Origin of the sequence: Pseudomonas sp. MWU13-2100 (assembly GCF_023242365.1) — a bacterium.
Lineage (GTDB): Bacteria > Pseudomonadota > Gammaproteobacteria > Pseudomonadales > Pseudomonadaceae > Aquipseudomonas.
In genome coordinates this window covers 1-107,810 of record NZ_JALLIX010000020.1, presented here as the reverse complement: position 1 = coordinate 107,810, position 107,810 = coordinate 1, and the positions used below count along the sequence as shown (strand labels likewise).

Below are 107,810 nucleotides of genomic sequence, written 5' to 3'. Positions count from 1 at the left end.
CAGAACACTCAGACCAGCCTCTATCTCTACGAAGGCGACGGTTATGCACCGCTGGCGCGGGTCGATGGCAGCGGCGGTTTGCAGAAAGTCCGTTACTACCACAACGACCTGAGCGGCCTGCCCGAACAACTGACCGAAGCCGATGGCGCCACGGTGTGGCAAGCCCGCTATCGGGTGTGGGGAAACACCCTCGAGGAGATACGCGAACCCTATTACATCGAGGAACAGAACCTGCGGTTCCAGGGCCAGTACCTGGACCGGGAGACTGGGCTGCACTACAACACGTTCAGGTTCTATGATCCGGATGTGGGACGGTTTACGACGCCGGACCCGATAGGGATCGCTGGCGGGATCAATTTATATGCCTACGCGCCGAACCCCACAGGCTATGCCGACCCCTTGGGTCTAAGCTGTGGCTCGCCAAAAGGCTTTGCCAGAAAAAATACAATCACCAAAAGATGGGTTGGAAAGCTGTCGGGGAAAAAGCCTGCTGACGTCGAGGGATATCTCACAGCCCGAGGCTGGACAAAAACCTACCCACAAGCAAAGCGATCCAACGCCATTCAACATGTTCAATTTGTTCGCACTACAAAATCCGGCGCCACCTATGAGCTTGACTACCATCCAGGAGGTAGCCCAACCCAACCCAACATCCACGGGAATGATTACTGGAAAGTGTATAAACTCAATAAATCCGGGGAAGAAGTCGTGTTCGGTAGGATTGGGCACGGTAATTTCCAAAATTATGATTTGATCAAAGACTCCCCGGTGTATGTCAATGGCAACTTAATGAACGGTGGGCTTTAAAAATGATCGATTTCACCGCAGACATAAAATCCATGCGCTGCGCAGCAAATATAGTGCTGGAGGAGAATATCTCCACCTATATTGATGAGCTGTATGCAAATCATAGAGTCGAGGTAAAAAAATATAATCTGCCAGATGGTGAGGTGAGATCGGCCTATGTGGTGGACGGCACTATTATAGTGGCTACCCTTCCTGATGGCGAAATATGCTCAATTGCCTGCAACGCTAATTATCAAGGGCTCTACAAAGGTATGCTTTCCACTGGCATGTCGTTTTCCCAGGTACAGAAACTTACAAAACGTCAACGAATTTTCAATGGAGTCATTATTCTAGATGATGACTTTGGGTTTTGCTACACGCTGCCTTCCCCCTATGACGAGATAGCCGATAGCATTGCAGATATACCTCAAGAGTTAATTCTTGAAGAGGTATATGTCGCCGATTTTTCATCTTGGCTGGGGTGAGTCCGCAGAAGCAAAGGCCCTCGCATCAATGATGCGTTATCGTTGTAAAACGCATAGGTACTTAAGCATGCTGAATGACAACAATGTTCATGTCTGGATCGGAAGCAACTTCGCTCCAGAAACTGAGTACATGGACTACTTCAAACAGGACTATTCCGTTGAAGGTGACTTTGACGACCCCAGCTATAAGCTCTGCGGGTTTTGTAAAGACATCGGTACGCTTTGGTATGACGAAGACTTCATAGGCATCATACCGCGCTGCGACAAGGAAGTTTCGTTGGATGAAATTCTCGTCGAGGCCGCCGTTGATCAAGACGAACTACCTCTAGTAAAAAAGGGCTGTGAAGCGCTGGGCATTAAAAAGGCCAATGCAATATTTTGGTATCAGGATGCGGATCTGGTTATCAAACAACCCATTAAAGAGCACTACAACGGTCTGAAATATATCGGCTTATTCAAAGGTGACTGAATTGATTCACCATGCAATGTGCGGATCGGAGGGTGTCAGATCTATTGAAATTTTCGCCCATCTTTTACCGAGAGACAGGAATAGGAGAGTCTCCATGACTAGTAAGAAGATCACCCCCGATCCGCCGACCACTCGCAAAGCCCCTAGCACCGCTGATAAAGAGACGTACCTGTGCAGAATTCCGAATGGTCCTTTAGACAAGGCCGAATCGGCACTTTCAGGCACACCTCGGCTGCTCGATACCCTCGCGTTCACCTCCTCCAAACCCGTCATCCCCGAAGATCCCTGCAAGCCCACGCTGTTTGCCATCCAACCAGGCATCAATGCCCAGGATGCGCTGACCTACGTGTCGCGACTGCTCGAAACGGCTGAACTCAATGGCGACGAAATCAGCCTGCATACCAACCCCGTCGAACGGGCGCTGTTCTGGGGCATGCTGCATTCGGTGGAAGTCGCTCGGGCGGTGGTGGATGCGTTGCTGGAAGGCTCGCCCCCGTCTCATCCTGCATCGCCCTTGTAGCACCTGGACATGAGGAGGCTCGGGTAATCAGAGCCTGATCCGTATCCCCTGAAAATTCCGGTAACGATCAAGCTGCTTTTTTCAGACCGTTACCGGGATCACTGCTCCGAGTAGCTTTATACTGGTTAGTAATGCATCATTTTGGCTGAATGCATTGGAGCTGATGAAATGAGTATCAAAATTAAAGAAGCCGTCCAAATGGCTGTTAACAACATCATCGAACTTTTTTCAGTTCAGGACATTTCCAATGTACTGCTTGAAGAGGTTGCCCGTGACTCAAATGAAAACTATTTGATTACTGTCGGATTTGAGCGCCCTACCATCAATAGAGGTGGAGCAGCCCTAGGGGCCGGCATTGCAGCACTGATGGCAACCCAGCGAGCCTATAAAGTCGTTTGTATCGACAAGGACAGTGGCGATGCCTTGTGGATAAAAGATCGAATGCTAGAGAAAAAATGAAGAACAAGATAATCATCGATACCAATCTTTTGGTTTTGCTAATCGTGGGACTTTACGACCCACAATACATTCCAAACCATAGAAGGCTTGGCGACTATAGCCCGGAGGATTTTGAAATCCTCATGTTGTTTATTGATGACCATGAAATCGTTGTCACTACAAGCGTGCTAACCGAAGCCAGCAACCTGCTGTGGTACACATCTGAACCTCATAAGCATAATATTCGCCACTTGCTGGCAGCTTTCATAGCATCAGCGACTGAGCATCGACCTGAGTCGATCACGACAGCCAAATCGGCCCATTTCCTCAAGCTCGGCCTGACTGACGCAGGCATACTCGAACTCCCCGCAGACTCTGGGCTGATACTGACGGTCGATCTGGACCTGCATATCGCCGCATTAGAGCGGGGACTGCGGTCAGAAAACTTTACTCACCATCGGACTTTTCTTTCCCGTTCATAAACATAAAAAATCCAGCAGGAACGCTGAAAAACTCGGAAAACCCTTTCATCTGTGCAACGGTCATATTTCTTTTGTCATTCAAAATTTCAGACACTACAGTTTGACTCGCAATAGTAGAGAGTTCCATTTGCTTGATCCCTCGTTCCTCCATCAAAAAGGCCAACGCTTGCGATTGCGAAGAACAAGGAATCAAAACCGTCTCAGCTTCATACTCATACACACGATCAACCACTAACTCGGCAAAACGTGCAGCCGCATGATCTTCACTGTCCGCATATGAGTAAAGTTCATCAATCAACGTCATTCGATCTTTAAGATCACTGTTATCTTTGACTTTTTCATGGCATGCGGATAACAACCGAGCAGAGCTTGCTACCTGATCGTTCAGCTTTTCAAACATGGCGGAAATGCCCTCTACGAGAATCAGATATTTTTCAAATATCCAAACCATCATCCTAAATGATCGAAACCCCGCGCGGCCCCATCGGAAAAACAATGAAACGCTCTGGCGCAGAGTGCTACCACCAGACCAGTCGTCGCTCACCCGCCCCTTCAAAAGCACCATCCCCAGCGTGGTCTATCCTTCAGGCGTCACTAGAGCCGGACCTCGACACAGGAGACAGCGAATGGATGCACGAGAAAGAGCGTTGATGCGGGCCAGCGTGGCCTTGGGGTTGCTGATCAGCACCCTGAAGAAGCACGATCTGGGAGCCCCCCTTTCCCTGGACGATCCACATTTCAAGGAGCTGATTACCCACCTGCGGGACAATTTGCTGGAAGCTCAGGCGGACGAGAGCGTTTCCAGTGTCATGGTGTCGATCAACAAGGCTTTCACCGATGGCGTGCGGCTCAATGCCCGCAGCGTGGGGAGCTTGTTGACGGCGCTGAAGAAGGTCGATGGGCTGCTCATCGAGGCCGGCGAGAGACACGCACCGTTGCAGCTGCTTCAGGTGAACGCAGGCTGAAATGCAGCCCTTGTTGGAGCCGGCAAGCCGGCTCCTACAAAAGCGGGTGCGGCGTTTGTGAGAACGTGCACCCGCTATTTGCTCTACAACTGTGATCCACCCCCACAATCACAGTAGGAATAATTTCCCGCCAACATCAGATCATTCATACTCCGCACCGCTCTTGACCTGATGATGGACCACTTGTCGATGACCTTTCATGTCTGACCCGCTCTGGGCGGCCCGCCTGGGTGACGCGTTATCCCATACCTCGATGCTGGCCGATATTCTCGGCGGCGTGCTCGAAGTCGCGGCCAACGTGGCAATCACCGCGCTGGCCACCGCCGCCGTGGTCGCCGCTACCGGGATCACCGTCGCCACCGGTGGGCTTGGGGCCTGTGTGCTCGGTGCCGTGGTCGGGGTCATTGTCGGCGTGGCGATGAGCAAGACCGGCACCGACAAGGGCCTGAGCAAGCTGTGCGAGGGCATCGGCAACGCGCTCTTCCCGCCCACGGTACAGGCCACCATCCTCAGCGGCTCCAGCAACACCCTGATCAACTCGATTCCAGCAGCCCGCGCCGCCGGCGCCGTGCCGTCCCATGTCGAAGCGGCCGGTACGCCGGACAGCGAGCCACCTCAGGAAGCCAGCTACCTGGATATCGCCAAGGGTTTCTTTGCCCAGATGTGGCGCCCTACGGTGGCAACGCCCGCCCCCGGTGCCGTGCCCAAACCGCTGGACCTGTTGACCTGCACCAAGCATCCACCGATGCCGCCGCAGTTTCTCGCCGAAGGTTCGAAAAAGGTCAGCATCAACGGCCAACCCGCCGTGCGCAGCGGCGACCGCAGCACCTGTGATGCCACCGTCGTATCGTCTGGACTGATCTCCCCCAATGTCACCATCGGCGGCGGCTCGGTGGTGGTACGCGAGATCCGCAGCGGCAAGACGCCCGGCGTCGGCCTGGCCATCACCGCATTGATGATGCTCAAGGGCAGCAAGGGCAAGTTCCTCAGCAACCTGCCGTGCATGCTGCTGGCCGGGGTCAATTCCTTCGTCACCAGCCAGGCCATCGGCGCGCTGACCAAGGCCATCGCCGGTTCGCCGAATCCGGTACACGCCGCCACCGGCGCCAAGGTCCTGGGTGGCCTGGATGACCTGGATTTCGCCCTGCCGGGGCTGCTGCCTCTGGAGTGGCAAAGGTTCTACAACAGCCATGACGAGCGCCGCAATGGGCTGTTCGGTGCGGGCTGGAGCGTACCGTATGAAGTTTGTGTCGAGATAACTTCTCACCCCGAAGGGGGCGAGCAACTGATCTATATCGACGAGCAGGCCCGCCGCATCGACATGGGCTCGATTGCACTCGGCAGCGCGGTGTTCAGTCCGGGTGAAGGCCTGAGCGTCCGGCGCCATGGCAATGGCCAATTGCTGATCGAGAGCGACGAAGGCCTTTACCGACTGTTCGAACCGGATCCATGCGAGCCTGGCCGTCTGCGCCTGAGTCAATTGGGTGACCGCAACGACAACCGCCTCTTCCTCGACTATGACGAATCAGGACGTCTTGAGCGGCTACGCGATACCTTCGACCTGGTGCAGGTGGAATTGAGCTACGCGCCGCAATGGCCACGCCGGATCAGCCGGATCGAACGAATCCACCTCGACCAGTCCCGCGAATTACTGGTGCATTACGACTACGATGCGCAGGGCGATCTGGCGCAAGTCCGCGATACCAGCGGGCACGTACAGCGGAGTTTCGCCTACGATGCCGACCGGCGTCTGAGCGAACATCGTCTGCCCGTCGGCCTGCGCTGTTTTTACCAGTGGGCCAGGGTCCAGCAGCGGGAATGGCGCGTCATCCGACACTGGACCGACGATGGCGATGACTATCGCTTCGACTACGATCTGGACGCTGGTATCACCCGTGTCACCGACGGTCTGGGGCGAGTCAGCACCCGCCACTGGAACCCACAGCACCAGATTACCCGCTACACCGACGCGCTGGGTCATACGTGGTCCTTCGACTGGAACGATGAACGCCAGTTGCTCGGGGCGACCGACCCCTTGGGCGGACAGTACCAGTTCAGTTACGACGAAGCCGGCAACCTCAGTGAAACCGTCGATCCACTGGGGCGCAGCGAATCGACCGTGTGGCTGGAACACTGGGCGCTGCCGCGAGTGGAGACCGATAGCGCCGGCAACAGTTGGCACTACCATTATGATCCGCGTGGAAATTGCATACGGGAAGTTGACCCGTTGGGGCAAGTCACGCGCTATCGTCACGATGCCCACGGCCAGACGGTGGAAATCATCGACCCTGCCGGCAAGAGCAAGAAACTGCGCTGGAACAGTTTCGGTCAGGTGGTCGAGCACATCGACTGCACAGGCCATCCCACGCGGCTGAACTATGACGCTCGCGGCTTGCTCGACACCGTCACCGATGCCCTCGGTGAACGTACCCAATATCGGTACGATGCCCAGGGCCGCTTGCTCGGCAGCCAGTGGCCGGACGGACGTACCGATCATTATCAGCGCAATGCCGAGGGACAGGTGAGTGGCTATACCGATCCTGAAGGGCACACCACGCACTACCGCTATGATCGACGCGGCCAGGTGTGCCAGCGGATCGACGCGCAGGGACGGCAGATCGAATTCAGCTACGACCAGTACGGCCGTTTGCTGGCCCTGACCAACGAGAACGCTGAGCGCTACCAATTTACCTGGGATTCCAGCAATCGCCTGACCGAGCAACGGGATCTGGACGGCAGCGCCCGCCGCTTCGATTACGATGCATTGAACCAAGTCAGCGTCGTGCAGTTCATACCCGCGCCTGGCGGCAAACCAGCATCAGTACCGGCGCCCCTCGTGAGGCCTGTTATCCATCGGCTCGAGCGTGATGCCTGTGGGCGCCTGATCGCCAAGGTCACTGATGACGGGCGCACCGAGTATAGCTATGACCCACTGGACCAACTGAGTGCCGCCACCTTTACCGATAACCACGGTAACGAACAAACACTCGGTTTCGCCTATGATGCCCTCGGCCAATTGCTGGAAGAACGGAGCGCGGCGGGCTGCCTGCAGCATCATTATGACGAGCTGGGCAATCTGGTCCAGACGCAGCTACCCGATGGCCGATGGCTCAATCGGCTGTACTACGGCAGCGGCCATCTGCACCAGATCAACCTCGACGGGCAGCTCATCAGCGACTTCGAGCGCGACAGTCTGCACCGCGAAGTGCTGCGTACTCAGGGCCGGCTCAGTACCCGCAGCGAGTACGACCGTAGTGGGCGCCTGCGCGCAAGGTCGCGCCGTCCAACCGGACAGCCCACACAACTACCGGCATCGGTGCAACAACATTTCGACTACGACCTCAGTGACAACCTGATCGGCCGGATCGACCGGCAACCCGGTGGCGAGCACCGCCAGTTATTGCATTACGATGCCACGGGCCGGATCGTTGCAAGCCAGGACAACGTCCAGGGCTTGCGCGAAACTTTCGCCTACGACGCCGCCGCCAACCTGCTGGACAGCCCGCCGACCGGGACCGGTCGAGTGGCGCACAACACACTGCTGAGCTACCAGGACAAGCGATATCGCTATGATGCCTTCGGGCGGATGATCGAGAAACGCAGCGCTGGCCATCGGATACAGCGTTTTACCTATGACGCCGAGCATCGTTTGACAGAGGTGCGCAACCAGGAGGGCACGCGAGAAACCTTGGTGCGCATGCGCTACGACCCGTTGGGACGGCGTATCGGCAAAACCGAACATGATCGCAACGGTAACCTGCTCGGTGAAACTCACTTCACCTGGGATGGACTCCGACTGCTCCAGGAGCACAAGAACAACCAGGGCAGCCTTTACCTCTACGCGGACGACAGTTATGAGCCGCTGGCGCGGGTGGATGGACATGGCGCGCACCAACAGGTGCGCTACTACCAGAATGATCCCAGCGGCTTGCCACGGCAACTGACCGAAGCCGATGGCACGATGGTGTGGCAGGCACGCTACCGGGTCTGGGGCGCCACCGTCGAAGAAGTGCGCGAACCCTATTACATCGAAGAGCAGAACCTGCGCTTTCAGGGCCAGTACCTGGACCGTGAAACCGGGCTGCACTACAACACCTTCCGCTTCTACGACCCGGATATAGGACGCTTCACCACACCGGATCCCATGGGTCTGGCCGGTGGCCTCAATGCCTACCAGTATGCCCCCAACCCGCAAGGCTGGAGCGACCCGCTGGGTCTGATGAAATGCGGTACACCGCCGCCCGGCCGAAAGGTCAAACGCACCGTGTATCGTTTCGAGGAACCCAGCCGGGTCAGCACCACCTGGACGGCCCACAAGTGGAACGTTGCGGCGACCCACCGCTACACCAATGCCGGACTAGGCGGCGTCTACGGGGCCAACTCGCGCAAGACCGCCATGGCGGAAGTTACCCACTGGAAAGTCGACCTGTCGACACGAATACTGGTGAGCAAGAAAGTCCAACTCGACAATGTACTGGACCTGACCAACGCCAAGGTCCGCAATCAGTTGGGCGTGTCACTCAAAGACATTACCGGCTCCAAATACGACGTGACCCATCAGGTGGGCAGTTGGGCCAAGGCCAGCGGCTATGATGGAATACTGGCCCCTTCTGCCCGAAATCCCACCGGGTCTAACCTTATTGCCTTCGATGGGTTCTAGTCATGGAACAATTGGAAAACGATTATCCCGGCGATGCCAGCTGGCAAGCGCTGGTCACCCTCTACGAGGAGGACTATCTCGACGACCAGGCACGGCAGTTGGCCTCCGCCATGGACGGACATCTGGACATGGCCGTAATCCTCTATGGCAAGAGAGGTCTCAAGGAAAGCTTGTGGTGGCTCGAGCAATCTGTCCCGGCACTGGATAACCTGACGCCCACGCAATGCCTGGGCGACCCGATCCTGATTCGGCGCCTGCGCACGGCGCTGATGCGCATGCCCTGAATCGCCGGCATGAAAAATGGACAACCGATCGCCCCGGCCTTGCCTCTACACGGACCGGGAGTGCCCTGGTAATGCCGTTGACCGTTTTATTGACCGCCCTGGACAGGCTGATCGCGCAGTTGCGCAAAAGCCGCAACGAGTCCGTACCGTTTTTTATCGACAAGGCCGTTGAACTCAGCGCCGCTGGCGACGTTCGCGAGGCCCTGGAACGGCTCTCGACCTGCCGGGCCATGGCGCAATACGGCAACTTTTCCGATACCGAGGAAAGCCGGCTAGAAGCGGTGGTCGATGCGGCAACCACTTGCTTAGCCGCCCTGCCGCCCTCCTGATACCACCATCGCCGCGACGCGGCGTCCCGACAAACCGGCGCTCACAAAGGCTGGGCACGACGATATTCTGATGGCGGAACACGTCCCTGATGTGGGAGCGGAGCTTGCGACAGCACCGCCAGAATGAAAAATGGGCACCCGATCCTATCGGCGTGCCCATTTTTTCTACAGCCCCCGTTGCTCCGGGAGTGGTACCTGACGCTTACGGGTTGACGCTATCTTTGAGCGACTTGCCCGGTTTGAACGCGACGGTATTGCTGGCCTTGATCTTCACCGGCTCGCCGGTTTGCGGGTTCTTGCCGGTACGGGCACCGCGATGACGCTGCAGGAAGGTGCCGAAACCCACCAGGGTGACGCTGTCTTTGCGGTGCAGCGCGCCGGTGATTTCTTCAAGAACGGCGTTGAGCACGCGGCTGGCCTGTTCTTTCGTGAGGTCCGCTTTTTCAGCAATAGCAGCGGCGAGTTCTGGTTTACGCATAATGAAGCCTCTTTGACGGTTTTTTGTTGTTATGTCCGTGCTGTTCTTCCGGAACAGCGCCCAAAGCGCCGCAGGCTCTACTCTGCGGCAGACGGGAGTGAGAATGGCACGAGGCAAGGCCCCGCGCCAGTCTCGTTACGACCTTTGTAGGGGCAAGAACCGGGTGTTTACGACAGAAGGACCGCTATTTACGCCAGCAACGGCGGAAGTTCCTTGTTCAAGGCCAGCTTTTCCATCACTGCGGCGCCAGTCAGGGCGTAGCCCAGCAGCCGACCGCTGGTGTCACGGCACAAGGCCTTGATGTCGGCGCCCTGCCCTTCGACCGCCCATACCCCTTCGCTGCCACGCGGCGGTGGCGACACCACCAGCGGGCACACCGGGGTTTTCACGGTGATCGGCATGGCGCCGTAGCTCACTGCGGTGGCATTGCCGGCCAGGGTCTGGGCCAGCGCCCGGGCGCAGCTCATCAGCGGCATGACGTACAGCAGGTTCAGGCCATCGACCTCGGCGCAGTCGCCCAGGGCGTAGATGTTGGCATGGGAGGTTTTCAGGTGACGGTCGACCACCACCCCGCGATTGACCTGCAAGCCGGCCGCCGCCGCCAGGTCGATGCGCGGGCGCAGGCCGATGGCCGAGACCACCACGTCGCAGGGCACCGTGGTGCCATCCGACAGGTGCGCCTCCAGATGATCGGCGCTGCGTTGCAGGCGCGTCAGCACCGGACCCAGATGAAAACGCGCCCCCAGGCTTTCCAGGCCGGCTTGCACAGCCGCGGCCGCCGCCGGGTGCAGCAGCGTCGGCATGACCTGTTCGCAAGGTGCGACCAGTTCTACCTGATAACCGCCGAGGATCAGGTCATTGGCGAATTCACAGCCGATCAAACCGGCCCCCAGCAGCAGCACACGCTGCTTGCCCGCCGCCGCTGCCCGAAAGCGCGCGTAATCCTCCAGGTCGTTGATCGGGAAAATCGCCTCGGGCGCATCGCCTTCCACCGGCACCCGCACGGTTTCCGCGCCCCAGGCCAGGATCAGGTCACGGTAGCCCACCGCTTCCTCGCCGATCCACAGGCGCTTGTGGCCCGGGTCGATGCCGCTGATGCGGGTGTGGGTGCGGATCTCGGCCTTGAGCTGCTCGGCCATGACCCCGGGCTCAGCCATGCTCAGGCCGTCGGCGTCCTTGTTCTTGCCAAAGCCGGTGGACAGCATGGGCTTGGAGTAGGAACGCCCGTCATCGGCGGTGATCAGCAGCAGCGGGGTTTCGCTGTCGAGCTTGCGAAACTCCCGGGCCAGGTTGTATCCGGCAAGCCCGGTACCGACGATCACGACAGGTGCGCTCATTCCTTTCTCCAAATCCGTTGCTATCTGCTTAAAAATTGATCAATCAGCCGATTTCGATCATTTCGAAATCCATCTTGCCGACGCCGCAGTCCGGGCACAGCCAGTCAGCCGGGACGTCTTCCCAGCGAGTCCCGGGGAGGATGCCATCATCCGGCCAACCGTCGGCTTCGTTATAGATCAGCCCGCAGACCACACATTGCCACTTCTTCATCTCGTTACTTCCTCGGTTCCCAGGCGTTTGACGGCACGGACAGTCGATAGGTGCAGCGCTGCCGTCCGGCTCAGGGCGTTTTGTACTGATCGAAGCCCGCCGATGCAAGCACGATCGACAGCGCTGATGTGCCGGGCGCTCTAAACGGCCGGACCGCCTGTGATAAGCTCGGCGCCTCACTGGCTGCCAATCAACTGCCCATCGTGCCGCACAAAGCCCCCGTTCCAGCGTCTCCCGCCTGGCTCACGCAGAGCCGGCTGACCACCCCGCCAGGCGCGCAAACCCTCGACTGGTTATTTGACGAAGGGTCCCTTACCCGCCGTCTTACAGCACTTTCCGATAACGCTTTCAGTGTCACGCCGCTGTTCGAAGGCTGGCAACCGCTACGCGACGACGAGTGCGCCGCACTGGAGTTGCCGAGTGAAAGCCCGGGTTGGGTGCGCGAAGTGTATTTGCGCGGTCATGGCCAGCCTTGGGTGTTCGCCCGCAGTGTCGCGGCACAGAGTGCCTTGCGCGAAGGCGGCCTGAATATGGATGAATTGGGTAGCCGTTCATTGGGCGAATTGCTGTTCTGCGATGAGGCATTCGAGCGCCAGGCCATCGAGGTCTGTCATTACCCGGCGCCCTGGCTGCCCCTGGAGCATCGCGCCGATAACCTCTGGGGTCGTCGCTCACGCTTCAATCGCGGGCCGCTGAGCCTGTTGGTGGCGGAGATTTTCCTGCCCAGCCTGTGGCACGCCGTCAGTGCCTGTGGGGAGAACTGCTGATGTACCTGAACCTGCTCAAATCCATGAATCGTCTGCACCCACGGGCCTGGGACTTTCTCCAACTGACCCGCATGGACAAGCCCATCGGCATTTACCTGCTGTTGTGGCCGACCCTGAGCGCGCTGTGGATCGCGGCCAAGGGTATGCCGTCGCTGGGCAACCTGCTGATCTTCAGCCTCGGCGTGATCCTGACCCGCGCCGGTGGCTGTGCGATCAACGACTTCGCCGACCGCAAGGTCGACGGCCACGTCAAACGCACCGAGCAACGCCCCCTGGCGGCCGGGCGGATCAGCGGCAAGGAAGCCCTGGCGGTGTTCGCCCTGCTGATGGGGGCCAGTTTCCTGCTGGTGCTGTGCACCAACGCGACGACGGTGTGGCTGTCCTTCGGTGCCCTGGCGGTGGCGGCCTGCTACCCGTTCATGAAGCGCTACACCTATTACCCGCAAGTGGTGCTGGGCGCGGCGTATTCCTGGGGCATCCTGATGGCCTTCACCGCCGAGACCGGCAGCCTGCCGGCCACGGCCTGGTTGCTGTATATCGCCAACCTGATGTGGACGGTGGCATTCGACACCTATTACGCCATGACCGACCGCGAGGACGACCTGAAGATCGGCGTGAAATCCACCGCCATTTTGTTCGGCGAGGCTGATCGGGCGATTATCCTGACCCTGCAGGGCCTGATGCTCGGCTGTCTGCTGCTGGCCGGGGCGCGGTTCGAGCTGGGGGGCTGGTTCCATATCGGCCTGTTGGTGGCCGCAGCCTGTTTTGTCTGGGAATTCTGGGTCACTCGCAGCAAAGACCCGCAGCTCTGCTTCAAGATGTTCCTGCACAACCACTGGGCGGGGTTGGCGATTTTCCTGGGGGTTGTGCTGGATTACGCGGTGCGTTGATCAAGCGAAGTCGAAACGACACACACGCCCAGACGACCGCGAAACCTGTGGGAGCCGGCTTGCCGGCGATGAGGGCCTTGAGCCTTGCATCGCCTGATCGGCCGCCATCGCTGGCAAGCCAGCTCCTACAAGGGACGGTGGTGAATCAGTGTTTGGCCATGTGCCACATGCCGCCTTTACCATCACCCATGGCGTCTCCAGGCTTGGCGTCCATCTTGAAGTTGTACATCGGTTTGCCGTCATGCGCCCACTGCATCATGCCGTCGTCGCGCTTGATCACCGTCCACTTGCCCTCGGGCTTGGCGTCCGCAGGGGCCATCATCGGCGGCCAGTTCTTGGCACAATCACCATTGCACATGGATTTACCGTTGGCATCCTTGTCAAAGGTGTACAGCGTCATGCCCTTGCCATCGACCATCTTGCCGTCTTTCATCATGGCCGGCTCGGCCGCGAAAACCAGGGCCGGCAGCGTGAGCGCCGCCGCTACCATCAGGGCTTTCAACGAAAACGAAGAGTGAGTCATGAGAACCTTCCTTTTGTGGTTGTAGGATTCGAACCTCCAGCGTAGCCCATGAATATGACCATTGCGGCTTGCTGAAAAAAGCTGTCACATGACTGCAATAATTTCGTTATCTAATGCGGCGCAAGACAGTTAAATGACAAGAGGGTGAAGGGATATGGTTGGCAGGAGCATTCTGATCGTCGACGACGAAGCGCCCATCCGCGAGATGATCGCCGTGGCGTTGGAAATGGCCGGCTATGACTGCCTGGAAGCGGAAAACTCCCAGCAGGCCCATGCGATCATCGTCGATCGCAAACCCGACCTGATCCTGCTCGACTGGATGCTGCCCGGCACCTCGGGTATCGAGCTGGCCCGGCGCCTGAAGCGCGACGAGCTGACCGGTGACATCCCGATCATCATGCTCACCGCCAAGGGCGAAGAGGACAACAAGATCCAGGGGCTTGAAGTCGGCGCCGATGACTACATCACCAAGCCGTTCTCCCCACGGGAACTGGTGGCACGCCTCAAAGCGGTGCTGCGCCGTGCCGGTCCGACCGACGGCGAAGCCCCCATCGAAGTCGGTGGCCTGCTGCTCGACCCTATCAGCCACCGGGTGACCATCGACGGCAAGCCGGCGGAAATGGGCCCTACCGAATACCGCCTGTTGCAGTTCTTCATGACCCATCAGGAACGCGCCTACACCCGTGGCCAGTTGCTGGACCAGGTCTGGGGCGGCAATGTCTATGTCGAGGAACGCACCGTCGACGTGCATATCCGCCGCCTGCGCAAAGCCTTGGGCGATGCCTACGAGAATCTGGTACAAACCGTGCGCGGCACCGGCTATCGTTTCTCCACCAAGGGTTGAGAACGGCTGCACACGATCCGCCATACATCGGTAACCGAGCTGCTTCAAACTTGCAGCGTTGAAGCTCGCCGCTCGGTACGGCTTCGCCTCCAAGGACGCATGTTGAAGTGAATCAAAACTGGCATGGCACCCTGATCCGCCATCTGTTGTTGTTGGTGACCGGCTGCCTGGTGGCTGGCCTGGCCAGCGGCTATTACGGCTGGAGCCTGGCCGTGGGCCTGGCGCTGTACCTGGGCTGGACCCTCAAGCAACTGCTGCGCCTGCACCAATGGCTACGCCAGCACAAACCCGAAGAAGCGCCGCCGGACGGCTACGGCCTGTGGGGCGACGTATTCGACAGCATCTACCACCTGCAACGCCGCGACCAGCGCGTGCGCGGGCGCCTGCAAGCGGTGATCGACCGGGTCCAGGAGTCCACCGCCGCCCTCAAGGACGCGGTGATCATGCTCGACAGCGACGGCAACCTGGAATGGTGGAACCGCGCCGCCGAAACCCTGCTGGGCCTCAAGACCCCGCAGGACAGCGGCCAGCCGGTGACCAACCTGGTGCGTCATCCGCGCTTCAAGGAATACTTCGAGCAGGAGAGTTACGCCGAGCCGCTGGAAATCCCTTCGCCGACCAACGACCGGATGCGCATCCAGCTCTACATCACCCGCTACGGCAACAATGAGCACCTGATGCTGGTGCGCGATGTCACTCGCATCCATCAGTTGGAACAGATGCGCAAGGACTTCGTCGCCAACGTCTCCCATGAGCTGCGCACACCGCTGACGGTGATCTCCGGCTACCTGGAAACCCTGCTCGACAACGTCGAAGAGGTGAACCCGCGCTGGGTTCGCGCCCTGCAGCAGATGCAGCAACAAGGCAGCCGCATGCAGACCCTGCTCAACGACCTGCTGTTGCTGGCCAAGCTGGAAGCCACTGACTACCCGTCGGACAACCAGCCGGTGCGCATCGACACGCTGTTGCAGTCGATCAAGAACGACGCCCAGGCCCTGTCCGGACAACGCAACCAGGCCATCACCCTGGAAGCAGACGGCGCCATCCGCCTCAAGGGCAGCGAGGCGGAGCTGCGCAGCGCGTTCTCCAACCTGGTGTTCAACGCGGTCAAATACACCCCGGCCGAAGGCAATATCCGCATTCGCTGGTGGGGCGACGAGCACGGCGCGCACCTGAGTGTGCAGGACTCGGGCATCGGCATCGACAACAAGCACCTGCCACGCCTCACCGAACGCTTCTACCGGGTCGACTCCAGTCGCAACTCCAACACCGGCGGCACCGGCCTGGGCCTGGCGATCGTCAAGCATGTGCTGCTGCGCCATCGCGCGCGCCTGGAAATCAGCAGCGTCCTGGGTCATGGCAGCACCTTTACCTGTCACTTCGCGCCGGCCCAGGTGACCCGTTCAAGCAGCAAAAGCCAGCCCGCCTAGCACCTTGCCGGGACGCCACCGAGCCAGGCCACTAGGCAACAGGCACATCTGCCGCTACATTGGATGACTTATGCCTGCCTTTCAGGCACCTGAACACCTACTTCAAATTGAAATACGGAACCCGTAAAACTCCATCATGGATCCTTCCCCTAGTAGCTTGACCCTCGCTTCGCTCTTCGCCGATTTCGGCATGATTCTTTTCGCTCTGATCCTGGTATTGCTCAACGGTTTCTTCGTTGCGGCCGAATTCGCCATGGTCAAGCTGCGCTCGACCCGGGTCGAGGCCATCGCTCACAAGAACGGCTGGCGCGGGCAGATCCTGCGCACCGTGCACAGCCAGCTGGACGCCTACCTGTCCGCCTGCCAGCTGGGTATCACCCTGGCCTCCCTGGGCCTGGGCTGGGTCGGTGAGCCGGCCTTCGCCCACTTGATGGAGCCGCTGCTCGGCGCGGTCGGCGTGAATTCCGCCGAAGTGATCAGGGGCGTGTCGTTCTTTACCGCCTTCTTCATCATTTCCTACCTGCACATCGTGGTCGGCGAGCTGGCGCCCAAGTCCTGGGCGATCCGCAAACCCGAGTTGCTATCGCTGTGGACCGCCGTGCCGCTGTACCTGTTCTACTGGGCCATGTACCCGGCCATCTACCTGCTCAACGCCAGTGCCAACGCCATCCTGCGGATCGCCGGCCAAGGTGAACCCGGCCCGCATCACGAGCACCATTACAGCCGTGAAGAACTCAAGCTGATCCTGCACTCCAGCCGTGGCCAGGACCCCAGCGACCAGGGCATGCGTGTGCTGGCGTCGGCGGTGGAAATGGGCGAACTGGAAGTGGTCGACTGGGCCAACTCCCGGGAAGACCTGGTGACCCTGGACTGCAATGCGCCGCTCAAGGAAATCCTCGCGCTGTTCCGTCGCCACAAGTTCAGCCGTTATCCGGTGTACGACGCCGAGCGCAACGTATTCGTCGGCCTGCTGCACATCAAGGACCTGCTGCTGGAACTGGCGGCCCTGGACCATATTCCCGAGTCGTTCAACCTCGCGGAGCTGACCCGGCCATTGGAGCGGGTGTCGCGGCATATGCCGTTGTCGCGCCTGCTGGAACAGTTCCGCCAGGGCGGCTCGCACTTCGCCCTGGTGGAGGAAGCCGATGGCAAGGTGATCGGCTACCTGACCATGGAAGACGTGCTGGAAGTGCTGGTCGGTGATATCCAGGACGAACACCGCAAGACCGAACGTGGCATCCTCGCCTATCAGCCGGGCAAGTTGCTGGTGCGTGGCGATACGCCGTTGTTCAAGGTCGAACGCCTGCTGGGCATCGACCTGGACCATATCGAAGCCGAGACCCTCGCCGGGCTGGTCTATGACACCCTCAAGCGGGTGCCGGAAGAGGAAGAAGTGCTGGAAGTCGAAGGCCTGCGCATCATCATCAAGAAGATGAAAGGACCGAAGATCATCCTGGCCAAGGTCCTCAAGCTCGACTGATATCCTCGGGACTGGAATACATCCTGTAGGAGCCGGCTTGCTGGTGATCGCGCCCGCAAAGGCGATGCAAGGCCCAGTGGCCTCATCGCTGGCAAGCCGGCTCCCACAGGGTTCGTGGCGTCTTCAAGCCTTCCTATTTGCCCCTCAGGGCAAAGTTCGGCAACACCTCCAGCGATTGGCTGAACTGATAGGGAATTGACACCAGCCCCATCCCGGTATTGCGCTGCACCACGAAGTGCAGGTGCGGCCCGGTGCTGTTGCCGGTGTTACCCGACAGCGCCAGCGGGCTGCCCACTTCCACCCGCTGGCCTTCGCGCACGCTCACCGAGCCTTGCTTGAGGTGCAGGTACACACCCATGGTGCCGTCGTCATGCAACACCCGTACGAAGTTGCCCGAAGGGTTCTTGCCGCCGCCGCTCTGATCGTTCTCGGTCTTGATCACCACCCCGCCCCGCGCCGCGACGATCGGCGTGCCCACCGGCATGGCGATGTCCATCGCGTAACGGCTCTTGGCGCCGAAGTGGCTGTACTGCCCATTCGGTCCCTGGGTCAGGCGAAACGGCCCGCCGCGCCAGGGAAATGGGTAACGATAGCCCTGAGCCTGCCCTGAAGGATCGCCAAGGAAGTATTGGAACCTGGGGACGTAGCGCATCGGCTCGCCGGCCTGGAGCGGCGTGAGCAACGCCAGACGCTGGTTGCTGCGGGCCGGCAGGACCTTGCGGATCGACTGCGGGGCGCCGCTGACGTTCCTCAAGGCAGCGAAACCGAGCTCGATCTCCACCGGGGCATACAGGTCGTTGCGCACGTAGACCTCATCGGCTCCCTTCTGCTTGCGGATATCCAGGCGGACCTGACGCTCCAGGTGCTCGACCATCCGATCACGAAACACGAATACCTGGGCACCCGGCGCCGGCCGGTCACTGTAGGAGACCACCCCATTGGCATCGGTGTACTTGTAGATGGTCATGGCCGCAGCCGAGGTGGCGGCCATCAACAGACCACAGGAAAGCAGCAGACGCAGGAACATAAGCGAGAGTCGCCGAATGAAACATGGCGACCAGACTAGCAGGTGGCCAGGGCATTTGTGTGAATCACGCCAGCTGGATGGCCCCGGGACCAAAGCACAGGTCGACGTTCAATTGAGCCGGCTCGGACAGGTTCACCAGCGCATCCAGGGAGAATTTGTCGATCTTGCCGTTCAGCAGGTCATTGAGCCTCGGCTGGGTGATCCCCAGGCGCTTGGCCGCGTCCTTCTGCGACAGCTCCCAGGCATTGACGCGACTGATCAGCTCCATCATCAACTTGGAGCGCAGGCGCATATTGGCGGCCTCCCGCGGGGTGTCCTCGAGGGCATCCCAGACAGAGGCGAAACGTTCAGTCTTGATCAGGTCGGTCATAGCGTTGTTCCTATCTCCTGCAGTCTGGCCCGTGCCAGTTCAGTATCCCGGGTTTCCGTCTTTCGGGTGGTGTTCCTGAAGACGTGAAGGACATACAAGGCGCTTCACCCTGTTGCAGAAGGTCCAGCTGAAAACCGACCGCCCTTCGCGCATCCAGCGGGAACGCCTTGAGATCCCTGAGTGAGCTCCCTACAGACACCACATCCTTGTGCCTTGGCATCGATTTCTCCTGTTACTGACAGGAAAAGCCTAATCAATGGGCGGGAGTTCCGTGGTGCGAGGTTGTTTCAAGACTTGGCTGCAAGCTCACCTTGCACAGTGGTTCTTAAACAGTTTATATCGAAACAGATATAAAACAATCCGAGCAAAAGGATTCGGACGAAAGGCGTTTCGAAGGCCGGGATCAGCATGCAAGGAAGGTCAGGTAAACGGCGCGATGGGCAAAGCCACCACGCCGTCAGGTGGGCATCAAGCCCCGGGAACGAAGTGCTTCTGTGCGGTGCCGCGGGCGATCAGGCGGGAGATGTAGTCCAGCTTCTGGGCGTCCTGGTCGACAAAGCGGAAGGTCAGTTGCAGCCATTCACTGTCCGGCTTCGGTTCATGGGCGACGATCGCATGCAGATAGCCATTCAGGCGGGCGATCTCGGCGTTGTCGCCCTGCTCCAGATCCAGTACCGCGTTCTCCAGCACCTGCGGCAGGACCTCGGTACGGCGCACCACCAGCAAGGCTTCCTTGATGCTCAGCGCCTTGATCACGCACTGCTGGGTGCCGCTGGACAGGCGCAACTGGCCCTGGCCTCGACCGCCCGAGGCCGCTGCCGCGCCGGCCGGCGACGCCGCGGTGGTCGGACGCACCGGCGGGCTGCTGAGCAGGCCTTTGGACGGTACCGCGGCAGGGGCTTGCGCCGCCGGGCTGACCACTTCAGACCGGCCGCCGGTCAGGGCGCTCAGGGAGTCGTTGGCAAAGGCCGAATTGGCCCTGGTCGGCGCACTGTTCATCAAGGTGTCGAGCTTGCCGACCTTGTGCAACGCCTGCTTGACCTTGGTCAGCAGCTGTTCATTGGTAAAAGGCTTGCTGACATAACCGGAAACACCGGCCTGGATCGCCTGAACCACGTTTTCCTTGTCGCCACGGCTGGTCACCATGACGAACGGCATGGTCTTGAGGTTGTCCTGCTGGCGGCACCAGGTCAGCAACTCCAGACCGGACATTTCCGGCATTTCCCAGTCGCACAACACCAGGTCGAACGCTTCGCGGGCCAGTACTGCCTGGGCCTTGCGACCGTTGACAGCGTCTTCGATCCGGATGCCCGGGAAGTAGTTACGCAGGCATTTCTTCACCAGATCGCGGATGAACGACGCGTCATCCACCACCAACACACTGACTTTACTCATTGACCATTCCTCTGAAAATCCCGGCTAGCATACTGACTAATGGCTATTTGCCAACAGCGATTGGTCACACCGGGACTTTTCGTTCGCGGGTGCGCGTAAATTCGTACGCCACAAACAAAAACGCCCGACCTTAGGCCGGGCGTTTCTCTCGGGCAATCTTACTTATCGTCAGCTTCACCGGGAACATTAGCAGTTTCGGACAAGGTACCCTCAACTTCCTGGCGCATGCGCTTGAGACCCATGTGCCGGACATCGGTGCCACGCACCAGGTAAATCACCAGTTCGGAGATGTTGCGTGCGTGATCGCCGATCCGCTCCAGGGAGCGCAGCACCCAGATGATGCTCAGCACCCGGGTGATCGAGCGCGGGTCTTCCATCATGTAGGTCGCCAGCTCGCGCAGGGCGGTCTTGTACTCGCGGTCGATAATCTTGTCGTACTGCGCCACCGACAACGCCAGTTCGGCGTCGAAGCGAGCAAAGGCATCCAGCGAGTCACGGACCATGTTACGCACCTGGTCGCCGATATGGCGCACCTCGACATAACCACGCGGTGCCTCGCCTTCTTCACACAGCTGGATGGCGCGACGGGCGATCTTGGTTGCCTCGTCACCGATGCGCTCCAGGTCGATCACCGACTTGGAGATGCTGATGATCAACCGCAGGTCGGAGGCCGCAGGCTGGCGACGGGCGAGAATGCGCAGGCATTCCTCGTCGATGTTGCGCTCCATCTGGTTGATCTGGTCGTCGATTTCGCGCACTTGCTGGGCCAGGCCCGAGTCGGCTTCGATCAACGCGGTCACCGCATCGTTGACCTGTTTCTCGACCAGACCGCCCATGGCCAGGAGGTGGCTGCGTACTTCTTCCAGTTCCGCGTTGAACTGCGCGGAAATGTGATGGGTGAGACCGTCTTTATCAATCATGTGTCGCTCCGCGAAAGCTGCAAGCTTCAAGCTATAAGCTTCAAGCCGAATTGTGAATATGCTCAGGCTGCCCGTGCTTGCTGCTTGTCGCTAACGACTTGCAGCTTCCTCACCTAGCCATAACGGCCGGTGATGTAGTCTTCGGTCTGTTTCTTCGCCGGGTTGGTGAACAAGGTGTCGGTATCACCGAACTCCACCAGCTTGCCCATGTACATGAATGCGGTGTAGTCGGAAACCCGCGCCGCCTGTTGCATGTTGTGGGTGACGATGACAATAGTGAATTTAGATTTCAGCTCGTAGATCAACTCCTCAACCTTGAGGGTCGAAATCGGATCGAGTGCCGAGCAGGGCTCATCGAGCAGCAACACTTCCGGTTCGACCGCGATGGTCCGCGCAATCACCAGACGCTGTTGCTGACCGCCGGACAGGCCCAGAGCCGATTCGTGCAGGCGATCCTTGACCTCTTCCCACAACGCCGCGCCCTTGAGAGCCCATTCCACGGCTTCATCGAGAATACGCTTCTTGTTGATGCCCTGGATACGCAGGCCATAGACCACATTCTCGTAGATAGTCTTGGGGAACGGGTTGGGCTTCTGGAACACCATGCCGACCTTGCGGCGCAACTCGGCGACGTCCTCGCCCTTACGGTAGATGTTGTTGCCGTAGAGGTTGATTTCACCGTCTACGCGGCAACCGTCCACCAAGTCGTTCATGCGGTTGAAGGTGCGCAGCAATGTCGACTTGCCGCAACCGGACGGGCCGATGAAGGCGGTCACGCGCTGCTTGGGTATGTTCATGCTGACGTCGTACAGCGCCTGCTTATCTCCGTAGTACAGGCTCAGTTTCGGGACTGCGATGGCAACGGTTTCGCTCGCCAGGTCCAGGCTCTGCTTGCTACGGCCCAGGGCGGACATATTGATGCCGTGGGTTTGGGTTTCATGCTGCATGGGGTAACTCCCTGCGCTCACATATTCGTTTGTGGGAGCCGGCTCATCGGCGATGAGGCCAGTGAGCCTTGCATCGCCTGATCGGCAGCCATCGCCGGCAATCGAGTGTCGACCGGCCACTCCCACAGTGGATGGGGTGAATGTTATTAACTATCCAGCGCCTTGTACTTCTCGCGCAGGTGGTTCCGGATCCATACGGCCGACAGGTTCAACGTGGCGATCACCAGCACCAACAACAAGGCGGTGGCGTAGACCAGCGGACGAGCAGCCTCGACGTTCGGGCTCTGGAAGCCGACATCGTAGATGTGGAAGCCCAGGTGCATGATCTTCTGGTCCAGGTGCAGGTACGGGTAGTTGCCATCCACCGGCAGCGACGGCGCCAGTTTCACCACACCCACCAGCATCAGCGGGGCCACTTCGCCGGCGGCGCGGGCCACGGCGAGGATCATGCCGGTCATCATCGCCGGGCTGGCCATCGGCAGGACGATCTTCCACAGGGTCTCGGCCTTGGTCGCCCCCAGGGCCAGCGAGCCTTCACGCACGGTACGGGGAATCCGGGCCAAGCCCTCTTCGGTCGCCACGATCACCACCGGCACCGCCAGCAGCGCCAGGGTCAGGGAAGCCCAGAGCAACCCCGGGGTCCCGAAGGTCGGTGCCGGCAGGGCCTCGGGAAAAAACAGCCGGTCGAGCGAGCCTCCCAGTACATAGACAAAGAAGCCCAAGCCAAACACACCGTAGACGATCGCCGGCACACCGGCCAGGTTGTTCACCGCGATGCGGATGATCCGGGTCAGGGTGTTCTGCTTGGCGTATTCGCGCAGGTACACCGCCGCCAGTACGCCGAACGGGGTCACGATCATCGCCATGATCAGGGTCATCATCACCGTGCCGAAAATCGCCGGGAAGATCCCGCCTTCGGTGTTGGCTTCACGCGGATCGTCGCTGAGGAACTCCCAGACCTTGCTGAAATAGAAGCTCAGCTTGGTCAGCTTGCCCATGGCGTTCGGTTGGTAGGCATGCACCACTTTACCGATGCTGATTTCCAGTTCCTTGCCGTTGGCATCAAGGGCCGTCAGGCTGTCGCGGTTGAACTGGGTGTGCAGATCGTTCAGACGCGCTTCGATATCCTGGTAGCGGGCATTCAGTTCGGCGCGCTCGGTGGCCATGTCGGCTTGCGCGGTGGCATCGAGACGGCCTTGCAGCTCCAACTTGCGGCCGTGCAGGCGAATCCGTTCGAGGCCGGCGTTGATGGCGCCGATGTCGCTCTTCTCGAGCGTCTTGATCTGCGCCGCCAAAGCGTTCACGCGCTGGACACGGGCCTGCAACTCGGGCCAGGCGGCTTCGCCTTCGGCGATCACCTTGCCGCTTTCCTTGACGTTGACCAGCGTGCCGTAGAAGTTGCCCCACTCACGACGCTCGATGGTCATCAGTTCGGCCGGGTAGGTCTGGTCCTGCAGCCACTCGCCGACGATCCAGGTGAAATCGTTGCCGTTCAGATCGCGGTTACCGACCTTGATCAGCTCCCGGGTCATGAACTCGGGGCCCTGCTCCGGCACCGGCAAGCCGGCCGCCTTCAGGCGCTCGCGAGGGACTTCTTCCTTCTGCACCACCTCGCCGACCACGACCTGGTTGGCCTGGCCCGGCACGTTGTACTGGGCATGCACCAGGTCGGCCGGCCAGAAGTGACCCAGGCCGCGCACAGCGATCACGGCCAGCAGGCCGATGGTCATGATGACCGCGATGGATACCGCACCACCGCTGATCCAGACGCCGGGGGCGCCGCTTTTGAACCAGCTGTTCAGGGAGTTCTGTTTCACAGACTTCTACCTTTCTTAAAGCGACGAGTATTTCTTGCGCAGACGCTGACGAATCAGTTCCGCGAGGGTGTTCATGATGAACGTGAACAGCAGCAGCACCAGCGCCGAGAGGAACAACACGCGGTAGTGGCTACCACCGACCTCCGACTCCGGCATCTCCACCGCGACGTTGGCCGCCAGGGTGCGCAGGCCTTCGAACAGGTTCATCTCCATCACCGGCGTGTTGCCGGTGGCCATCAGCACGATCATGGTCTCGCCGACGGCGCGACCCATGCCGATCATCAGCGCCGAGAAGATGCCCGGGCTGGCAGTGAGGATCACCACCCGCGTCATGGTCTGCCACGGCGTGGCGCCCAGGGCCAGCGAGCCCAGGGTCAAGCCGCGCGGTACGCTGAATACGGCGTCTTCGGCGATGGAATAGATATTCGGGATCACCGCGAAGCCCATGGCCAGGCCGACCACCAGGGCGTTGCGCTGGTCGTAGGTGATACCCAGGTCGTGGGAGATCCACATACGCATGTCACCACCGAAGAACCAGGTCTCCAGGTGCGGACTCATGAACAGCGAGAGCCAGCTGACGAACAGGATCACCGGAATCAGGATCGCGCTTTCCCAGCCATCCGGCACCCGCAGGCGCAACGACTCGGGCAGGCGGCTCCAGGCGAAACCGGCCACCAGGATACCGATCGGCACGAGCATCAGCAGGCTGAAGATCCCCGGCAGGTGCCCTTCTACATAAGGCGCCAGGAACAGGCCGGCGAAGAAGCCGAGGATCACCGTCGGCATCGCTTCCATCAACTCGATCACCGGCTTGACCTTGCGGCGCATGCCCGGGGCCATGAAGTAGGCGGTGTAGATCGCGGCGGCGACAGCCAGCGGCGCAGCCAGGAGCATGGCGTAGAACGCGGCCTTCAGGGTACCGAAGGTCAGCGGCGACAGGCTCAGCTTGGGTTCGAAGTCGGTGTTGGCGGCGGTCGATTGCCAGACGTACTTGGGTTCGTCGTAGTTCTCGTACCAGACCTTGCTCCACAGCGCGCTCCAGGACACTTCCGGGTGCGGGTTATTGAGGACCAACGGCTGGATCTTGCCTCCTTGCTCGACGATCACCCGGTTGGCCCGCGGCGACAGACCGAACAGGCCCTGGCCATCGACCACCTGGTTGACCAGCAGGGTGCGGTGCGCGGTGCTATGGAACACGCCGAGCTTGCCGGAAGCGTCCATCGCGACGAAGCCCTTGCGACGTTCTTCAGCAGTGATCTCGACGATCGGCGCGGTGCCCATCTGGAAACCGCGGATATGTTTCAGGCGCAGCTCGCCATCCGGATCACGGGCCATGAACCACTGGGCCAGGCCGCCGCTGGAATCACCGATGATCAGCGAGATACCGCCCACCAGTTGGGTACTGGCGGTCACTTCGGTATCAGCACTTTCCAGCAGTTTGTAGCGACCGTTCAGACTCTTGTCGCGCAGGCTGAATACATCGGCCTGGGCGCGCCCGTTGATCACGTACAGCCATTGCTGGCGTGGATCGATATAGATTGCCTTGACCGGCTCGGTCATCTGCGGCAACTCGATACTGCGCTGCTCGCTGGTGACCTCGCCGGTCATCATGTTTTCTTCTTTGGTCAACTCCAGCACGTGCAGTTGCGCACCGGTGGAGCCCACCACGACCAAGGTCGTGTCGGCGGCGTTCAGGTTCACATGCTCAAGCGCACGGCCCTGATCGTCCAGACTGATCGGCACATCGCCGTAGGGATACTCGACCGCCGGGGAAATGGTTTTCTTGCCGTCCGGGTAGGTCACTTTATAGGTGTGACGGAACACCAGCGCCTGGCCATTGGACAGGCCGACAATCACCAGCGGGATACCCGGCTGGTCCTTGCTGATAGAGGTGACCGTGGTGCCAGCCGGAATCGGCAGGTGGACCCGCGACAGTTCACTGGCGTCCTGGACATTGAAGAACAGCACCTGGCCGTTGTCGGAAACCCGCATGCCCACCTGGTTCTGCTCTTCCAGGGAAATCATCAAGGGTTTGCCGGCATCCTGGATCCAGGCCGGTGTAATGCTTTTCTCGGCGGTCAGCGAAGCGCCCTGGAACAGGGGCAGGACCACATAACCGAGAAAGAAGAAGATCAGGGTGATCGCACCGAGGACGGCGAGGCCGCCAATGAATACGTACCAACGGGTCAGGCGATCTTTCAGCGCACGAATACGGCGCTTGCGTTGCAGCTCAGGCGTATTGAAATCAATGCGCTTGGGAAGAGAAGTCGTAGTCATGGTGGAATTGGCCAGATCGTTCATGCGCACACCCTAGCGGTCCCGTATGACAGAAAGATGACAATGCAGTGACGCACTGAAGCCGCCGCCCAGCAAGGCTGGCAGCGGTTTCGGAATGAGGGGCGCGGTCGATGGAGATCAAGCCGCGCCTTGGTGTCGCTGCCGGGATTGGCGTCCCGGCCAAAGGCTTACTGCCTGCCTTCGCTCAGGCCCAGGTCAGCCAGTGCCTTGGCGGCAACCTTGGCTGGCAGTGGGATGTAGCCGTCTTTCACAACCACTTCCTGACCCTGCTTGGACAGAACCAGCTTCACGAACTCGGCTTCCAGCGGAGCCAGAGGCTTGCCCGGTGCCTTGTTGACGTACACGTAGAGGAAACGCGACAGCGGGTATTTGCCGTTCAGTGCGTTTTCTTCACTGTCTTCGATGAACTCGGTGCTGCCTTTCTTCGACAGGGCAACGGTTTTCACGCTGGCGGTCTTGTAGCCGATCCCCGAGTAGCCGATGCCGTTCAGCGAGGAGCTGATGGACTGCACAACGGAAGCCGAACCAGGTTGTTCGTTCACGTTAGGCTTGTAGTCGCCTTTGCACAGGGCTTCTTCCTTGAAGTAGCCGTAGGTGCCGGATACCGAGTTACGGCCGAACAGCTGAACCGGCTTGTTGGCCAGGTCACCGGTCACGCCCAGGTCAGCCCAGGTCTTGACTTCGGCTTTGGCGCCGCACAGACGAGTCGAGGAGAAGATCGCATCGACTTGTTCCATGGTCAGGTGCTTGATCGGGTTGTCCTTGTGCACGAACACGGCCAGGGCATCCACGGCAACCGGGATAGCGGTCGGCTTGTAGCCGTACTTCTGCTCGAAGGCAGCCAGTTCGGTGTCCTTCATCTTGCGGCTCATCGGGCCCAGGTTCGAAGTGCCTTCAGTCAGGGCGGGCGGCGCGGTAGCGGAACCGGCGGCCTGAATCTGAATGTTCACGTTCGGGTATTCTTTCTTGTAGCCCTCGGCCCACAAGGTCATGAGGTTAGCCAGGGTGTCGGAACCAACGCTGGACAGGTTACCCGATACCCCCGTGGCTTTTGTATAAGACGGAATGGCCGGGTCCACACCAGCGGCGACCGCGTGGGCGGTTGCAACGCCAGCAGCGACAAAAGTCATTGCCGCCATCAAACGCTTCAGTTTCATGCCTTGCTCCTAGCAGAGAGGGTTTATCAGGTCGGGGCCAAGTATCAGTAGGCCAGATGAACACTCTATGACTGGTATATGACAGTTAGATGACTGGCCATCATGGGGGAGAATGGTTGATTTTGAACACAAAAACGGGCAAAAGCCCGCTTCTACTGGACTGCGGCGCCCTCACCCGGCGCCGCAACATGTCATCTTTGAAATAATTTGAAACCCTCTTCCTTTATATAGAAGGGTGCCTCTTTCTACCCTTGCAGCTCAACGCCCCTTCGCCCACAGATAGCCGCCCACCAGCATACCCATGCCGCAAATGATCGCCACATAATAAGCCGGGCCCATCGGGCTCTCCTTGAGTAGCAGGGTGACGATCATCGGGGTCAGGCCGCCGAAGATCGCATAAGCCAGGTTGTAGGAGAACGACAGGCCGCTGAAACGCACCACCGCCGGGAACGCCTTGACCATCACATAGGGCACCGCGCCGATGGTGCCGACGAACAGGCCGCTCAGGGCGTACAGCGGGAACAGCCACTCGGGGTGGATCGGCAGGCTGCTATAGAAAGTCCAGAAGGTCACCATCAACCCCAGGCTGCCGAACACGAACACCCGGCCGGCGCCAAAGCGGTCGGCCAGCGCACCGGAGAGAATGCACCCCAGGGTCAGGCAGATCGTCGCCAGGCTGTTGGCTTCCAGCGACACGGTCGGGGCGAAGTGATAGGCGGTCTGCAACACGGTCGGGGTCATCAGGATCACCACCACCACGCCGGCCGACAGCAACCAGGTCAGCAGCATCGACACCAGGATCGCACCGCGATGATCACGTAGTACCGCGCCGAGGGGAATGCCATCGGACAGCGCCTTACGTTGCTGTAGCTCGGCGAACACCGGGGTCTCGTGCAACCAGCGGCGCAGGTACACCGAGAACAGGCCGAACACGCCGCCCAGCAGGAACGGAATCCGCCAGGCGTAATCGGCCACTTCCAGCGGGGTATAAAGGCTGTTGATCAGGGTCGCCACCAACGAACCCAGCAGGATGCCGGCGGTCAGGCCCGAGGTCAGGGTGCCACAGGCAAAGCCGATCTTGCGCTCCGGCACGTGTTCGGCGACGAACACCCAGGCGCCCGGTACTTCACCGCCGATGGCCGCGCCCTGGATCACCCGCATCAGCAACAACAGGATCGGTGCCCAGATGCCGATCTGCGCATAGGTCGGCAGCAGGCCCATGATCAGGGTCGGCACCGCCATCAGGAAAATACTCAGGGTGAACATCTTCTTGCGCCCCAGCAGGTCGCCGAAGTGCGCCATCACGATGCCCCCCAGCGGCCGGGCCAGGTAGCCGGCGGCGAAGATCCCGAAGGTCTGCATCAAGCGCAGCCACTCGGGCATGTCCGCTGGGAAAAACAGCTTGCCGACCACTGCGGCAAAAAACACGAAAATGATAAAGTCGTAGAACTCCAGCGCACCGCCCAGGGCAGACAGCGATAAAGTCTTGTAGTCGTTACGGGTCAACGGGCGCGCGGGTTGCGCAATCTGGGCGGACGCGGTGGTCATGGGCTTCTCTTATTGGGCACGTCTATGAGCCATGCAAGGCTGACTCAGGCTGGAGGCAGGTCTGGCACGATAGCAAATTGTTCGTAAAAGCACATGGATCGGCGCATTCGTCGGCAAAAATGAGAACCGGGAGGTCGTCTCGCGGTCTACCGACCGATATACTCGTGCCCTGCGCCGGGTAAAACCGCAGGCTAGAGGGGTATTGTGCGAAAACGCCGTTGGGACCGAACCAGCCGCTTTCGCAGAGTTTCCCTTAGTGCGGCTTACGAGAAACGTAACGAACGTAGTATGTTCGGGCTGAATCGTTTTTCTTGAAGACGGCTATTCACCTGCAGTACCAACGTAGCGTTACGGGTCAGAGGCACCCCGGCATGATCGAACTCGAACAAGAAGATCCTATCCCGCAAGGCGATCTCGCCCTGCAAATCACCGCGCTCCCGCGTGAAGCCAACGGTTTCGGCGACATCTATGGCGGCTGGCTGGTCAGCCAGATGGACCTGGCCGGCACCGCCATGGCCAGCAAAGTGGCCGGTGGCCGGGTGGCCACGGTGTCCATCGACCGCATGGCGTTCCTGGTCCCGGTCGCCGTCGGCGCGCAATTGTCCTTTTATACCCATACCGAAGAAATCGGCCGCAGCTCGATGCGGATGATGGTCGAGGTGTGGAGCGACGATCCGCTGACCAGCGAATGGCGCAAGGTCACCGAAGCGGCGTTCGTGTTCGTGGCCATCGACGGCAGCGGGCGCACCCGCTCCGTGCCACGGCGCTAACCCGGCCGCCAGCGCGCGGCCCGTTACAACTCCCTGTCTTGCGAGAACACCATGACCACGCCCCATGTTGAAACGGTAAAACTGGACGAGCTGAACGGCTGGCGCATCCGCCACGGCCAGGCCGAATTGCTGGTGGCGCAACAAGGCGCGCAGATCCTCAGTTACCAGTTGGCCGGGCAGCCACCGCTGATCTGGCTCAACAACGAGGCCGTGTTCAAGCAAGGCAAGGGTATCCGGGCCGGCGTGCCGGTGTGCTGGCCGTGGTTCGGCAACTTCTCGCGCAACCCGCACAGCGTCCAGGCCATGCGCCAGAGCAGCGAGGCACCCACGGCCCACGGCCTGGTGCGGACGATGAACTGGTCGTTGCAGGGCATCGAGGCCGACGGCGATGCGGTGAACGTGACGTTCAGCCTGCCGCTGCCCGAAGGCGGCCTGCCGGGCTGGCCGCACAAGGTCGGCCTGACCCTGCGTATTCGCCTGGGCGAGACCTTGCGCCTCGAGCTCATCAGCGAAAACCAGGACGATCATCCGGTCAGCATCAGCCAGGCACTGCACAGCTACTTCGCTGTCAGCGATGTGCGCAATGTGCACGTCGAGGGCGTGGATGGCCTGGCCTACATCGACACGGCGGATGACTGGAAGCACGTCCGCCAGCAAGGCGAACTGCGCTTCGCCGGTGAAACCGATCGTATCTACCAGAATGCGCCTGCGCAGCTGAGCATTGTCGATCCGACCTGGGAGCGGCGTATCGAGCTGAGTACCCAGGGCTCACGTTCGGCGGTGATCTGGAACCCGTGGATCGACCGGGCCGGTCAGCTCGCCGACATGGCCGACGATGGCTGGCAGAAGATGCTCTGCATCGAGACCGCGAACGTGATGGATGATGCGGTGACGCTGGCGCCGGGGGCCAGTCATACGCTGGGTGTGACTATCAGCAGTCAGCGCTTGGCGTAATACCGCGTCGCTCTCTTCGCGGGCAAGCTCCGCTCCCACATTAAGTCCCGAGCACACACAAAGCTTGTGTACGACACAGCCCTTGTGGGAGCGGAGCTTGCCCGCGAAAGCGATCTTACAAACGCCGAAGATCTCGAACCTTACAGATCCGACTCCTTCACCGCCCTCACCTTCCCCGCATCCAGCGCATACGCCGCGTCGGCCAGGTCATTGCTGACCTTCTCGATCTTCAGCGTGCCGGTGACCCAAAGCGGCGTGTAGATATCGTCCAGCTTCAACCCCTTGGGATAACGCACCAGCACCAGCTGATTCGGCGGCGGCGGCGGCACATGGATGCAGGCGCCCGGGTACGGCACCAGGAAAAACAGCGTGCTGCGGCCCTTGGCATCGGTCTCCAGCGGCACCGGGTAACCGCCGATGCGAATATCCTTGCCGTCCATCGCGGCCACGGTTTTGGTCGAATACATCACTGCCGGCAGGCCCTTGCTCTGTTTCAACCCTCCCTTGGCGGTAAACGTACCGTCGCCCTCGGGCGTGTTGTGGGTGATTTCCGGCATTTGCTCAAGGGCTTTCTGGTCCGACTTGGGCATCAGTTCCAGCCAGTCGGTTTCCGGCAGCTCACCGGCGTGGGCCAGGCCACTGCCCAGGAAAAGAAGTGTCAAAAGGAGACGACGCATGGGGAGACTCGAAAACAGAAAGGAGGTCACACATTCTAGCCCTCTCTACCGTTGCGGCAGAGAGGGCCTGGTCACCTGGATCAGTTCTTTCTGATCAGGTTGTAGATCACCAGCAAGACAATCGCGCCAACAACCGCACCGATAAAACCGGCACTCTGACCCGCGTGATAGATCCCCAGCGCCTGACCGCCGTAGGTCGCCGCCAGCGAACCGCCGATACCCAGCAAGATGGTCATGATCCAACCCATGCTGTCGTCGCCCGGCTTGAGGAACCGCGCCACCAGGCCGACGATGAGGCCGATAAAAATTGTCGCAATAATGTGCATGGCATTTCCTCTCGGTGAGTGTGCACCGTCAAAGCCTAGTCAGCACTTTGACATCCTGCCATCAGAGGCCCGCGGCAACCGTAGGTTCCCACCGGCACTGACTATCTTTATTCGCCGATCAACGCCTCGACCCGCAGAATCTGCTCCTGCAGCGTCGCCTTGTCGGCGCAACGCAGCGTCGCGTGACCGACCTTGCGACCAGCCTTGAACGCCTTGCCATAGTGATGCAGATGGCAATCGGCGATGGCGATCACCTGTTCCACTGGCGGGACTTCGCCGATGAAGTTGAGCATCGCGCTTTCGCCGACCTTGGCGGTCGAACCCAGCGGCAACCCGGCAATCGCCCGCAGGTGGTTTTCGAACTGGCTGCACTCGGCACCTTCGGTGGTCCAGTGCCCGGAATTGTGCACCCGTGGCGCGATTTCGTTGGCCTTGAGGCCACCGTCGACCTCGAAGAACTCGAACGCCAGCACGCCGACATAATCCAGCTGCTTGAGCACCCGGCCAGCATAGTCTTCAGCCAAGGCTTGCAGCGGATGGTCGGTGCTGGCCACGGACAGGCGCAGGATGCCGTTGTCGTGGGTGTTGTGCACCAGCGGGTAGAAGCAGGTTTCACCGTCACGGCCACGCACGGCGATCAGCGAGACTTCCCCGGTGAACGGCACGAAGCCTTCCAGCAGGCAGGCGACACTGCCCAGTTCGGCGAAGGTACCGACTACATCGGCCGCGCTGCGCAGGACTTTCTGGCCCTTGCCGTCATAGCCCAGAGTGCGGGTTTTCAGCACGGCCGGCAGACCGATCCGGGCAACCGCGGCATCCAGGTCCGCCTGGGACTGGATATCGGCGAAGGCCGGGGTGGGAATCCCCAGGTCCTTGAACATGCTCTTTTCGAACCAGCGGTCACGGGCGATGCGCAAGGCTTCGGCGCTCGGATAGACCGGCACGAACTGCGACAGGAAGGCGACGGTTTCCGCCGGGACACTTTCGAACTCGAAGGTCACCAGATCGACTTCATCAGCCAACTGGCGCAGGTGGTCCTGATCGCCGTAATCGGCGCGCAAATGCTCGCCCAAGGCGGCTGCACAGGCATCCGGCGCCGGGTCCAGGAAAGCGAAGTTCATCCCCAGCGGCGTGCCCGCCAGTGCCAACATGCGGCCCAACTGGCCGCCACCGATTACACCGATCTTCATCGTCATCAACCTCAGGCGACGCGTGGGTCTGGATTGTCCAGCACGCTGTCTGTCTGTTCTGCACGGAATTTCTTCAGCACGGCGTGGAAATGCGGGTGCTTGGCGCCCAGGATACTTGCCGAGAGCAGCGCGGCATTGATCGCGCCGGCTTTGCCGATGGCCAGGGTCGCGACCGGAATACCGGCCGGCATCTGCACGATCGACAGCAGCGAATCAACGCCCGAGAGCATCGCCGACTGCACCGGCACGCCCAGCACCGGCAGGTGGGTCTTGGCCGCACACATGCCTGGCAGATGCGCCGCGCCGCCGGCACCGGCGATGATCACCTCGATCCCGCGGGACTCGGCCTCTTCGGCGTACTGGAAGAGCAGGTCCGGGGTGCGGTGGGCAGAGACCACTTTCACCTCGTAGGGGATGCCGAGCTTTTCCAGCATATCGGCGGTGTGGCTAAGGGTGGACCAATCGGACTTGGAGCCCATGATCACGCCAACCAGTGCACTCATCGTCGTGCCTCTTCTCTTGGGCGCCCGCGGGCGCGTCAAAAAACAACAAGCCACGCGGGAGACCGGCGTGGCTTGTCATACGAATCGGGGCCGGGCAAGCCGGCCGAAGGCCGCGCAGTATACCGAAAAAAGTGCATTGAACGCACCTTTACCGACCATCTGTCGTTTGCTGGATTTTAGCCGCTGAAGGCCGGTTTACCTGACTTTCAGGTCAATCCAAGCACGTCACAAACTCATTGTGGGAGCGGAGCTTGTGTGGGAGCGGAGCTTGCCCGCGAAGCTTTTGGCGTCCTTGAGGGCCTCTTCGCGGGCAAGCTCCGCTCCCACAACAGTCCGCCGGCAAACCGGCTGCTACAGGTTACGCGGGGTTCAGATAGAACCCGGTGCCTGCGCCGCCGCACCTTCGAGCTTGCGCCACAACAAACGCACATTGGCCTTGCGCACCAGCGCACAGCGATACAAGCGAATCTCCAACGGCACATGCCATTGCGCTCCGCCGCACACCACCAATTCACCGCGCGCCAATTCCGCCCGAACGCTCAGATGCGGCACCCAGGCAATGCCCAACCCTTCAAGCGCCATGCTTTTCAGGCTGTCGGCCATCGCGGTTTCGTAGATCGTGGTGAAACGCAGATTACGCTGGCGCAGCAGCAGGTTCACCGAACGCCCGAGAAACGCCCCCGCGCTATACGCCAGCAACGGCACGCTCGCCTCGCCTTCCAGGTCGAACAGCGGCTTGCCGTCCGGCCCGGTCGCACACACCGGCAACATCTCGGTCTGCCCCAGGTGCAGGGACGGAAAGATCTCCGCGTCCATCTGCAACGCCGCATCCGGATCATAGAACGCCAACATCAGGTCACAGCCGCCTTCACGCAAGGCATGCACCGCGTCGCCGACGTTGGTCGCCACCAGCCGCGTGGCGATATTCAACCCCTCATTACGCAACTGTGCGATCCAGCGCGGAAAGAAGCCCAGCGCCAGGGAATGCGCTGCCGCTACCTGCATGACTTCGCCCTGCCCGCCTTCCAGATGATGCAGATGGCGCACCACCTCACCCAGCTGCTCGACCACCGTACGGGCCGTGACCAGGAACAACTGCCCCGCCGCCGTCAGTTCGATCGGCGTGCGCGAGCGGTTGACCAGGGTCAGCCCCAGCGCCGACTCCAGGCTGCGGATCCGGCGGCTGAACGCCGGCTGCGTCACGAAGCGCCGCTCGGCCGCCTGGGAAAAGCTGCGGGTCGCCGCCAGGGCACTGAAGTCTTCCAACCATTTGCTTTCGAGATTCATCGGCTCCTCCCACCACGCGCACCATTTTGGTTCGCACGCTTGTCATACACAACGCGTCACATCCACATTATGCCGTTTGTGCATAGGCCAGTGCTGAACAGCATTGGCCCAAAAATTTGGCCAAGCCTAGCATTGCCAACGTTCCGGCACCGACCGGGTTCTTATCGAGATGATTTCTATCATGTCCTCCGCTGCATCTTTCCGCACAGAAAAAGACCTGCTTGGCGTACTCGAAGTACCCGGCGACGCGTATTACGGCATCCAGACCCTGCGAGCGGTGAACAACTTCCGTCTCTCCGGCGTCCCGATCTCGCACTACCCGAAACTGGTCGTGGCCCTGGCCATGGTCAAGCAGGCTGCCGCTGACGCCAACCGCGAGCTCGGTCACCTGACCGAAGCCAAGCATGCAGCCATCAGCGAAGCCTGTGCCCGACTGATCCGCGGCGACTTCCACGAGCAGTTCGTGGTCGACATGATTCAAGGCGGCGCTGGTACTTCGACCAATATGAATGCCAACGAAGTCATCGCCAACATCGCGTTGGAGGCCATGGGCCACAGCAAGGGCGAATACCAGTACCTGCACCCGAACAACGACGTGAACATGGCGCAGTCGACCAACGACGCCTACCCGACGGCCATCCGCCTGGGCCTGCTGCTGGGCCACGACGCCCTGCTCGCCAGCCTCGACAGCCTGATCCAGGCCTTCGCCGCCAAGGGTCAAGAGTTCAGCCACGTCCTGAAAATGGGTCGTACCCAGCTGCAAGACGCCGTGCCGATGACCCTCGGCCAGGAATTCCGCGCCTTCGCCACCACCCTGAGCGAAGACCTGGCGCGCCTGAAGACCCTGGCTCCGGAGCTGCTGACCGAAGTCAACCTGGGCGGCACCGCCATCGGTACCGGCATCAACGCCGACCCGCGCTACCAGCAACTGGCGGTCGACCGCCTGGCAACCATCAGCGGCCAGCCGCTGGTGCCCGCCGCCGACCTGATCGAAGCCACCTCCGACATGGGCGCCTTCGTGCTGTTCTCCGGCATGCTCAAGCGCACCGCGGTCAAGCTGTCGAAGATCTGCAACGACCTGCGCCTGCTGTCCAGCGGCCCGCGCACCGGGATCAACGAAATCAACCTGCCGGCGCGTCAACCCGGCAGCTCGATCATGCCCGGCAAGGTCAACCCGGTGATCCCGGAAGCGGTCAACCAGGTGGCGTTCCAGATCATCGGCAACGACCTGGCCCTGACCATCGCGGCCGAAGGCGGCCAACTGCAACTGAACGTGATGGAACCGCTGATCGCCTTCAAGATCTTCGACTCGATCCGCCTGTTGCAACGCGCCATGGACATGCTGCGCGAACACTGCATCGTCGGCATCACCGCCAACGAAGCGCGCTGCCGCGAACTGGTGGAGCACTCCATCGGCCTGGTCACCGCGCTGAACCCTTACATCGGCTATGAAAACGCCACCCGGATCGCCCGCGTCGCCCTGGAAAGTGGCCGTGGCGTACTGGAACTGGTGCGCGAAGAAGGCCTGCTCGACGACGCCATGCTCGCCGACATCCTGCGCCCGGAAAACATGATTGCTCCGCGTCTGGTTCCCCTGAAGGCCTGACCTTCAGTGCCAGACCGCAACACGCTCACCAGGTCGAGGGACTAGACACCTCTCACCTTTTGAGGGCCTGAAGGTCACTCTTCAGGCCCTTTTTTTACAACTGGACGTGGGAAAAAGGCCCTACCTCGCCCTGCCTTCACAAGAAATACCCTGCGCTTCGTCGTCTGTCCTACACACCGGTGCAGACGACCGCGGTGCTCATCGGTATAGTGCCGCCCCTCTTCGCGTAAGCGATCCGCGGTACAGCGGCACTGAAACACGCGAAACAACACTAAAAACAACCCGCGAAAGCTCGGGATGAAGCATCGCCAGCCCACACTGCCCAGTGACATCGGGTGTAACGCGATCTTTCAATCGAGCCGCCTTTGCATCAAAAAACAGCGAGGAACCACTCCATGCTTGAGGTCATCAACGACTTCCTCTCAGGGAAACTACTGATCGTGCTCATTGTCGGGCTCGGTAGCTACTTCACGATCCGCTCGCGGTTCGTCCAGTTCCGCCATTTCCGTCACATGTTCACGGTTTTCAAAGAGTCCCTTCGCGGTCAAGCAGGCCAACTGAGCTCGTTCCAGGCCCTGATGCTGAGCCTCGCCGGCCGCGTCGGCGCCGGTAACATCGCCGGTGTCGGCATCGCCGTGACCCTCGGCGGCCCGGGCGCCGTGTTCTGGATGTGGGTCACCGCACTGGTGGGCATGTCCAGCAGCTTCTTCGAATGCACCCTGGCCCAGGTCTACAAGCGCGCCGATGGCGACGGCCTGTACCGCGGCGGCCCGGCTTACTACATCCAGCACGGCCTGAAGCTCAAAAGCATGGCCGTGGTGTTCTCCGTCCTGCTGCTGGTCACCTACGGCTTCGCCTTCAACGGCCTGCAGTCGTACACCGTCACCCACTCGCTGCAGAACGCCTTCGGTTTCTCCCCGAACCACACCGGCATCGCCCTGGCCGTCCTGCTGGCGATCGTCTTCGTCGGCGGCATCAAGCGCATCGCCTCGGTTTCCGACCTGCTGGTTCCGGTCAAGACCCTGGCCTACATCGGCGTCACCCTGTACGTGATCGGCAGCCAGATCGAGCACGTCCCGGCCATGCTGGAAACCATCTTCAAGAGCGCCTTCGGCCTTGACCCAGCGTTCGGCGGCCTGCTCGGCAGCGCCATCGTCATGGGCGTGAAGCGTGGCGTGTTCGCCAACGAAGCCGGTCTGGGCAGCGCCCCGAACGTCGCCGCCGTGGCCGCCGTGAAGCACCCGGGTGCCCAGGGCGTGGTCCAGGCATTCAGCGTGTTCCTCGACACCTTCGTGATCTGCACCTGCACCGCGTTGCTGATCCTGCTGTCGGGCTTCTACACCCCTGGCTTCGAAGGTGACGGCATTGTCCTGACCCAGAACTCCCTCGCCGCCGTGGTCGGTGACTGGGGCCGCGTGTTCGTCAGCGTCGCCCTGTCGCTGTTCGTCTTCACCTGCATCCTCTACAACTACTACTTGGGCGAAACCAGCCTGCAGTTCCTGACCCGCAACCGCATCGTGCTGATGGTGTACCGCGCCCTGGTGCTGGCACTGATCGTATGGGGTTCGGTACAGAATCTGTCGACCGTGTTCGCCTTCGCCGACATCACCATGACCTGCCTGGCCTTCGTCAACCTGATCTCCCTGGCCCTGCTGTTCAAGATCGGCCTGCGCGTGATGCGCGACTACGACGAACAACGCCGTGCCGGCGTCGGCCAGCCGGTGTTCGACTCGAGCAAGTTCGCCGATCTGGACCTGGACCTCGAAGCCTGGCCAACCCCGGGCAAAACCGCGCCGCGCGAGCAAGAAGCCGCCCAAGGCGTACCTGCCACGCAACGCTGATCGCTCCCACGGGCGGCGCCCTGCCGTCCGACGCGACAGATACCAACGAGTGGCGTCCTGCCGCTCGACGTGACACACCTTGCGCGCGCAGGCATGCTGCGGCGCAAGGTGCATTCGTCCAGGAGAACCATCAATGACTTCCGCTTCCTATCCTGCCGCGCAGCACGTCATGGTGCTCTATACCGGCGGCACCATCGGCATGCAGGCCAGCGCCAACGGTCTGGCCCCGGCGTCTGGTTTCGAAGCGCGGATGCGCGAACAGCTCGCCGGCCAGCCTGGCCTGAGCGTGCCGGACTGGCGTTTTCGCGAGATGGCGCCGCTGATCGACAGCGCCAACATGACCCCCGAGTACTGGCAGCGCCTGCGCGATGCGGTGATCGAAGCGGTGGACGGGCAGCAGTGCGACAGCCTGCTGGTTTTGCACGGCACCGACACCCTGGCGTATAGCGCGGCGGCCATGAGTTTCCAGTTGCTGGGCTTGCCGGTACCGGTGGTGTTCACCGGTTCCATGCTGCCGGCGGGCGTACCGGACAGCGATGCCTGGGAGAACGTCTGCGGCGCGCTGGTCGCGTTGGGCCAGGGCCTGGCGCCGGGCGTGCACCTGCACTTCCACGGTGAAATGCTCTCGCCGACCCGTTGCGCGAAGATTCGCAGCTTTGGCCGGCATCCGTTTGCGGCACTGAATCGCACGGGTGGCGGGGCCAAGGTCGAGGCGCTGCCGGCGCAGTTGGATTATCGCCAGGGCAAGCAACTGGCGAGCGTCGGCGTGTTGCCGCTGGTACCGGGCATCGGCGCCGCGCAGTTGGACGGCATGATCGACAGCGGTATCCAGGCGTTGGTGCTGGAGTGCTTCGGCAGCGGCACTGGGCCGAGCGATAATCCGGCGTTTCTCGCCAGCCTTGAGCGGGCGCGGGACAAGGGGGTTGTGGTGGTGGCGGTCACGCAGTGCCATGAAGGTGGCGTCGAGCTGGACGTGTATGAAGCCGGTAGCCGTTTGCGCGGTGTCGGCGTGCTGTCCGGCGGCGGCATGACCCGCGAGGCGGTGTTCGGCAAACTGCATGCGTTGCTGGGCGCGGGTCTGGAGCTGACTGAAGTGCGGCGGTTGGTCGAGCTGGATCTGTGTGGCGAGTTGAGCTGAACCACCGCTCAACTCGCCCGTTAGTCACGTCAGGGAATTTGAAGCCGAACGCGATCCACTGTGGCGAGCGGGCTTGCCCGCGCTGGGTCGCGAAGCGGCCCTAAAACCGGTGCATTCTGTCTATCAGGCAGACCGAGGTGCCTGGTTTTACGACTGCTTCGCAGCCGAGAGCGGCAGTGCGGCATTCCGACAAGCCCGCTCGCCACAAGTCCGCGTTTGATTTCAAATTGCCTTGACTGAACGGCACAGGGTTTGCCACAAAACCGCGCCCGACTTCAAATTTCATGAGCTAACCAGCCTACACACCAGACAAATCGCTTTTTCTTGAGCGACATTTCCTAGAAAATCCCAACGCCTTGCGCCTGTCCAGCCACGTGACTAGTCTCCGTTTGTCACTGCCCAATTGCAGTGAACGGGTTTAGTCGCCCGAGCTCAATAGGCGCACAGCGCCCCCATACCTTATGGCCGGCGTTTTTTATGCCCCCCCAGGTTTATGGTGGCTGTGCGTAGGGCACCCTCGGGTGCGCCGGTTTCCTATTGGCCGGTCGACTAACCTGCGTACAGCCGCCACCCCCTTCGTTTAGTCGCGAACAGTGTCGGCTCCATGACATCAATAGGAGTCATCGCATGGATAAAATCGTCCCTGATCCGCCCAGCAGGACCGCCCGCGCCCGCATCACCGCCATTCTCAAGAAAGCCAACGCCGACCTCTTGCAGGTCCTCAACAGTCAGCGCCACGAACCGCCGCTGCTGGCCGCCCTGAAAGAAACCGCCGCCCGCCCCGGCTGCGTCAACGACTGCCGTCACCTCTCGCTGTTCAACGTGCAGGAAGGCATCAGTGCCGAGCAGGCGCTGATCCATGTATCGCTGATGCTGCGCTGTGCCGAAGAAGTCTCCGATGAAATCACCGAATATGGCAGCGGCGTCGAACGCGGGTTGATCTGGTCGATGATCCATTCGGTGGAAATGGCCCGGGCGGTGGTCGATGCCTTGTTGGCAGGGTCGCAGCCGACTCAAGCCTGAAACACCGCCCCCGGCGCTTGTGGGAGCGGAGCTTGCCCGCGAAGAAGACGCCGCGTTTTTTCAGAAACACCGAGTTATCGTTCTTCGCGGGCAAGCTCCGCTCCCACATCTCCCTCCCACATCTCTCTCCTCATACCCTTCACACCCCTGATACCCTTCACCCCCCTCAAGCTCTGCCACTGCCAGCACACCGAAGGTGCCGCCGCGTATTTATCAGCCGACGGCACACAACTTGCTCGATTCCCATACCTCCCATGGACGGAACCGAACATGCTGCACTCGCACCTAACCACCCTCAACGCGGTTTCCCTGGTGCTCAACGCCTTCCGCGACAAGGGTATTTCCAGCGATGCGCTATTGGCCGGCAGCGGCATCAGCGCCGCCGACCTGAGCCGCGCCGATACCCGCATCACCACCAACCAGGAAATGCAGGTGTGCAGCAACGCCGTGGCCCTGCGCCGGGAAATCGGTCTGGAACTGGGCCGACGCATGCATGTCTCGGCCTATGGCATCCTCGGCTATGCCCTGCTCACCAGTGCCACCTTCGGTGACGCTTTACGCCTGGCCCTGCGCTATCCGGCGCTATTGGGAACACTGTTCGAACTGAGCCTGGAAGCCGACGGCGAACGGATCTGGTTCAGCGCCGCGGATTATCGGGAAAATCCGCAGTTGGCGGTGTTCAACACCGAGCTGTGCCTGGCCTCGCTGAAAGTCATCTGCGACGACCTGCTCGGACACCCGCTGCCCTTGCTGGCGGCGCGCTTCGAGCACGAAGCCCCGGACTATCAAGCCGACTACAACGACAGCTTCGACTGCCCGCTACAGTTCTCGGCCGGCAGCAACGCCTTCGCCTTCGACCAGCATTGGCTGGAGCAACCCTTGCCCCTGGCGGACGCCATCACTCACCAGGCCATGGCCGAGCGCTGTCGCAAGCACAACCTGGAGTTCACCGGTCGCCAGGCCTGGCTCGGGCGCATCCGCCACTTGCTCGCCGCGCAATTGCATACCGCACCAGGCCTGGAGGGCCTGGCCGAACAGATGAAATGCTCGGCCCGCACCCTGCGCCGGCACCTCAACGACCTGGGCTGCAGCTATCAGGAGCTGCTCGACGAACTGCGCTTCGAGCGGGCCAAGCAGTTACTCGGGGAAGGTCAGCTACCGATTCACCGCATTGCCGATGAACTGGGCTTCAGCGAAACCGCCAGCTTCCGCCATGCCTTCGTGCGCTGGAGTGGGGTCAGTCCAAGCCAGTTCCGCCCCTGAGTCCCCCCAAGGCCACGCCAACAACGCCCGACCAGGACCGCGTGTTGCGCCCCCAAAAAGAGCCCTTATGCCCCGTTCAGGGGCGAAATCAGGACACATCTTTTGGCCATATCAATCCCCTTTTGGCCGCTCCCGCCGTTCTCCCAACAGCGCCAGGCATCAAGAATGACGCCACGTCCACGCTATCGGAGAACAATAAATGCTGACGGTCTACTCAGACGATCACCACCTGCACCACGGCCGCTGCGAGCTGATCGACGGGCAACTGATGCCTTGCTTCGAAATGCCCTCGCGCGCCGACCATGTGCTGGCCCGCGTGCAACACCGGGCCCTGGGCCCGGTGCGCGAACCGGAAGACTTCGGTCTGGAGCCGATCCGCCGCGTGCACGACGAGGCCTACCTGAACTTCTTCAAGGGCGCCTGGGAGCGTTGGGCCGAACTAGGCCATGACGGCGACCTGCTGCCCTTCACCTGGCCGGCCCGCACCCTGCGTCGGGTCATCCCGAAGAACCTGCACGGCGAACTCGGCTACTACAGCTTCGACGGCGGCGCACCGATCACCGCCGGCACCTGGCAGGCGGCCTATAGTGCGGCCCAGGTCGCCCTCACCGCCCAGGCCGAGATCCAGCGCGGCGTCCGCGGCGCCTTCGCCCTCTGCCGCCCGCCGGGACATCACGCCGCCAGCGACCTGATGGGCGGTTACTGTTACCTGAACAACGCCGCCATCGCCGCCCAGGCCTTCCTCGATCAGGGCCACAAGAAGGTCGCGATCCTCGACGTCGATTACCACCACGGCAACGGCACCCAATCGATTTTCTACGCACGCAGCGATGTGCTTTTCACCTCGCTCCACGGCCACCCGGAAGCCGAGTTCCCATTCTTCCTCGGCTATGCCGACGAACTCGGCGAAGGCGCTGGCGAAGGCTTCAACTTCAACTATCCGCTGGCCGCCGGCACTGCCTGGGACCAATGGAGTGCGGCGCTGGAGCAGGCCTGCGGCGAGATCGAACGCTACGCGCCCGATGTGCTGGTGGTTTCCCTGGGCGTGGACACCTTCAAGGACGATCCGATTTCCCAGTTCAAGCTCGACAGCCCGGATTACCTGCGCATGGGCGAACGCATCGCCCGCCTGGGCAAGCCGACGCTGTTCGTCATGGAAGGCGGCTACGCGGTAGAAGAAATCGGCATCAATGCCGTGAACGTACTCGAAGGTTTCCACTACGCTCAATGAGGAATTAGAACAATGAACAAGCTCAAGCGTCTGATTGCCCCAGCCCTCTGCGCCGCTGTGCTCAGCACCGCCGCCCACGCCGAGGAGCGCACCCTGCGGGTCTATAACTGGTTCGACTACATCACCCCCAAGGCTCTGGACGACTTCAAGGCCCAGAACAGCCAGGTCAAGCTGGTCTACGACATCTTCGACACCAACGAGGCCCTGGAAGCCAAGCTGCTCACCGGCAACTCCGGCTATGACGTGGTGGTGCCGTCCAACGTGTTCCTTGCCAAACAGATCGAAGCCGGCGTGTTCCAACCGCTGGACCGCAGCAAGATCCCGAACTGGAACCACCTCGATCCCAAGCTGATGAAGCTGATCGAGGCCAACGACCCGGGCAACAAGTTCGCCGTACCCTACATGTACGGCACCATCCTGATCGGCTTCAACCCGGACAAGGTCAAGGCGGCATTGGGGGACAAGGCGCCGGTGGACAGCTGGGACCTGATCTTCAAGGAAGAGAACATCAGCAAACTCAAGCAATGCGGCGTCGCCCTGCTCGACTCGCCGTCGGAGATCCTGCCGCTGGCCTTGCAGCACCTGGGCCTGAACCCCAACAGCAACAACCCCAAGGACTATGAAAAAGCCGAGGCGCTGTTGCTGAAGATCCGTCCGTACATCACCTATTTCCACTCGTCCAAGTACATGGCGGACATTGCCAATGGTGACATCTGCGTGGCCGTCGGTTATTCCGGCAGCTTCTCCCAGGCCGCCAACCGCGCCAAGGAAGCCAAGAACGGCGTGGTGGTGGACATGCGCCTGCCCAAGGAAGGCGCGCCGATCTGGTTCGACATGCTGGCGATCCCCAAAGGGGCGAAGGACACCCAGGACGCTTACACCTTTATCAACTACCTGCTGCAACCCCAGGTGATCGCGCCGATCAGCGACTTTGTCGGTTATCCGAACCCGAACAAGGACGCCACCGAAATGGTCGATCCGGCGATTCGTAACAATCCCAACCTGTACCCGACCGCAGCGGCGATGAAGACGCTCTACACCTTGCAGCCCCTGGAGCAGAAGGCCGAACGGGCACGCACGCGGGCCTGGACCAAGATCAAGTCCGGGATCTGAGGCTTACCCTGTCCCCCTGTAGGAGCGTCGACCGGCTGCTCCTACAGATTCAACCACGTGGAGACAGGAACAACGCCGCCGTCTCGGGGTCAATCGGCCCGCGCCAGATGGGCTGGACTTTCACCCCGGCGCTCGCCTGGGCGATCTGAAACCCGAGCCCCAGATAACGCTGCGCGCGGGTCTTGAGGTGAGCTTTGACATAGCTGGCCGCCGGCGTGGTCGCCGTCGGGTAATGGAAGTGCGCGAACCAAAACGACCCGCTCTGCCTGTCGCTGATGCCGTACTCCTCAAGAAAATCGGTGCCCTTGCCCTGGGAAATATCCCGGCGTTCACCCAGCTTGCGGATCGTGATCTGCCCTTGCGCGTGCAGAAACCCGACAGCGGCAGCGCTCGGCAACCTTTCCTTGGTCAACCTGATCCGCAGGCTCAGGCCCTGGTTGGCCAAGGTGTTTGCCGCCTGCTCCAGATCGGAAATCAGCGACCGGGGTGACTGTGAAAGCCCTTGGGTCAACGCGCACAACTCCTTGATAGCCTCTTCAAAAGGCTGCGCCTTGAGCTCGAGTATGTTCTGGATGTCGAGAGGCGAAGCCACGACGCTCGCCGTGCGCTCGGCATCCGCCAGCAGCGCCGGCACACTGGCCAGCAGATCGCGGGCCTTTTTCTCCAGCGACTTCAACTTCTTCGCGGCGCGCACACTCAACTCCCCCACGCCACCCAGCAGGCGCAGGCCACGATCCAACTGCCAGCGCCCCGCGCCGTCGCTTTTCAGCCAGGGGCCCTGGAGTGCCGGGTGGCTGTCATGAATGATCACCACCCCATCGAGCTTGCGTGCCACCCGAAACCAGGCCTGGTCGACCTGGGCATAGAGCAAGCCGTCACGCTGATACAAGCCTTGCCACTCCCCCGAAGCCAGCACGCTGCCCGGCGCCTCGGACAGCGGCAGCTTGAACTTCTCGAGCCGGACCAGTTCGGAGGCGCTGAACTGACGTCCCGGACGGGTCCAGGCAAACACCAACTGCCGCGCGACGCTGACCGCCGGCTCCTTGATCACGGCGTTGTCGATGATCGGCCCGGGACGCACGGCCTCGGCAGCAACCTCGGCTTTAGCGATGAGCGGCCGACGGTGATACACCAGCACCACCGCCAGGTTCAGCAAGACATCGGCGAACGCCGCCCAGGGCTGCGCGGCATTGGGATCTGCGAAGGTCTTGAGACTGGAGAGCAATTGCACGATCAACCCCAGACTCGCCAGCGGGCCGGGCAGAAAGGGTTGCAGCAAGCCGAACAGGGCCCAGCCCAGATCGACGAAACGATTCCAGCGGTCTTCGGCATTGGACACCGAGTCGGCCTCGGCATGCGCGATCAACGTCTCGACGCTGGCGGCGAACAGCGCAGCGCCGAACGAACCGGACAACGGTGTGGTATCGAGTGCAACCGGCCGCGGGGTCTCTGGTACGTCCCAATCGGAAACAATCACGCTGCCCAGATGGGGTTCCTCGAACCCGCCATGGTCATAGATCAAGCGCGTCAGCGGATCCAGGCCAGCGAGGACCGACTGCTGCAAAGCCCCCTCCTCCTTGATGGCCGCCAACAAACCGTCAAATGAAGAAAATTCGAGCAAGGGCGCGGCGCTGCCTGGGCAGAACAACACCTGCGGTCCCTGCCCCGTCGCCTGCGGACCGATCACAAACATGTTACGCACGCGGTCCGCCGTGGCATTCGGGTGCGCCAGCAAAGCCAGCGGCCTGACTACAATGCTCCGTCCCAGGACCGTCTGAACGCCCACATCTTGCGTCACCAGCGCTTCGACATAACGCTGGGCGGGTTCGCTCAATTGCTGGTTGAGCCGCAACTCCAGCGCCAACATCGGCAACAGCACCCGCAGGTAGTCGGAAAAAAGCCCCTTCTGCCGGGTGCGCTCGGCCAGGTCATGTTGCAGTTTCTGCCTGAGCAAATCGGGGTAGGTCCTGCCGATATCGGCGTCACTCACCGCCGTACGCAGCGCGTCATAGGTCATCCAGGCGGGCGCGGGCTGACCTTTGTAGCGCACCTGCGCGGACGCCGTGCACGGAAAGGCCTCGAGGTTCTTCAACGCCAGGGCGGCATAGTCCTGGGCCCGCGTCGCATCGCGAAAGCCTGCAGGGTTGAAGCTTTTGTTGGCCAGTTCGACCGCGCTGTTCGTGCCCAGCGTCAGGGTCAGGCCGATATCGCCGACCGACACGGGCACGGCCTTTGGATACTCTTTCTCCAGACTCGCCTGCAATGCCTGGCGCGCAAAAGCGAGGATATCGGGAATGCCGTCGAGAAACGCCTTCCCGGCATGCCGTCGATGCACCGACGCCAGCGCCGCCACATACCCCCCATAAGAGGTGCGAAGCGATGGCGCGGCATTGCGCAGCCAGCCGGGAAGCAAGTCGTGCAGCTGACCCAGCTTCGTCTCGTGGCCGGAACGGAAGGCACCGACCAGGGACTGCAATCCGCTGAGCTCATGCAATCGCTGTTCAAGTGCCGGCAGATCGCGATAGTCGTCCGGCTTGATCGCCGCAATGGCCTCCAACTGGCGTACCAACAGGCTCACGGTCAGGGCGTCGAAGACATGATGATCCGGTGAGTAATTCCTGAAATCCGAGCCCTGCCCGCTCAAGGTCAACCCCAGGGAGGCTTCAAGCGCTTCGCTGGAATCGAACGCTTCGATTCCGCCGAACAGGCTGTAGAGCAAGACGATCTGGCGCTTGCCGACCCAGCGGCTCAACACCAGCGCCTGGACATGCAAGGGCTCGGGAACCTTGTCGCGAGTATCGATGATCGGGATATAGGCCTGCGCGCAGTCACCGCCGAACCTGGCCCGGCGCGCCTCCAGGTCGGGATAGTCGAGCACCATCTGCACGGTGGCCAGTTCATCGCCCGAGAGCACCGCGCACGCCTGGTGCAATTGCGCGGCGAAGAATTCGGAAAGCCGCTGCCAGGGCGCGGCATCCTGCTCCAACGGCAAGCTCCAGAAGTCGACCAGCTCCTGTTTATACGCATCCAGTAGCAACGGCGCCCATCCGCTCAGCAGCGTCTCGACCCTTTCAACGCCCAGAAGCAACTTCTGCGGATACTCGGCGCCCGGATAGAGCGTCAGATAGCTGCCTGGCGGATGAACCAGTTCCTTTTCACCCAGGAAGCGCTCGATCAGCAGGTGCGCCAAGGGCAAGATCCGATATTGCACACGGGTGCTGTCGTCTTTGCCCGGTTCCGGCTCAATGAGTGCGGCATTCACCAGCCGTGCCGCGGACGACGGCAATTCAGTTTCCAGCATGTCCCGCACAAGCCCCGGCGCGACGCTTTCCAGGGTCGGGCGGCGGGCAAAATAGTCACTGAGGGTGTAGACCAGCGAAGCCTGTTGGTTTTCGCTCAAGGTGGTGCCAGCGAGGGCGGATCTCATGGGTATTCATCCTGGTTTCGGGTTCCAGGAACACCTAATCATCGACCACCCTCCGGCCTGCGGTAGCCGGTTAATACCGCCCCGCGACTAAAGCTTCCAGGCCGTGCGCAGGCGCGCCAGCGCCGACTCGATATCCGCCTCCGGTACCGCCGCAAACCCCAGGACCAGGCCGGCACGCCGGTCTTCGGGCGGCTCCGGCTGGCTGATCCAGTAGCTGCTCAAGGGGCTGATTTCAACGCCGACGCTCTCGGCCTGCGCGATCAACTCCCGCTCCCGGGCCAGGCTCTCCACCGGCACCGTCAGGTGCAGGCCCGCGGCAACCGCCGGCAAATCGCCACAGCCCGGGATAGCCGCCGGCCAATGGGCCAACAAGGTGTCACGCCGACTCAGTGCGGCCCGGCGCATGCGCCGGATATGCCGCTGGAAGTGCCCGGCGGCCATGAACTCGGCCATCACCGCCTGGGTACTGACCTCCGAGTGCCGCATATCCAGCGCGCGGCGCTGGGAAAAAGCCTCGACCAGCGTCGGCGGCAGCACCAGATAGCCGAGACGCAACGCCGGAAAGGCAATCTTGCCGAAGGTCCCGACATACAGTACCCGCCCCTGCCGATCCAGCGCCGCCAAGGGCGCCAACGGAGCGCCGCTGTAGCGGTACTCGCCATCGTAATCGTCCTCGACGATCCAGCCGTCGCTGCGCTCGGCCCAGGCCAGCAACTCCAGGCGCCGGGCCAGGCTCATGATCACGCCGCTAGGGTATTGGTGGGAGGGGGTCACATAGACCAGCCGGCAGTCCTGCAATTGCGCGAGTTCGGCGCAATCGAGCCCTTCGTTGTCCACCGCCACGCCATGCAGATTAGCCCCCGCCACCGCGAAGGCCAAACGCGCCGCCCGGTACCCGGGATTCTCCACCGCCACGCCATCGCCCGGGTCCACCAGCAACTGTGCACAAAGGCTAATGCCCTGCTGCGCGCCACTGGTGATCACAATTTGCTCAGGCGTGCAGGACAGGCCCCGGGAGCTGCGCAAGTACGCTGCGATCAGGCCGCGCAAGCGCTCTTCCCCCGCCGCGTTGCCGTAACACAGCAGCTGCAAGTCCGGTTTGCGCCAGAAAGCCGCCTGCAGCTTGGCCCAGACGCCAAAGGGAAACAGGTCGAAAGCCGGCACCCCCACCCGAAAAGCTCGCGGCGGACCGCTCGGTGGCTTGTGCATCGGGTTGCTCTCGATGCGCTCCATAGCCAGATTGTGGATAACTTTACTGGATGTAACCCCAGCGGTTTCAGTCGATTTTGTGGATAACCCTGTGGGTAAGCCTGTTGAAAACCCTGTGGATAGTTTTGTGGACAACTTTTTGATCGGCAGGGCTTTTTCCGGCAGTTGCGCGACGTAGGTGCCATCACCGATCCGGCCTTCGATAAAGCCCTCGGCGTACAGTTGGTCATAGGCCCGCACCACACTGTTGCGGGAGATCGCCAGGGCGCTCGCCAGGTCGCGACTGGCCGGCAGGCGGCTGCCACTGGCCAGGCGGCCGTCCAGTACCCGCAGGCGCAGGGCCTGATAGAGCTGGCGACTGAGTCCCTTGGCCGGATCGAGGTGGATCCCGGCAGGGTCGAACGGCAGGGGCAACGATGGACTGGGCATGGTATTGGACCTATGAAAATCGCCGGTAATGGCTCTTACAACCAACCAATAGCCTGCCTAGGATGCAGGTATTCGCCAAGGAAAATTTCCATGTACACACCCAGCGCCTTTTCCGAACAAGACCTGCTCACCTTGCAGCAACATATTCAAGGCACCCGCCTGGCGACACTGGTCACCCATGGCAAGCTCGGCCTGCAAGCCATCCATGTGCCGCTGTTGCTGCGCCCCGAGCAAGGTCCCAACGGCACGCTCTACGGCCATCTGGCCCGGGCCAACCCGCAGTGGCAGGAACTGGCCGAGAGCGGTGAAGTGCTGGTGATCTTTCCGGGAGCCGATGCCTACGTCAGCCCGTCCTTCTATCCGTCCAAGGCCGAGCACGGCAAGGTCGTACCAACCTGGAACTACGTGGCCGTGCATGCCTACGGCGAGGCCGAGGTGTTCGACGATGCCGAGCGCCTGCTCAACCTGGTCAGCGCCCTGACCGACCGCCATGAGGCCGGCCGGGACAAGCCGTGGAAAGTCGCCGACGCCCCGGCGCCGTACATCGACAGCATGCTCAAGGCGATTGTCGGTTTTGCCCTGCCGATCCAGCGCCTGGAAGGCAAGCGCAAGCTCAGCCAGAACCGCAGCGCCGCCGACAGCGCCGGTGTGCAACAAGGGTTGGCGGCCAGCGCCGACAGCCAGGATCAAGCCCTCGCCCAATTGATGCGTTAAGGAGTCAGCATGAGTTCCATCGAAATCCGTCCGGTCAGCGCCACCGACCAGGCCGTCTGGCGCCCTCTGTGGCAGGCCTATCTGAAGTTCTATGAGACCGAGCTGCCGGAGGCGGTCTACCAGTCGACCTGGCAACGCTTGCTCGACCCGGGCGAAACCACGAATGCCGCCCTCGCCTGGCAGGACGGCAAGGCCGTGGGCTTGGTGCATTTCATCTACCATCGGTCGAACTGGAGCGTTCAGGACTCCTGCTACCTGCAGGACCTGTTCGTGGCCCCAGGCCAGCGCGGAACCGGGCTGGGACGACGGCTGATCGAGCATGTCTACGCCACGGCGGCCGAGGCCGGCTGCAGTAAAGTGCACTGGCTGACCCACGAGACCAACGCTACGGCCATCCAGCTCTACGAACGGATTGCCGAGCGCCCTGGTTTCATTCAATTTCGCCAAGCGTTGTGAGCCTCGAGGAACCTGTCATGTCGACATCCGTAGCAAACTGGAAAGGCGCGCCGGCGCCTTCGGCCCAGCGTCTGGAGGGGCGTTTCATCGTCCTGGAAAAGCTCGACCCAGCCCGTCACGGCGACGATCTCTGGCAGGCCCTGACCGGCCCCGGTGCCGACCCCAAGCTCTGGGACTACCTGCCTTATGGTCCGTTCCTGGAGCGCGGCGCCTTCAATGACTGGCTGAACAACCACGCGGCCAATAGCGATCCGTATTTCTTCAGCGTGGTCGACAAGGCCAGCGGTGAAGTCCAGGGCATCCTCAGCCTGATGTCGATCGTCCCGGCCCAGGGCCGTATCGAGATCGGCCACGTCACCTTCGGTGCACCGATGCAGCGCTCGCCGAAAAGTACCGAGGCGGTCTACCTGCTGGCCAAGGAAGTCTTCGCCCAGGGCTACCGGCGCCTGGAATGGAAGTGCAACAACGACAACGCCCGCTCGCGTACGGCGGCCGAGCGTTTGGGCTTCAAATTCGAAGGCGTGTTCCGCCAGCACATGGTGGTCAAGGGCCGGAATCGCGACACGGCGTGGTACAGCATTATCGATTCGGAATGGCCGACGGTGAATGCCGGGTTCGAGCAGTGGTTGTCGGAAGAAAACCTGACCACGGCCGGACAAATCAAGTCCCTGGTCGAGTGCCGGGGTTAAGCGGACAACCTGAAAGTGCAGTGCCCCTCGGTCTGAAAATACGGTGGCTGACGCCGCGGCCACCGTAAGACCACAGAGTCATAAACACGCCTCTAATCGTCGCCTGACCGGTGACATATCTCGCAAAAGACGGGTAAAAAGCCCGACATTTATCGATTACATGGATAGATACATTTCGGCCTCGAATTTCCAGGAGGTCGAAATCCCATGTCCACACCCCTTCACCGACTCGCTGTTTCAGTCGCTCTGGCGTCCAGTGTCATTGCCAGTCAGCAGGCCCAGGCTGATCAATCGACACAGGTATCCGGTCGACCTATCGATATGAATTGGAATGGGCCGAATAACACGAGCTTCCAAGAAAGCGTTTTGCTCAAAGCTATGTATCGTGATCAGTTCCTCGATGACACGCTTGCAAACCCTGACTTGAGCCAAATGCGCCAGGTGGATCCGAAATCATTTCAGAGAGACACCACGTGGGACAAGAAAGGGACTCCTTGGACCTTGGGCCGCTTCACAGGTGATGATCCGCGCTTTCCCACTGCGGTGCACATGCGCGCCGACGGTACTCATTGGGTTTGGGCGGAACGCGGCTCCTCCAGCCAATCCGATTCCTCCCAACTACCAGGGAATCAGAGTGGCTCCCCAAGTAGAAGCGATATCATAAAAAACGAACACGATATTGAGAACAATAAGAGAGGCATAGCCAATAACGAAAACGACATTGCGGACAACAAGAAGAATATAATAAAGAACGCGAACGGCATTGCGGACAACAAAGGTGATATAGCCAAGAATGCCAACGGCATCGCAGACAACAAAGGTGATATAGCCAAGAATGCCAACGGCATCGCAGACAACAAGCGCGACATCGCCAAGAACGCCAGTGGCATCGCAGACAACAAGCGCGACATCGCCAAGAACGCCAGTGGCATCGCGGACAACAAGCGCGACATCACCAAGAATGCCAGTGGCATCGCAGACAACAAGCGCGACATCACCAATAACGCCAGTGGTATCGCAGACAACAAGCGCGACATCGCCAAGAACGCCAGTGGCATCGCGGACAACAAGCGCGACATCGCCAAGAACGCAAAGAATTTGGAAAAAACAAAGGCACAATTTGATGAGCGACTGAATGCTCTAGAAAAAAAGAGCTCTGAACAGAATACCAACCAAGCGGAACTCGCAAAAAACGCCCCAAGCCAGCCTCAGGCGGATGACCCAAATGACAGCCAAGGCGGTAACGGCAGCAGGCCAATCCCCAGGCCGGTCGAATCCCCGCTGCGCAAGGCCTACGCCAGTCTGAGCGCAACGGCGAAAAAGGACGCCCGCGCGCAGCTTTCCGGGGCAGCCAACGCCAACCTGGGCCGGGCCACGCTCAGCGGTACTGGCCAAGTGAGCAACAGCGCCCTCGCGGCCATGCGCCAGCTCGGCAACGGCATGCCCGCAGCGCAAGGCAACACCCCCGGCCAGGTCTCGCTGGCAGGACGCGCGCAGATCAAGCCGGGCGACAGTCGCCTGTGGGTCCAGGCCCTGAACAACGCCAGCAGCTTCGATCAACCGCAAGGTCAGAAAGCCTTCGGACAGAACACCCGAGGCGTGGTGATGGGCGTCGACTGGGCCCTGGACGATGAATGGCGCATGGGCCTGCTGGGCGGGAAATCGCTGTCGAAACACAAAGGTGATCGCTTCGAAGGCGACCTGGACAGCTGGCATTTCGGCACCTACGCCGTGCACCAGAGCGGACCGTTGGCCTTGCGCCTCGGCGCGGTCCACAGCCAGCACTACGGCAAGACCCAGCGCAACGTGGAGTTCGGCGGCTACAAGGACCGTCTCACCGGCGACTACGGCGCCAACAGCCAGCAGGTCTTCGGTGAACTCGGCTACAACCTGGGCAGCGGCAGCCTTAGCGCCGAGCCTTTCGCCAACCTCGGCTACCAGCGCTACTCACGCAAGGGCTATACGGAAAAAGGCGGTGAAGCCGCACTGAAAGCCGATGCCCAGACCCAGGACAACTTCAGCACCACCCTCGGCCTGCGCACCGCCAGCATCAAGTACATGGACAATAAGATGAGCCTGGCCCCGCGCCTGAGCGCCGGATGGAAACATATGTACGGCGCCATCGACAGCACCAGTACCCAGACCCATCAGGTGACCGGCAACACCTACAATACCAAAGGCATCGCCCAGGACCGCGACAGCCTGGTCGTCGAAGCCGGGCTCGACCTCAACCTCTCGGCCCGGCATTCCATCGGCGTGGCCTACAACGGTGAAGTGGGCAACAACAGCCGCACCCACGGGCTCATGGGGCAATGGAAGATGAGTTTTTAATCCCTTGGATACGCTGACTTATCTCGCCTGACAGAGGTAAAAAGACCGACATTTATCGGTTAAATACATAGATACATTTCCGGTCTCGAACCCATCCGAGGCCGGAAAACGCATGCCCCCTACCCCTCATCGTCTAGCACTCGCTATCACGCTGGCACTGACCACTATCATCCTGCGGGACACACAAGCCAGCCCCATTGGCACCTCTTCAGCCGCCAGTGAACAGGATCGCGCCAGCGCTCGCCTGGCCGTCATGAATACCAGCAGCCTGCACGCCACCAAGGGTGACGCGATCACGCTGAGCGGCGCATCAGTCGACTACACCAATCATCGTGACGGCGAGATCCAAGCGATTACCGGAAGCGCCATCAAGCTCAGCGGACGCAGCACCGGCCGCATCGTCAACGACGGGAAGGTCACCAGTGAACAACATGACGGCATAGAACTGGGGGCAAGTGATGTCGCCGTGATCAACAACAAAGTCGTCACGGGCGGGCGTCACGGCGTCAGTACTCGAGGCCAGGGAGAGCTTATAAACCGGGATCGGGTGAGCGGACTCAACGGCGCAGCTTTCCACTCCGCGGGCAGTGGCAAGATCACCAACTACAGCAGCTTAACGGGCGATGCAGTCGCCCTGGACGCCGACGGCGATGGCATCCGGATCAAGACGAGCGCCGAGATCCATAACGGCGGCCAGATTGTCGGCAAAGGCAGTCGAGGCGTGGACCAATATGGCGACGTTCATACCAGCGAAGGCATCGCCATCGGCGGCGGTACGATCATCCAATATGCCAAGGGCAGCATCAGCGGCGCCGATCACGGCATCGTCGTGAGTGACGGCAACCAGAATCCGGCGCAGCTATCCACCACACTGGAAAATAACGGCACTATCCACGGCCAGAAAGGCTTTGGCGTGCAGTTTATTGGCGAGCAGGCCGACCGGGTGACCAATAACGGACTGATCCACGGCGGCAACGGCCATGCCCTCGACCTGGGCGGCGGTGACGACACCCTGATCGTGCAGGCAAACAGTCGCTTCGAAGGTATCGTCGACGGCAACACGGGGTATGACCAGATCATTCTCGACAGCCCCGAGGGCGGCCGCTTCGGCGACAGCCGCAACTTCGAACGGCTGGAGGTCCGGCAAGGCAGTTGGTCGCTGAGCGGACAGACGCCGTTCAGTAACGGCATCGAAATTTTTCGCCAGGCCCAGCTGGCGGCGCAGGACGGCACGGGCCTGCGGATCGAAGGCGGAACCCATCTGCTCAACCGTGGCACCGTGACAGGAACCACCGCCGCCGTAGACAGCGATGCCGACGGACTGCGGGCCCGGGGCAGGATCTACATCGACAACCACGGCCGAATCACGGGCAGCGGAGCCAATGGTTTTGACCGGGGCCATCGCCCCGGCGGCGACTCCGCCAGTCCACGCCATAGCAGCGAGGGCGTGTACCTCGACGGCGGTCGCCTCAGCAACCATAAGGACGCGGAGATCGAGGGGCAGCACAACGGTATTCTCGCCGACCAGCGGACAACCTCCTTGCTGCTGGAGAACGATGGTTCCATTCGTGGCCTCGACGGCTTTGGCGTCAACCTGGTCGGCCAGTTCGCCGATACCGTGATCAACAACGGCCTGATCAGCGGCGGCAACGGCGTGGCCCTGAACCTGGGCGGTGAAAGCGACACCCTGATCGTGAAAAGCGCCAGTCAATTTTCCGGCTGGGTGGACGGCGGGACCACGGACGATTACCTGGAGAGCTTTCTACTCGGCGCCAACCCTGACACACCACTTAAAGCCAACGACGACCTGGTGGTCCTCGATGACGCCCAGGGCGGCAGCTTCGGCAACAGCCGCCACTTCGAGCGGCTACAGGTCAGGACGGGAACCTGGACCCTCACCAGTCAGGACGACTTCAGCACCGGGGCCGAGATCCTGGCGCATACCCATTTGATCAACAGGGGCGGAATTCTCGGGACTGCGCGGGTCAGCGACGGAGCGAGCTACAGCGGCAACGGAACGGTCGGACAGCTGCGGGTAGCGGGAACCCTGAAGGTTGATCCCCTGGAGGGCGCCGCCAGGGTCAAGGAGCACCTGACCCTGGATCCCGGCGCGACCCTCTCCTACGGCATCGACGCCAACGGCAACAGCGCCACCGTCGAAGTCGGTGGCACCGCCCATCTGAACGGCGCCCGACTCTACGTACTGGCCGCCAACGAATCGCCGGCAAACCAGCGGCACACGGTGATCAAAGCCGGCAAGCGGGAAGGAAAATTCGCCGAGATCAGCAGCAACCTGGCGTTGATGACCGCTATCGCCCACTACACCCCGACGCAGGTGGACATCACCTACAAACGCAACGAGGTCAATCTGGAGGATCTCGGCAATACCGAGAACGGCCAGAACGTCGGGGGAGCCTTGAACCCCTGGATAGCGCCACCCACGCCTGCACCGGCGCCAACACCGGTTGTCCCGTCTGAGCCCACGACGCCGGACATTGATGTGCCAGCCATAACACCGACCGAGCCAGTCGCTTCAGTACCGGCCATCACACCGCCCGAGCCGGTCGCATCCGAGCCAACCATCACACCGCCCAAGCCTGTCGCCCAGAAACACCAGGAGATTGAGCTGTCGGACCAACCCCCACCGCAGCAAACGTCCGCAGACTCACCACTGCACCAGGCCCTGCGCTACATCAGCGCCGTCGAAGCGGGCCATGCGCTCGAGCAGCTTTCCGGCGGCAGCAACGCCCAGTTGCGCAACGCGACACTCAGCGGCTCCCGGCAAGTGGGCAGCAGCCTGCTGGCAGCCTTGCGCCAAACGGAAGGCCTGCACGCCGGCCAAGGCAGCAAGACACTTCAAGTCATGAACGGCGGCCACAGCCGGCTCTGGGTTCAAGGCCTGGGCAATTCCGCCAGATTCGACAGCAATCACGGCCACCACGGGCTGCGGCAGAGCACCCGGGGCCTGCTATTGGGTGCCGACTGGGCGCTCGACAGCGAATGGCGCCTCGGCCTCCTTGGCGGCCAGTCGCAGTCGGACTTCAAAGGCCAACGCTTTACCGGTGGCCTAGACAGCTGGCACGCCGGCGCCTATGCCCTGCGCCAAAGCGGCCCGCTGGCCCTGCGGCTCGGTGCCGTGTACAGCAGCCATTCCGGCAGGACCGAACACAACTTGGCGTTCAACGGCTACCGTGATCGTCTCAAAGGCGACTACGACGCCAACAGCCAACAAGCCTTCGCCGAACTCGGTTACACCTTCGGTGCTGCCGGCCTGAGCCTCGAACCGTTCGCCGGCCTCGGCTACGAACGTTATCACCGGAACAGTTTCAAGCAGAGCGGCGGCGAAGCGGCCCTGGACGTCAGCGCCCAGACCCACGGCAACCTCAACAGCACCTTCGGCTTGCGCGCGAGCGCCATCACCGTCCTCGATAACAAAATGAGCCTGACCCCGCGCCTGAGCGCTGGTTGGAAGCACCTGTATGGCGACGTCGACAGCACGACCGAACAAAAACTCGCGGTGACCGATCGCACCTTCAAGGTCAAGGGCGCCGCCCTGGACCGCGACAGCTTGCTGTTGGAGGCCGGACTGGACCTGAATCTATCGCCCAGCCAGCGCCTTGGCGTCGGCTACACCGGGGAAGTCGGCGGCAACAGCCGCAACCATGGGGTCATGGGGCAGTGGAGGCTGACCTTTTAAAAAGAGCGCGCCTGACACAATGTGAAGCCTGCACAGGTCAAAAGCCCGCTCGCCACATAAACCCGGCTCATCACAGATGGGGCGGGGAAAACGCAAGACCAAAAAAAGGGGGGCACATGCCCCCCCGAGGAAAAACGTTTATCGTCGAAGGCGTTGGATCAGCCTTCGATCTCGATCAGGATCTCGCCCGGGTTGACCCGGTCGCCCTTGGCCACATGAATGGCGACAACCTTGCCCGCCACCGCCGCCTGCACTTCGGTTTCCATCTTCATGGCTTCGGTGATCAGCACAGCCTGGCCGGCTTTCACCGTGTCGCCTTCCTTGACCAGCACATCGACGATATTGCCCGGCATGGTGGTGCTGACGTGGCCCGGCACGCTGGCCTGCTTGCGCTTGCTGGTGCCGCCGCTGACGAACTCGTTGAGCGGCTCGAACACCACTTCTTCCGGCATGCCGTCGATGGACAGGTAGAAGTGCCGCTTGCCTTCGGCCTTCACGCCGACACCGGTGATGTCCACGCGGTAGGTTTCGCCATGCACGTCGATGACGAACTCGGTTGGCACACCTTCGCCGCCCGCCGAACGCACGCCGCCCGCTTCGGGGATCGGCAACAACACTTCAGGGACCAGGGTGCCGGCCTCACGCTCTTCGAGGAACTTGCGCCCGATATCCGGGAACATGGCGTAGGTCAGCACGTCTTCTTCCGACTTGGCCAGGGCGCCGATCTCACCGCGCAACTTGACCATTTCCGGCTTGAGCAGATCGGCCGGACGCACGTCGATCACTTCTTCGCTGCCGATGGCCTGGCGCCGCAGCTTCTCGTTGACCACGCCCGGCGCCTTGCCGTAGCCGCCTTGCAGGTACAGCTTCACTTCGTTGGTGATGGTCTTGTAGCGCTCGCCAGCGAGGACGTTGAAGAACGCCTGGGTGCCGACAATCTGCGAGGTCGGGGTCACCAGCGGCGGGAAGCCGAGGTCTTCGCGTACCCGCGGAATCTCCGCCAGCACTTCGCCCATGCGATTCAAGGCACCCTGCTCTTTCAACTGGTTGGCGAGGTTGGAGATCATCCCGCCCGGCACCTGGTTGACCTGCACCCGGGTATCGACTGCGGTGAATTCGCTTTCGAACTGGTGGTACTTCTTGCGCACGGCATAGAAGTACAGGCCGATTTCCTGCAGCAGTTCCAGATCCAGGCCGGTATCGAACTCGCTGCCCTTAAGCGCCGCGACCATCGACTCGGTGCCCGGATGGCTGGTACCCCAGGCAAAGCTGGAGATCGCCGTGTCGATATGATCGGCGCCGTTTTCCACCGCCTTGAGCTGGCACATCGCGGCCAGGCCGGCGGTATCGTGGGAATGGATAAACACCGGCAGCGACTGCTCGCTCTTCAACGCCTTGACCAGCTCGCCAGTGGCGTAAGGAGTCAGCAGGCCGGCCATGTCCTTGATCGCCACCGAGTCGCAACCCATGGCTTCCATCTGCTTGGCCTGGGCCACGAACGCCTCGATGGTATGCACCGGGCTGGTGGTGTAGGCGATGGTGCCCTGGGCATGCTTGCCCGATGCCTTCACTGCCTCGATGGCGACCCGCAGGTTACGCACGTCGTTCATGGCGTCGAAGATGCGGAACACATCGATACCGTTGACCGCCGCCTTGGCGACAAAAGCCCTGACCACGTCGTCGCTGTAATGGCGGTAACCCAGCAGGTTCTGGCCACGCAGGAGCATTTGCAGGCGAGTGTTGGGCAAGGCCGCGCGCAGTTGGCGCAGGCGCTCCCACGGGTCTTCCTTGAGGAAGCGCACACAGGCGTCGAAGGTCGCGCCGCCCCAGACTTCCAGGGACCAGTAGCCGACCTTGTCGAGCTTCTCGCAGATCGGCAGCATGTCTTCGGTGCGCATGCGGGTGGCGAGCAGCGATTGATGGGCGTCGCGCAGGATAGTGTCGGTAACGTGAATCTTCTTGCTCATTGTAATAGTCCTCACAGGCCTGCGTGGGCGGCGATGGCGGCGGCGATGGCCAGGGCCAGCTCTTCGGGTTTGCGCTTGATCGAGTAGTTGGTCAGTTCAGGGTGGCTTTCAACGAAGCTGGTATTGAACTGGCCGCTACGGAATTCCGGGTTACGCAGGATTTCCTGGTAATAGGCCGCAGTGGTTTTCACCCCTTGCAGGCGCATGTCATCCAGCGCGCGCAGGCCACGGTCCATCGCCTCTTCCCAGGTCAACGCCCAGACCACCAGTTTCAGGCACATGGAGTCGTAGAACGGTGGAATGGTGTAGCCGGTGTAGATCGCCGTGTCGGTACGCACGCCGGGACCGCCGGGGGCGTAGTAACGGGTGATCTTGCCGAAGCTGGGCAGGAAGTTGTTCTTCGGGTCTTCGGCGTTGATCCGGAACTGCAGGGCAAAACCGCGATGGATGATGTCTTCCTGCTTGACCGACAATGGCAGGCCGGAGGCGATGCGGATCTGCTCACGGACAATGTCGATGCCGGTGATTTCTTCGGTGATGGTGTGTTCCACCTGCACCCGGGTGTTCATTTCCATGAAGTAAACCTCGCCCTCGGCGAGCAGGAACTCCACGGTGCCGGCGTTCTCGTAGCCCACCGCCTTGGCCGCGCGCACCGACAGGTCGCCGATATAGGCGCGTTGTTCCGGGGTCAGCTGGGGGCTGGGGGCGATTTCGATCAGCTTCTGGTTGCGGCGCTGGATCGAGCAGTCACGCTCGAACAGGTGCACCACGTTGCCGAAGCTGTCGCCGAGAATCTGCGCTTCGATATGCTTGGGATTGACGATGCATTTTTCCAGGAAGACTTCCGCCGAACCAAAGGCCTTGGTCGCTTCGGAAATCACCCGGGGGAAGGCCTGTTCCAGTTCTTCGCGGCTGTTGCAGCGACGGATACCGCGCCCGCCGCCACCGGAGGTGGCCTTGAGCATCACCGGGTAACCGATGCGGTCGCCTTCGGTAAGGGCTTCGGCGATGTCCGCGACATTGCCTTCGGTGCCCGGGGTGACCGGCACGCCGGCCTTGATCATGCTGCGACGGGCTTCGGTCTTGTCGCCCATGCGCCGGATCACTTCCGCCGACGGGCCGATGAACTTGATCCCGCGTTCAACGCAGATATCCGCCAGCTCGGCATTTTCCGACAGGAAGCCATAGCCGGGGTGCAGTGCGTCACAACCGGTCTCCACCGCCAGGTTCACCAGCTTGCGCGGGTTCAGGTAGCCGGCCAGCGGCTCGGCACCGATACTGTGGGCCTCATCCGCGCGCTTCACATGCAGGGCATGGCGATCAGCGTCGGAATAGATCGCGACCGAGCGAATGCCCATCTCGGCGCAGGCACGCACGATTCGTACGGCAATTTCACCACGGTTGGCGATCAGGATCTTTTTTATCACTTGGAAATTCCTAAGCCGCTGGAACAAACAACCCTTGGGGTGCAACCGAAAAAACGGGTCGGCGCGTGACTAAATGTTTCAAGTCAGTCGCGCAGTCCACACTAGCCCTCCCCAGCGATAAACCAAAATCAATAATTATTGGGTCGCTCATAAGCAAAAGCTTATAGTTGGACGGTTCGCAGCCTCCATGAGTATTTATAAAATGCGTAAGTCCTTGATGCGTATGACATTACGTCAGCTCAAGATTTTTAACGAGGTCTGCGATCTGCGTTCCTACAGCCGCGCAGCCGACGAAATGTCTCTCACACAACCAGCCGTTAGCCTACAAATTCGTCAGTTGGAAGAGCTGATTGGCCAGCCTTTGTTCGATTACGTCGGCAAAAAGCTCTACATGACCGAGGCGGCTGAAGCGTTACAGCGGGCCAGCCGGGATATTTTCGGCCGCTTGGAAAACCTCGATATGCAGCTCTCGGACATGCAAGGCTCGCTGCAGGGACAACTGAAACTGGCGGTGGAATCCAGCGCCAAGTATTTCGTCCCGCATCTGTTTGCCGCGTTCAAGCGCCAGCATCCCGAGGTCAACCTGCACCTGACGGTGGTCAACCGCGCACAAGCGCTCCGGCGCCTCTCGGACAACCGCGACGACCTGCTGATCATGTCGATGGTGCCCCAGGACATGGGGCTCGAATTCCTGCCGTTCCTGAACAATCCGATTGTCGCGGTGGCGCCGCCCGATCACCCGTTGTGCCACGGCGGCCCGCTGCGCTTGCAGGACCTGGAGCCGTATACGTTGTTGATCCGCGAAGCGGGGTCGGGAACGCGGATAGCGTGTGAGGAGTATTTCAAGGAGAAACGCGTGCACTTCTCGCAGACGCTGGAAGTGACCTCGGGCGAAGCCCAGCGCGAGTGCGTGGTGGCGGGCCTGGGCCTGGCCCTGTTGACGCGCCATGCCCTGAGCCTGGAACTGGCGACCGGCGTGCTCCGAGAACTGCCGGTGGAAGAACTGCCGCTCTATCGCAGTTGGTGCCTGGTTCAGGCCAAGGACAAACGCCTGTCACCGGTCGCCCATGCGTTCCTGGGGTTTATTCGCAGTGAACGGTTACAAATCAGCGGGCTGGCTGAGCGCTTCGACGGTCGGATGCCGAGTCCGCCTGCCAGTAATTGAGTGCGGCGATTTCCTGTTGCAGTTGGCGCTGTTCGGTGCGGTCTTCGATTGCGCGACGAAATTCCATGCGGCGCTGATCTTCCTGCTGCCGACGGGTTTTGACGCTGCTTTGCTCTTCGTGGTGCCGGGCCATTTCGAGTCTCCCAGGGTGGGTACGGGAGTTACAGAGTGGACGGGGGCAATGACGGTTTGGCGGCAACCACGTGACAGGCAGATGAAAATTGACCCTGTGGCGAGCGGGCTTGCCCGCGCTGGGGCGCGAAGCGCCCCTAAAACCGGCGAATGAGGCCTATCAGGCATACCTAGACGACCGGTTTTGCGACGGCTTGGCAGTCGAGCGCGGGCAAGCCCGCTCGCCACACAAGCCCGTCTGATGCAGAGAGTCAGTGGACCTCAGTCGTCGAGGGCTTTTACCGACTTGGGTGACAGGCGCAGGCTGCGCAAGCTGCGCTTGACGCTCTTGAGGTGATTCACCAGGCTCGGCCCACGGGCCATGGCCACGCCCATGGCCAGCACGTCGATCACCACCAGGTGGGCGATCCGCGAGGTCAGCGGGGTATAGATCTCGGTGTCTTCATGCACGTCGATGGCCAGGTTCACCGTCGACAGCTCGGCCAGCGGCGTCTGGCTCGGGCACAGGGTGATCAGGGTCGCGCCGCTTTCACGCACCAGGTTGGCGGTGATCAGCAGGTCCTTGGAACGGCCCGACTGGGAAATGCAGATCGCCACGTCGGTGGGCTTGAGCGTCACCGCCGACATCGCCTGCATGTGCGGGTCGGAATACGCCGCCGCCGTCAGCAACAGCCGGAAGAACTTGTGCTGGGCATCCGCCGCCACCGCACCGGAAGCGCCGAAACCATAGAACTCCACGCGCTGCGCCGCCGACATGGCGGTCACCGCGCGTTGCAACGCGGCCGGATCGAGCTTTTCACGCACGTCCATCAGGGTGTGCAGGGTGGTGTCGAAGATCTTCAGGCTGTAGTCCGCCACCGAATCGTCTTCGTGAATCGCGAACTGGCCGAAGCTGGCACCGGCCGCCAGGCTCTGCGCCAGCTTCAGTTTCAGGTCCTGGAAACCCGAACAACCGATGGCCCGGCAGAAACGCACGATGGTCGGTTCGCTGATGCCCACGCTGTGGGCCAGGTCGGCCATGGAACTGTGCATCACCGCCGCCGGATCGAGCAGGACGTGATCGGCGACCTTGAGCTCGGACTTGCGCAGCAGGTTGCGAGACTGGGCGATGTGTTGCAACAGGTTCAAAGGGCTGGACTCATTGTTATGGGCGAACGCCTGGGATGTAGCAGTCTTGTAGTTATACTACAAGAATTCGCGAATTGCCCGCTCAAATCCATCATCCAGGCCCTGATTTGCAAACGGCCCAGCCCTGTAGCGGTCGAGAAGACGGCTAAGCCCCAACCCCGCCTCAGGCACCTAAATAGGGTGACTCCCCGCTTAAGGTGGTTATTACAGACTCTTACAAGAAAACTGCTGACAAAATTTTCTATATTCGTAAAACCCACTAAAACGACTTAACCCCCCCCGCTGACACACGTCCATACACATCAGTGTTTAAACATTATCAAATACTTTCACGCTTGAAAAGCGCTCGAAACTCAAGCTACAACTAAACACAGCCCTCACAATCACGGATGATTGAGCTTTTATGAACAAGAAATTAAAATTCATATTTTTTTGCTTTCTGTTTTTTTCATGCTATGAACTCTCAGCAGAAGAGTACTCTTGGTTGCTGCTCTACCACCCAGAACCTAAACATGCCTCACCAGAGCTAGCCTGCAGATGGGTGTGGAAAAAATATTACGATTATGATGATCTTTATTATCTATCAGTCAGAGCTGAAGACGAACGCAACTGGACCTGCGTGATCTCCCACGAGCCTTACGAAGATGAGACAAGCGCAAATAGCCCCATCGTCAGGCTTGGAGATGGTTGTCCGCTTGAAAAATTCTATAATCCACTTAATGGGCAATGTGAACATCATAAAAACGAAGACACCTGCCCTTCAAGTACGGCGGGAAACCCCATAAATTTCTCATCGGGTTACAAAACTCAGGCAGAAACAGATTTCTCCGCAGCCAAGACCGCGGCACAATCTAGTCCCATTGAATTTTCCAGATTTTATAGCAGCGCGCACGGCCGTTGGACACACTCGTACTCATCACGCCTTATAGTAGAAGGCTCAACCACGACGGTCATACATGCGGATGGCAGAGTGTCCATATTCGAAAAATCAGCCGACAGCCATACTCCAAAGCCACCTGAAGTAGGAAGTTTGACTCAGGGAGACGATACCTTTATCTACAGCTCCCCTGGCAATGAATTCCTGACCTTCGACAACACCGGAAAACTGCTGAGCATTCGGAAAAATGGCATCTCTCAACATCTGAAATACACCGAAGACTTTGTAGAGGTTCTGGACGATTTCGGCTTCAGCCTGAAGTTCACCGAAGACGCCAGAAGGCAACCTTTAAGTCTGGCAACAGAGCACGTCAATATTCTTTATGAGTACAACACCTATATACAACTAAAATCAGTCATCCGAAATTATCCCGACCGGTCAGAAAGGCGCAAGTATTTTTATGAAGACCCCAATGACAGCCGGCTTCTCACGGCCATTGAGGACGAGCGTGGCGTCCGTTATGCCACCTGGACTTACGACAACCAAAGCCGAGCCATATCCAGCGAACACTCCAATGGCGCCCAAAAGATCACCGTCGACTATAACGACGACGGTTCTTCTACCGTTACCAACGAACTCGGCAAGAAAACTCACTACCAATTCGAATTGGTCGGAGGTACAAAACGTATAAAGTCTATAGATGGCGAGCCCTCCCCCAACTGCCCAGACAGCCAATCGACCTTTGCTTATGACGAGCAAGGTTTTCTCAAATCGAAAACGGACAACAAAGGCAACGTAACCGCCTATACCCGAAACACTCGAGGGTTAGAAACATCCCGAACAGAAGCAAGCGGAACACCTGACGCGAGAACAATCTCCACCGAATGGCATCCGACGCTGTTCTCTCCCATACGGGTTACTGAACCGGATCGAGCCGTTCAATACACTTACGACCCTCAAGGACGACCGCTCAGCCAAACCATAACCCCACGCTGAATCAGAAGGATCTGATCATGAATCCACCATCATTCCAGACTTGGCTCCTGGCTTTCTGCTTGTCAGCTCATTTCTCCACAACATGGGCACAGACCGAAGAGCGCAGCTGGTCTTACACCTACAACACATTAGGCCTGATTGAAACCGTTGACGGCCCACGTACCGATGTCGAGGACATCACTCGCTATGAGCACGACGACCAAGGTCACCTTGTCCGGGTGATCAACGCCCTAGGACATTCCACCACGCTCTCTGACTTCGACAGTTTGGGCAACCCACAAACGGTGATCGATCCTAACGGCGTAGTTATCGCGCTAAGCTACTCTCCACAAGGATGGCTGGTTTCGGCGAGCACGGCCGGTAACACCATCAACTTTGAATACAATGCCACTGGCGACATCACCCGTTTAATCCATGGGGATGGCAGCTGGCTAGACTACACATGGGACGATGCCAGACGCCTGACTCGTATCACCAATAATAGGGATGAGCAGATTGAATTCGATCTCGACCCGATGGGTAATCGCACGGCGCAGCGACTGAAAGACAGCACAGGAAAACTGACCAGGCAGCATCAATGGGTCTATGACGAGTTGGGACGCCTTTTACGGTCGGTGGGCGCTGCCGGCCAAACGAACAGCATGCAGTACGACCTGAATGATAATCCCACACGCCACACAAACCCACGGAATGCCAGCCATAACCGAGCTTACGACCCACTCGACCGACTCACCCAGAGCACCGATGCCCTTAATGGAATAATCCAATACGAATACGACGCTCAGGACAATCTCGTCCAGGTCAACGACCCAAGGGAGGTGACAACACGTTACCAGTACGACGCGTTGGGCAACCTGACAACAGTTGTCAGTCCTGACAGCGGGACCAGCACTTACGTCTATGACGCCGCTGGCAACCTCATACAAAAGACTGACGCCAGAGGAATAGTGTCAAGCTATGAGTATGACGCATTGAATCGCCTGATCGCGCGTCGCTATCCAGCCGAACCTGAACTCGACAGCCAATACCACTACGATATGATCGAAGACGGTAACAACGGCATTGGTCGCCTGACGGCTGCAAACCATGCGGATAGCGAGCTGTTATTCAGCTACGACGAGCGAGGCAGACTGATAGCGCTACGCCAGACACTCAGAGTAAACGGAGTCGCCCAGCAAGAAACCCTTCGCTATCGATACAATGATCTTGGTCAACTGACCCAGTTTGACTACCCGGCCCCCCTTGACTTGCATTACCAACGAGACCTCATCGGGCGGATCAATAATGTACAGCTCCAACAAGGCAACACTCTTCCTGAGGATTTCGCCAGCCATATTAGCTATCTACCGTTCGGCCCGCTGACAAGCGTGAACTGGAAAAATGGAACCCTCCTTAATCGTGATTACGATCAAGACTATCGACTGGTGAAGCAAACCGTATCTAACTGGGAAAGCACCCATCACTACGATGCCAATGGCAACATTACCCGCCTCCAAAGTGATTTCTTTGGAGATTTGAATTATCAATATGATGCCCTGGACCGTTTAACCGAGGAAAAAGTCGATACTCATCAAAATAATTATGCCTATGACGCCGGAGGCAATCGAACGGAGAAAACCCACACGCCACTAATTGATAGACAAATTCAAGAGCGCTCGGTCACTGAATATCAGTATGAAACCTCCAGCAATCGACTGACACGCATTGCCGATCAGCCAGTAACGACAGACATCGCCGGCAACTTGATTCAAGACCGAGCAGACCGCCAAATGATCTATGACGCACGAAACCGGTTGAGTCACGTGAAAAACGCCGAACTTAACCTCGCCGAGTATCGCTATAACGCTCTCGGTCAGCGCACACAAAAAATAACCCCTCAAGGCATTACCACCTTTATCTATAGCCCGACGGGGCAATTACTCGGTGAAACTCAATTCGACAGCCAAGGCAAGAAAACGAAAAGTCAGTTTTATATCTGGCTTGATAGCCTACCGCTGGGCGGCATAACAATGGATTATGACGTCCAAGGTAGTGTTGTCGAAAGCACACCATTCTACCTGCATAGCGACCATCTCAATACACCGCGCCTCGCGACCGACGAGAGCCAACAAGGGGTGTGGCAATGGAAGTCGGATGCTTTCGGAATAGGAGACGCCAGCAACTCTCTCAGCTTGAACCTTCGATTTCCCGGGCAATATTTCGATACTGAAACGGGTCTGCATTATAATTATTTTCGCGACTACGCTCCAAAAACGGGTAGATACATACAAAGCGATCCGATTGGTCTGGCTGGAGGGTTGAATACCTTCTTATACGCATTGGGCAATCCGCATAGATATACAGACCCATTGGGACTTGATGTCACTGTCATCATAAACAATAACACTCCAATCTTTGGAACACACGCCGGCGTATTTGTCTCAGCCGACAATACTCAAGTACTTTACGATCCAGGTGGAAGTTACATGAATGGCCCAAAGGGTTCTGGCGGCGCATTATACGACGAAAATGCAAATCTTAATGACTACATAAATTTCCAGAAAGGCGATGGTGACGACGTGATCGCTCATTTCTTTAAAACCACCACAGCCCAAGATCAGGAAATCATAGAAAGAATACAAAACCTAGGCGGATGCAGTGGAGGACTTTGTTCTAAGTGCTCATCAAATGCTCTCGACGGAGTAGGCCCTTTCAAAGATCTAGGGTCTTATTGGTTCCCAGCAAATCTTAATAGAAAACTAAAAAAACTGGCCACTCAATGAAAAAAATCACGATCACATTAATAATAGGTCTATCGCTAATCATTTATGCATCCATTTTTTTTCAGCTTATCCCCAGAAGAATGGGAGAACATTATTACTACTATCCAATTTTTTTCACTTTAGCACTACTACTTTCTGCACCGTACAAAAAAGCAGACAACAATAAAACGTGGATTATCTGGTCATGTATCGCACCCATATTCTGCTCGCTCGCCGCTTACATCGTAATGGTTGCCATCCACAAAATAGCCAACGATGGAAAACTAATCACAGGGACTCCGTTAGAGGTACTAATCATTGGATTCATATTCCCTTATCTAACATTAAAAATATGGACAATCTCGATACTGCTGACATTTAATTACTTGATTATTAAATCAACAAAAATAACCCAATTTAACAACTGAGTTTTTTGCACCCGCTTACTTTCATGAACACCATATAGGGCAACAATTTTAGTGCCCCCGTACTTCCCTAGTTAAAAATCCAGCAAATCCACCTGTGAAGCATCTAACTGAAATCCTAAAGACTCGATCATGACAAATAAACTCTGCTACTGGAAATTTTGCGCATTGTTATCCCTAACGTTGGCGCTGTTCCACTTATCAATCATAGACGCCCTAAAAAACCATACACTACCATTGGGACCAGGAAGTTTACGCGTTCATTTTCCCGCTGTTGATTCTGTTTTTTAATGTTTCGACAAAAATCCATATCTAAATCAAGCCCAACCCTAGCATTATTTTCCGGAATATCTATCGGATATTTTTGCGGCGTGCTGAGTGGCCTTATAGAATACATAACAACACCTTATGCTATTGAAAAAAAACCAATACTTTATCTAAATTTGGCGAATTCCCCCCTATATTTTTAATCTCCTTCTTGATCCCCCCCTTCTTTACCGGGGGTTGGCTAACAGGTGGAATTACGTTTTTCGTAGCACATAAATACCTCACCCTATTCACCTAAGCACTCATCAGGCGCCGTCGCGGCCGGCGCCTAGGAAAAGCCATTGCGCAGCAGCCGCATCAACTCCTGCGCCGCCACCGGCCGGCTGATCAGATACCCCTGCACCTCATCGCAGCCTTGGGCCCTGAGGAAATCCAGCTGTTCCTGGTTTTCCACACCCTCGGCCACCACCTTCAGTTCCAGGCTGTGGGCCATGGCAATAATCGCCCGGGTGATCGCCGCGTCCTCGCTGCCCTCGCCCAAGCCGCGAATAAAGCTCTGGTCGATTTTCACGTAGTCCACCGGGAAGCGCTTGAGGTAACTGAGGGACGAATAGCCGGTGCCGAAATCATCGATAGCCAGCTTCACCCCCAGGTCGCGCAGTTGCTGGAAGGTGGCGATGATGTGTTCGACGCTGTCGAGCAACTGGCTTTCGGTCAGCTCAAGTTCCAGCAACTCCGGAGCCAGGCCGGTTTCCTCCAGCACCTGGCGCACCAGGCTGACCAGCTTGCCCTGGCGCAACTGATGCACCGACAGGTTCACCGAGACCCTGATCGGCGCCAACCCTTCGCGTTGCCACTCGCACGCCTGCCAGCAGGCCTGGCGCAGCACGAATTCACCGATTGGTCCGATCAGGCCAGTCTCTTCGGCCAGGCCGATGAAGTCGCCCGGCGGCACCTGGCCCAGGGTCGGGTGCTCCCAACGCACCAGCGCCTCGGCGGCGTTCATCCGCCCAGTGGCCAGGCACAGCTTGGGTTGGTAGAAGACCCTCAGTTGCCGCTCTTCGATGGCCTTGCGCAGTTGGTTCTCCAGCTGCAAACGCTCCAGGGTGCTGGCCTGCAAGCTGTCGGTGTAGAACTGGAAGTTGTTTCCGCCCAGGTGCTTGGCATGCTGCATGGCGATGTTCGACTGGCTGAGCAGCACCGGGATTTCCCGCGCATTGTCCGGCAACAGGCTGATACCCATGGACGCGCTGACCACCAGTTCGTGTTCATCGATGGTCACCGGCACCCGCAGCTTGGCGAGCAGACGGGTCGCCACCCGGGCCAGGCTGGAGAGATTGCCGTAGGCGTCGAACAACACGGCGAACTCGTCCCCGGACAAACGGGCGATGGTGTTGGCTTCCGGCAAGGCGTTGACCAGGCGCCGGGCCATCTGCTGCAACAACTGGTCGGCGATTTCATGGCCGAGGCTGTCGTTGAGCAATTTGAAGCGGTCCAGGTTGATGTGCAGCAACGCCAGGCTGCGGCCGCCCTGGCGAGCCTGCTGATGGGCCTCATACAGGCGTTCGCGGAACAACGAACGGTTCGCCAGCCCGGTCAGTTCGTCATAGTGGGTCAGGTAGCGCATGCGCTCTTCGGATTCACGCCGGGCCGACAGATCGGCGAAGAAGCCCACGATATGACTGACATTGCCCCGCGTATCGCGCACCACATTCAGTTGCAGCCATTGCGGGTACAGCTCGCCACTCTTGCGCGCCTCGACCAGTTCGCCCTGCCAGCTGCCGTGCTGCTCCAGCGCCTGGTGGATGGTTGCATAGTGGCGCCGGGCATCGCGGCTGCACGGCAGGTCGACCACATTGCGCCCGAGCATGTCCTCGGGCAGGTAACCGGTCACCTGGCTGAACGCCTGGTTGATCGCCAGCAGGATGTAGTTCGGGTCGAAAATCACGATGCCTTCACTGGCGGCCTCGAAGACCGTCGCGGCCAGTTGGCGCTGGGCTTCCTGCTCCTTGTGCGCGCTGATATCACGCCGGGTGCCGACCATGCGCAACACCCGACCGCCGGCGGTACGCTCGACCGCCCGCCCGCGGTCCTCGATCCAGACCCAATGGCCATCGCCATGCCGGACCCGGTACTCGATCAGATAATCCTCGGTACGCCCCTTCAAATGCTCCACCAGCGCGTGCTTGAGCATCGGTACATCGGCGGGGTGCAGGCGCGGCTTGAGGTGGCCGAGTATCGAGGTCACGTATTCCGGGTCGAGGCCGAACAGCTCCTTGATCTGGGTGTGATGCACCTCGTCAGTCTGCAGGTTCCAGTCCCACAGCCCGAGTTCGCTGGCCTGCAACGCCAGGGCCAGGCGCGTTTCGCTTTTGCTCAGGGCCTGGTTCGCCGCGTCCAGCTCCAGGCTGCGCTGGGCGACCCGGCTTTCCAGGCCGACCTGGGCCTCGCGCAGCTCCTGTTCGGCGCGGCGACGCTGCTCGATTTCCCGCGCCAACTCCTGGTTGAGTTGTTCGCTACGGGTTTGCGCCTGTTGCAGGCTCTCGATCAGCGCCTGGTTCTGGAAGCGCCGTAACAGCCCGCGCCGGATCAGGCGATTGACCTGCAGGGCGACCACGCTCAGCGACGCCAGCAGGATCAGCCCGAGCCAGCCCCAGCCTTGCTGTTGTTCGCCACCGCCCCAGAACAGGTAGCCGATGGCCGGCAACAGGCAGGGCAAGGTAAAGGTCAGGAACGCCGGGATGCTCACGGCATAGGCCACGCTGGCGGACAGCGTGGCGGCACCGATCAGGCCGAAGACCCAGGCCTGCTCGAGAAAACTGTCGGTGGGCACCAGGGCAATGCCGGCGCAGGCCAGGGTCAGGCCACTGACCGCCGAGCCCAGCAGAAACATGCGTCGCCAGATCGGCTGGGCCTGGCGACTGGGTATCGCCGAATCGAACGCCGCCACCTGGATCACGCGCAAGGCCACCAGCGCCATCAACCACACCAACCAGACGCTGACCAGCAGGTAGCGCTGCGGGCTCCAGAGCAACCAGGCGCAGACCAGACCGTTCAACAACATGAATAAAGTCGGCAGCAACGACCCCTGGTACAACAGGCGCGTCCGTTCGACTGTCAGTTCAGTGGCGAACTGTTTGTGGATAACCCGCCCAGCCGCCATCGAGGGGCTCAGCGCGTCAAAGCTCTGGGTCATGGGCAGTATTCTTATAATGGTTAAGCCATAAACGTGGCAGGAGCATACACAAGCATCCGGCTGGACCAAACTGCCTCAAGTCATAAAATGTAATGAATTACCCAGGAGCCAGAGCCCTTGTTCAGGGCCAAAGCAAGGCCCCACGCCGCCTGTAGCCGATGACTGACCGGTCGTCACAGCCGATCTTTTTATCTGCCGCGGCGCGAGTCCCGGCATAAGAGCCGCCGCTCAGCATTAGGGTTTGCCCGTCCAGGCCCGGCACCCTAGAATGCGTCGATGCGCGATGATCTCTCCTTTTTGCTGAACTCCCTCAACGATGCCCAACGCCAGGCCGTAGCCGCTCCCGTTGGCCGTCAGTTGGTCCTGGCCGGTGCCGGCTCGGGTAAGACCCGGGTGCTGGTGCACCGTATCGCCTGGTTGATCCAGGTCGAAAACGCCTCGTCCCATTCGATCCTGTCGGTGACCTTCACCAACAAGGCCGCTGCCGAGATGCGCCATCGCATCGAGCAGTTGCTGGGCATCAGCCCGGCCGGCATGTGGGTCGGCACCTTCCACGGACTGGCACACCGGCTGTTGCGGGCGCACTGGCAGGAAGCCGGCCTGAGCCAGACCTTCCAGATCCTCGACAGCGACGACCAGCAACGGCTGGTCAAGCGGGTGATCCGCGACCTCGGCCTCGACGAACAGCGCTGGCCGGCTCGCCAGGCCCAGTGGTTTATCAACGGCCAGAAGGACGAGGGCCTGCGCCCGCAGCATATCCAGGCCAGCGGTGACCTGTTCCTGGCGACCATGCGCAGCATCTATGAAGCCTACGAGGCCGCCTGCGCCCGCGCCGGGGTCATCGACTTCTCCGAGCTGCTGCTGCGCGCCCTGGACCTGTGGCGCGACCATCCGGGCCTGTTGGCGCACTACCAGAAGCGCTTCCGGCACATCCTGGTGGACGAGTTCCAGGACACCAACGCCGTGCAGTACGCCTGGTTGCGCCTGCTGGCCCAGGGCGGCGACAGCCTGATGGTGGTCGGCGACGACGACCAGTCGATCTACGGCTGGCGCGGCGCGAAAATCGAGAACATCCACCAGTATTCCGCCGACTTCGCGGATGCCGTGACCATCCGCCTGGAGCAGAACTACCGCTCCACCGCCGGCATCCTCAAGGCCGCCAACGCCCTGATCGCCCACAACACCGGGCGCCTGGGCAAGGAGTTGTGGACCGACGGCGGCGACGGCGAGGCGATCAACCTCTATGCGGCCTTTAACGAACACGACGAAGCGCGCTACGTGGTGGAAACCATCGAAAGCGCCCTGAAAACCGGTCTGGCCCGCAGCGATATCGCCATCCTCTACCGCTCCAACGCCCAGTCCCGGGTGCTGGAAGAAGCCTTGCTGCGCGAACGCATTCCGTACCGTATCTATGGCGGCCAGCGCTTCTTCGAACGGGCGGAAATCAAGAACGCCATGGCCTACCTGCGCCTGCTCGAAGGCCGTGGCAACGACGCGGCGCTGGAGCGGGTGATCAACGTCCCGGCCCGTGGGATCGGCGAGAAAACCGTCGAGGCCATCCGCGAACATGCCCGCCACAGCGAGCTGTCGATGTGGGAAGCCCTGCGCCAGCTGGTCGCCAACAAGGCCCTGGCCGGACGTGCCGCCGGGGCGCTGGGGGTATTCATCGAGCTGATCGAGGACCTCGCGGCGAAAACCCGGGACATGCCACTGCACCTGATGACCCAGGTGGTCATCGAGCAGTCCGGGCTGATCGCCTACCACGAAGCGGAAAAAGGCGAGAAAGGCCAGGCCCGGGTGGAAAACCTTGAGGAACTGGTCAGCGCCGCGCGCAACTTCGAGGCCGCCGAAGAAGACGCCGAGCTGTCGCCGCTGGCCGCCTTCCTCGGCCACGCGTCGCTGGAAGCCGGCGACACCCAGGCCGACGAGCACGAAGACAGCATTCAGTTGATGACCCTGCACAGCGCCAAGGGCCTGGAATTCCCCTACGTGTTCCTGGTGGGCATGGAAGAAGGCCTGTTCCCCCACAAGATGAGCCTGGAAGAACCCGGCCGCCTTGAGGAAGAACGCCGGCTGGCCTACGTCGGCATCACCCGGGCGATGCAGAACCTGGTGCTGACCTACGCCGAGACCCGCCGCCTGTATGGCAGCGAGACCTACAACAAGGTTTCGCGCTTCGTCCGCGAAGTGCCGAAGGGGCTGATCCAGGAAGTGCGCCTGTCCAACAGCGTCAGCCGACCGTTCGGCGGCGCCCAGACGCAAGTCAGCAGCAGCCTGTTCGGCGGCAGCGACATTCCGGACACCGGTTTCAGCCTCGGCCAGACCGTGCGCCACAGCATCTTCGGCGACGGCGTGATCCTCAACTTCGAAGGCGCCGGCGCCCAGGCCCGGGTCCAGGTGAATTTCAGCGAAGGCAGCAAGTGGCTGATGCTCGGCTACGCCAAGCTGGAAGCGGTCTGACCGTGACGTTCAAGTGTTTCCGCACCCCGTATGGAAACGCTTGGACACCCGCCCCGAGAGCACGCCATGCCGGTCCAATCATTCAATCGAGGTCGTGACACACCATGGGCTCAGGCTTTTTTTCTTCGTGGACATTCTGGGCCCTGCTCTCGGCGACTTTCGCCGCCCTGACGGCGATCTTCGCCAAGATCGGCATCGATAACGTCAACTCGGACTTCGCCACCCTGCTGCGTACCATCGTGGTATTGGTCAGCCTGGCCTTGATTTTGTACGCAACGGGCCAATATCAGTCATTGAGTTCGATTTCCGCCAGGAGCTACCTGTTCCTGCTGTTGTCGGGCCTGGCCACCGGTGCCTCGTGGTTGTGCTACTTCCGCGCGCTGAAGGTCGGCCCGGCCTCGCTGGTCGCCCCGGTGGACAAGCTCAGTGTGGTATTCGTCGCCGTCATCAGCGTGCTGCTGCTGGGCGAGAAGCTCGACCTGCGCCAATGGGGCGGTATCGGCCTGATTACCGCTGGCGTGGTCATGCTGGCTCTTCGACGCTAGTCGGGATATTTCACACAGAGTTTATCGACTCGCATTACGCAATAAACGGCATCGGCACAGTGGCCTTTCATGAAACCTTCAGGTGGGGCATGAGAGGATCAGGCAAAAGCCGGAAACACTCTCGCGCTAGCCAGTAACATTTCACCTGTGCAGTATGGCGCGCGTGCACTCCACAAACGGGAATACCCTTATGCAACGTTTTCTCAGTATCGTCCTGGCGCTCTGCATCGGTCTGACGATGAGCCTGGATGCTAACGCCAAGCGCTTCGGCGGCGGCAAGAGCATGGGCTCTGCCCCCAGCCATCAAACCAGCCAGATGGCCCCTTCCGCGGGTGTCGGTGGCGCAGCCGCGACAGCCGGTGCTGCCGGTGCCGCGGGCGCTGCCGCCAAAGCCGGCGGTGCTTCGCGCTGGTTGGGCCCGCTGGCCGGCATCGCCGCCGGTGGCCTGCTCGCCTCCATGTTCATGGGCGGCGGCTTCCAGGGCATGCAGTTCTTCGACATCCTGATCATGGCGATCATCGCTTTCGTGATCTTCCGCTTCATTGCCGCCCGTCGACGCAAGCAGCAGGAGCACATGGCCCCGGCCGGCGCGCCGTTCCAGCGTGAAGCGTTCGAGCAACCGGCGCAGCCGCAGAACTCGATCTTCGGTGGTTCCGCCCCCGTCGCCCAGCGCCGCGTGATCAACGCACCGGCCTGGTTCAACGAGGAGCGCTTCCTGGAAGCTGCCCGCAGTCACTTCCAGGCGCTGCAGCAGCACTGGGATGCCAACGAGATGGACAAGATCGCCGAGTTCGTCACCCCGCAGATGCTGCAATTCCTGAAACAGGAACGGGCGAACGAAGGTGACGGCTTCCAGTCCACCTACATCGAGAACCTGCACGTGCAGTTGGACGGCCTGGACGATCGCGCCGACAAGACCATCGCCACCCTGACCTTCAGCGGTGTGTCGAAGAACTCGCGTTTCGACCAGGGCGAAGCTTTCAGCGAAAGCTGGAACATGGAGCGTCCACAAGGCGACAACCAGCCTTGGCTGGTGGCCGGTATTCGCCAGAACGGCTGATCCACGGCTCGCGCTGAAAAAAGCTACAAAAACCCCGGACCTGTCCGGGGTTTTGCATTTCACAATTGTACTTTTTGCAAGCTACTGTATAAGACCCGTGATACGAACCGCGCCATAAAGCAAGAGGATTGAGGCCGTGGAAGAAGTCATTGAACAATTGCGTGAAGCCAACGAACCCGTGCCGGTGCCTTTGGAGTTGCCCGACGAGGATCAGTTGGTCGAAGTCGAAGAGGAGTTGTTCATCAACATCCCCTTCGTTTTCAAGGAATTCCTGCTGACCGTCAGTGACGTGGTGTATGGCAGCCTGGAGCCGGTGACCGTGACCGATCCGCAGTCGCACACCTACCTGCCCGATGTCGCCGCCAATGCCTGGGATTCCGGTGTGCCCCGGGACCTGATCCCGATCTGCCAGGACGGTGACAACTACTACTGCGTCGAGGAAGACGGCACCGTGGTGCTGTGGTCCGGTGAAGAAGAGCTGATCACCGAAGAGTCCTGGGAATCGGTATGGCACTGGGCGCGGGATGTGTGGCTGGAAAGCTGATCCGCGCCAGCCCGATGACCCCTACTTGTAGAGACCGTCTCTTGACCCTCATCGTGCAAAAGCGATGTTTGGGTCAGACGGTATGCCTTGCCGTCTCAAACCCCCTGGAAGCCCGACAAGCCATTGGCGGCACGTCAACTTTGAGTGATGCCCTCGGCGGAGTTCTCAGCACCGTTTTACGGGTAGCAAATCAGTGCCGACGGATAACTAGCAATCTCGCAAAACGGATCAAGAGGGGTCGACAAGGCACTTACCCAAACGCCCTGGCTAAGAGGATCAGTCGTGTCCCTTGTCGACCAAGGTAAACACCAGGCCGCACACGGATTTATCTAGCAAATACTGTGCTGCTACCTTCGCATTCGGATGGGACTCGACTCCGAGTCGATATGCATCCCACCCCCCTGTAGTGCCGATGGGTAGCGGCAACTTCACTGGTCCCTTGGACTCATAGGGTTCCCCGAGCATTGTGCGGATGCCTGCTTGGTCCATGGCAAGGGTGAATGGGGTAGGTAACTCCCCGGTGTAAACAGGCTCATTCTTCGCCAGAGCAATTAAGCAAAAGACTACCCGCTCCAATCGCCTGGTTTCAGCCCAAAACCACAATTCAATACCTGGTTCAGGCTTATGAATAAAATCCTCATTTTGGCTGTTTTCGAATAACGGTTTTATTGATCCGGGTTGAATCATACCCTCGGCGAGAAGCTCGTCGTAAGTACGACCAAGACCTATTACCAACCGATTGATTTTTGCTGCATCCATTAGTACCACCCCTGCTCTTCGTTGACCTTGTGCATTTGGGAACGGACCGTCTCAAGGTCAAACTCGGCAAAGCCATGCTCCACGAGATATGGCTTAATCGCGTCGAAATTGCTGTCTACAGCGCCACGAAGGTCGCCGGCATCTAGCGCTTGTTTTTCCTTTGTGTTTCGCCAGCCATAGGTTTCACTGAATTTCTGATGAACATATGCCGGAATGGCAATGCTAGCAGCGCTTTTTAAAGCCTCGTCAATCTGCTTCTCTGTGAAGCTTATCGCGCTACTTTCCAGATAACGCCTTATCGCCGCCTGTGAGGGCATATGATCCGCCTGCAAACCATTGCGTAGCCTTCCGATAAACGACCCAAAGGTGCCCACTTCAAGCGGTTTCAAGGCCGGCTTGGCAAACACCAAATACAACGGCGGCACGCCGGAGTCAGCCGGAAACGTGATGATCGTATCCTGCCACGTCAGATCCTCGGCGTCCTGTCCGGGGTAGTGGGTCAGCTGTGTTTCCTGGCCCACCGGGATTGGATGGACCAGCAGGTTATCGAGCCGTTCAGACGTGCCGGGATAAGGGGTCGGCACATTGACCACCGGACCGTTGTTCGGGGTCCAGGTGATGCTGATGCCGTCCAGGTCGGCCACCATGGCGCTCTCGCCGATATTCCAGCGGGCCTGGGTAACGGGTACGCGATCCGCGCCGTTGCCCGGTCTCGTGTGCAGGCCGTAGACCCGCATTTTTCCCGCGTCATCGTAACGGAACTGGAAGCGCACCCGGGTACTGGCCGAACGCATATTGGCCAACTGCTCTGGGGTGTAGAGCGTCGAGTCGCCGATAGCCCTTGGCCAGAAAGCCAGCAGCACGACGTTCAATGCCGGGCTGGCTCCGGCGGCGGCTCCGCTGAATCCGCGTACAGCCCAGGCGCCAAGGTCGCGGCCCAAGGTTCCGGCGATTCGCCCGAGCGTGCCGGCGGTGCCCGTCGACGCCAGCAGCGCCGTGGCGCCAAAGTTGTCCGCGGGTTCGGCGACCGTGCCGGCATCGGTCGAGCCGGCGGGCACGCTGACGCAGGACTTGGCGAACACGCAGGTCTGACTTGAACCAGGCGTCGCGCCGGGCACCGTCGGGTTGAGGTGTGGCGCGCCGTGCGGTTGAGGGGCTTCGCTGATCGGCTCGGAGCGAGCGGCACGAGACGGTCGCTCGACAGGCGCGATCAGCCGGTTAGTGCCGGGAGGACAGCCACAGCGGACTTCGGCGCCATCCAGCACGGTGGGAATACCAAGCCATCTCATGGCCGGCAGGCTCTCGACGATGGCGCCGGTTTTACCGCACTTCTTGCATGCGGTGGTGACATCCCCGAGCCGCAATACACCTCGCCGCCTTTGTGCCGCCTTGGGCAGGCTGCTGATGCACACCGCTCCGGTAGTCGTCAGGTCACCGTGTAACCCTTGGCCGATTCCGTTGGCTGTTCCACGTCCCATGGTTCAGCCCTCAATCGTGGCTGGAAAATCCTCTGCCATCGGCACGCCATCAGGTGCTACGGACAAACCAAGGTCTTGCGGTGTATTGCGAAGAAATTCCGAGGAGACTTCATGGGAAAAAGAGAGGTGTAACCGTGCATTCATTTCCATATCCTGATTCTTGTGGTTTTTGAGTAGAACGTCGAGCCAAGCGAAATATCGCGGTGATGCCTCGCGAATGAGCTGGCGGGACGCTAACAGGCCACGGTTCCAATGGCATCGCCATCGGGAACTATCAGGAAATTACGTAGAAAGTTTTGGTCAGATTCCTACAGATCCCCCCCCTACCGACAACTTTCGGCCAGAAACGGATGTCTTGGGTGTCAACTGCCCAGTGTTTTCGTGCATCGGGATTGAAAAACAGGACAAGGGTGTCAGCGGTATTGGATTGAAACGCAATGTAGCTAGCCATGTGTGAATCCTTCTCATTGAAAGACCACCACCATCCGCCGCGATGCTGAAGGGTGGCTGCTGTGCAAAGGTTCGCGGACCGGACACATAGCAATCCGGCACACCCGAAGGTGTTCCTCACACAGCCCCATAACACAGGTACAGGTCCTCAGTGCCCCGCCGAATCGCTCTTCTGCTCCAGCGTCTCCAGCAAGGCAACCTGCATCCGCGTATGCACACGCACAAACCAACGCCACAGCAGCGCCGCTACCGCCGCCGCAACCACCGCGATCAGCACCAGCAACTCGCCGGTGGGCAGAATGCTCGCCGACAGCGCCGACAACAGCAGGTAAATCACCAGCAGCGACAACAGCGGAATCATCTCGGCGATCACCCGCCTGACCCGCTGGGTGTGCCGTCCCGCCACCTCGGCTTTCACGCCCATCTCTGCCAGCAGCATCGACAGCGTCTTGAGCTTGCGGTACGCCGCGATCAGGAAGGGTAGCGACAACAGCAGTGCCCCGCCCCAGATCAGGCCCTTGTGCCAGCTCGGCTCATTGATCCAGTCGGCCAGATAATCGGCAATCGGCGCCGCGAAGAAGCCCCCGGCAAAGAAGATCGCCATCACCAGCGCCAGGTTGACCCCCACCTGCAACAGGATCCGCCGGATCATCGCCGCCAGCAGCGCGCCCTCGCCCTGGGGCTGGATGCTGCGCAGCCACTCACCGTAGAACCCGAACACCCGCGCCAGGCGCCGTGGCATCACCGCCGCCAGCTTCAGTGATAGAGGATCCGCCGCGCGGATCAGATAGGGCGTCAGCAACGTGGTGATCACCGAGACGGCCACCGCCACCGGATAGAGGAAGTCACTGGTGACCTGCAAGGTCATCCCCAGCGCCGCGATGATGAAAGAGAACTCGCCGATCTGCGACAGCCCCATTCCCACCCGCAACGACGTGCGGCCATCGTTGCCGGCAATAAACGCCCCCAGCCCGCAGGAGAGCATCTTGCCCAGCACCACCGCGACGGTGATCACGACAATCGGCCAGGCGTAATCGAGCAGGATCGCCGGATCGATCATCAAGCCGATGGCAACGAAGAAAATCGCGCTGAACAGGTCACGAATCGGTTCGATCAGGCGCTCGATTTTCAGCAACTGACGGGACTCGGCCATGATCGCGCCGATCAGAAACGCCCCCAGGACCATGCTGTATTCCAGCTTGACCACCAGCAGGCAGAAGCCGAAACACAGGCCCAGCACGGTGATCAGCAGCATCTCGTTGCTTTCGAAGCGGGCGACATAGGCCAATAGCCGTGGCACCAGCAAGATGCCGACCACCAGGGCAACGATCATGAACAGCGACAGCTTGCCCACGGTGGAGAACACTTCGCCCGAGCTCACGGTGCCGCTGACGGCAATGCTCGACAGCAAGGCGATAATGCCGATACCGAGGATGTCCTCGACGATCAGCACGCCGAAGATCAGCTGGGCGAAGCGCTGGTTCTTCATCTTCAGGTCGTTGAGAGCCTTGACGATGATGGTGGTCGAGGAAATCGCCAGGATCGCGCCGAGGAACAGCGAATCCATGGTGTTCCAGTCGAACCAGCGGCCGATTTCGTAGCCGATCCAGATCATCAGTACGATTTCCAGGAACGCCGCGATAAACGCCGTGGCCCCGACCTTGAACAGCTTGCCCAGGCTGAACTCCAGGCCCAGGCAGAACATCAGGAAAATCACCCCCAGTTCGGCCAGGGTCCTGATGGTGTCTTCGTCGTGGATCAGGCCGAACGGCGGCGTGTGCGGCCCGATGATAAAACCGGCGACGATATAGCCGAGCACCACCGGTTGCTTGAAGCGATGGAAGAGGATGGTCACCACACCAGCCACCAGCATGATCACGGCCAGGTCCTGGATAAAACTGATGGCATGCATGACGTGGCGCTCCTTGCTGTTCGGAAAGCGGCCATGGGACAGCCTTTTGAGCCGTCAGCAATCACCGTTCCTAGTGTGAGAATTTTCTATGGCATGGCTTTCTGAAGGTTATCACCGCGACTTCCGACAAAAAGCCGGTGCAATATGTAGAAACAGATCCCTTGAAGCGTGACGATGGCCCGGTCGACGGCGTCCCGTTATCGAGTGTCCGTGAAAATGAAGGAAGCGCCCGTAGAGGTGCCTGAGCCAATCCCTGCCTACCCAACCGTGAGCGTGCTATGGAACCCGGAAATGCCCAGCTGTCGATGACTGTTTTGATGACCCCGGACATGGCCAACTTTTCTGGCAATGTCCACGGCGGCACCCTGCTCAAGTACCTGGATGAAGTGGCCTACGCCTGTGCCAGCCGTTATGCTGGCCGCTATGTGGTGACCCTGTCGGTGGACCAGGTGATTTTCCGCGAGCCGATCCACGTCGGCGAACTGGTGACCTTCCTGGCGTCGGTCAACTACACCGGCAACACCTCCATGGAGGTGGGCATCAAGGTGGTGACGGAGAATATTCGCGAGCGTTCGGTGCGCCACACCAATAGCTGCTTCTTCACCATGGTCGCGGTCGACGACCAGCGCAAGCCGGCCGCCGTGCCGCCGTTGCAGCCGCACAGCAGCGAGGACAAGCGTCGCTATGTGCAGGCGCAGCAGCGTCGGCAGATTCGCCAGGAACTGGAAAAGCGTTACCAGGAAATCAAGGCCGACGGCCCTTGATCGAAGGGAAACTCAGGACCTGTAGAGCCCACCTGGACTGAACACAGTCACTCTGGGAACGGTACTTGTGTGTGGGAGCGGTGCTTGCCCGCGAAAAGAGCACCGCGGTGCCGGCAGATACACCGCGTCATCGTTCTTCGCGGGCAAGCACCGCTCCCACACCATCAGCGATCCATTGCTCCGACAAAAAAGTAGCCACCCGCTGCTCCCCAAAAAGCAGCAGCGCGCTGACCGCCAGGCTGATCAGAGGCTGATCGACTCCGCTTCGAACCGCACCCGCGGATGCGCGATGCGGTCCTGGGCCCGCACCAGCTCCAGCTCGTAACTGGCGCAGGCCTGGGTTTCCAGCAGCACCTCATGCACCGCCGAGGCAGCGAACTCGAACGCCGCCACCAGGCTATCCCCCAGCAGCACCCGCGCCAGGAACAGCCCCGAGGTCAGGTCGCCGACGCCCACCGGCTGCTTCGGGAAGGCCAGCAAGGGGCGGCGCAGATGCCAGCTGCCCTCGGCGGTCACCAGGAGCATCTCGAAACTCTCCGCCGGCTTGCCCGGATAGGCCAGGTGCTTGACCAGCACCGCCTTCGGTCCCCGCGCCAGCAGGCTGCGGGCCATGGCCAGACAATCGAACAGGGAGTTCGGTGCCCGTGCGCAGAAGCTGTCGAGCTCAAGCTGGTTGGGGCAGAGGAAATCAGCCATGACCGCCGCTTCTTCCAACAGGAAATCACTGACCTCGGTCGGCACGCTGCAACCTTTCTCCGGATGGCCCATCACCGGGTCGCAGAGGTACAGGGCATTGGGGTTGATCGCCTTGATCCGCGCCACACCGCCAAGGATCGCCCGCCCTTGGGCCGCGCTGCCAAGGTAGCCGGACAACACCGCATCGCAGTTGCCCAGTTCACCGATGGCGGCGATCCCCTCGACCAGTTCGGGAATCCGCTGCGGCGCCAGCACTTCACCCGCCCACTGCCCGTATTGGGTGTGGTTGGAGAACTGCACGGTGTTCAACGGCCAGACATTGACCCCAACGCGCTGCATGGGGAAAACCGCCGCACTGTTGCCGGCATGGCCGAAAACCACGTGGGATTGAATGGCGAGCAGATGGGGAGTGCGTTTCATTCCGTATTCCAGAAGGCCGGTGGATTCAAGCCGCTGAGTATGCGACTAAACAGAGCCTGTACGACAGACCGGGGAGCCAGTTAAGCTGAGCTGACTTTGTTGGAGTGGCGTTCATGCTGACCCTCGGAAATATGTTCGTGCTGATGTTGCTGGCGACCGGTGCTGCCTGGCTCTGGCACAACCATGGCCTGCGCGAACGGGCGCTGGAGCGGGTCAAGCAGCACTGCGCCAAGCTCGACATCGAGCTGCTCGATGGCGCCGTCGCCCTCAAGCGCATCGGTTTTGTCCGTGACGCCCATGGTCGGCGGCGCCTGGCGCGGATCTACAACTTCGAGTTCACCGTCACCGGCGAGCAGCGTCACGCCGGGACCATCACCCAGTTCGGCGCCCACAGCGCCCATATCGAGCTGGCGCCCTACCCGTTCGAAGCCAAGCCGCCTGTGCATAGCGCCGAAGTGATCGAATTGAGCCAATGGCGCCAGGATCATGGCAAGGACCACACCAATTCGCGACGCTGAAAACGCCCTGATGACCTTGCCGGCGATAGCAATGTCATACTCACCGTTGTCATCCCGACAAACGACACTGCGCAATTCCGGCATTTAGCCACTCCATCTCCTGCTTTTCCCCGAAGATCAGCTCAATACGCGAATCCCGCCGCCATTCGCTGGGCTGCCACTGCACCGTCAAGTTATCCACAGCATTGGCGGAAACCCAGCCGTCCGGGCTGTGGATAACCAATTTGGCCCGCAACCAATCCAGCCCGGACAACCAGCGCTGGAGCTTTTCCGTATCGAAGCGCTGGCTCGGATGCCAGCGCCAACCGATGCTCCAGTTGCCGTCCTGGGCGTGGTCCAGGCAGATCGGTTGGGCCGGGTCGGTCCAGATCGCCGGCAATGGAGCGTTGCCCGGTGCGCCTGCGGAAAGCGCGATATCACCGTCGGTCTGAGCCTGCCCGCGATCGCCGCGATCCAGGGCAAGCAACTCAGCCAACCCCAACACCCCCTGCTCCGTCCAGCACACGGGCCCTTCAGGCAGCCGGGACAGCACCCGTTGCCGTTCAAACTCGTCCAACCCTGCGGACTTGTTCAACACCCGCAGCCCTGCCAGCCCCAGCGCTTCCTGCTGTGATTCCGGCAACGGTTTACCCGCCGCCAGGGCCCGGGCGTCCAGCACCAGCACGCAAGGCTGTAGCGCCAGGACTCCCAACCATGGCGCCTCGGCCAGTTGCTTGAGAATCTGCGCCGGATGCCCCAACCCGGAGGGTTCGATCAACAACCGGTCCGGCCGCGCCTTGCGCAACAGTCGCGTCAACCCGATCTGGAACGGCGCGCCGTTGACGCAACAGACACAACCGCCTGCCACTTCCCCCAGTGCGATACCATCATCACCCTGGGTCAGCAGCGCGGCGTCCAGGCCGATCTGGCCGAATTCGTTGATCAGCACTGCCCAGCGCTCGCCCTCCGGCCTTTGCGCCAGCAGTTGCCGAATCAGGGTGGTCTTACCCGCGCCCAGCGGGCCGGCGATGACATGGGTGGGAATGTTCTGCAACATATAGGGCCGATGATCTGAAAGAGATAAATGAATGATGCGCCTGATCTGCCTGGCGTTGCTGTTCGGCTCGGGCCAGGTGCTGGCACAGGCCTGCGTGGTACATAGCCATGGGCAGCGGTTGGACGTCAAAGTCTGCCAGGAAAACATCAATATCCCGGCCAAGCTGTTCAGTGACGGCTTCTGCCAACCGAACCTGCCAGGGCAGAAGGTCGAGGTCGAGTACGTCGAGCAATGCCCGGGCGGTTCATTCGGTGTATGCGGTAACGCGCAAGTGGCCAATATGCCTTACCGGCAGAATATCCACTATTACGGCGTGGCGGGCGATGCCGCCTACCTCAAGCCGTTCTGTGAAAGCCAAAGCGGCGGACAGTGGCAAACCCCATAGCCATGGCTGTCACCGATCCCAATGTGGGAGCGGAGCTTGCACGCGAAGAACGGTGACGCGGTGTATCGGCAAGACCGCGGTGCTCCCTTCGCGGGCAAGCTCCGCTCCCACAGGGGTTTGGCGGCGTTTACCAGAGCACGCCACTGCCGATAGTACGGATCAAGCCAGCCAGTCCAGGGTCAGGATCAACCGCCGTTCGCCCTCCGGCAGCGGCGGTGAACGGTGCACCAGGCCAAAGCCTTCGTTGCCATGCCAGCGCTCGCCCTTGAGCAACGCCACCGCGCCACTGTCCACCTGCCGGATCAACGCGGGCTCATCCGGCTCCGCCACCGCATTGCCCAATAACCGACGCTCGATCGCCCCTTCCGCCAGCCACTGACTACCCGCCCCCGCATAGGTGGTGATCAACCGCACCGGCACATGGTCGACGTGAAAACGCGGGCACATGGCCTTGTCCAGCACCCGCAAACGCAGGCCGATCCGCCGCGCACCGAGCAGGCAGGCATAGGCACTGACCAACCAGGACACATCGCTCAAAAACCCTTCATAACCTTCCAGGTCACGAAACCCCGAGGCCAGCCCCTGCAGATTCGGCTGCGCCTCGTCATCGGCCAGCTCCAGGCTCAGGGATTCGGCCAACGGCTCGCCCAATGACAACAACAGGGTCGCGAAATCGGCAATATGCCCCGGCAACCGCCGCTGCCAGACCGCCAGATTGACCCCCTCGTCGAGAATCTCACCCAGCACCGTCGGCGCTTCGCCCCGCACCTGTCGAATCGTCGGCAAGGCCTTCCAGCGTGGTGCCAGCATCAGGCGGCCTCCTCTTCATGCCAGACACCGAACGGGTCGGGCAGTGCGCTCCAGCCCTCGACCCCCAGGGCCATTTCCTCATCGCTCAACAGGCAATTATCCAGTCGCTCGGTCATCTGAGCGAAGTCGATGTTCTGCCCGATAAATACCAGTTCCTGGCGGCAATCGCCGGTTTCCGCGGTCCAGTGCTGCATGATCGCCGTGATGCTTTCCTGATCCTGCGGCCACTGCGGTTTCGGCACAAACCGCCACCAGCGCCCGGCGAAACCATGGCGCATCAGGCCACCGGCCTGGGACCAGCTACCGGCCTCCTGGTACTTGCTGGCCAGCCAGAAGAAGCCCTTGGAACGCAGTAGCTTGCCATTCACCCAGGGTCGGTTGATAAAGTCGAAAAACCGCTCGGGATGAAACGGCCGCCGCGCCCGGTATGCCGTGGAAGCAATGCCGTACTCCTCGGTTTCCGGTACGTGCTCGCCACGCAGTTCCTGCAACCAGCCCGGCGCCTGGGCCGCGCGCTCGAAGTCGAAACGGCCGGTGTTGAGGATCTTCGCCAGCGGGATCTCACCCATCACCACAGGAATGATGTCCGCCTGTGAATTCAGGCGTTGCAGTATTGCCACCAACTCCTGACGGTCGCTGCTGCTGATCAGGTCGATCTTGCTGATCAGGATCACATCGGCAAACTCGATCTGCTCGATCAGCAGGTCGGTGATCGAACGCTCATCCTCTTCACCCAGGGTTTCGCCACGGGAGGCGAGACTTTCGGCGGCCTGGTAGTCGTGCAGGAAGTTCATGCCGTCGACCACCGTGACCATGGTGTCGAGCCGGGCGACATCCGCCAGGCTCTGGCCGCTTTCATCACGGAAGGTAAAGGTCTCGGCCACCGGCAGTGGCTCGGAGATGCCAGTGGATTCGATCAGCAGGTAATCGAAACGACCGTCGCGAGCCAGCTTGCCGACCTCCTCCAGCAAGTCTTCGCGCAAGGTGCAGCAGATGCAGCCGTTGCTCATCTCGACGAGCTTTTCCTCGGCGCGGTTGAGGCTGACGTCGCGCTGCACCTCGCTACCGTCGATATTGATTTCGCTCATGTCGTTGACGATCACCGCCACCCGCAGGTTTTCGCGATTGCGCAGGACGTAATTGAGCAGGGTACTTTTACCGGCGCCGAGAAAGCCGGACAGCACGGTCACGGGTAGACGTTGGGTCATGGGGTTTTCCTTATCAGGTCAGCCGGGGCGCTGCTGGTTTCGTGCTCGCGCAGTTGGTCGAACTCGCCGCTGATGCGTTGCTGCAGTTCATGGCGCTGGCCGAGCAGCCGCGCACGGAAAAGCCCCTGTTGGGCATCGTTCATGTAGTCCGCTTCGGGCTGGGCGAGCAGTTCGTGTTCAGTCATGGGAGATCGGGTCCTGAATTCACTTGATGTTATATTATAACAATACAAATAATCCAATCCCCGCTTGCTCGCCACGACGAAGGGGGCAATGCTGGCGTTGATCCCGTTGCCGAGAATACCGATGCGTGCTGTCCTGAATTATCTGCTGCCGATCCTGTTGCTGGTGACGGCGAACGCCCAGGCCCAAGTGCCGGCCATGCCCCAGACGAGCTGCACCCGCAGCGCCAACCTGCTGGCGTGCAAGGATGGGCTGGGCAACGCCTATGGCGTCGCCACCGAGGGCAAGACGATTTACCTGCAGGGGTTTGAAGTGATCGGCAAGCGCTACTGGGCGCAGACCAGTAGTCGCTATGGGCAGTTGACGTTCTTCACCGGGATAGCCTCGGACGGTGAAGCCTGGGTCGGTTACAGCCGGCGGGTGGGCTGGACTACCCAGAACCGTTTTTCCAGTTCAGGCGGGTTGAGCAAGAAGTTTGTCTGCGACCGGATGGTGGGGTGCTAGGCAATCCCAGGGTAACGCACGCCCCTTGCAGGGGCCTGGCTTGCCAACGATGAGGCCCTTGAGCCTAGCGACTACCCTCCGGCCGCCATCGCCGGCAAGCCGGCTCCCACAATGGTGTGGCAGCCAGTCTTATACCACCCCTTCCTTCATCTGCTGCTGCCAAGCGATATAGCTGTCCGCCGGCGGGTTCTTCTCGAAGTAACGCTTCAAACCCTCGAACAACCCATCGGCAATCGCCTGCTGGTGCCGCGCTGTCACCAGCCGCTGACTGTCGCGGGCATTGGAGATAAAACCGGTCTCCACCAGGATCGACGGCACGTCCGGCGACTTCAGCACCGCGAACCCCGCCTGCTCCACGCGCTTCTGGTGCAAGGTGGTGATGCCTTCCAGGCTGCCCAGCACGCTATGCCCCAGTTGCAAGCTGGAGGCGATGGTGGCGTTCATCGACATGTCGAGAATCACCCCGGCCAGCATCGGGTCCTTGTCCTTGAGGTTGAGCAGGCTCTGCGCGCCCAACAGGTCGGCACCGTTTTCACGTTGGGCCATGAACCGCGCCGTGGTGGATGTCGCCCCACCTTCCGACAGGGCAAACACCGAAGCCCCCGAGGCGGTGATACGCGGCGCGGCATCGGCATGCACCGAAATAAACATGTCGGCGTTGTTCTTGCGCGAAAACTCCACCCGCTTGCGCAGGGGCACAAAGAAGTCGTCGTTGCGCACCAGGCGCACATCGAAGCCCTTCTCACGTTTGAGGCGCTTGGCCAACAGCCGGCCAATGGACAGCACCACGTCTTTCTCGCGCTCACCCTTCGACCCCAGTGCGCCCGGGTCCTTGCCGCCATGGCCAGGATCGACCACCACCATGATGTCGCGCTTGCGATGGGCTTTGCCGCCCGCCTCCTCATGCCGCACGGGCGGCGGCGGGGCAACCACCGGTGCCGCTGCCAGGGTCGCCGGAGCCACCGCGGCGCCGCCGTTGCTGGTCAGGTCGAGCACCAGGCGGTGGCCTTGCGCGCCCTCGGGCGGCAACAGGAAGCTGTTGAGCTGAACCGGGCTGGCCAGGTCGAGGACAATCCGCGTGTCGCCCTGGCCGAAATGCCCGGAACGGATCGAGCGGATCACCGTGTTGCCCAGCGCCAATTGTCGGAAATCCCCGGTGAGCTTGGCACCGCTCAAGTCGATAATCAGCCGCTCAGGCGAGGTCAGGGAAAAGGTCTTGTATTGAATCGGACCGCTGAGGTCCAGCACCAGCCGCAGCTTGTTGCCGTCGCGCCACATCCGCGCATTCCGGATCTGCGCCGCCGACAAGCCGAACGGCAGCACCACCGAACCGGCCAATAAAAAGTTGAGCAACTGACGTCTATGCATAACAGGTACCGCGGATAAGGGAGCGTCCGTACTCGTTGTCGTTGTGTAAAGCACCAGCCAAAAAAGGCATCGTCGAGCGAATAGTTATAATATAACATGTCGTTTTATTTCCGACGATGGACCTGCTCATGAATGCGTTGACGCTGCCGGATATCGCCGCGCAGTCCTCCCGGCAAGCCTTGCCCCTCGAGTGGGTGGGCATGTGTGGCATTGCCCTGCCGGTCTCGATTGACGGCCACCGTCTCAGCGCCAAAGCCGACGCTGGTGTCAGCCTCGACGATGGCGAAGCGCGGGGCATTCATATGTCACGTCTGTACCTGGCCCTGGAACAACTGGAGCAGGACGACCTGACGCCCACACTGATACGAGAAGTATTACAGCAATTTCTCGATAGCCACGACGGACTTTCCCGCAACGCCTACCTGCGCATTCATACAAATCTACTGCTCAAACGCCCGGCGTTGGTCAGTCCGCTGACCGGCTGGAAAACCTATCCAGTCAGTGTTTTAGCCGAACTGAAAAACGGAGTGTTCCACGTGGAACTAAAAATTGACGTGGCCTACTCCTCAACTTGCCCGTGCTCGGCAGCCCTCGCCCGGCAGTTGATCCAACAGCAGTTCATCACCGATTTCGCCGACAAGCCCCTGGTGCACAGTGACATCCTCAGTTGGCTCGGCGGACCGCAAGGCGTCGTCGCCACACCTCACAGCCAGCGCAGCATTGCACAATTACAAATTCAACTAGATGAAAAAACGTATCGATTTGCCTTCGAGGCCCTGATCAACGAAGCCGAGGCGGCCCTCGGTACCGCCGTGCAGACGGCGGTCAAACGCGCGGACGAGCAGGCTTTCGCCCTCGCCAATGGCCAGAATCTGATGTTCTGCGAAGACGCGGCACGCCGTCTCAATCTGGTGCTCAAGCGTTCGGAATCGGTCAGCGCTTTCCACTTGCGGGTGGTCCACGCCGAAAGCCTGCACGCCCATGACGCCGTGGCCGAGAGCCACTGGAACTGGAGGCAGGCATGATCCGTTGCCAAGGCCTGCGCTGGGGCGCCCCAGGCCAACCCCTGACTCCCGCCGTGGATTTCGAACTCGCGGCCGGCAGCCTGACCGCCGTGATCGGGGCCAATGGCACCGGCAAAAGCAGCCTGTTGAAAGTCCTCGCCGGGCTGCAAAAGCCGCTATCCGGCAAAGTCATCCTGGATGTTCCACGGCGCGGCAGCCTGTCGTTCCTGCCGCAGCAACAACATCTGGACCGCCAGTTCCCCATCAGCCTGCAAGAGTTGGTGGCCGCCGGATTCTGGGGCATCAAGCAAACCCCGCAGCAACGCAGCGAACGTCTGCAAGCCGTGCTGGAAGACTGGTGCCTCGCCGGCCTGGAGCATCGCCCGTTGATGGCGTTGTCCGGTGGTGAATTGCAGCGGGCCCTGCTGGCGCGGATGAGCCTGGCCGAAGCGCCGATCCTGTTGCTCGATGAACCCCACGCCGCCCTCGACGAGGATGGCCAGGCCCTGCTGTGGAAACATATCCACGCCTGGCACGCCGCGGGTCGCACTCTGGTGGTGGTCTGCCATGACCTGGCTGCCGTGCGCGAACATATTCCCAGCGCTTTGCGGATCAAGAGCAGCGGCTGCGTACTGGCTCCCAGCAAAGAGCTGATCGTGCAACAAACCATTACGCAGGTAGCCTGATGCTGATGTTCACCAGCCACCTGTGGCAACCGTTCCAGGATTTCGTCTTTATGCGCCGGGCGTTGATCGGCGGCCTGGTCCTGGCCTGCAGTACCGCGCCACTCGGGGTGTTCCTGATTTTGCGGCGTATGAGCCTGATCGGTGACGCAGTCGCCCATGGCATTCTGCCGGGCGCCGCCATCGGTTTTTGGATCGCCGGTTTGAGCCTGCCAGCCCTGACCCTCGGCGGCCTCGGTGCTGGCATGAGCATGGCCGGGCTCTCGGCCTGGATCACCCGCCGTACCGGCCTGCGCGAAGATGCCAGCCTGGCGGCGATCTACCCGATCTCCTTGGCCAGCGGTGTGCTGATCCTCGGTATCGCCGGCAAGCGCCTGGACCTGCTGCACCTGCTGTTCGGCTCGGCCCTGGCGGTGGACGGGCCGACCCTGACCGGCATGCTCTGGGTCTGCGGCATCAGTCTGGTGTTGATGGCACTGATCTATCGCCCGCTGCTGCTGGACACCCTCGACCCGCTGTTCCTGCAAACCGTCAGCCGCCTCGGCCCCCTCGCCCATGGGGTGTTCCTGACCCTGGTGGTGCTGAACCTGGTGATCGGTTTCCAGGCCATCGGCGCGCTGATGGTGGTCGGCCTGATGATGCTGCCGGCGATCGCCTCGCGCTTCTGGAGCCGCAACCTGCCGGTGCTGATGCTGATCGCCGCGCTGATCGGCTGCGTCTCGGTCACCTTCGGATTGTTGCTGTCGTTCTACTACTCGCTGCCCAGTGGCCCGGCCATTGTGCTGGTGGCAGGCGGCTTTTACCTGCTGTCCGTGGTCTTCGGTCCGGTGCACGGTTTGCTGCGCCGCCCACCCTTGCTTACATCCCAATGAGGTGTCATCCGATGCGCGCTCTACTCGTGCTGCTCAGCTCCGTGCTGGCCTTGTCCCTGAACCTGTCCACCGCCCAGGCGACCGACAAACTCCCCGTGGTCGCCAGCTTCAGTATTCTGCGAGACATCACCCAGCAGATCGGCGGCGATCATATCGCCGTGATCGGCATGGTCGGCCCGGACGCCGATGCCCACACCTACGAACCGACGCCGGATGACGCCAGGGCCCTGCTCAACGCCAAGCTGATCGTCAAGAACGGCCTGGGCTTCGAACCCTGGCTCGACCGCCTGGTGACCAGCACCGAGACCAAGGCACCCGTGGTCACCGCCAGCAAGGGCGTGATCTCCCACACCATGGTCGACGACGGCGAAACCATTCCCGACCCGCATGCCTGGCACAACCTGGCCAACGCCGAACTCTATGTGAACAACATCACCCAGGCGCTGATCAAGGTCGACCCGGCGAACAAGGCCGACTACACCCGCAACAGCCAGGCCTACCTGAAAGAGATCTACCGCCTGCTGGCTGAAGCCAAGGTCAAGCTCGGCAACCTGCCGGCCGGCAACCGTCGCATCGTCACCTCCCATGACGCCTTCGGTTACCTGGGCCAGGCCTACGGTATCCAGTTCATGGCACCACAGGGCCTGTCCACCGAACGCGAGCCGTCCGCCGCCGAAGTCGCCGCGCTGATCACCCAGATCCGCAAGGACAAGGTCAAGGCCGTGTTCATGGAAAACATCAAGGACGCCCGCCTGCTCCAGCAGATTGCCGACGAAAGCGGCGCGCAGATCGGCGGCACCCTATACTCCGACGCCCTCGCCGCCGAGGGCCCGGCCAGTACCTTTACCGGTCTGTTCGAATACAACATGAACACCCTGCACGCGGCGCTGAGCAAATGAGTGCACGGCCGCTTGTGGCGCAAGGGCTAAACCTCCGGGCACCGCCAGCACCCGGTCGAGGCACGCCTGGATTGCGATGGCGACGCCGTGCCGTTGCGGGTCGACCAGCAAGGCCCGGCCTGCCACACCGAGCGCCCCAACTGTTTCTACAACGCGATTCGTGACGGTGAGGTAGACGTCATCAGCGATCTGCAAGGCTCCATCCGGCGACCAGCCGCAGACCAACGTTGATCTGGTGTGCGGCTACAAGGCCCTGCAAAACGACTTTTGAGCATGAGCAGCCTGCTGATCCGCAACGCCAGACACAAGCGGAGTTTGTCGGATCGCCGCACCGCCGCGAAGGGGCCCTCAAGACCGCCAAGAGCTTCGCGGGCAAGCTCCGCTCCCACACAAGCGCTCCTACAGGTTGCGCAGTGTTCCAATTAAACGAGCACTACGTCGGTGTCAGGTACGCGGTTTCACCGGCCCGCAATCCTGTCCCATCCATACCGCCCGCGTCTCCATGCTGCCGTTCTGCTGGATGCCGGTGGCATTGAACGTGCCGCTGACTTTGGTGCTGAACTCGCGGTCACTGACAAAATGCGCCACGCCGGCACCCTGGGCCTTTGGACAACTGAAACGGAATTTCCAATCCGGCCCGTTGCGCTCGGTGACCTGCTGCTGGCAACCCGATTGCGGGTCGGTCAGCGGAATCGATTCGGAAGCCACCTGTTGCGGCGTCAGGCACACCCGCACACCCTCGCCGCCCAAGTTGATTCCCTGCTTCTCCAGCGCCGCGCGCTGCTCCGGGGTGGTGTTCTGTTTCAGCACGCCCATCAGCATGCCGACATCCAGCTGTTGGTTCTCGACCTGCACATTGCTGGAGGTCAGCTCCCACAAACCCGGTTGCAGCACCTGCGCCTGGGCGACAGGAATCATTGAGCCAAGGACAAGGGCCAGGCCCGGCAGACGAAGGTTCATCGAATAGCTCCTAGAGAATGGTTCGTCTTAGACGTCAGAATCATGCGGGGGTTGCGTCAAGAATTAAATAGCGACAATAACGACGGAACATGGTCTGTTAGAGATTGAAGACGCCTGAGCAGGATCGCCCATGGATTATTTTGGCCCACACCTTTTCGCTTATCTGATTGCCCTGATTCATTCCCTTGGCCTGATCGCCGCCATCCACGCCGTGCTGACCGTGCGCACCGCCCAAGGCGCGATCGCCTGGGCCCTGTCGTTGATGTTCATCCCGTACCTGACGCTGATTCCCTATCTGGTCTTCGGCCGCAGCACCTTCGACGCCTACATCAAGGCTCGGCGTCAGGCCAACGTGGAAATGCGCAAGGCCATCGCCGACCTGAACTGGCGCCCCTGGGTCGAAGAGGCCCTGGCCGCGCGCAGCTCCCAGGCCTATGCCTCGCTGCGGGCGATGCCGAAACTGGGGCGCATGCCGTGCCTGACGAACAACCAGGTGCAGTTGCTGATCAACGGCGACGCGACCTTCGAGGCGATCTTCCAGGCCATCGACCAGGCCCGGGAAGCGGTGCTGGTGCAGTTTTTCATTATCCACGACGATCAGCTCGGCCGACGGATGCAGAAAAAGCTCCTGGAAAAGGCCGCTGAAGGCGTGGCGGTCTACGTACTCTATGACCGGATCGGCAGCCATGCCCTGCCCCACACCTACGTCGATACCCTGCGCGAGGGCGGCGTGCAGATCCGCGCGTTCGCCACCCGCAGCGGCTGGCTGAACCGCTTCCAGGTGAACTTCCGCAATCATCGCAAGGTGGTGGTAGTCGACGGCCTGGTGGGCTTCGTTGGCGGGCACAACGTCGGTGACGAGTACCTGGGGGCCAATCCGCCGCTGTCGCCCTGGCGCGACACCCATGTGCAGGTGAGCGGCCCGGTGGTCGCCTGTTTGCAGGAGTCGTTCGCCGAAGACTGGTTCTGGGCCTCGCGCAAACTGCCGCCACTGATCCTGCCGGAGTCCTACCCGGATGACGGCGTACTCTGCCAATTGCTCGCCAGCGGCCCGGCCGACCCGGTGGAAACCTGTTCGCTGTTCTTCGTCGAAGCCATTCATGCGGCTCGGGAACGGGTCTGGATCACCAGTCCCTACTTCATCCCCGACGAAGCAGTGTTCGCCGCCTTGCGCCTGGCGGTGCTGCGCGGCGTGGATGTGCGCCTGCTGCTGCCATCACGTCCGGACCACCGCATCGTCTACGCCGCCTCCAGCCTGTACGCCTTCGAAGCGGTGCGTGCCGGTGTGCGGGTGTTCCGCTACCGTCCCGGCTTCCTGCATCAAAAGGTGGTGCTGGTGGACAACGAGATCAGCGCCATCGGCAGTGCGAACCTGGACAACCGCTCGTTCCGGCTGAATTTCGAAGTGATGTTGCTGACCGTGGACGAAGCCTTCGCCCGGAAAGTCGAACAGATGCTCGAACAGGACTTTGCCCTGGCCCATGAAGTGGCCAAGGACGAAAGCCGCAAAACCCACCGCCTGCAACAGCTCGGCATGCGGGTCGCGCGGCTGATCTCGCCGATCCTCTAGAGATGGACCTCGGCGCAGACATCGCCTGAGGCAGTGTCTGCTCGAGGAGATTAGCGGTAAAGATCGTCGCGGGTCCATGGCAGGTTGTGACTGCCGTCGGCGAAGGCTTTCACCGCCAGGATCTGATGCAGGTTGATCCAGCCTTTTTCGAAGGCGTAGGCACAACCGGCCAGGTACAGCCGCCAGATCCTCAGGGCCCGTTCCGGCACCTCGCGACCCGCCGCCTCCAGGTTGTTTTCCAGGCGCAGGCTCCACTGTTGCAGAGTCCGTGCGTAATGCAGGCGCAGGCTCTCCACGTCGACCACTTCCAGGCCGGCCTCGCTGATTTCGGCGGTGATCATCGACAGGTGCGGCAGCTCGCCATTGGGAAACACATAACGATCGATAAAGTCGCCAGCACCGCGCCCCACCGGGCGTCCATCGGTGTACTTGGCGGTAATCCCATGGTTCATCACCAAGCCACCTTCGCGCACGGCCCCGAAGAGGATCTCGCAATACTGCTTGAGGTTGGCATGTCCGACATGTTCGAACATGCCGACGCTGACCACCTTGTCAAAGCGGCCGTCCTGGGGCAGGTCACGGTAATCGAGCAACTGCAGGTCGACCTTGTCCTGCAACCCCTCGGCGGCCACCCGCTCCTTCGCCAGCGCCAGCTGTTCCTTGCTCAGGGTGATACCGAGCACCTTGACCCCGAATTCCCGTGCAGCATAACGCGCCAGCCCGCCCCAACCGCAGCCGACATCCAGCAGGTACTCGCCAGGCTGCAGGCGCAGTTTGCGGCACAGGTGGCGGAATTTTGCTTGCTGGGCTTCTTCGAGGGTGGCGTCGGTGCTTTCGAAGTAGGCGCAGGAATAGACCATCTCGCGGTCCAGCCAGAGCTGGTAGAAAGCGTTGGAGAGGTCGTAATGATAGGAGATGGAAGCGGCGTCGGTAGCCTTGTCATGGGCCAGGCGCGACGGCAGGTTGTCCCCTTCATCCTCCAGCAGTGCCTGGCTCAACTCGTCGCAGACCCGCACAACGTCGCTGATCGAGCCTTCGAGTTCCAGCTTGCCTTCGACGAAGGCACTGCCCAGCAAGTCCAGCGTCGGATGGGTGAATTGCGCGACCAGTTGTGGGTCCTTCACAACGATGGTGACACTGGGCGTCGGCCCGAGATTGATTTCGTGGCCGTCCCAGAGTCTCAGGCGAAGCGGTAGCTGAAGATTCTGTAAGGCCGGTGGAAGTTGCGCGAGCATGAGTAATCCCCCTTGTTTCAGACGTCTGAATTAAGGGTAGCGCATTCACAGGAACTGTCAGCCTATTGAGATAATAGACTCGAACTATGGGGTTTGCCCGCCACCGCCCCTGTGGGGAATGGGTGCGTCAAGAAGTGTGGCGTTGGCAGACCAGACCGTCGCTCACCCACTGTTTGAGCCAACTGACCGCTTGCAAGGGCGCCCCCTCTTTGAGAGTGGCCGCCAGCTCGGCGCACAGTTCGGCGAAACTCCAACCGGCCCGCACCATGCAGCTCAGCGCCTGGGCTTCTGCCGGCTCAAGGCTACGATAGTGGCAGACCAGGCCGGCACGCCAGACCAGGCAGACCTGGGGCTGTTCCAGCTCAAGACTGTCGGGAAACTCCGCCTCGGCCTTCACCGCCCGCCACATCGCCAGGCTGTTGAACCGGCCATCGAGCCACTGGACGCTGGGCACCAGCTCCAACCGCAGCGTCGGCCAGGCCTCCGCCGCCAGACTGGCCATGGCCACCAGGGTCAGGGGCTCGCCCGGCAAGGCATCAAAAGCCAGGGTAAAGGCCCATTCCAGGCAAATCAGTTCTGCCAGGGGCGCACTCTGTTCCGGCACCAGATGGCGCAGGACAAAAGCCTCGAAGCCTGCACCGAGCCAGCGCAGGCTGTAATGGGACGATGGACATTCGCGCAGATAGGCCGCGGTCAGTGCATCGAATTCATCGTCACCCAGCCAGCTCCAGACCGTGGGAAAATCGCTGCGCAGGGCTTCCTGCAAACGGGCGCGGTAGGCATTGTGGTAAATGGCCAGGCCGGTCGCCACATCCAGGCTCGGCCCACCGATCAGGCTGGCGCCCAATGCCGCGTCGGCGCTGGCATCGTCCCCCAGCAGGTAACGCTCAAAGGCCAGCTGCCAGTCGTTCAGGCGCATAAAGACCTCCGCGCCAGGGCAGCACCGCCCAACTCACGGGCCTTGCCCAGTTCATCCACCAGGTCGGCCAGCGGCGGGAAGTGATCGTCGCGTTCCAGCAAGGTTGCCACCGGGCCCAGGTGTTCGAGGGTCCGTTGATAAAGCGCCCAGACCGGATCGCAGACCGGATGATCATGGGTATCGATCACATAGTCGCCATAGTCGGCATGCCCGGCCAGGTGCAATTGCCGGATCTTGCGCGCCGGCAGGCTGTGGATAAAAGTCCAGGGATCAAAACCGTGATTGCGGCCGCTGACATAGACATTGTTCACGTCCAGCAACAGCTCGCAGTCGCTCAGGCGACTCAGGGCTTCGAGAAACTCCCACTCGGAAAATTCATCGGACGCGGCACGCACATAGCTGGAGACATTCTCCAGCACCAGTGGCTGCTGCAGCACGTCCTGCACCTGACGGACCCGGGCCGCCACGTAGTACAGGCTTTCTTCGGTGTAAGGCAGCGGCAGCAGGTCATGCAACTGATGGGCGTTGCCGCGGCTCCAGCACAGATGGTCGGAAATCCACGCGGGATTGACCCGCCCGGCCAGTTGCTTGAGTTGTTTGAGGTAATGCATATCCAGCTCATGGGGCCCGCCGATGGACAGCGACACGCCATGCATCACCAGCGGATAGCGTTCGGCGATGGCATCCAGGTAATACAGCGCCTTGCCACCCTGGACCAGGTAATTCTCGGAAACGATCTCGAACCAGTCCACGGCGGGCGACTGTTCGAGGATTTCCTGGTGATAGTGACTGCGCAAACCCAGGCCATAACCCAGGCAGGAACGGGAAGCGGACATACTGGACTCCTTGCGAAAGTGTCCGCAGCGGCATCGGGGGCCGACCGCTGCGGGAGCACTCGGTCGTCGCTTATTCGCCGACTTTGCCGTGCTCTTTATCACAGGTCGCTTGAGTCGTGATCTTGAAGCCCTGGCCTTTGCACGAACCCATTCCTTTGCAAGCGTGGTCCTTGGTCTTGCAGTCGTTCTGGCCTTTGCAGGCGTTGATGCCGTAGCAGTGAACCTGAGCGTCGGCAGCCGAGGCCTGGGTGACGACACCGGCAAACATAGTGGCGGCGGCAAGAGCGAGTACGGCACCGGCAGCGGCGGTTTTGATCGACATGTTTTTATCCTCGAAAATACATTGGGGGTATCGGTCCGAACGGAATGTTCAGTCTCGACATGGCACTAGAGAGCGGTCGTCGCCCGCTGTTACAGCCCCTTGCAATTTTTTTTGAAAATAATCCTCGCCGCCCCTCCCCCTCATCGACCGGCCGTTCCTGCCAGGGATCACCTGCTGAAGTATTGCGTGACTACATAACAAAAATTTCCTAACAAGGAATAATGAGAGCATTAGTCGAGGGGTGTAACCCGTATATTAATTAATCCAACAATACGGAAAACACTGACATTGATTTATCTGATATCCCACTGTTCGAAACAACCAGAAAAATTACCACCGGTTAACCAAGTGCCCATGTAACAAAATTCAACATCTGCGTGACTTGATTGGTAACCTGGCAATGACTAACATCCCTCTGACTTCAAATAACCCTTGCCGGTTCATTAAAAATCTTCGTAACTTTCCGTATTGAAAAGCCTTCGCCGAGGGTTCCGCACCGTGCCTAACCCCTTGAGTGGGCAGCTCGATACCCCGAAAACCTTATTTATCCTCGTACGCTTGCCAACCCACGGGGCCAGATAACTTATAACTATATGTCACCCCCTTAAAACACTTGACCCCCTTTGTGCGCGCCGCCGACTAATAATATGCCCAACACTCGGCGCGCACACTTGAGCGACGGAGCCGCCATGAGCCATACCTTGAGTGAATACCATTATTTTCAACGCCCATTGGGGACTGCCCCTGGTACGGAGACTTCCAGTTGCCTGACCATCAATCAACCGGGCTCGCCCCTGGGCCTGAGCAACCTGCTGGACTTGATCAGTCATGAGATCAGCCGGGAAAACAATCAGCAGATTCACCGACTCACCTTCAAAAGCGGCCAGACACTTTGCATAAAGGCCGACTCGCAACTGACCACCGTCCGGGGCCGGCGAATCAATTTTCACGCCGACTCGACGTACCCCTACACCACCTTTCTGGACGATCCGGCCCGTGCCGGCAGCAATAAAACATCCCCCAGGTGACGCCGCGCCCTCCCGCTCCCATCGGCGCTTCAGCCTTGACCAACGTTGCGCACAAGGACAATATTATTATCATAATATTTATAAGGCCTATTTTTGTCCTTCTTCCTCAACGTGGTGTCTCCCGGGAGAACAGTCATGAGCAGCTACGACGTCGTCATCATCGGGGGCGGGCCAGGGGGCTACAACGCCGCCATTCGCGCCGGCCAGTCGGGTTTGAAGGTCGCTTGCGTGGAGGCACGCGCGACCCTCGGCGGAACCTGCCTGAACGTCGGCTGCATGCCGTCCAAGGCCCTGCTCCATGCGTCCGAACTCTATGAGGCGGCGCTGGGCGGCGAGTTCGCCAACCTCGGGATCGAGGTCAAGCCCCGCCTCAATCTCGCGCAGATGATGAAACAGAAAGACCAGAGCGTGGCCGGGCTGACCCAGGGCATCGAATACCTGTTTCGCAAGAACAAGGTCGAGTGGATCAAGGGTTGGGGGCGGATCGCCGGCCCCGGCAAGGTCGTGGTGAGCGCGGCCGATGGCAGCGAAAGCACCTTGCAGGCCAAGGATATCGTGATTGCCACCGGTTCCGAGCCGACGCCGCTACCGGGCGTCGATATCGACAACCGGCGCATCCTCGACTCCACCGGCGCGCTGTCGTTGCCGGAGGTACCCAAGCACCTGGTGGTGATCGGTGCCGGGGTCATCGGCCTGGAACTGGGCTCTGTGTGGCGTCGGCTCGGTAGCCAGGTCACGGTCGTGGAGTACCTGGACCGGATCTGCCCCGGCATCGACCTGGAGGCCGGCACGGCTTTGCAACGTTCGTTGAGTAAACAAGGCATCCGCTTCCTGCTGGGTTCCAAGGTCACCAGTGCCATCAGCTCGGCGACCGGCGCGCAGTTGCGCGTGGAACCGGCGGCCGGCGGCGAAGCGCAGTTGATCGATGCCGATTACGTGCTGGTGGCCATCGGGCGTCGTCCATTCACTCAAGGGCTCGGGCTGGAAAGCGTGGGGCTTTCCACCGACCAACGCGGCATGCTGGTCAACCAGGGCCACCGCACGGAGGCTGCGGGAGTCTGGGTGATCGGCGATGTCACCAGCGGTCCGATGCTCGCCCACAAGGCCGAAGACGAAGCCATGGCCTGCATCGAGCAGATCGTCGGCAAAGCCGGCGAGGTCAACTACGCACTGATCCCTAGCGTGATCTATACCCGGCCGGAGCTGGCCAGTGTCGGCAAGACCGAAGAACAGCTCAAGGCCGAAGGCCGCGCCTACAAAGTCGGGAAATTCCCCTTCAGCGCCAACAGCCGGGCCAAGATCAACCACGAGACCGAGGGTTTCGCCAAGGTCCTGGCGGATGAGCATACCGACGAAGTCCTTGGCGTGCATCTGGTAGGCCCGAGCGTCAGCGAGATGATCGGCGAGTACTGCGTGGCCATGGAGTTTTGCGCCTCGGCCGAAGACGTCGCCCTCACCTGCCATCCGCATCCGACCCGCTCCGAAGCCCTGCGCCAGGCGGCAATGAACGTCGAAGGCCTGGCCACGCAGATCTGAGTCAGTCAGGCAGGTGATCCAACGGCAGCGGTCCGGGCGCCTTCACCGCCTGGATCGCGAAGTTGCTACGGATATCACGCACACCGGGCAAGCGCAGCAGTTGGCCATTGAGGAAGCGCTCATAAGCCCGCAGATCGGGCACCACTACTTGCAGCAGGAAGTCCGACTCGCCGGACACCAGGAACGCCGAGATCACCTGGGGCAAAGCCATGACCGCCAGGCGAAACGCCTCGGCCTCAGCCTCGTGGTGCCGCTCGACCTTGACCCCGACAAACACGGTCAAACCCAACCCGACTTCATCGCGGTCCAGGTTCACCTGGTAGCCGCGAATCACCCCCGCCTCCTCGAGCATGCGCACCCGCCGCAGGCACGGTGAGGCCGAGAGGCCGATCTCGGCGGCCAGCTCGACATTGCTCAGGCGTCCGTCCCGTTGCAAAGCCGCGAGGATTTTACGGTCATAGGCATCGAATTTTATTTTTGGCATATCCAACTACTCAACTCGACTGTAATGGCAGAAAACACCAATTCTAAGCCTTTCATAAGTTTAATACGCAAGCACCTGCCCTGGTCTTCCGACATAGACTTTTCTCCGGTTATCCCCTCTTGGAGAAACGGCACGATGCTCCTCTACCTGTTCGCACTGGCGATGGTTTATCTGCTCCCCGGCCCTGACATGATTCTGCTGCTGCAAACCGGCGCCCGCCATGGCCGCAGCCAGGCCCTGACCACCGCCCTCGGCCTGGGTATCGCCCGCGCCTGCCATGTAGCGCTTGCGGCCCTGGGCCTGGCGGCGCTGTTCAAGGCCGCGCCGTGGACCTTCGACATCGTGCGCCTGGCAGGCGCCGCCTACCTGCTGTGGCTTGGCGTACGCATGCTGCGACCCGGGTCGCTGGCGTTGTTGAGCGCTGATCACGAGGGCGCCCAACGCACCCTGGGCTGGCGCGCCGCCCTGCAACAGGGAATGCTCACCAATCTTCTGAATCCCAAGGCATTGCTGTTCTGCTCGGTGCTGCTGCCGCAATTCATCGATGCCCATGCCGGCCCGGTAGCCCCGCAGTTCCTCGGGCTCGGCGCGACCCTGGTGGCCGTCGGGCTGTTGTTCGACAGTTGTTATGCCCTGGCCGGCGCCTGGATCGGCCAATGGCTGGACAAGAGCCCACGGGCGCAACGCCTGCAGCAATGGCTGTTCGGCGGCCTGTTGATCGGTTTTGCCGTCCGATTGGCGTTTATCCAGCAAGCCTGATGTCTGGACCGCCTTACTCCTGACACAACACCGACCTTGCCGGCGATGAGGCTCGTGAGTCTTGCATCGCCTTGACGGCCGCCCTCGCCAGCAAGCCGGCTCCCACACAGGACATACCCCGCCGAGGATGCAACGTCGTACAAAAGAAACGCCGTTAGCAGGTGAGCCAAAGGCGTTTTTCTTATACATTTTGCTTTCTACTTTCCTGGACACGTTCTCCCATCATGACCAGCACGCTCGATCGTCTTATCGCCGGCACACCGATTCTCTATGCGGGTAACCGGGTTTCCCCGGTGCCGCCGGAATTGGCCGAGCGTTTCCAACCGGGCGATCATCTGCTGGTGGACCAGGCCAGCGGCGAACTGCTGCTGATTCCCCACGCCGTGCAACAGCTCGCAACCCAGGCCATCGACACGGCACAGGGCGCGTTCACGACCCTGGCTCAAGTCTCGGACGCAGCCATCAGCCAGTTCTTCGACCTGTTCGCCCAGCATCTTGAGGCCCCGGCTTGCTGGGCATTGATCGAGGCCGCGAACCAGGCCGATATCGCCCAAGCCAAGGCCCGCGGGCGCTCCACTACCCGTCTGCTGGCGAGCGAGGCCATGCGTCGCGACATGATCGCCGGGCTGCGGGCCTGGCGTGATGCGCCGCTGATTCGCGGTCGGGTCCGCGAGTCCGTGGAACATGAGGGCTGGAAGGTCGAACAGGTCGTCGCGCCCTTGGGCGTGGTGGCGTTTGTCTTTGAAGGTCGACCCAATGTGTTTGCCGACGCCGCAGGCGTCCTGCGTACCGGCAACACCGCCGTGCTGCGGATCGGCAGCGATGCCCTCGGCACGGCCCAGGCGATAGTCCGCCATGCACTCGATCCGGCGCTGCACGAAGCCGGGTTGCCGGCGGGTGCGGTGTCCCTGGTGGAAAGCAGCGACCGGGCGGCGGGCTGGGCCATGTTCGCCGACCGTCGCCTGTCCCTGGCGGTGGCGCGGGGCTCGGGCCACGCGGTGAAACAGCTTGGCGGTATTGCCCAGCAGGCTGGCACAGTGGTCAGCCTGCACGGCACCGGCGGCGCGTGGCTGGTGGCCCATCAGGACGCCGACGCCGAGCGTTTCGCCGAAGTGGTGCGCAACTCCCTGGATCGCAAGGTGTGCAACACCCTCAATGTCTGCGTGATCCATCGCCAGCGCGCGGCTGAACTGGTGCCGTTGTTCCTCGATGCACTAAAAGCTGCCGGCGAGGCTCGCGGCCAGCGCTGCAAGCTGCATATCGTCAGCGGCGATGAAGGCGTGCTGCCCGCCGAGTGGTTGCAAGCGCGGGTACAGGTCCAGCGTGCCGAAGGTTATGAGGAAGAAGCCCAAACCGAGTCACTGCCCGAAGACCAGTTGGGCCGTGAGTGGGAATGGGAAGAGACGCCGGAAGTCAGCCTGAAAATCGTCGATGACCTGGATCAGGCGGTTGCCCTGTTCAACCGGTACAGCCCGCAGTTCACCGTGTCGCTGATCAGCGCCGAACGTGATGCCCATGACTACTTCTACAACAGCATCAATGCGCCCTTTGTCGGCGATGGCTTCACCCGCTGGGTCGATGGCCAGTACGCGCTGAACAAGCCGGAGCTAGGGCTTTCGAACTGGGAAAACGGGCGCTTGTTTGCCCGTGGGGCGATCCTCTCCGGGGATGGGGTGTTTACCTTGCGTAGTCGGATGAGCCAGATCGATACCAGCCTGCGGCGCTGAAAGCCGTTACAGATCCAACACCAGCGGTTCCGTGCTTTGCGCCGGAATCGCGCAACAAATCAGCACCTGCCCCTCGCCCGGCAACTCCGCGGGCGGCTGCGGATAATGTACCTGCCCGCTGATCAAGCGCGTGCTACAGGTTCCACAGGACCCGCCCCGGCAACTGAACTCCGGCTGCAAGCCGCGGCTTTCCGCCAAGACCAGCAGGCTCTCGCCTTCCGGCTCCCAGCGTGCCTCCTTGCCCGAACGATAGAACACCACCGGCACCGACTGCGTTGCCGCCGGCGGCTGCTCGATTGGCGGTGCACCCGGATCCTGGCGTCGGCGCAATGTCGAAGGGCCAAAAGTCTCCGCATGAATATGCTCATCGCGGATATCCATATCCCGCAGTTGATCGTACAGCCCCTGGGTAAAGCCACCCGGGCCGCACAGGACGAAATCCACCGAGTCATAGTCATCAATAGTCAGCACGGCCTTCAACACCTCGACATCGAGTCGGCCTTGCAGATGGTAATCCTCACCCGGCACTGCCTGAGGCTCCGGTTGACTCAGCAAGCGCACCACCTGAACCGTATCGCCCGCACGTTCCATCAGTTCATCCAGCTCGACCCGAAACGGCAGCTCCGCCAACGACCGGGCACTGTGGAACAAAACCGTGGGCCGCATCCGCCGGGTACGCTTGCCCTGATACACCACCTCCCGCAACATCGATAACAGGGGTGTAATCCCCACCCCCGCCGCCAGTAATACCAGCGGACGCTGCTCATGGGTTGCCACAGTGAAATGCCCCTGCGGCGCGCGCGTCTCAAGCACATCACCGACCTTGAGCTGGTCGTGCACATGGGACGACACCCGACCGTCGCGCTTGACGCTGATCCGGCAGAACGCATCCGAAGGAGCGCCCGACAGGCTGTAGGTACGAATCTGCGTCTGCCCGCCCAGATCGAAACGCAGCGGCAGATGCTGCCCGGCCTGAAACATCGGCAACCCCGCCCCATCCGTCGGCTCAAGGTACAGCGAACGAATGTTGCTGCTTTCCTCGACAATCCGGCTGATCCGCAATGGCCGCCAAGCGTTGCCCAGTGCTTCGGCTTGCAAGCGCGCAGCCGCCTGATCCCAATTGCCGGTCATCAGGCTGTTGGGTGAAAAGCCCTCGAACTTCCAGCGCAAGGTCGAAGCCGCCGGACGCCGCACACAATGTTCCACGTGGAACGTCCACAAACGTTCGGCGCCCTGAAAGGCTTTCACCAGCGGCCCGTCGAGGATAACTTCGGTGCGCCCACTGAGCTGCAGCAGGTCACCCGTATTGAAATCGATAAACAACAGGCCCGCATGGGGATTGATCAGCAGATTGCCCAGGGTGTTGAAGTGCAGATTGCCGGCGAAATCCGGAATGGTCAGGCAGTCGCCCTCGATCCGGACAAAGCCGCTTTGCCCGCCGCGATGGGAGACATCCACGGAGCGAGCGCCGTCGATATCCACATAGCTGGCGACAAAGAACGTATCGGCGGCATGGATCATTGCCGCTGCCTCGGCGTCCAATCCGTGGGAACGATGAACGACTTGCGTGGCAGGGTCCGGCGCGGGCACCCGTTCGAACTGACGCAACTGGATGTACTGCGGACAGTTGCCGAAGGCATGTTCCACAGCCACTCTCAGGGTTTTTCCAGTCAGCGCCGCCACACGCCCATTGATACGGTTGCGTCGCCGGGTATGCAGCTCCATTCCCAGCAAGCCGATGGCCGCGCCGGCTCGCAGGGCTGAATAGGTGGGGTCCGCAACCTGTGGAAAACTCGCCACCTGCAACAACCTGGGATCGGGAGAAAAGGCAAAACCCGGCTCGCCCTCAAACAGGCTCGCCCAGGGATTGCCCTGATCGTCGACAGTACCGAACAGCAGGAACGGCAACTGGCGATAAAAGTCACGATGCTGGTCCGGCATGTAGTCACGGATCACCCTCGGACCGAGTTCAGCCATCCGTTCGGCGACACCGACCAGGGTCTGCATCTGCAGTTCACCGGTGTGCCAGGGTGACACGCTGGATGTGTTCATCGCGACTTCTCCACGGGAAACCCTCCCGACCGAAGTGGACGGGAGGTTTCATCAACCTCAGGCGGTCTGTAATCCGGCGATGGTCCGCGGCATCGGCACAAAGCCCGGCAAGGCTTCGATCCGCGCCAACCAGGCCCGTACATTGGGGTAGTCCGCCAGCGAGACATTGCCTTCCGGCGCATGGGCGATATAGCTGTAGCCGGCGACATCGGCGATGGTCGGTGTGTCACCCACCAGATAAGACGATTGGTTCAGTTCCTGCTCGACGACCTTGAGCAAGGCATGGGAACGGCTGATCGCTTCCTCGGCGTCAAAGGGCGCACCGAACACCGTGATCAGCCGGGCCCGGGCCGGGCCGAAGGCAATCGGCCCGGCCGCCACCGACAGCCAGCGTTGCACCCGGGCGGCGCCCAGCGGATCGGTGGGCAACCAGCGGCCTTGCCCATACTTGAGTGCCAGGTACACCAGAATCGCCGCAGAGTCGGCGAGAATCAGCCCTTGATCATCGATCACCGGTACTTGGCCGAAAGCATTCAGGGCCAGGTATTCCGGGGTTTTATGAGCACCGCTGGGCAGGTCCACATGAATCAGCTCCACCGGCAGGCCGAGCAGGGACAACATCAGTTCAGCACGATGGGCGTGACCTGAGCGGGAAAAGTTGTAGAGCTTGATGGGGGTCTGGGACATGGCGGGACTCCACGGGGGCGGAAGCGCAACCCGGGATGGTTCGCGCTGATGGAGTGATCTTGCTCCTTCAGCGAAAACAACAGAATCACCAGAAACGGCAATCCATTCTTTCAAAAATTGAAATGCTCATCAGCCATTCAGGTTCGGGTGTTCGCGCAAGGCAGCGACCATGAAGTCGACAAAACTGCGCACCCGTACGGAGACCTTGCGGCCTCCCTGATACACCACATGGATCGGTAGCGGAGGAAACTCGAAGTCTTCCAGCACGACCTCCAGCTCCCCGGCCGCCAGCTTGTCCGCCACTTGATAGGACAACACCCGGGTCAGACCAAGACCCAGGCAGGCGGCGTGGATCGCCGCCCGATTCGCCGTCAGCGCCAATCGTGGTTCCAGGCGGATGCTCAAGGGTTTGTCGCCATCGAGGAATTGCCAACTCCTGACCTGAGAAGCCGAGGCGGCCATGACGATCTGCGCCTGGCGCAATTCGTCTGGATGCACGGGACGGCCTCGTTGCTCCAGATAGGCCGGTGAAGCGCAGACTACTCGGCGCACCTGCCCTACCCTGACGGCGTGGTAACCACTGTCGGGCAATTCGCCGATCCGCACCGCGACATCGATCCCGTCCTCGACCATGGGCACCACGCGGTCCAACAGCAACGCGTTGATATCCACTGCCGGATACTGCTCCAGGTAACGCACCATCACCGGCGTGACGTACAACTCGCCGAACAGCACTGGCGCGGTCATGGTCAGTTGCCCGCTGGGGTGGGCATGGCTGTCGGCGGCCGAGGCTTCGGCTTCCTCCATCGCGGCGAGGATGCGCCGGCAGTCTTCCAGATAACGTTGCCCGGGCTCGGTCAGGTGCACATTGCGCGTGGTACGCACGAGCAACTGGGCACCAATGCGTTTTTCCAGCGCCGCCACCGCCTGGGTGACGCTCGGTGCCGAGAGACTCAAACGCCGCGCCGCCGCCGCGAAGCCCTGCTCCTGGGCGACGGCGACGAACACCTGCATTTCCTGGAATCTGTCCATGGATGGGTTTGCTCGCTGCTACGGAGGGTCGCGCTGACTATGCAGGCAGCTCGGACAGGAATGCCAGCAGTGCCTCGTTCACGAATGTCGGGTTTTCAATACTGGAGATATGGCCGGCCTCCGCTATCCCGATGTACTTGCAACCGATCAGCTCGGCCATCTCTCGGGCCTCGCTCGGTGGCCGAGGCTTGTCCTGCTCGCCACACATCACCAGGGTGCTGCCGGCATCCAACGCCGCCAGCGCGGCCAGGCGATCGTCCCGACCGAAGATCAGCCGTCCCAGCGGTACGACGCTGTCGCGCAGACGCTCGTCCGACCAGGTCGCCAGGGATGTGCGAAACGCCTGATAGTACGGCAGTTGCGGATCGATACCCGACCTGAAGAAAATCGGCACGATTGCATCGAGCAACGGTGGTGGAACACTGCCGGCGTCCTCGATCATCTTCAGCATCGAGAAGTAATACTGTTGGGTCGGCGCCGGCTCTGCACCGGCATAGGTGTCCATCAACACCAGGCCGCGAACGCGCTCGGGCGCCGCCAGGGCCAGGCGAGCGCCCCACATGCCGCCGACCGACAGGCCGACCAGGGTGAAACGCTGAATTTCCAGATGATCGAGCAAGGCCAGTACCTGCTTGGCCAGATCGTCGAGGCTACGGGTGTTCTCCGGCAACGGCCCTGACTGCCCATGGCCCCAGAGTTCCGGCACGATGATCCGATAGCGTTGCGACAGCGCCGCGACCTGCGGGGCCCACATGCCGCTGTCCCAGAGGTAGCTGGAGCCCAGCACCACCACCTCGCCCACGCCCTGGTCGAGGAAATGCAGCGGTTGTCCATCGATCGTCACAAACGGCATTGAATTCCCCTTCGCTAATGGATGAAACAACGAGTGCCCAGGCCCCTTGCACTCGGAATCAAGAGATTCGGACAGCGTTGCCTGCACGCGTTCAAATGTCCAGAGGCAGATCGCAGGGACAAAAAAGCCGCCTTTCACAGACTGTGTGAAAACCTAGCAATCTGCTGGCCGGTTAAAGAAAATGCCCGTATCGCAAGATA

Annotated in this window: 95 protein-coding genes and 2 pseudogenes; 51 read left to right on the top strand and 46 right to left on the bottom strand. The window is 60.7% G+C overall.

All coding sequences use genetic code 11. The features are described from left to right. The 6 genes from M5B99_RS15905 to M5B99_RS15880 all read left to right on the top strand — a co-directional run. Positions 1-807, top strand: an 807-nt coding sequence (locus M5B99_RS15905; protein WP_248804933.1) for an RHS repeat-associated core domain-containing protein, incomplete at its 5' end; no start/stop codon positions are given. 2 nt (positions 808-809) lie between these two features. Beyond that, positions 810-1,271 carry a hypothetical protein gene (locus tag M5B99_RS15900; RefSeq protein WP_248804932.1) on the top strand — a complete coding sequence of 154 codons (462 nt, stop codon included), beginning with the start codon at positions 810-812 and terminating at the stop codon, positions 1,269-1,271. Positions 1,272-1,338: 67 nt separating this feature from the next. Next, positions 1,339-1,740 (top strand): immunity 22 family protein, encoded by a 402-nt coding sequence (locus M5B99_RS15895; RefSeq protein WP_248804931.1) that lies wholly within the window; start codon positions 1,339-1,341, stop codon positions 1,738-1,740. Positions 1,741-1,834: 94 nt separating this feature from the next. Continuing rightward, entirely contained in the window at positions 1,835-2,260 is a 426-nt protein-coding gene (locus tag M5B99_RS15890; RefSeq protein ID WP_248804930.1) for a hypothetical protein, read from the top strand. A gap of 168 nt (positions 2,261-2,428) precedes the next feature. Beyond that, on the top strand, positions 2,429-2,719 hold the full coding sequence (locus tag M5B99_RS15885; RefSeq protein WP_248804929.1) for a hypothetical protein: 291 nt from the start codon (positions 2,429-2,431) through the stop codon (positions 2,717-2,719). Next, positions 2,716-3,180, top strand: a complete 465-nt coding sequence (locus tag M5B99_RS15880; RefSeq protein ID WP_248804928.1) for a PIN domain-containing protein — start codon at positions 2,716-2,718, stop codon at positions 3,178-3,180. Before M5B99_RS15885 ends, M5B99_RS15880 begins: the two co-directional genes overlap by 4 nt. Here M5B99_RS15880 and M5B99_RS15875 read toward each other — a convergent pair. Continuing rightward, positions 3,146-3,634, bottom strand: coding sequence for a transcriptional regulator (locus M5B99_RS15875; protein WP_318654571.1), 489 nt, complete (start codon positions 3,632-3,634; stop codon positions 3,146-3,148). The two genes, M5B99_RS15880 and M5B99_RS15875, sit on opposite strands and share 35 nt — an antisense overlap. Before the next feature lie 172 nt (positions 3,635-3,806). Here M5B99_RS15875 and M5B99_RS15870 point away from each other — a divergent pair, with 172 nt between their 5' ends. The 4 genes from M5B99_RS15870 to M5B99_RS15855 all read left to right on the top strand — a co-directional run bounded on the left by M5B99_RS15870 (position 3,807) and on the right by M5B99_RS15855 (position 9,418). Then, positions 3,807-4,145: a hypothetical protein gene (locus M5B99_RS15870; protein ID WP_248799118.1), complete on the top strand. Its 339-nt coding sequence runs from the start codon at positions 3,807-3,809 to the stop codon at positions 4,143-4,145. Between the two features lie 199 nt (positions 4,146-4,344). Continuing rightward, the gene (locus M5B99_RS15865; RefSeq protein WP_248804926.1) at positions 4,345-8,805 is read left to right on the top strand and encodes an RHS repeat-associated core domain-containing protein; all 4,461 of its coding nucleotides are present in this window, start codon (positions 4,345-4,347) and stop codon (positions 8,803-8,805) included. A gap of 2 nt (positions 8,806-8,807) precedes the next feature. Beyond that, positions 8,808-9,089, top strand: coding sequence for a hypothetical protein (locus M5B99_RS15860; protein WP_248799116.1), 282 nt, complete (start codon positions 8,808-8,810; stop codon positions 9,087-9,089). A 71-nt stretch (positions 9,090-9,160) separates the two neighbouring features. After that, positions 9,161-9,418 (top strand): hypothetical protein, encoded by a 258-nt coding sequence (locus tag M5B99_RS15855; RefSeq protein ID WP_248804925.1) that lies wholly within the window; start codon positions 9,161-9,163, stop codon positions 9,416-9,418. 202 nt (positions 9,419-9,620) lie between these two features. Here M5B99_RS15855 and M5B99_RS15850 read toward each other — a convergent pair whose 3' ends face one another. From M5B99_RS15850 to M5B99_RS15840, 3 genes are all read right to left on the bottom strand, one after another. Further along, the gene (locus tag M5B99_RS15850) at positions 9,621-9,896 is read right to left on the bottom strand and encodes an HU family DNA-binding protein (RefSeq protein ID WP_040071769.1); all 276 of its coding nucleotides are present in this window, start codon (positions 9,894-9,896) and stop codon (positions 9,621-9,623) included. Between the two features lie 188 nt (positions 9,897-10,084). After that, positions 10,085-11,233 (bottom strand): NAD(P)/FAD-dependent oxidoreductase, encoded by a 1,149-nt coding sequence (locus tag M5B99_RS15845; RefSeq protein ID WP_248804924.1) that lies wholly within the window; start codon positions 11,231-11,233, stop codon positions 10,085-10,087. A gap of 43 nt (positions 11,234-11,276) precedes the next feature. Continuing rightward, positions 11,277-11,444, bottom strand: a complete 168-nt coding sequence (locus M5B99_RS15840; protein WP_248804923.1) for a rubredoxin — start codon at positions 11,442-11,444, stop codon at positions 11,277-11,279. Between the two features lie 203 nt (positions 11,445-11,647). On the opposite strand from M5B99_RS15840, the gene M5B99_RS15835 reads away from it, so the two are divergent. Beyond that, on the top strand, positions 11,648-12,211 hold the full coding sequence (locus M5B99_RS15835; RefSeq protein ID WP_248804940.1) for a chorismate--pyruvate lyase family protein: 564 nt from the start codon (positions 11,648-11,650) through the stop codon (positions 12,209-12,211). Continuing rightward, on the top strand, positions 12,211-13,101 hold the full coding sequence (ubiA, locus tag M5B99_RS15830; protein ID WP_248804922.1) for a 4-hydroxybenzoate octaprenyltransferase: 891 nt from the start codon (positions 12,211-12,213) through the stop codon (positions 13,099-13,101). Before M5B99_RS15835 ends, ubiA begins: the two co-directional genes overlap by 1 nt. Positions 13,102-13,246: 145 nt before the next feature. On the opposite strand, the gene M5B99_RS15825 is transcribed toward ubiA, so the two are convergent. Next, a complete protein-coding gene (locus tag M5B99_RS15825; protein ID WP_248804921.1) occupies positions 13,247-13,624 on the bottom strand; it encodes a hypothetical protein in 378 nt (125 codons plus the stop codon). Positions 13,625-13,778: 154 nt separating this feature from the next. On the opposite strand from M5B99_RS15825, the gene phoB reads away from it, so the two are divergent. From phoB to M5B99_RS15810, 3 genes are all read left to right on the top strand, one after another. Next, positions 13,779-14,468, top strand: coding sequence for a phosphate regulon transcriptional regulator PhoB (gene phoB / locus M5B99_RS15820; RefSeq protein ID WP_003176964.1), 690 nt, complete (start codon positions 13,779-13,781; stop codon positions 14,466-14,468). Between the two features lie 107 nt (positions 14,469-14,575). Further along, entirely contained in the window at positions 14,576-15,898 is a 1,323-nt protein-coding gene (gene phoR, locus M5B99_RS15815; protein WP_248804920.1) for a phosphate regulon sensor histidine kinase PhoR, read from the top strand. A 136-nt stretch (positions 15,899-16,034) separates the two neighbouring features. Then, positions 16,035-17,378, top strand: coding sequence for a hemolysin family protein (locus M5B99_RS15810; protein ID WP_248804919.1), 1,344 nt, complete (start codon positions 16,035-16,037; stop codon positions 17,376-17,378). 133 nt (positions 17,379-17,511) lie between these two features. Here M5B99_RS15810 and M5B99_RS15805 read toward each other — a convergent pair whose 3' ends face one another. From M5B99_RS15805 to M5B99_RS15760, 10 genes and pseudogenes are all read right to left on the bottom strand, one after another. Then, positions 17,512-18,405: a peptidoglycan DD-metalloendopeptidase family protein gene (locus M5B99_RS15805; RefSeq protein ID WP_248804918.1), complete on the bottom strand. Its 894-nt coding sequence runs from the start codon at positions 18,403-18,405 to the stop codon at positions 17,512-17,514. Positions 18,406-18,469: 64 nt separating this feature from the next. Next, positions 18,470-18,775 (bottom strand): helix-turn-helix domain-containing protein, encoded by a 306-nt coding sequence (locus M5B99_RS15800; RefSeq protein WP_248804917.1) that lies wholly within the window; start codon positions 18,773-18,775, stop codon positions 18,470-18,472. After that, positions 18,772-18,995, bottom strand: a pseudogene (locus M5B99_RS15795) (hypothetical protein). Before M5B99_RS15795 ends, M5B99_RS15800 begins: the two are co-directional and overlap by 4 nt. Before the next feature lie 248 nt (positions 18,996-19,243). Next, positions 19,244-20,170, bottom strand: a complete 927-nt coding sequence (locus tag M5B99_RS15790; RefSeq protein WP_248804916.1) for a response regulator — start codon at positions 20,168-20,170, stop codon at positions 19,244-19,246. A 158-nt stretch (positions 20,171-20,328) separates the two neighbouring features. Next, entirely contained in the window at positions 20,329-21,090 is a 762-nt protein-coding gene (phoU, locus tag M5B99_RS15785; protein ID WP_121135576.1) for a phosphate signaling complex protein PhoU, read from the bottom strand. A gap of 113 nt (positions 21,091-21,203) precedes the next feature. Then, positions 21,204-22,037 carry a phosphate ABC transporter ATP-binding protein PstB gene (gene pstB / locus M5B99_RS15780; protein WP_248804915.1) on the bottom strand — a complete coding sequence of 278 codons (834 nt, stop codon included), beginning with the start codon at positions 22,035-22,037 and terminating at the stop codon, positions 21,204-21,206. Between the two features lie 146 nt (positions 22,038-22,183). Beyond that, positions 22,184-23,854, bottom strand: a complete 1,671-nt coding sequence (gene pstA / locus M5B99_RS15775; RefSeq protein ID WP_248804914.1) for a phosphate ABC transporter permease PstA — start codon at positions 23,852-23,854, stop codon at positions 22,184-22,186. A 15-nt stretch (positions 23,855-23,869) separates the two neighbouring features. Further along, a complete protein-coding gene (locus tag M5B99_RS15770) occupies positions 23,870-25,903 on the bottom strand; it encodes an ABC transporter permease subunit (protein ID WP_248804939.1) in 2,034 nt (677 codons plus the stop codon). Positions 25,904-26,319: 416 nt separating this feature from the next. Then, positions 26,320-27,309, bottom strand: a complete 990-nt coding sequence (locus M5B99_RS15765; RefSeq protein ID WP_248804913.1) for a phosphate ABC transporter substrate-binding protein PstS — start codon at positions 27,307-27,309, stop codon at positions 26,320-26,322. Positions 27,310-27,567: 258 nt separating this feature from the next. Next, positions 27,568-28,857 carry an MFS transporter gene (locus M5B99_RS15760; protein ID WP_248804912.1) on the bottom strand — a complete coding sequence of 430 codons (1,290 nt, stop codon included), beginning with the start codon at positions 28,855-28,857 and terminating at the stop codon, positions 27,568-27,570. Between the two features lie 371 nt (positions 28,858-29,228). Between M5B99_RS15760 and M5B99_RS15755 the strand changes: the two genes are divergently transcribed. Both M5B99_RS15755 and M5B99_RS15750 read left to right on the top strand, forming a co-directional pair. Further along, positions 29,229-29,627 (top strand): acyl-CoA thioesterase, encoded by a 399-nt coding sequence (locus M5B99_RS15755; RefSeq protein ID WP_040071787.1) that lies wholly within the window; start codon positions 29,229-29,231, stop codon positions 29,625-29,627. A 51-nt stretch (positions 29,628-29,678) separates the two neighbouring features. Then, entirely contained in the window at positions 29,679-30,581 is a 903-nt protein-coding gene (locus M5B99_RS15750) for a D-hexose-6-phosphate mutarotase (RefSeq protein ID WP_248804911.1), read from the top strand. 140 nt (positions 30,582-30,721) lie between these two features. Here M5B99_RS15750 and M5B99_RS15745 read toward each other — a convergent pair whose 3' ends face one another. The 5 genes from M5B99_RS15745 to M5B99_RS15725 all read right to left on the bottom strand — a co-directional run bounded on the left by M5B99_RS15745 (position 30,722) and on the right by M5B99_RS15725 (position 34,564). Continuing rightward, positions 30,722-31,258, bottom strand: a complete 537-nt coding sequence (locus M5B99_RS15745) for a DUF3299 domain-containing protein (protein WP_121135584.1) — start codon at positions 31,256-31,258, stop codon at positions 30,722-30,724. Positions 31,259-31,338: 80 nt separating this feature from the next. Further along, positions 31,339-31,584, bottom strand: coding sequence for a GlsB/YeaQ/YmgE family stress response membrane protein (locus tag M5B99_RS15740; RefSeq protein ID WP_248799095.1), 246 nt, complete (start codon positions 31,582-31,584; stop codon positions 31,339-31,341). Between the two features lie 107 nt (positions 31,585-31,691). Beyond that, the gene (locus M5B99_RS15735; RefSeq protein WP_248804910.1) at positions 31,692-32,774 is read right to left on the bottom strand and encodes a 5-(carboxyamino)imidazole ribonucleotide synthase; all 1,083 of its coding nucleotides are present in this window, start codon (positions 32,772-32,774) and stop codon (positions 31,692-31,694) included. Positions 32,775-32,785: 11 nt separating this feature from the next. Next, complete coding sequence (gene purE, locus M5B99_RS15730; RefSeq protein ID WP_121135587.1) at positions 32,786-33,277, bottom strand: 5-(carboxyamino)imidazole ribonucleotide mutase; 492 nt, start codon at positions 33,275-33,277, stop codon at positions 32,786-32,788. A 369-nt stretch (positions 33,278-33,646) separates the two neighbouring features. Further along, a complete protein-coding gene (locus M5B99_RS15725) occupies positions 33,647-34,564 on the bottom strand; it encodes a LysR substrate-binding domain-containing protein (protein WP_248804909.1) in 918 nt (305 codons plus the stop codon). A gap of 181 nt (positions 34,565-34,745) precedes the next feature. Between M5B99_RS15725 and aspA the strand changes: the two genes are divergently transcribed. From aspA to M5B99_RS15690, 7 genes are all read left to right on the top strand, one after another. Beyond that, positions 34,746-36,170 carry an aspartate ammonia-lyase gene (gene aspA / locus M5B99_RS15720; protein WP_248804908.1) on the top strand — a complete coding sequence of 475 codons (1,425 nt, stop codon included), beginning with the start codon at positions 34,746-34,748 and terminating at the stop codon, positions 36,168-36,170. Positions 36,171-36,565: 395 nt separating this feature from the next. After that, entirely contained in the window at positions 36,566-38,011 is a 1,446-nt protein-coding gene (locus tag M5B99_RS15715; RefSeq protein WP_248804907.1) for an alanine/glycine:cation symporter family protein, read from the top strand. A 133-nt stretch (positions 38,012-38,144) separates the two neighbouring features. Then, entirely contained in the window at positions 38,145-39,149 is a 1,005-nt protein-coding gene (locus tag M5B99_RS15710; protein WP_248804906.1) for an asparaginase, read from the top strand. A 627-nt stretch (positions 39,150-39,776) separates the two neighbouring features. Next, entirely contained in the window at positions 39,777-40,172 is a 396-nt protein-coding gene (locus M5B99_RS15705) for a DUF3077 domain-containing protein (protein WP_248804905.1), read from the top strand. Between the two features lie 270 nt (positions 40,173-40,442). Next, positions 40,443-41,435, top strand: coding sequence for an AraC family transcriptional regulator (locus tag M5B99_RS15700; protein WP_248804904.1), 993 nt, complete (start codon positions 40,443-40,445; stop codon positions 41,433-41,435). A gap of 199 nt (positions 41,436-41,634) precedes the next feature. Continuing rightward, the gene (locus tag M5B99_RS15695) at positions 41,635-42,666 is read left to right on the top strand and encodes a histone deacetylase family protein (protein WP_248804903.1); all 1,032 of its coding nucleotides are present in this window, start codon (positions 41,635-41,637) and stop codon (positions 42,664-42,666) included. A gap of 12 nt (positions 42,667-42,678) precedes the next feature. After that, positions 42,679-43,779: a polyamine ABC transporter substrate-binding protein gene (locus M5B99_RS15690; protein WP_248804902.1), complete on the top strand. Its 1,101-nt coding sequence runs from the start codon at positions 42,679-42,681 to the stop codon at positions 43,777-43,779. 49 nt (positions 43,780-43,828) lie between these two features. On the opposite strand, the gene M5B99_RS15685 is transcribed toward M5B99_RS15690, so the two are convergent. Next, positions 43,829-47,206, bottom strand: coding sequence for a dermonecrotic toxin domain-containing protein (locus M5B99_RS15685; protein WP_248804901.1), 3,378 nt, complete (start codon positions 47,204-47,206; stop codon positions 43,829-43,831). Between the two features lie 87 nt (positions 47,207-47,293). Beyond that, the gene (locus M5B99_RS15680; protein WP_248804900.1) at positions 47,294-48,844 is read right to left on the bottom strand and encodes a PLP-dependent aminotransferase family protein; all 1,551 of its coding nucleotides are present in this window, start codon (positions 48,842-48,844) and stop codon (positions 47,294-47,296) included. Positions 48,845-48,934: 90 nt separating this feature from the next. Between M5B99_RS15680 and M5B99_RS15675 the strand changes: the two genes are divergently transcribed. From M5B99_RS15675 to M5B99_RS29975, 5 genes are all read left to right on the top strand, one after another. After that, on the top strand, positions 48,935-49,558 hold the full coding sequence (locus M5B99_RS15675; protein WP_248804899.1) for an FMN-binding negative transcriptional regulator: 624 nt from the start codon (positions 48,935-48,937) through the stop codon (positions 49,556-49,558). Positions 49,559-49,567: 9 nt separating this feature from the next. Beyond that, positions 49,568-50,014: a GNAT family N-acetyltransferase gene (locus tag M5B99_RS15670; protein ID WP_248804898.1), complete on the top strand. Its 447-nt coding sequence runs from the start codon at positions 49,568-49,570 to the stop codon at positions 50,012-50,014. Between the two features lie 17 nt (positions 50,015-50,031). Continuing rightward, entirely contained in the window at positions 50,032-50,703 is a 672-nt protein-coding gene (locus M5B99_RS15665) for a GNAT family N-acetyltransferase (protein ID WP_248804897.1), read from the top strand. 207 nt (positions 50,704-50,910) lie between these two features. Next, the gene (locus M5B99_RS15660; RefSeq protein ID WP_248804896.1) at positions 50,911-53,034 is read left to right on the top strand and encodes an autotransporter domain-containing protein; all 2,124 of its coding nucleotides are present in this window, start codon (positions 50,911-50,913) and stop codon (positions 53,032-53,034) included. 112 nt (positions 53,035-53,146) lie between these two features. After that, positions 53,147-56,731 carry an autotransporter domain-containing protein gene (locus tag M5B99_RS29975; RefSeq protein WP_263860536.1) on the top strand — a complete coding sequence of 1,195 codons (3,585 nt, stop codon included), beginning with the start codon at positions 53,147-53,149 and terminating at the stop codon, positions 56,729-56,731. A 158-nt stretch (positions 56,732-56,889) separates the two neighbouring features. Here the strand turns inward: M5B99_RS29975 and oadA are convergent, their stop codons facing one another. Both oadA and M5B99_RS15645 read right to left on the bottom strand, forming a co-directional pair. Beyond that, positions 56,890-58,698, bottom strand: coding sequence for a sodium-extruding oxaloacetate decarboxylase subunit alpha (gene oadA / locus M5B99_RS15650; protein WP_248804895.1), 1,809 nt, complete (start codon positions 58,696-58,698; stop codon positions 56,890-56,892). 11 nt (positions 58,699-58,709) lie between these two features. Then, positions 58,710-60,125 carry an acetyl-CoA carboxylase biotin carboxylase subunit gene (locus M5B99_RS15645; protein WP_248804894.1) on the bottom strand — a complete coding sequence of 472 codons (1,416 nt, stop codon included), beginning with the start codon at positions 60,123-60,125 and terminating at the stop codon, positions 58,710-58,712. Positions 60,126-60,327: 202 nt separating this feature from the next. On the opposite strand from M5B99_RS15645, the gene M5B99_RS15640 reads away from it, so the two are divergent. After that, positions 60,328-61,290 carry a LysR family transcriptional regulator gene (locus M5B99_RS15640; RefSeq protein WP_248804893.1) on the top strand — a complete coding sequence of 321 codons (963 nt, stop codon included), beginning with the start codon at positions 60,328-60,330 and terminating at the stop codon, positions 61,288-61,290. Here the strand turns inward: M5B99_RS15640 and M5B99_RS15635 are convergent. Then, positions 61,232-61,423, bottom strand: coding sequence for a PA3496 family putative envelope integrity protein (locus M5B99_RS15635; RefSeq protein WP_248804892.1), 192 nt, complete (start codon positions 61,421-61,423; stop codon positions 61,232-61,234). The genes M5B99_RS15640 and M5B99_RS15635 overlap by 59 nt on opposite strands. Between M5B99_RS15635 and M5B99_RS15630 the strand changes: the two genes are divergently transcribed. Beyond that, positions 61,364-61,576 (top strand): hypothetical protein, encoded by a 213-nt coding sequence (locus tag M5B99_RS15630; RefSeq protein WP_248804938.1) that lies wholly within the window; start codon positions 61,364-61,366, stop codon positions 61,574-61,576. The genes M5B99_RS15635 and M5B99_RS15630 overlap by 60 nt on opposite strands. A gap of 107 nt (positions 61,577-61,683) precedes the next feature. Here the strand turns inward: M5B99_RS15630 and hexR are convergent, their stop codons facing one another. Further along, positions 61,684-62,550, bottom strand: coding sequence for a transcriptional regulator HexR (gene hexR / locus M5B99_RS15625; RefSeq protein ID WP_040071809.1), 867 nt, complete (start codon positions 62,548-62,550; stop codon positions 61,684-61,686). Between the two features lie 403 nt (positions 62,551-62,953). Here hexR and M5B99_RS15620 point away from each other — a divergent pair, with 403 nt between their 5' ends. Together M5B99_RS15620 and M5B99_RS15615 are read left to right on the top strand one after the other, a co-directional pair. Further along, positions 62,954-64,423: a DUF6531 domain-containing protein gene (locus M5B99_RS15620; protein ID WP_248804891.1), complete on the top strand. Its 1,470-nt coding sequence runs from the start codon at positions 62,954-62,956 to the stop codon at positions 64,421-64,423. A gap of 17 nt (positions 64,424-64,440) precedes the next feature. Beyond that, entirely contained in the window at positions 64,441-67,185 is a 2,745-nt protein-coding gene (locus tag M5B99_RS15615) for an RHS repeat-associated core domain-containing protein (RefSeq protein ID WP_248804890.1), read from the top strand. Between the two features lie 999 nt (positions 67,186-68,184). On the opposite strand, the gene M5B99_RS15610 is transcribed toward M5B99_RS15615, so the two are convergent. Continuing rightward, complete coding sequence (locus M5B99_RS15610) at positions 68,185-71,052, bottom strand: EAL domain-containing protein (RefSeq protein ID WP_248804889.1); 2,868 nt, start codon at positions 71,050-71,052, stop codon at positions 68,185-68,187. 276 nt (positions 71,053-71,328) lie between these two features. Between M5B99_RS15610 and uvrD the strand changes: the two genes are divergently transcribed. From uvrD to M5B99_RS15590, 4 genes are all read left to right on the top strand, one after another. Continuing rightward, positions 71,329-73,512 carry a DNA helicase II gene (gene uvrD, locus M5B99_RS15605; RefSeq protein ID WP_248804888.1) on the top strand — a complete coding sequence of 728 codons (2,184 nt, stop codon included), beginning with the start codon at positions 71,329-71,331 and terminating at the stop codon, positions 73,510-73,512. A gap of 104 nt (positions 73,513-73,616) precedes the next feature. Next, entirely contained in the window at positions 73,617-74,057 is a 441-nt protein-coding gene (locus M5B99_RS15600; RefSeq protein ID WP_248804887.1) for an EamA family transporter, read from the top strand. A gap of 190 nt (positions 74,058-74,247) precedes the next feature. Beyond that, on the top strand, positions 74,248-75,117 hold the full coding sequence (locus tag M5B99_RS15595; RefSeq protein WP_248804886.1) for a Tim44 domain-containing protein: 870 nt from the start codon (positions 74,248-74,250) through the stop codon (positions 75,115-75,117). Between the two features lie 136 nt (positions 75,118-75,253). Beyond that, positions 75,254-75,661, top strand: a complete 408-nt coding sequence (locus tag M5B99_RS15590) for an SMI1/KNR4 family protein (RefSeq protein ID WP_017129371.1) — start codon at positions 75,254-75,256, stop codon at positions 75,659-75,661. 276 nt (positions 75,662-75,937) lie between these two features. Here M5B99_RS15590 and M5B99_RS15585 read toward each other — a convergent pair whose 3' ends face one another. The 3 genes from M5B99_RS15585 to M5B99_RS15575 form a co-directional block, all read right to left on the bottom strand. Then, positions 75,938-76,420 carry a DUF6392 family protein gene (locus tag M5B99_RS15585; protein ID WP_248804885.1) on the bottom strand — a complete coding sequence of 161 codons (483 nt, stop codon included), beginning with the start codon at positions 76,418-76,420 and terminating at the stop codon, positions 75,938-75,940. Then, positions 76,420-77,898, bottom strand: a complete 1,479-nt coding sequence (locus M5B99_RS15580; RefSeq protein WP_248804884.1) for an S-type pyocin domain-containing protein — start codon at positions 77,896-77,898, stop codon at positions 76,420-76,422. The genes M5B99_RS15585 and M5B99_RS15580 overlap by 1 nt, the downstream gene beginning before the upstream one ends. A gap of 598 nt (positions 77,899-78,496) precedes the next feature. Then, entirely contained in the window at positions 78,497-80,260 is a 1,764-nt protein-coding gene (locus tag M5B99_RS15575; protein ID WP_248804883.1) for a cation:proton antiporter, read from the bottom strand. Between the two features lie 278 nt (positions 80,261-80,538). Between M5B99_RS15575 and M5B99_RS15570 the strand changes: the two genes are divergently transcribed. Then, positions 80,539-81,024, top strand: coding sequence for an acyl-CoA thioesterase (locus M5B99_RS15570; RefSeq protein ID WP_248799067.1), 486 nt, complete (start codon positions 80,539-80,541; stop codon positions 81,022-81,024). A gap of 243 nt (positions 81,025-81,267) precedes the next feature. Here M5B99_RS15570 and pdxY read toward each other — a convergent pair whose 3' ends face one another. Next, positions 81,268-82,140, bottom strand: coding sequence for a pyridoxal kinase PdxY (gene pdxY / locus M5B99_RS15565; protein WP_248804882.1), 873 nt, complete (start codon positions 82,138-82,140; stop codon positions 81,268-81,270). 113 nt (positions 82,141-82,253) lie between these two features. On the opposite strand from pdxY, the gene M5B99_RS15560 reads away from it, so the two are divergent. Continuing rightward, positions 82,254-82,658 (top strand): DUF3301 domain-containing protein, encoded by a 405-nt coding sequence (locus M5B99_RS15560; protein WP_248804881.1) that lies wholly within the window; start codon positions 82,254-82,256, stop codon positions 82,656-82,658. Between the two features lie 49 nt (positions 82,659-82,707). On the opposite strand, the gene M5B99_RS15555 is transcribed toward M5B99_RS15560, so the two are convergent. Further along, positions 82,708-83,694, bottom strand: coding sequence for a CobW family GTP-binding protein (locus M5B99_RS15555; protein WP_248804880.1), 987 nt, complete (start codon positions 83,692-83,694; stop codon positions 82,708-82,710). Between the two features lie 34 nt (positions 83,695-83,728). On the opposite strand from M5B99_RS15555, the gene M5B99_RS15550 reads away from it, so the two are divergent. Then, positions 83,729-84,079: an NADH:ubiquinone oxidoreductase gene (locus M5B99_RS15550; protein ID WP_248804937.1), complete on the top strand. Its 351-nt coding sequence runs from the start codon at positions 83,729-83,731 to the stop codon at positions 84,077-84,079. Positions 84,080-84,238: 159 nt separating this feature from the next. Here M5B99_RS15550 and M5B99_RS15545 read toward each other — a convergent pair whose 3' ends face one another. Genes M5B99_RS15545 through M5B99_RS15535 form a run of 3 tightly spaced genes read right to left on the bottom strand, consistent with a single transcriptional unit; the run spans position 84,239 to position 86,282 of the window. Further along, positions 84,239-84,889, bottom strand: coding sequence for a DUF1826 domain-containing protein (locus M5B99_RS15545; protein WP_248804879.1), 651 nt, complete (start codon positions 84,887-84,889; stop codon positions 84,239-84,241). Next, entirely contained in the window at positions 84,889-86,097 is a 1,209-nt protein-coding gene (zigA, locus tag M5B99_RS15540) for a zinc metallochaperone GTPase ZigA (protein ID WP_248804878.1), read from the bottom strand. The genes M5B99_RS15545 and zigA overlap by 1 nt, the downstream gene beginning before the upstream one ends. Next, positions 86,094-86,282, bottom strand: coding sequence for a hypothetical protein (locus M5B99_RS15535; RefSeq protein ID WP_412548740.1), 189 nt, complete (start codon positions 86,280-86,282; stop codon positions 86,094-86,096). Before M5B99_RS15535 ends, zigA begins: the two co-directional genes overlap by 4 nt. A 121-nt stretch (positions 86,283-86,403) precedes the next feature. On the opposite strand from M5B99_RS15535, the gene M5B99_RS15530 reads away from it, so the two are divergent. Next, positions 86,404-86,784 carry a glutamine synthetase gene (locus M5B99_RS15530; RefSeq protein ID WP_248804936.1) on the top strand — a complete coding sequence of 127 codons (381 nt, stop codon included), beginning with the start codon at positions 86,404-86,406 and terminating at the stop codon, positions 86,782-86,784. Between the two features lie 129 nt (positions 86,785-86,913). On the opposite strand, the gene M5B99_RS15525 is transcribed toward M5B99_RS15530, so the two are convergent. Next, positions 86,914-88,152, bottom strand: coding sequence for an N-acetylmuramoyl-L-alanine amidase (locus tag M5B99_RS15525; protein WP_248804877.1), 1,239 nt, complete (start codon positions 88,150-88,152; stop codon positions 86,914-86,916). A gap of 128 nt (positions 88,153-88,280) precedes the next feature. Between M5B99_RS15525 and folE2 the strand changes: the two genes are divergently transcribed. The 5 genes and pseudogenes from folE2 to M5B99_RS15500 form a co-directional block, all read left to right on the top strand. Continuing rightward, entirely contained in the window at positions 88,281-89,177 is an 897-nt protein-coding gene (folE2, locus tag M5B99_RS15520; protein ID WP_248804876.1) for a GTP cyclohydrolase FolE2, read from the top strand. Continuing rightward, a complete protein-coding gene (locus tag M5B99_RS15515; RefSeq protein WP_248804875.1) occupies positions 89,174-89,842 on the top strand; it encodes a metal ABC transporter ATP-binding protein in 669 nt (222 codons plus the stop codon). Before folE2 ends, M5B99_RS15515 begins: the two co-directional genes overlap by 4 nt. After that, a complete protein-coding gene (locus tag M5B99_RS15510; protein WP_412548739.1) occupies positions 89,842-90,711 on the top strand; it encodes a metal ABC transporter permease in 870 nt (289 codons plus the stop codon). The genes M5B99_RS15515 and M5B99_RS15510 overlap by 1 nt, the downstream gene beginning before the upstream one ends. A gap of 11 nt (positions 90,712-90,722) precedes the next feature. Beyond that, positions 90,723-91,610 carry a metal ABC transporter substrate-binding protein gene (locus M5B99_RS15505; protein ID WP_248804874.1) on the top strand — a complete coding sequence of 296 codons (888 nt, stop codon included), beginning with the start codon at positions 90,723-90,725 and terminating at the stop codon, positions 91,608-91,610. 9 nt (positions 91,611-91,619) lie between these two features. Further along, positions 91,620-91,841: pseudogene (locus M5B99_RS15500) on the top strand (phosphoribosyl-AMP cyclohydrolase); the annotation flags it as partial. Positions 91,842-92,054: 213 nt separating this feature from the next. Here M5B99_RS15500 and M5B99_RS15495 read toward each other — a convergent pair. Continuing rightward, complete coding sequence (locus M5B99_RS15495; protein WP_248799055.1) at positions 92,055-92,570, bottom strand: DUF3617 domain-containing protein; 516 nt, start codon at positions 92,568-92,570, stop codon at positions 92,055-92,057. A gap of 130 nt (positions 92,571-92,700) precedes the next feature. Between M5B99_RS15495 and cls the strand changes: the two genes are divergently transcribed. Next, on the top strand, positions 92,701-94,140 hold the full coding sequence (gene cls / locus M5B99_RS15490) for a cardiolipin synthase (RefSeq protein ID WP_248804873.1): 1,440 nt from the start codon (positions 92,701-92,703) through the stop codon (positions 94,138-94,140). A gap of 50 nt (positions 94,141-94,190) precedes the next feature. Here the strand turns inward: cls and cfaB are convergent, their stop codons facing one another. The 4 genes from cfaB to M5B99_RS15470 form a co-directional block, all read right to left on the bottom strand. Further along, the gene (gene cfaB, locus M5B99_RS15485; RefSeq protein ID WP_248804872.1) at positions 94,191-95,375 is read right to left on the bottom strand and encodes a C17 cyclopropane fatty acid synthase CfaB; all 1,185 of its coding nucleotides are present in this window, start codon (positions 95,373-95,375) and stop codon (positions 94,191-94,193) included. A 127-nt stretch (positions 95,376-95,502) separates the two neighbouring features. Next, positions 95,503-96,294: a DNA-binding domain-containing protein gene (locus tag M5B99_RS15480; protein ID WP_248804871.1), complete on the bottom strand. Its 792-nt coding sequence runs from the start codon at positions 96,292-96,294 to the stop codon at positions 95,503-95,505. Then, positions 96,285-97,130 (bottom strand): DUF692 domain-containing protein, encoded by an 846-nt coding sequence (locus M5B99_RS15475; RefSeq protein ID WP_248804870.1) that lies wholly within the window; start codon positions 97,128-97,130, stop codon positions 96,285-96,287. Before M5B99_RS15475 ends, M5B99_RS15480 begins: the two co-directional genes overlap by 10 nt. Before the next feature lie 70 nt (positions 97,131-97,200). Beyond that, positions 97,201-97,452, bottom strand: a complete 252-nt coding sequence (locus M5B99_RS15470; protein ID WP_248804869.1) for a hypothetical protein — start codon at positions 97,450-97,452, stop codon at positions 97,201-97,203. Between the two features lie 689 nt (positions 97,453-98,141). On the opposite strand from M5B99_RS15470, the gene M5B99_RS15465 reads away from it, so the two are divergent. Both M5B99_RS15465 and lpdA read left to right on the top strand, forming a co-directional pair. After that, positions 98,142-98,480 (top strand): hypothetical protein, encoded by a 339-nt coding sequence (locus tag M5B99_RS15465; RefSeq protein WP_248804868.1) that lies wholly within the window; start codon positions 98,142-98,144, stop codon positions 98,478-98,480. Positions 98,481-98,615: 135 nt separating this feature from the next. Then, a complete protein-coding gene (lpdA, locus tag M5B99_RS15460) occupies positions 98,616-100,016 on the top strand; it encodes a dihydrolipoyl dehydrogenase (protein ID WP_248804867.1) in 1,401 nt (466 codons plus the stop codon). Between the two features lies 1 nt (position 100,017). Here the strand turns inward: lpdA and M5B99_RS15455 are convergent, their stop codons facing one another. Further along, a complete protein-coding gene (locus tag M5B99_RS15455) occupies positions 100,018-100,491 on the bottom strand; it encodes an Lrp/AsnC family transcriptional regulator (protein WP_248804934.1) in 474 nt (157 codons plus the stop codon). 144 nt (positions 100,492-100,635) lie between these two features. Between M5B99_RS15455 and M5B99_RS15450 the strand changes: the two genes are divergently transcribed. Continuing rightward, on the top strand, positions 100,636-101,259 hold the full coding sequence (locus tag M5B99_RS15450; protein WP_248804866.1) for a LysE family translocator: 624 nt from the start codon (positions 100,636-100,638) through the stop codon (positions 101,257-101,259). A 224-nt stretch (positions 101,260-101,483) separates the two neighbouring features. Next, entirely contained in the window at positions 101,484-102,986 is a 1,503-nt protein-coding gene (locus tag M5B99_RS15445; RefSeq protein ID WP_248804865.1) for an aldehyde dehydrogenase family protein, read from the top strand. Between the two features lie 6 nt (positions 102,987-102,992). Here the strand turns inward: M5B99_RS15445 and M5B99_RS15440 are convergent, their stop codons facing one another. The 4 genes from M5B99_RS15440 to M5B99_RS15425 all read right to left on the bottom strand — a co-directional run bounded on the left by M5B99_RS15440 (position 102,993) and on the right by M5B99_RS15425 (position 107,610). Further along, on the bottom strand, positions 102,993-105,038 hold the full coding sequence (locus tag M5B99_RS15440; protein ID WP_248804864.1) for a pyridoxamine 5'-phosphate oxidase family protein: 2,046 nt from the start codon (positions 105,036-105,038) through the stop codon (positions 102,993-102,995). A 57-nt stretch (positions 105,039-105,095) separates the two neighbouring features. Next, entirely contained in the window at positions 105,096-105,725 is a 630-nt protein-coding gene (locus M5B99_RS15435) for a glutathione S-transferase family protein (RefSeq protein ID WP_248804863.1), read from the bottom strand. Between the two features lie 129 nt (positions 105,726-105,854). Next, positions 105,855-106,757: a LysR family transcriptional regulator gene (locus M5B99_RS15430; protein ID WP_248804862.1), complete on the bottom strand. Its 903-nt coding sequence runs from the start codon at positions 106,755-106,757 to the stop codon at positions 105,855-105,857. A 37-nt stretch (positions 106,758-106,794) separates the two neighbouring features. Then, positions 106,795-107,610, bottom strand: coding sequence for an alpha/beta fold hydrolase (locus M5B99_RS15425; protein ID WP_248804861.1), 816 nt, complete (start codon positions 107,608-107,610; stop codon positions 106,795-106,797). Positions 107,611-107,810: the final 200 nt, after the last annotated feature.

Coding starts and splice junctions, on each gene's coding strand:
- M5B99_RS15600 (WP_248804887.1), top strand. CDS start 73,617: ATGGGCTCAGGCTTTTTTTCTTCGTGGACATTCTGGGCCCTGCTCTCG.
- M5B99_RS15510 (WP_412548739.1), top strand. CDS start 89,842: ATGCTGATGTTCACCAGCCACCTGTGGCAACCGTTCCAGGATTTCGTC.
- M5B99_RS15585 (WP_248804885.1), bottom strand. CDS start 76,420: ATGGATGCAGCAAAAATCAATCGGTTGGTAATAGGTCTTGGTCGTACT.
- M5B99_RS15760 (WP_248804912.1), bottom strand. CDS start 28,857: ATGACCACCGCGTCCGCCCAGATTGCGCAACCCGCGCGCCCGTTGACC.
- M5B99_RS15710 (WP_248804906.1), top strand. CDS start 38,145: ATGACTTCCGCTTCCTATCCTGCCGCGCAGCACGTCATGGTGCTCTAT.
- M5B99_RS15495 (WP_248799055.1), bottom strand. CDS start 92,570: ATGAACCTTCGTCTGCCGGGCCTGGCCCTTGTCCTTGGCTCAATGATT.
- M5B99_RS15595 (WP_248804886.1), top strand. CDS start 74,248: ATGCAACGTTTTCTCAGTATCGTCCTGGCGCTCTGCATCGGTCTGACG.
- M5B99_RS15740 (WP_248799095.1), bottom strand. CDS start 31,584: ATGCACATTATTGCGACAATTTTTATCGGCCTCATCGTCGGCCTGGTG.
- M5B99_RS15505 (WP_248804874.1), top strand. CDS start 90,723: ATGCGCGCTCTACTCGTGCTGCTCAGCTCCGTGCTGGCCTTGTCCCTG.
- M5B99_RS15880 (WP_248804928.1), top strand. CDS start 2,716: ATGAAGAACAAGATAATCATCGATACCAATCTTTTGGTTTTGCTAATC.
- M5B99_RS15450 (WP_248804866.1), top strand. CDS start 100,636: ATGCTCCTCTACCTGTTCGCACTGGCGATGGTTTATCTGCTCCCCGGC.
- M5B99_RS15890 (WP_248804930.1), top strand. CDS start 1,835: ATGACTAGTAAGAAGATCACCCCCGATCCGCCGACCACTCGCAAAGCC.
- M5B99_RS15725 (WP_248804909.1), bottom strand. CDS start 34,564: ATGAATCTCGAAAGCAAATGGTTGGAAGACTTCAGTGCCCTGGCGGCG.
- M5B99_RS15715 (WP_248804907.1), top strand. CDS start 36,566: ATGCTTGAGGTCATCAACGACTTCCTCTCAGGGAAACTACTGATCGTG.
- M5B99_RS15430 (WP_248804862.1), bottom strand. CDS start 106,757: ATGGACAGATTCCAGGAAATGCAGGTGTTCGTCGCCGTCGCCCAGGAG.
- M5B99_RS15425 (WP_248804861.1), bottom strand. CDS start 107,610: ATGCCGTTTGTGACGATCGATGGACAACCGCTGCATTTCCTCGACCAG.
- M5B99_RS15750 (WP_248804911.1), top strand. CDS start 29,679: ATGACCACGCCCCATGTTGAAACGGTAAAACTGGACGAGCTGAACGGC.
- M5B99_RS15545 (WP_248804879.1), bottom strand. CDS start 84,889: ATGCTGGCACCACGCTGGAAGGCCTTGCCGACGATTCGACAGGTGCGG.
- M5B99_RS15640 (WP_248804893.1), top strand. CDS start 60,328: ATGCGTAAGTCCTTGATGCGTATGACATTACGTCAGCTCAAGATTTTT.
- lpdA (WP_248804867.1), top strand. CDS start 98,616: ATGAGCAGCTACGACGTCGTCATCATCGGGGGCGGGCCAGGGGGCTAC.
- M5B99_RS15675 (WP_248804899.1), top strand. CDS start 48,935: ATGTACACACCCAGCGCCTTTTCCGAACAAGACCTGCTCACCTTGCAG.
- M5B99_RS15805 (WP_248804918.1), bottom strand. CDS start 18,405: ATGTTCCTGCGTCTGCTGCTTTCCTGTGGTCTGTTGATGGCCGCCACC.
- M5B99_RS15445 (WP_248804865.1), top strand. CDS start 101,484: ATGACCAGCACGCTCGATCGTCTTATCGCCGGCACACCGATTCTCTAT.
- M5B99_RS15790 (WP_248804916.1), bottom strand. CDS start 20,170: ATGAGTAAAGTCAGTGTGTTGGTGGTGGATGACGCGTCGTTCATCCGC.
- M5B99_RS29975 (WP_263860536.1), top strand. CDS start 53,147: ATGCCCCCTACCCCTCATCGTCTAGCACTCGCTATCACGCTGGCACTG.
- M5B99_RS15680 (WP_248804900.1), bottom strand. CDS start 48,844: ATGCCCAGTCCATCGTTGCCCCTGCCGTTCGACCCTGCCGGGATCCAC.
- M5B99_RS15440 (WP_248804864.1), bottom strand. CDS start 105,038: ATGAACACATCCAGCGTGTCACCCTGGCACACCGGTGAACTGCAGATG.
- M5B99_RS15765 (WP_248804913.1), bottom strand. CDS start 27,309: ATGAAACTGAAGCGTTTGATGGCGGCAATGACTTTTGTCGCTGCTGGC.
- aspA (WP_248804908.1), top strand. CDS start 34,746: ATGTCCTCCGCTGCATCTTTCCGCACAGAAAAAGACCTGCTTGGCGTA.
- M5B99_RS15705 (WP_248804905.1), top strand. CDS start 39,777: ATGGATAAAATCGTCCCTGATCCGCCCAGCAGGACCGCCCGCGCCCGC.
- M5B99_RS15800 (WP_248804917.1), bottom strand. CDS start 18,775: ATGACCGACCTGATCAAGACTGAACGTTTCGCCTCTGTCTGGGATGCC.
- M5B99_RS15695 (WP_248804903.1), top strand. CDS start 41,635: ATGCTGACGGTCTACTCAGACGATCACCACCTGCACCACGGCCGCTGC.
- purE (WP_121135587.1), bottom strand. CDS start 33,277: ATGAGTGCACTGGTTGGCGTGATCATGGGCTCCAAGTCCGATTGGTCC.
- M5B99_RS15660 (WP_248804896.1), top strand. CDS start 50,911: ATGTCCACACCCCTTCACCGACTCGCTGTTTCAGTCGCTCTGGCGTCC.
- pstB (WP_248804915.1), bottom strand. CDS start 22,037: ATGCAGCATGAAACCCAAACCCACGGCATCAATATGTCCGCCCTGGGC.
- ubiA (WP_248804922.1), top strand. CDS start 12,211: ATGTACCTGAACCTGCTCAAATCCATGAATCGTCTGCACCCACGGGCC.
- M5B99_RS15475 (WP_248804870.1), bottom strand. CDS start 97,130: ATGTCCGCTTCCCGTTCCTGCCTGGGTTATGGCCTGGGTTTGCGCAGT.
- M5B99_RS15825 (WP_248804921.1), bottom strand. CDS start 13,624: ATGACTCACTCTTCGTTTTCGTTGAAAGCCCTGATGGTAGCGGCGGCG.
- folE2 (WP_248804876.1), top strand. CDS start 88,281: ATGAATGCGTTGACGCTGCCGGATATCGCCGCGCAGTCCTCCCGGCAA.
- M5B99_RS15865 (WP_248804926.1), top strand. CDS start 4,345: ATGTCTGACCCGCTCTGGGCGGCCCGCCTGGGTGACGCGTTATCCCAT.
- M5B99_RS15690 (WP_248804902.1), top strand. CDS start 42,679: ATGAACAAGCTCAAGCGTCTGATTGCCCCAGCCCTCTGCGCCGCTGTG.
- M5B99_RS15480 (WP_248804871.1), bottom strand. CDS start 96,294: ATGCGCCTGAACGACTGGCAGCTGGCCTTTGAGCGTTACCTGCTGGGG.
- M5B99_RS15470 (WP_248804869.1), bottom strand. CDS start 97,452: ATGTCGATCAAAACCGCCGCTGCCGGTGCCGTACTCGCTCTTGCCGCC.
- M5B99_RS15635 (WP_248804892.1), bottom strand. CDS start 61,423: ATGGCCCGGCACCACGAAGAGCAAAGCAGCGTCAAAACCCGTCGGCAG.
- M5B99_RS15515 (WP_248804875.1), top strand. CDS start 89,174: ATGATCCGTTGCCAAGGCCTGCGCTGGGGCGCCCCAGGCCAACCCCTG.
- M5B99_RS15620 (WP_248804891.1), top strand. CDS start 62,954: ATGAACAAGAAATTAAAATTCATATTTTTTTGCTTTCTGTTTTTTTCA.
- phoU (WP_121135576.1), bottom strand. CDS start 21,090: ATGATTGATAAAGACGGTCTCACCCATCACATTTCCGCGCAGTTCAAC.
- M5B99_RS15735 (WP_248804910.1), bottom strand. CDS start 32,774: ATGAAGATCGGTGTAATCGGTGGCGGCCAGTTGGGCCGCATGTTGGCA.
- M5B99_RS15745 (WP_121135584.1), bottom strand. CDS start 31,258: ATGCGTCGTCTCCTTTTGACACTTCTTTTCCTGGGCAGTGGCCTGGCC.
- M5B99_RS15525 (WP_248804877.1), bottom strand. CDS start 88,152: ATGCATAGACGTCAGTTGCTCAACTTTTTATTGGCCGGTTCGGTGGTG.
- zigA (WP_248804878.1), bottom strand. CDS start 86,097: ATGACCCAACGTCTACCCGTGACCGTGCTGTCCGGCTTTCTCGGCGCC.
- M5B99_RS15555 (WP_248804880.1), bottom strand. CDS start 83,694: ATGTTGCAGAACATTCCCACCCATGTCATCGCCGGCCCGCTGGGCGCG.
- M5B99_RS15875 (WP_318654571.1), bottom strand. CDS start 3,634: ATGATGGTTTGGATATTTGAAAAATATCTGATTCTCGTAGAGGGCATT.
- M5B99_RS15465 (WP_248804868.1), top strand. CDS start 98,142: ATGAGCCATACCTTGAGTGAATACCATTATTTTCAACGCCCATTGGGG.
- cls (WP_248804873.1), top strand. CDS start 92,701: ATGGATTATTTTGGCCCACACCTTTTCGCTTATCTGATTGCCCTGATT.
- M5B99_RS15435 (WP_248804863.1), bottom strand. CDS start 105,725: ATGTCCCAGACCCCCATCAAGCTCTACAACTTTTCCCGCTCAGGTCAC.
- cfaB (WP_248804872.1), bottom strand. CDS start 95,375: ATGCTCGCGCAACTTCCACCGGCCTTACAGAATCTTCAGCTACCGCTT.
- M5B99_RS15840 (WP_248804923.1), bottom strand. CDS start 11,444: ATGAAGAAGTGGCAATGTGTGGTCTGCGGGCTGATCTATAACGAAGCC.
- M5B99_RS15560 (WP_248804881.1), top strand. CDS start 82,254: ATGCTGACCCTCGGAAATATGTTCGTGCTGATGTTGCTGGCGACCGGT.
- uvrD (WP_248804888.1), top strand. CDS start 71,329: ATGCGCGATGATCTCTCCTTTTTGCTGAACTCCCTCAACGATGCCCAA.
- M5B99_RS15575 (WP_248804883.1), bottom strand. CDS start 80,260: ATGCATGCCATCAGTTTTATCCAGGACCTGGCCGTGATCATGCTGGTG.
- M5B99_RS15850 (WP_040071769.1), bottom strand. CDS start 9,896: ATGCGTAAACCAGAACTCGCCGCTGCTATTGCTGAAAAAGCGGACCTC.
- M5B99_RS15895 (WP_248804931.1), top strand. CDS start 1,339: ATGCTGAATGACAACAATGTTCATGTCTGGATCGGAAGCAACTTCGCT.
- phoB (WP_003176964.1), top strand. CDS start 13,779: ATGGTTGGCAGGAGCATTCTGATCGTCGACGACGAAGCGCCCATCCGC.
- M5B99_RS15535 (WP_412548740.1), bottom strand. CDS start 86,282: ATGACTGAACACGAACTGCTCGCCCAGCCCGAAGCGGACTACATGAAC.
- M5B99_RS15870 (WP_248799118.1), top strand. CDS start 3,807: ATGGATGCACGAGAAAGAGCGTTGATGCGGGCCAGCGTGGCCTTGGGG.
- oadA (WP_248804895.1), bottom strand. CDS start 58,698: ATGAGCAAGAAGATTCACGTTACCGACACTATCCTGCGCGACGCCCAT.
- M5B99_RS15700 (WP_248804904.1), top strand. CDS start 40,443: ATGCTGCACTCGCACCTAACCACCCTCAACGCGGTTTCCCTGGTGCTC.
- M5B99_RS15615 (WP_248804890.1), top strand. CDS start 64,441: ATGAATCCACCATCATTCCAGACTTGGCTCCTGGCTTTCTGCTTGTCA.
- M5B99_RS15550 (WP_248804937.1), top strand. CDS start 83,729: ATGCGCCTGATCTGCCTGGCGTTGCTGTTCGGCTCGGGCCAGGTGCTG.
- M5B99_RS15855 (WP_248804925.1), top strand. CDS start 9,161: ATGCCGTTGACCGTTTTATTGACCGCCCTGGACAGGCTGATCGCGCAG.
- M5B99_RS15670 (WP_248804898.1), top strand. CDS start 49,568: ATGAGTTCCATCGAAATCCGTCCGGTCAGCGCCACCGACCAGGCCGTC.
- M5B99_RS15530 (WP_248804936.1), top strand. CDS start 86,404: ATGCGTGCTGTCCTGAATTATCTGCTGCCGATCCTGTTGCTGGTGACG.
- M5B99_RS15685 (WP_248804901.1), bottom strand. CDS start 47,206: ATGAGATCCGCCCTCGCTGGCACCACCTTGAGCGAAAACCAACAGGCT.
- M5B99_RS15580 (WP_248804884.1), bottom strand. CDS start 77,898: ATGGGACGTGGAACAGCCAACGGAATCGGCCAAGGGTTACACGGTGAC.
- M5B99_RS15845 (WP_248804924.1), bottom strand. CDS start 11,233: ATGAGCGCACCTGTCGTGATCGTCGGTACCGGGCTTGCCGGATACAAC.
- M5B99_RS15755 (WP_040071787.1), top strand. CDS start 29,229: ATGATCGAACTCGAACAAGAAGATCCTATCCCGCAAGGCGATCTCGCC.
- M5B99_RS15665 (WP_248804897.1), top strand. CDS start 50,032: ATGTCGACATCCGTAGCAAACTGGAAAGGCGCGCCGGCGCCTTCGGCC.
- M5B99_RS15900 (WP_248804932.1), top strand. CDS start 810: ATGATCGATTTCACCGCAGACATAAAATCCATGCGCTGCGCAGCAAAT.
- M5B99_RS15885 (WP_248804929.1), top strand. CDS start 2,429: ATGAGTATCAAAATTAAAGAAGCCGTCCAAATGGCTGTTAACAACATC.
- M5B99_RS15860 (WP_248799116.1), top strand. CDS start 8,808: ATGGAACAATTGGAAAACGATTATCCCGGCGATGCCAGCTGGCAAGCG.
- M5B99_RS15570 (WP_248799067.1), top strand. CDS start 80,539: ATGGAACCCGGAAATGCCCAGCTGTCGATGACTGTTTTGATGACCCCG.
- pdxY (WP_248804882.1), bottom strand. CDS start 82,140: ATGAAACGCACTCCCCATCTGCTCGCCATTCAATCCCACGTGGTTTTC.
- M5B99_RS15610 (WP_248804889.1), bottom strand. CDS start 71,052: ATGACCCAGAGCTTTGACGCGCTGAGCCCCTCGATGGCGGCTGGGCGG.
- M5B99_RS15810 (WP_248804919.1), top strand. CDS start 16,035: ATGGATCCTTCCCCTAGTAGCTTGACCCTCGCTTCGCTCTTCGCCGAT.